Annotated in this window: 110 protein-coding genes and 9 tRNA genes (2 of these 119 running past the window's edge); 83 read left to right on the forward strand and 36 right to left on the reverse strand. The window is 63.0% G+C overall.

Annotated features, from left to right (window positions below; genetic code table 11):
• From BM269_RS10940 to BM269_RS10960, 6 genes are all read right to left on the reverse strand, one after another.
• Positions 1-1,033 carry the 5' portion of a phosphatase PAP2 family protein gene (locus BM269_RS10940; RefSeq protein WP_090437062.1) on the reverse strand. It extends 20 nt beyond the left edge of the window, so only the first 1,033 of its 1,053 coding nucleotides appear in the window; it begins with the start codon at positions 1,031-1,033; the stop codon falls past the left edge of the window.
• The gene (locus tag BM269_RS10945; RefSeq protein WP_090437063.1) at positions 1,030-1,206 is read right to left on the reverse strand and encodes a Flp family type IVb pilin; all 177 of its coding nucleotides are present in this window, start codon (positions 1,204-1,206) and stop codon (positions 1,030-1,032) included. The genes BM269_RS10940 and BM269_RS10945 overlap by 4 nt, the downstream gene beginning before the upstream one ends.
• Positions 1,207-1,276: 70 nt before the next feature.
• A complete protein-coding gene (locus BM269_RS10950; RefSeq protein WP_090437064.1) occupies positions 1,277-1,450 on the reverse strand; it encodes a Flp family type IVb pilin in 174 nt (57 codons plus the stop codon).
• Between the two features lie 68 nt (positions 1,451-1,518).
• Positions 1,519-1,662 carry a hypothetical protein gene (locus BM269_RS29420; RefSeq protein WP_170860344.1) on the reverse strand — a complete coding sequence of 48 codons (144 nt, stop codon included), beginning with the start codon at positions 1,660-1,662 and terminating at the stop codon, positions 1,519-1,521.
• Positions 1,663-1,910: 248 nt separating this feature from the next.
• Positions 1,911-2,597: a response regulator gene (locus BM269_RS10955; RefSeq protein WP_229204592.1), complete on the reverse strand. Its 687-nt coding sequence runs from the start codon at positions 2,595-2,597 to the stop codon at positions 1,911-1,913.
• Positions 2,598-2,604: 7 nt separating this feature from the next.
• Positions 2,605-4,266 (reverse strand): sensor histidine kinase, encoded by a 1,662-nt coding sequence (locus BM269_RS10960; RefSeq protein WP_139232712.1) that lies wholly within the window; start codon positions 4,264-4,266, stop codon positions 2,605-2,607.
• A 156-nt stretch (positions 4,267-4,422) separates the two neighbouring features.
• Between BM269_RS10960 and htpG the strand changes: the two genes are divergently transcribed.
• The 7 genes from htpG (at position 4,423) to BM269_RS10995 (ending at position 13,587) form a co-directional block, all read left to right on the forward strand.
• Complete coding sequence (gene htpG / locus BM269_RS10965) at positions 4,423-6,303, forward strand: molecular chaperone HtpG (protein ID WP_090437065.1); 1,881 nt, start codon at positions 4,423-4,425, stop codon at positions 6,301-6,303.
• A 90-nt stretch (positions 6,304-6,393) separates the two neighbouring features.
• Entirely contained in the window at positions 6,394-7,590 is a 1,197-nt protein-coding gene (locus BM269_RS10970) for a hybrid sensor histidine kinase/response regulator (protein WP_090437066.1), read from the forward strand.
• Positions 7,583-8,590, forward strand: a complete 1,008-nt coding sequence (locus BM269_RS10975; RefSeq protein ID WP_090437067.1) for an ABC transporter substrate-binding protein — start codon at positions 7,583-7,585, stop codon at positions 8,588-8,590. Before BM269_RS10970 ends, BM269_RS10975 begins: the two co-directional genes overlap by 8 nt.
• Positions 8,591-8,596: 6 nt before the next feature.
• On the forward strand, positions 8,597-11,122 hold the full coding sequence (locus tag BM269_RS10980) for an ATP-binding protein (protein WP_090437068.1): 2,526 nt from the start codon (positions 8,597-8,599) through the stop codon (positions 11,120-11,122).
• The gene (locus BM269_RS10985; RefSeq protein ID WP_090437069.1) at positions 11,119-11,976 is read left to right on the forward strand and encodes an RNA polymerase sigma-70 factor; all 858 of its coding nucleotides are present in this window, start codon (positions 11,119-11,121) and stop codon (positions 11,974-11,976) included. The genes BM269_RS10980 and BM269_RS10985 overlap by 4 nt, the downstream gene beginning before the upstream one ends.
• Positions 11,977-12,011: 35 nt before the next feature.
• The gene (locus BM269_RS10990; protein WP_229204593.1) at positions 12,012-13,052 is read left to right on the forward strand and encodes a diguanylate cyclase; all 1,041 of its coding nucleotides are present in this window, start codon (positions 12,012-12,014) and stop codon (positions 13,050-13,052) included.
• Between the two features lie 91 nt (positions 13,053-13,143).
• Complete coding sequence (locus BM269_RS10995) at positions 13,144-13,587, forward strand: carboxymuconolactone decarboxylase family protein (protein ID WP_090437070.1); 444 nt, start codon at positions 13,144-13,146, stop codon at positions 13,585-13,587.
• Here BM269_RS10995 and BM269_RS11000 read toward each other — a convergent pair.
• The 4 genes from BM269_RS11000 to kynU all read right to left on the reverse strand — a co-directional run bounded on the left by BM269_RS11000 (position 13,584) and on the right by kynU (position 17,028).
• The gene (locus BM269_RS11000) at positions 13,584-14,174 is read right to left on the reverse strand and encodes a CHRD domain-containing protein (RefSeq protein WP_090437071.1); all 591 of its coding nucleotides are present in this window, start codon (positions 14,172-14,174) and stop codon (positions 13,584-13,586) included. The genes BM269_RS10995 and BM269_RS11000 overlap by 4 nt on opposite strands.
• Positions 14,175-14,297: 123 nt before the next feature.
• Positions 14,298-14,945 carry a ribonuclease T2 family protein gene (locus BM269_RS11005; protein WP_211482683.1) on the reverse strand — a complete coding sequence of 216 codons (648 nt, stop codon included), beginning with the start codon at positions 14,943-14,945 and terminating at the stop codon, positions 14,298-14,300.
• Entirely contained in the window at positions 14,942-15,781 is an 840-nt protein-coding gene (gene kynA, locus BM269_RS11010) for a tryptophan 2,3-dioxygenase (RefSeq protein WP_090437072.1), read from the reverse strand. The genes BM269_RS11005 and kynA overlap by 4 nt, the downstream gene beginning before the upstream one ends.
• A gap of 8 nt (positions 15,782-15,789) precedes the next feature.
• Positions 15,790-17,028: a kynureninase gene (gene kynU, locus BM269_RS11015; protein WP_090437073.1), complete on the reverse strand. Its 1,239-nt coding sequence runs from the start codon at positions 17,026-17,028 to the stop codon at positions 15,790-15,792.
• A gap of 548 nt (positions 17,029-17,576) precedes the next feature.
• On the opposite strand from kynU, the gene flhD reads away from it, so the two are divergent.
• The 15 genes from flhD to BM269_RS11090 all read left to right on the forward strand — a co-directional run bounded on the left by flhD (position 17,577) and on the right by BM269_RS11090 (position 30,923).
• Positions 17,577-17,894, forward strand: a complete 318-nt coding sequence (gene flhD / locus BM269_RS11020) for a flagellar transcriptional regulator FlhD (RefSeq protein ID WP_090437074.1) — start codon at positions 17,577-17,579, stop codon at positions 17,892-17,894.
• Between the two features lie 10 nt (positions 17,895-17,904).
• Positions 17,905-18,453: a flagellar transcriptional regulator FlhC gene (gene flhC / locus BM269_RS11025; protein ID WP_090437075.1), complete on the forward strand. Its 549-nt coding sequence runs from the start codon at positions 17,905-17,907 to the stop codon at positions 18,451-18,453.
• A complete protein-coding gene (locus tag BM269_RS11030; RefSeq protein WP_090437250.1) occupies positions 18,428-19,195 on the forward strand; it encodes a class I SAM-dependent methyltransferase in 768 nt (255 codons plus the stop codon). The genes flhC and BM269_RS11030 overlap by 26 nt, the downstream gene beginning before the upstream one ends.
• Positions 19,196-19,290: 95 nt before the next feature.
• A complete protein-coding gene (gene motA / locus BM269_RS11035) occupies positions 19,291-20,151 on the forward strand; it encodes a flagellar motor stator protein MotA (RefSeq protein ID WP_090437076.1) in 861 nt (286 codons plus the stop codon).
• An 18-nt stretch (positions 20,152-20,169) separates the two neighbouring features.
• Complete coding sequence (gene motB, locus BM269_RS11040; RefSeq protein ID WP_090437077.1) at positions 20,170-21,114, forward strand: flagellar motor protein MotB; 945 nt, start codon at positions 20,170-20,172, stop codon at positions 21,112-21,114.
• A 7-nt stretch (positions 21,115-21,121) separates the two neighbouring features.
• Positions 21,122-21,670 (forward strand): chemotaxis protein, encoded by a 549-nt coding sequence (locus BM269_RS11045; RefSeq protein WP_090437078.1) that lies wholly within the window; start codon positions 21,122-21,124, stop codon positions 21,668-21,670.
• Positions 21,671-21,713: 43 nt separating this feature from the next.
• Positions 21,714-22,079, forward strand: coding sequence for a response regulator (locus tag BM269_RS11050; RefSeq protein WP_055936079.1), 366 nt, complete (start codon positions 21,714-21,716; stop codon positions 22,077-22,079).
• A 14-nt stretch (positions 22,080-22,093) separates the two neighbouring features.
• On the forward strand, positions 22,094-24,322 hold the full coding sequence (gene cheA, locus BM269_RS11055) for a chemotaxis protein CheA (RefSeq protein ID WP_090437079.1): 2,229 nt from the start codon (positions 22,094-22,096) through the stop codon (positions 24,320-24,322).
• Positions 24,319-24,798: a chemotaxis protein CheW gene (locus tag BM269_RS11060; RefSeq protein WP_090437080.1), complete on the forward strand. Its 480-nt coding sequence runs from the start codon at positions 24,319-24,321 to the stop codon at positions 24,796-24,798. Before cheA ends, BM269_RS11060 begins: the two co-directional genes overlap by 4 nt.
• 45 nt (positions 24,799-24,843) lie before the next feature.
• Positions 24,844-26,547 carry a methyl-accepting chemotaxis protein gene (locus tag BM269_RS11065; protein WP_090437081.1) on the forward strand — a complete coding sequence of 568 codons (1,704 nt, stop codon included), beginning with the start codon at positions 24,844-24,846 and terminating at the stop codon, positions 26,545-26,547.
• Between the two features lie 29 nt (positions 26,548-26,576).
• Complete coding sequence (locus BM269_RS11070) at positions 26,577-27,425, forward strand: CheR family methyltransferase (protein WP_090437082.1); 849 nt, start codon at positions 26,577-26,579, stop codon at positions 27,423-27,425.
• Complete coding sequence (cheD, locus tag BM269_RS11075; protein WP_170860345.1) at positions 27,406-28,026, forward strand: chemoreceptor glutamine deamidase CheD; 621 nt, start codon at positions 27,406-27,408, stop codon at positions 28,024-28,026. Before BM269_RS11070 ends, cheD begins: the two co-directional genes overlap by 20 nt.
• Positions 28,027-28,044: 18 nt before the next feature.
• Positions 28,045-29,124 (forward strand): protein-glutamate methylesterase/protein-glutamine glutaminase, encoded by a 1,080-nt coding sequence (locus BM269_RS11080; RefSeq protein ID WP_090437084.1) that lies wholly within the window; start codon positions 28,045-28,047, stop codon positions 29,122-29,124.
• Between the two features lie 121 nt (positions 29,125-29,245).
• Positions 29,246-29,635, forward strand: a complete 390-nt coding sequence (gene cheY, locus BM269_RS11085; protein ID WP_028104141.1) for a chemotaxis response regulator CheY — start codon at positions 29,246-29,248, stop codon at positions 29,633-29,635.
• A gap of 76 nt (positions 29,636-29,711) precedes the next feature.
• Entirely contained in the window at positions 29,712-30,923 is a 1,212-nt protein-coding gene (locus tag BM269_RS11090) for an EAL and HDOD domain-containing protein (protein WP_090437085.1), read from the forward strand.
• Between the two features lie 105 nt (positions 30,924-31,028).
• On the opposite strand, the gene BM269_RS11095 is transcribed toward BM269_RS11090, so the two are convergent.
• The 4 genes from BM269_RS11095 to BM269_RS11110 are packed head-to-tail and all read right to left on the reverse strand — an operon-like array spanning position 31,029 to position 35,647.
• The gene (locus BM269_RS11095) at positions 31,029-32,993 is read right to left on the reverse strand and encodes an LTA synthase family protein (RefSeq protein WP_229204594.1); all 1,965 of its coding nucleotides are present in this window, start codon (positions 32,991-32,993) and stop codon (positions 31,029-31,031) included.
• Between the two features lie 13 nt (positions 32,994-33,006).
• Positions 33,007-33,810 (reverse strand): hypothetical protein, encoded by an 804-nt coding sequence (locus BM269_RS11100; protein ID WP_090437086.1) that lies wholly within the window; start codon positions 33,808-33,810, stop codon positions 33,007-33,009.
• Entirely contained in the window at positions 33,804-34,451 is a 648-nt protein-coding gene (locus BM269_RS11105; RefSeq protein WP_090437087.1) for a hypothetical protein, read from the reverse strand. Before BM269_RS11105 ends, BM269_RS11100 begins: the two co-directional genes overlap by 7 nt.
• Entirely contained in the window at positions 34,448-35,647 is a 1,200-nt protein-coding gene (locus tag BM269_RS11110; protein WP_090437088.1) for an exo-alpha-sialidase, read from the reverse strand. Before BM269_RS11110 ends, BM269_RS11105 begins: the two co-directional genes overlap by 4 nt.
• 205 nt (positions 35,648-35,852) lie before the next feature.
• Between BM269_RS11110 and BM269_RS11115 the strand changes: the two genes are divergently transcribed.
• Positions 35,853-36,107, forward strand: a complete 255-nt coding sequence (locus BM269_RS11115; protein ID WP_090437089.1) for a hypothetical protein — start codon at positions 35,853-35,855, stop codon at positions 36,105-36,107.
• Between the two features lie 12 nt (positions 36,108-36,119).
• Here BM269_RS11115 and panC read toward each other — a convergent pair whose 3' ends face one another.
• From panC to BM269_RS11135, 4 genes are read right to left on the reverse strand one after another with little or no spacing between them, the layout of a single operon-like run.
• On the reverse strand, positions 36,120-36,959 hold the full coding sequence (gene panC, locus BM269_RS11120) for a pantoate--beta-alanine ligase (RefSeq protein WP_090437090.1): 840 nt from the start codon (positions 36,957-36,959) through the stop codon (positions 36,120-36,122).
• Between the two features lie 9 nt (positions 36,960-36,968).
• Complete coding sequence (locus BM269_RS11125) at positions 36,969-37,889, reverse strand: segregation and condensation protein A (protein ID WP_090437091.1); 921 nt, start codon at positions 37,887-37,889, stop codon at positions 36,969-36,971.
• Between the two features lie 20 nt (positions 37,890-37,909).
• Positions 37,910-38,119: a DUF3460 family protein gene (locus tag BM269_RS11130; protein ID WP_090437092.1), complete on the reverse strand. Its 210-nt coding sequence runs from the start codon at positions 38,117-38,119 to the stop codon at positions 37,910-37,912.
• Positions 38,120-38,169: 50 nt separating this feature from the next.
• Positions 38,170-39,177: a porin gene (locus BM269_RS11135; protein ID WP_090437093.1), complete on the reverse strand. Its 1,008-nt coding sequence runs from the start codon at positions 39,175-39,177 to the stop codon at positions 38,170-38,172.
• A gap of 182 nt (positions 39,178-39,359) precedes the next feature.
• On the opposite strand from BM269_RS11135, the gene BM269_RS11140 reads away from it, so the two are divergent.
• Both BM269_RS11140 and BM269_RS11145 read left to right on the forward strand, forming a co-directional pair.
• Positions 39,360-39,539, forward strand: a complete 180-nt coding sequence (locus tag BM269_RS11140; RefSeq protein WP_090437094.1) for a hypothetical protein — start codon at positions 39,360-39,362, stop codon at positions 39,537-39,539.
• Between the two features lie 29 nt (positions 39,540-39,568).
• The gene (locus BM269_RS11145) at positions 39,569-40,471 is read left to right on the forward strand and encodes a DMT family transporter (RefSeq protein ID WP_090437095.1); all 903 of its coding nucleotides are present in this window, start codon (positions 39,569-39,571) and stop codon (positions 40,469-40,471) included.
• Between the two features lie 184 nt (positions 40,472-40,655).
• Here the strand turns inward: BM269_RS11145 and BM269_RS11150 are convergent, their stop codons facing one another.
• The gene (locus BM269_RS11150) at positions 40,656-42,803 is read right to left on the reverse strand and encodes a TonB-dependent receptor (protein ID WP_090437096.1); all 2,148 of its coding nucleotides are present in this window, start codon (positions 42,801-42,803) and stop codon (positions 40,656-40,658) included.
• A 90-nt stretch (positions 42,804-42,893) separates the two neighbouring features.
• Here BM269_RS11150 and BM269_RS11155 point away from each other — a divergent pair, with 90 nt between their 5' ends.
• Together BM269_RS11155 and BM269_RS29425 are read left to right on the forward strand one after the other, a co-directional pair.
• On the forward strand, positions 42,894-44,039 hold the full coding sequence (locus BM269_RS11155) for a PepSY-associated TM helix domain-containing protein (protein ID WP_090437097.1): 1,146 nt from the start codon (positions 42,894-42,896) through the stop codon (positions 44,037-44,039).
• Positions 44,036-44,197 carry a hypothetical protein gene (locus BM269_RS29425; protein ID WP_170860346.1) on the forward strand — a complete coding sequence of 54 codons (162 nt, stop codon included), beginning with the start codon at positions 44,036-44,038 and terminating at the stop codon, positions 44,195-44,197. The genes BM269_RS11155 and BM269_RS29425 overlap by 4 nt, the downstream gene beginning before the upstream one ends.
• 9 nt (positions 44,198-44,206) lie before the next feature.
• Here the strand turns inward: BM269_RS29425 and BM269_RS11160 are convergent, their stop codons facing one another.
• Entirely contained in the window at positions 44,207-44,686 is a 480-nt protein-coding gene (locus BM269_RS11160; protein WP_090437098.1) for a GNAT family N-acetyltransferase, read from the reverse strand.
• 2 nt (positions 44,687-44,688) lie between these two features.
• Complete coding sequence (metG, locus tag BM269_RS11165; RefSeq protein ID WP_090437099.1) at positions 44,689-46,854, reverse strand: methionine--tRNA ligase; 2,166 nt, start codon at positions 46,852-46,854, stop codon at positions 44,689-44,691.
• Positions 46,855-46,936: 82 nt separating this feature from the next.
• On the opposite strand from metG, the gene apbC reads away from it, so the two are divergent.
• From apbC to BM269_RS11270, 21 genes are all read left to right on the forward strand, one after another.
• Positions 46,937-48,019, forward strand: coding sequence for an iron-sulfur cluster carrier protein ApbC (apbC, locus tag BM269_RS11170; RefSeq protein WP_090437100.1), 1,083 nt, complete (start codon positions 46,937-46,939; stop codon positions 48,017-48,019).
• Positions 48,019-49,110 (forward strand): WD40/YVTN/BNR-like repeat-containing protein, encoded by a 1,092-nt coding sequence (locus BM269_RS11175; protein WP_090437101.1) that lies wholly within the window; start codon positions 48,019-48,021, stop codon positions 49,108-49,110. The genes apbC and BM269_RS11175 overlap by 1 nt, the downstream gene beginning before the upstream one ends.
• A 10-nt stretch (positions 49,111-49,120) precedes the next feature.
• Positions 49,121-49,507 (forward strand): DUF4399 domain-containing protein, encoded by a 387-nt coding sequence (locus BM269_RS11180; RefSeq protein ID WP_090437102.1) that lies wholly within the window; start codon positions 49,121-49,123, stop codon positions 49,505-49,507.
• Positions 49,508-49,635: 128 nt separating this feature from the next.
• Complete coding sequence (gltX, locus tag BM269_RS11185; protein ID WP_090437103.1) at positions 49,636-51,030, forward strand: glutamate--tRNA ligase; 1,395 nt, start codon at positions 49,636-49,638, stop codon at positions 51,028-51,030.
• 75 nt (positions 51,031-51,105) lie between these two features.
• Positions 51,106-51,181, forward strand: a tRNA-Ala gene (locus BM269_RS11190).
• Positions 51,182-51,227: 46 nt separating this feature from the next.
• Positions 51,228-51,303, forward strand: a tRNA-Glu gene (locus tag BM269_RS11195).
• Between the two features lie 26 nt (positions 51,304-51,329).
• A tRNA-Ala gene (locus tag BM269_RS11200) sits at positions 51,330-51,405 on the forward strand.
• A 49-nt stretch (positions 51,406-51,454) separates the two neighbouring features.
• A tRNA-Glu gene (locus BM269_RS11205) sits at positions 51,455-51,530 on the forward strand.
• A gap of 25 nt (positions 51,531-51,555) precedes the next feature.
• Positions 51,556-51,631: transfer RNA gene (locus BM269_RS11210), tRNA-Ala, on the forward strand.
• Between the two features lie 32 nt (positions 51,632-51,663).
• A tRNA-Glu gene (locus BM269_RS11215) sits at positions 51,664-51,739 on the forward strand.
• Between the two features lie 114 nt (positions 51,740-51,853).
• A complete protein-coding gene (locus BM269_RS11220; RefSeq protein ID WP_090437104.1) occupies positions 51,854-52,357 on the forward strand; it encodes a hypothetical protein in 504 nt (167 codons plus the stop codon).
• An 81-nt stretch (positions 52,358-52,438) separates the two neighbouring features.
• Entirely contained in the window at positions 52,439-53,536 is a 1,098-nt protein-coding gene (locus BM269_RS11225; RefSeq protein ID WP_090437105.1) for a cytochrome c oxidase subunit II, read from the forward strand.
• A gap of 11 nt (positions 53,537-53,547) precedes the next feature.
• Positions 53,548-55,356, forward strand: a complete 1,809-nt coding sequence (ctaD, locus tag BM269_RS11230; RefSeq protein WP_090437106.1) for a cytochrome c oxidase subunit I — start codon at positions 53,548-53,550, stop codon at positions 55,354-55,356.
• Positions 55,353-55,970: a cytochrome c oxidase subunit 3 family protein gene (locus BM269_RS11235; protein ID WP_229204595.1), complete on the forward strand. Its 618-nt coding sequence runs from the start codon at positions 55,353-55,355 to the stop codon at positions 55,968-55,970. Before ctaD ends, BM269_RS11235 begins: the two co-directional genes overlap by 4 nt.
• Positions 55,971-55,973: 3 nt before the next feature.
• On the forward strand, positions 55,974-56,630 hold the full coding sequence (locus BM269_RS11240) for a heme-copper oxidase subunit III family protein (RefSeq protein ID WP_090437107.1): 657 nt from the start codon (positions 55,974-55,976) through the stop codon (positions 56,628-56,630).
• Positions 56,631-56,639: 9 nt separating this feature from the next.
• Positions 56,640-56,975 carry a cytochrome C oxidase subunit IV family protein gene (locus BM269_RS11245; protein ID WP_090437108.1) on the forward strand — a complete coding sequence of 112 codons (336 nt, stop codon included), beginning with the start codon at positions 56,640-56,642 and terminating at the stop codon, positions 56,973-56,975.
• Positions 56,976-57,014: 39 nt separating this feature from the next.
• Positions 57,015-57,090, forward strand: a tRNA-Glu gene (locus tag BM269_RS11250).
• 28 nt (positions 57,091-57,118) lie between these two features.
• Positions 57,119-57,194, forward strand: a tRNA-Glu gene (locus tag BM269_RS11255).
• Positions 57,195-57,241: 47 nt separating this feature from the next.
• Positions 57,242-58,393, forward strand: a complete 1,152-nt coding sequence (gene earP, locus BM269_RS11260) for an elongation factor P maturation arginine rhamnosyltransferase EarP (protein WP_090437109.1) — start codon at positions 57,242-57,244, stop codon at positions 58,391-58,393.
• Between the two features lie 65 nt (positions 58,394-58,458).
• Positions 58,459-59,034, forward strand: coding sequence for an elongation factor P (locus BM269_RS11265; RefSeq protein WP_055936174.1), 576 nt, complete (start codon positions 58,459-58,461; stop codon positions 59,032-59,034).
• Positions 59,035-59,167: 133 nt separating this feature from the next.
• Positions 59,168-60,745, forward strand: coding sequence for an amidase (locus BM269_RS11270; RefSeq protein WP_090437110.1), 1,578 nt, complete (start codon positions 59,168-59,170; stop codon positions 60,743-60,745).
• Positions 60,746-60,837: 92 nt separating this feature from the next.
• Here BM269_RS11270 and dbpA read toward each other — a convergent pair whose 3' ends face one another.
• The 7 genes from dbpA to BM269_RS11310 all read right to left on the reverse strand — a co-directional run bounded on the left by dbpA (position 60,838) and on the right by BM269_RS11310 (position 67,500).
• Positions 60,838-62,247: an ATP-dependent RNA helicase DbpA gene (gene dbpA, locus BM269_RS11275; protein WP_090437111.1), complete on the reverse strand. Its 1,410-nt coding sequence runs from the start codon at positions 62,245-62,247 to the stop codon at positions 60,838-60,840.
• Between the two features lie 3 nt (positions 62,248-62,250).
• Positions 62,251-62,484 carry a hypothetical protein gene (locus BM269_RS11280; RefSeq protein ID WP_090437112.1) on the reverse strand — a complete coding sequence of 78 codons (234 nt, stop codon included), beginning with the start codon at positions 62,482-62,484 and terminating at the stop codon, positions 62,251-62,253.
• An 82-nt stretch (positions 62,485-62,566) separates the two neighbouring features.
• Positions 62,567-64,228 carry an acid phosphatase gene (locus BM269_RS11285; protein ID WP_090437113.1) on the reverse strand — a complete coding sequence of 554 codons (1,662 nt, stop codon included), beginning with the start codon at positions 64,226-64,228 and terminating at the stop codon, positions 62,567-62,569.
• Between the two features lie 126 nt (positions 64,229-64,354).
• Positions 64,355-64,431, reverse strand: a tRNA-Met gene (locus tag BM269_RS11290).
• 48 nt (positions 64,432-64,479) lie between these two features.
• On the reverse strand, positions 64,480-65,631 hold the full coding sequence (locus BM269_RS11295) for a methyltransferase (protein ID WP_090437114.1): 1,152 nt from the start codon (positions 65,629-65,631) through the stop codon (positions 64,480-64,482).
• A 72-nt stretch (positions 65,632-65,703) separates the two neighbouring features.
• Entirely contained in the window at positions 65,704-66,687 is a 984-nt protein-coding gene (locus BM269_RS11300; RefSeq protein WP_090437115.1) for a hypothetical protein, read from the reverse strand.
• Positions 66,688-66,993: 306 nt separating this feature from the next.
• Positions 66,994-67,500, reverse strand: coding sequence for a putative metalloprotease CJM1_0395 family protein (locus tag BM269_RS11310; RefSeq protein ID WP_090437116.1), 507 nt, complete (start codon positions 67,498-67,500; stop codon positions 66,994-66,996).
• A 94-nt stretch (positions 67,501-67,594) separates the two neighbouring features.
• Here BM269_RS11310 and BM269_RS29430 point away from each other — a divergent pair, with 94 nt between their 5' ends.
• A complete protein-coding gene (locus BM269_RS29430; RefSeq protein ID WP_170860347.1) occupies positions 67,595-67,759 on the forward strand; it encodes a hypothetical protein in 165 nt (54 codons plus the stop codon).
• On the opposite strand, the gene BM269_RS11315 is transcribed toward BM269_RS29430, so the two are convergent.
• The 3 genes from BM269_RS11315 to BM269_RS11325 all read right to left on the reverse strand — a co-directional run bounded on the left by BM269_RS11315 (position 67,748) and on the right by BM269_RS11325 (position 75,421).
• Positions 67,748-71,503 carry an AAA family ATPase gene (locus tag BM269_RS11315; protein ID WP_090437117.1) on the reverse strand — a complete coding sequence of 1,252 codons (3,756 nt, stop codon included), beginning with the start codon at positions 71,501-71,503 and terminating at the stop codon, positions 67,748-67,750. The genes BM269_RS29430 and BM269_RS11315 overlap by 12 nt on opposite strands.
• Entirely contained in the window at positions 71,500-72,753 is a 1,254-nt protein-coding gene (locus tag BM269_RS11320; RefSeq protein ID WP_090437118.1) for an exonuclease SbcCD subunit D C-terminal domain-containing protein, read from the reverse strand. Before BM269_RS11320 ends, BM269_RS11315 begins: the two co-directional genes overlap by 4 nt.
• 67 nt (positions 72,754-72,820) lie before the next feature.
• On the reverse strand, positions 72,821-75,421 hold the full coding sequence (locus BM269_RS11325; protein ID WP_090437119.1) for a sensor domain-containing diguanylate cyclase: 2,601 nt from the start codon (positions 75,419-75,421) through the stop codon (positions 72,821-72,823).
• A gap of 189 nt (positions 75,422-75,610) precedes the next feature.
• Here BM269_RS11325 and BM269_RS11330 point away from each other — a divergent pair, with 189 nt between their 5' ends.
• The 7 genes from BM269_RS11330 (at position 75,611) to clpB (ending at position 86,829) form a co-directional block, all read left to right on the forward strand.
• Positions 75,611-76,879 (forward strand): winged helix-turn-helix domain-containing protein, encoded by a 1,269-nt coding sequence (locus BM269_RS11330; protein ID WP_090437120.1) that lies wholly within the window; start codon positions 75,611-75,613, stop codon positions 76,877-76,879.
• Positions 76,876-77,868 (forward strand): DUF2804 domain-containing protein, encoded by a 993-nt coding sequence (locus BM269_RS11335; RefSeq protein WP_090437121.1) that lies wholly within the window; start codon positions 76,876-76,878, stop codon positions 77,866-77,868. Before BM269_RS11330 ends, BM269_RS11335 begins: the two co-directional genes overlap by 4 nt.
• A gap of 12 nt (positions 77,869-77,880) precedes the next feature.
• Positions 77,881-80,244, forward strand: coding sequence for a bifunctional acetate--CoA ligase family protein/GNAT family N-acetyltransferase (locus tag BM269_RS11340; RefSeq protein ID WP_090437122.1), 2,364 nt, complete (start codon positions 77,881-77,883; stop codon positions 80,242-80,244).
• 105 nt (positions 80,245-80,349) lie between these two features.
• A complete protein-coding gene (locus BM269_RS11345) occupies positions 80,350-81,021 on the forward strand; it encodes a hemerythrin domain-containing protein (protein ID WP_139232713.1) in 672 nt (223 codons plus the stop codon).
• Positions 81,022-81,101: 80 nt separating this feature from the next.
• Positions 81,102-83,729 carry a DUF349 domain-containing protein gene (locus BM269_RS11350; protein WP_090437124.1) on the forward strand — a complete coding sequence of 876 codons (2,628 nt, stop codon included), beginning with the start codon at positions 81,102-81,104 and terminating at the stop codon, positions 83,727-83,729.
• Positions 83,726-84,178 (forward strand): molybdopterin synthase catalytic subunit MoaE, encoded by a 453-nt coding sequence (moaE, locus tag BM269_RS11355; RefSeq protein ID WP_090437125.1) that lies wholly within the window; start codon positions 83,726-83,728, stop codon positions 84,176-84,178. The genes BM269_RS11350 and moaE overlap by 4 nt, the downstream gene beginning before the upstream one ends.
• A gap of 68 nt (positions 84,179-84,246) precedes the next feature.
• Positions 84,247-86,829, forward strand: coding sequence for an ATP-dependent chaperone ClpB (gene clpB, locus BM269_RS11360; protein ID WP_090437126.1), 2,583 nt, complete (start codon positions 84,247-84,249; stop codon positions 86,827-86,829).
• 2 nt (positions 86,830-86,831) lie between these two features.
• On the opposite strand, the gene BM269_RS11365 is transcribed toward clpB, so the two are convergent.
• The gene (locus tag BM269_RS11365) at positions 86,832-87,347 is read right to left on the reverse strand and encodes a hypothetical protein (RefSeq protein WP_139232714.1); all 516 of its coding nucleotides are present in this window, start codon (positions 87,345-87,347) and stop codon (positions 86,832-86,834) included.
• Positions 87,348-87,394: 47 nt separating this feature from the next.
• Here BM269_RS11365 and BM269_RS11370 point away from each other — a divergent pair, with 47 nt between their 5' ends.
• On the forward strand, positions 87,395-87,973 hold the full coding sequence (locus BM269_RS11370) for an HD domain-containing protein (protein WP_090437128.1): 579 nt from the start codon (positions 87,395-87,397) through the stop codon (positions 87,971-87,973).
• Positions 87,974-88,040: 67 nt separating this feature from the next.
• Here the strand turns inward: BM269_RS11370 and BM269_RS11375 are convergent, their stop codons facing one another.
• Entirely contained in the window at positions 88,041-88,835 is a 795-nt protein-coding gene (locus BM269_RS11375) for a helix-turn-helix domain-containing protein (RefSeq protein ID WP_090437129.1), read from the reverse strand.
• A gap of 76 nt (positions 88,836-88,911) precedes the next feature.
• Between BM269_RS11375 and BM269_RS11380 the strand changes: the two genes are divergently transcribed.
• From BM269_RS11380 to aceA, 3 genes are all read left to right on the forward strand, one after another.
• On the forward strand, positions 88,912-90,123 hold the full coding sequence (locus BM269_RS11380; protein ID WP_090437130.1) for an MFS transporter: 1,212 nt from the start codon (positions 88,912-88,914) through the stop codon (positions 90,121-90,123).
• A 37-nt stretch (positions 90,124-90,160) separates the two neighbouring features.
• Positions 90,161-90,655, forward strand: coding sequence for a ribonuclease E activity regulator RraA (rraA, locus tag BM269_RS11385; RefSeq protein WP_090437131.1), 495 nt, complete (start codon positions 90,161-90,163; stop codon positions 90,653-90,655).
• Between the two features lie 247 nt (positions 90,656-90,902).
• Complete coding sequence (gene aceA / locus BM269_RS11390) at positions 90,903-92,204, forward strand: isocitrate lyase (protein WP_090437132.1); 1,302 nt, start codon at positions 90,903-90,905, stop codon at positions 92,202-92,204.
• Here the strand turns inward: aceA and BM269_RS11395 are convergent.
• Positions 92,201-92,659, reverse strand: coding sequence for a GNAT family N-acetyltransferase (locus BM269_RS11395; protein ID WP_090437133.1), 459 nt, complete (start codon positions 92,657-92,659; stop codon positions 92,201-92,203). The two genes, aceA and BM269_RS11395, sit on opposite strands and share 4 nt — an antisense overlap.
• A 70-nt stretch (positions 92,660-92,729) precedes the next feature.
• On the opposite strand from BM269_RS11395, the gene BM269_RS11400 reads away from it, so the two are divergent.
• Both BM269_RS11400 and BM269_RS11405 read left to right on the forward strand, forming a co-directional pair.
• Positions 92,730-93,650 carry a 23S rRNA (adenine(2030)-N(6))-methyltransferase RlmJ gene (locus BM269_RS11400; protein ID WP_090437134.1) on the forward strand — a complete coding sequence of 307 codons (921 nt, stop codon included), beginning with the start codon at positions 92,730-92,732 and terminating at the stop codon, positions 93,648-93,650.
• Between the two features lie 103 nt (positions 93,651-93,753).
• The gene (locus BM269_RS11405; protein WP_229204597.1) at positions 93,754-94,986 is read left to right on the forward strand and encodes an EAL and HDOD domain-containing protein; all 1,233 of its coding nucleotides are present in this window, start codon (positions 93,754-93,756) and stop codon (positions 94,984-94,986) included.
• A 1-nt stretch (position 94,987) separates the two neighbouring features.
• On the opposite strand, the gene BM269_RS11410 is transcribed toward BM269_RS11405, so the two are convergent.
• Positions 94,988-95,713, reverse strand: coding sequence for an SAM-dependent methyltransferase (locus BM269_RS11410; protein WP_090437136.1), 726 nt, complete (start codon positions 95,711-95,713; stop codon positions 94,988-94,990).
• A 38-nt stretch (positions 95,714-95,751) separates the two neighbouring features.
• Complete coding sequence (locus BM269_RS11415) at positions 95,752-96,378, reverse strand: Maf-like protein (RefSeq protein WP_090437137.1); 627 nt, start codon at positions 96,376-96,378, stop codon at positions 95,752-95,754.
• 117 nt (positions 96,379-96,495) lie between these two features.
• Between BM269_RS11415 and BM269_RS11420 the strand changes: the two genes are divergently transcribed.
• The 21 genes from BM269_RS11420 to acpS all read left to right on the forward strand — a co-directional run.
• Complete coding sequence (locus BM269_RS11420) at positions 96,496-96,993, forward strand: YceD family protein (RefSeq protein ID WP_090437138.1); 498 nt, start codon at positions 96,496-96,498, stop codon at positions 96,991-96,993.
• Between the two features lie 143 nt (positions 96,994-97,136).
• Positions 97,137-97,319: a 50S ribosomal protein L32 gene (rpmF, locus tag BM269_RS11425; protein ID WP_028104096.1), complete on the forward strand. Its 183-nt coding sequence runs from the start codon at positions 97,137-97,139 to the stop codon at positions 97,317-97,319.
• A gap of 86 nt (positions 97,320-97,405) precedes the next feature.
• Positions 97,406-98,506, forward strand: coding sequence for a phosphate acyltransferase PlsX (gene plsX, locus BM269_RS11430; protein WP_090437139.1), 1,101 nt, complete (start codon positions 97,406-97,408; stop codon positions 98,504-98,506).
• Positions 98,460-99,446 carry a beta-ketoacyl-ACP synthase III gene (locus BM269_RS11435; RefSeq protein ID WP_090437140.1) on the forward strand — a complete coding sequence of 329 codons (987 nt, stop codon included), beginning with the start codon at positions 98,460-98,462 and terminating at the stop codon, positions 99,444-99,446. The genes plsX and BM269_RS11435 overlap by 47 nt, the downstream gene beginning before the upstream one ends.
• 44 nt (positions 99,447-99,490) lie before the next feature.
• On the forward strand, positions 99,491-100,432 hold the full coding sequence (gene fabD / locus BM269_RS11440) for an ACP S-malonyltransferase (RefSeq protein ID WP_090437141.1): 942 nt from the start codon (positions 99,491-99,493) through the stop codon (positions 100,430-100,432).
• Positions 100,433-100,438: 6 nt separating this feature from the next.
• Positions 100,439-101,191: a 3-oxoacyl-ACP reductase FabG gene (fabG, locus tag BM269_RS11445; RefSeq protein WP_170860348.1), complete on the forward strand. Its 753-nt coding sequence runs from the start codon at positions 100,439-100,441 to the stop codon at positions 101,189-101,191.
• A 143-nt stretch (positions 101,192-101,334) separates the two neighbouring features.
• Positions 101,335-101,574 (forward strand): acyl carrier protein, encoded by a 240-nt coding sequence (gene acpP / locus BM269_RS11450; RefSeq protein ID WP_055936274.1) that lies wholly within the window; start codon positions 101,335-101,337, stop codon positions 101,572-101,574.
• Positions 101,575-101,613: 39 nt separating this feature from the next.
• Positions 101,614-102,858, forward strand: a complete 1,245-nt coding sequence (gene fabF / locus BM269_RS11455) for a beta-ketoacyl-ACP synthase II (RefSeq protein ID WP_090437143.1) — start codon at positions 101,614-101,616, stop codon at positions 102,856-102,858.
• A gap of 77 nt (positions 102,859-102,935) precedes the next feature.
• Complete coding sequence (locus tag BM269_RS11460; protein WP_139232715.1) at positions 102,936-103,319, forward strand: protein YgfX; 384 nt, start codon at positions 102,936-102,938, stop codon at positions 103,317-103,319.
• A gap of 24 nt (positions 103,320-103,343) precedes the next feature.
• Positions 103,344-103,922 (forward strand): RNA polymerase sigma factor RpoE, encoded by a 579-nt coding sequence (rpoE, locus tag BM269_RS11465; protein WP_090437145.1) that lies wholly within the window; start codon positions 103,344-103,346, stop codon positions 103,920-103,922.
• Between the two features lie 9 nt (positions 103,923-103,931).
• Positions 103,932-104,192 (forward strand): hypothetical protein, encoded by a 261-nt coding sequence (locus BM269_RS11470; RefSeq protein ID WP_090437146.1) that lies wholly within the window; start codon positions 103,932-103,934, stop codon positions 104,190-104,192.
• Between the two features lie 118 nt (positions 104,193-104,310).
• Positions 104,311-105,780 carry a DegQ family serine endoprotease gene (locus BM269_RS11475; protein WP_229204598.1) on the forward strand — a complete coding sequence of 490 codons (1,470 nt, stop codon included), beginning with the start codon at positions 104,311-104,313 and terminating at the stop codon, positions 105,778-105,780.
• Positions 105,781-105,973: 193 nt separating this feature from the next.
• Positions 105,974-106,216 carry a glutaredoxin family protein gene (locus BM269_RS11480; protein ID WP_090437148.1) on the forward strand — a complete coding sequence of 81 codons (243 nt, stop codon included), beginning with the start codon at positions 105,974-105,976 and terminating at the stop codon, positions 106,214-106,216.
• A 137-nt stretch (positions 106,217-106,353) separates the two neighbouring features.
• Complete coding sequence (lepA, locus tag BM269_RS11485) at positions 106,354-108,147, forward strand: translation elongation factor 4 (protein WP_090437149.1); 1,794 nt, start codon at positions 106,354-106,356, stop codon at positions 108,145-108,147.
• Positions 108,144-109,073 carry a signal peptidase I gene (lepB, locus tag BM269_RS11490; protein WP_090437150.1) on the forward strand — a complete coding sequence of 310 codons (930 nt, stop codon included), beginning with the start codon at positions 108,144-108,146 and terminating at the stop codon, positions 109,071-109,073. The genes lepA and lepB overlap by 4 nt, the downstream gene beginning before the upstream one ends.
• A 22-nt stretch (positions 109,074-109,095) precedes the next feature.
• On the forward strand, positions 109,096-109,476 hold the full coding sequence (locus tag BM269_RS11495) for a DUF4845 domain-containing protein (protein ID WP_090437151.1): 381 nt from the start codon (positions 109,096-109,098) through the stop codon (positions 109,474-109,476).
• Between the two features lie 3 nt (positions 109,477-109,479).
• Complete coding sequence (rnc, locus tag BM269_RS11500) at positions 109,480-110,268, forward strand: ribonuclease III (protein ID WP_090437152.1); 789 nt, start codon at positions 109,480-109,482, stop codon at positions 110,266-110,268.
• A gap of 18 nt (positions 110,269-110,286) precedes the next feature.
• Entirely contained in the window at positions 110,287-111,189 is a 903-nt protein-coding gene (gene era, locus BM269_RS11505; RefSeq protein ID WP_090437153.1) for a GTPase Era, read from the forward strand.
• The gene (recO, locus tag BM269_RS11510; protein WP_090437154.1) at positions 111,189-111,965 is read left to right on the forward strand and encodes a DNA repair protein RecO; all 777 of its coding nucleotides are present in this window, start codon (positions 111,189-111,191) and stop codon (positions 111,963-111,965) included. Before era ends, recO begins: the two co-directional genes overlap by 1 nt.
• 11 nt (positions 111,966-111,976) lie before the next feature.
• Positions 111,977-112,735 (forward strand): pyridoxine 5'-phosphate synthase, encoded by a 759-nt coding sequence (gene pdxJ / locus BM269_RS11515; protein WP_090437155.1) that lies wholly within the window; start codon positions 111,977-111,979, stop codon positions 112,733-112,735.
• Positions 112,732-112,825, forward strand: the start of a protein-coding gene (gene acpS / locus BM269_RS11520) for a holo-ACP synthase (RefSeq protein ID WP_090437156.1). The gene runs 305 nt beyond the window's last position; the window shows 94 of its 399 coding nt (coding positions 1-94); the start codon lies at positions 112,732-112,734; its stop codon lies beyond the right edge, outside the window. Before pdxJ ends, acpS begins: the two co-directional genes overlap by 4 nt.

A 112,825-nucleotide genomic window follows, 5' to 3' on the forward strand; every position in this document is an offset into this window, starting at 1 on the left:
GCAGCTTGCCGCACAGGGTCCAGATGATCCAGGCGCCCAGGGCGCCGGCATAGCCGTCAATCGCGTAGTGCCAGCCCAGGTGGATGGAGCCGAGCAGTACCAGCAGCGCAAAGACGCTCAGGGCGGCGCCGGCGGCCCGGTTCAGGCGCCAGCCGAGCAGGGCCAGCAGGACCGAGCTGGCGACGTGCATGCTGGGCATGGCGGCGATGCTGAGGGCGTTGTTGGTGCTGTCGGCGGCGTGATCGCGCCACAGCATGTTCTGCACGTCCAGCGCCCACACGGGGATCACCTCGTTGGCGTTGTGCAAGTACGTCATCAGGCCGGCGAACGGGTCGGCGCCCGGCACCACGTGGCCGTAATAGCAGGGGCCGACGGAGGAGAACAGCATGGCCATCACATTGCCGAGCAAGATCCAGCTCAGCACAAAACTCAGCATGAACTGCATGCGCAGCTGGCGCCGCTCGAGGTTGAAGGCCAGCCAGTACACCATCGACAGCATGATGAAGAACCACAGGTGGTAATTGAGGTTGATGATGGCCGTCAGGTAGGGGTGGCCGAGCACGTGCTGCAGCAGTTGCCACGGTTGGCTGCCGCCATGCAGCCAGGCGTCGGCGGCGGCCATGCGGGCGTCCCAGGCATACGGCTGGACCAGGGGCACGGCGGCCTTGATCACGGTGAAGCTGGCGGAAAACAGCGGCATCATGGCCAAGACCGGTGCCGCGAACAACAGGCGCTCCCGGGTCAGGTAGGCGGTCAGCTCGACGCGCAGGTGGTGCAGCAGGCGGGCCGGGCGCTGGCATACCATGACGTAGATGGTGTAGCCGCACAGGGCGAAGACCAGGCCCAGCGCCAGCGTGGCGAAGTAGCCTTCCAGCTGCAGGTTGCTGCGGTATTTGTGCGGGAAGGCCCAGCACAGCATCAGCGCCGCCGCCAGTTCCACGCCGACGATGGCCAGCAGCAGGCGGTGCTCGTGCACCAGGGCGCGCGGCAGGTTCTGCCGGGTCGCCAGTGTGGGGGACAGGACGGCGCTCATGATGTCGCCAGGACCACCTGGTCCTTGACATAGGTGAACAGTGCCAGCAGCTCGGTGCCGCCGCGGGTCACGCTGACCACGATGACCACCGCAATCAGGCCCGCGAGCAATGCATATTCGATGGCGGAGACACCGTCGTCATTGCGGAGGAAATGTAAGAGTTCTTTTTTCACAATCGTCCTCCAGGCAAAAAAAATCGTCCGGGGAGGCCAGGGGGACGGCCTCGCCGGACGCCGGGGCTGCTTAGCCGTTGGCGGTGGTCAGCGCGGTGCCGATCTTGTCGAAGGTCTTGTCAAGCTCGGTGCCGATCAGTTTGACGGCGGCGATGATCACGACAGCGATCAGGGCAGCGATCAGGCCGTATTCGATTGCGGTCACGCCTTGTTCGTCGCGGATGAATTTTTGGATGGCTTTCATGATGATTCCTTTCAGGACGTTTAATTAACTGCACCAAAGTGTTTGCAGCTTCACGGAACAAGCCCGTTTCACCTGCCTTTTCCAAGCGCTAGAAGCACGATGATGCCGACGACAACTGTCAGTGAGGCTACAAGCACATATTCGTAAAAGGCCCGGCCGTCTTCCTCGACGATAAAGCTGGCGATTCGGGGCGGCATGAAACTGTTACGCATTCTGTACTCCGGACATGGTTGTGTTGGCCTTGCCTGGTTCTAGTCTCAGCCGACATGTCTGCCGTGCTGATGAGTTCACTTTATGCCTTCGCGTCTTGAGTTCCATCAAACATCTGTCCTTTTCTGGCCATGACAGAAGTCCTTTTTTTCCAGCGGGAATCGGGACATTTGTCCCGGTTCAATGAACGTATTCTGGAAGAAATATTTTCGACGCCCCTACCGGTAGTAGGCAAAGGGTCGGGAAGACGCTACAGGTCGGCTTGGTCGAGCCTGTGCTTGGTGGCGAACACGTACAGGTCCAGGCGGTTCGAGACGCCCAGCTTATGGTAGATGGTGGTCAAATGGTTGCGCAAAGTGTGCTCGGAAATAAACAACTGTTGCGCCAAGGCCTTGTTAACCGCCCCCCCGCCTGTTGCAATCAGGCTGCAGATGCGTCTTTCCTTGGCGGTCAATTGGGCGATCTTGTCCAATTCAGGATCTTGCCGGCGTGCTTGCGGGTTGCGCATGGCTTCGAATACGCGGGTGAGCATGATGCCGTCGAGCCACAGTTCGCCGCCATAGACCTTTTCGATGGCTTTTAGCACCACGTCGGCCGGCTCATCCTTGCTGACCACGCCGCGCGCGCCCAGCATCACGGCACGGTCCAACAGTTCGCGGTCGCGCGTGCCTGACAGGACCAGCACGCGGGCGCCGTTGCAGCCGGCCAATAGGCGCGGCATGATGTCGAGGGAGCAGGTACCGCCCAGGTCGATGTCCAGCAGGATCACATCGGGCAGCACTTCGGGCGCCATGGCCAGCGCGCTGTCGCAGTCGCGCGCGGTGCCGACCACCAGCATGTTCAAGGCGTCGCTTTCAATCAGCTTGCCCAGGCCCCACAGCAGGGTCTTGTGGTCGTCGACCAGCATGATGCGGATCCGTTTGTCAGCTTGCCCCATACTCACCTCACACCGGTATCACGATCTGTACTGCAGTGTTGTTCTGGCGGCCGCGCTGCACGCGCGCTTCGCCGCCCAGGGCGGCGGCGCGTTCAGCGATAGAGCTCGGTGTAAAGTCTAGCACCGGCTGGCCCGAACATTCATTTTCGATCCGCACGGTGAGCTGGCCGGCGGTGCAGGCCAGCTCGATATAGCCGTTGCGCGCTGTTGTATGCTTGCAGATATTGCTCATGCCTTCGTTGACGATCTGGAATACTTCGGCCGCCAGCCGGTCGCTCATATGCAACTCACCCTTGGTGTCCACATTGATGTGCACGTCATAGAACTGGCGCAGCTGCGCCGCTTGCCGGCGCAGCGCGATCAGCAATTCCGGCTCCTTCATCTCCAGCCCGCCGCGCAGGCTCTTGGCGTAGTTGCGCAAGTCGCGCACCACTTGCGAGGTGACGTCGAGCAGGTTGTCCAGGTCCGGCACCAGCGGGTTGCCGGGATCGGCCTTCAAGCGGATGCCCGACACGCCATGACGCAGGCCGATATATGGCTGGATCGTCGTATCATGCAAGTCGCGGGCGATACGCTCGCGTTCGCGCAGCACCGCCTCCGATGCCATGCGGTCCAGCAATTCGATATTCTCGATGACCGGAAAGGCCTGGGCCGCGATCTGCAGCAGGAACAGGGCATCCGACTTGTGGAAATGGTGGCGTTGCGACACCACGATCAGGCGCCCGGAGCCGCGCCGCAGCGGCAGCGGCACCGCGATCAGCGACAGCGCGTCAAGCAGTTCGGCCAGGGTGGCGCCCGCCTCGGCGTCTTGCGCCACCCAGCGCTGGTGCTCGCTGTCGTAGCACTTGATCTGCAGCACGCGCCGCAGCCAGGCGCCGCGCGGCTGGCGCAGCAGCAGGATCGAATCGACGCTGCACACCAGCAGCGGCGCGGCGGCCTCCGTGGCCAGGTTGCTGGCGTGGATCGGGCGCCCGGCATTGGCCGCACTGGCCGTGCGCAGGGTCCAGCTGGCGGCGCCGTTATCGTGCATCAGCAGGATGCAGCTGTGGGCGCCGTAGAACTGGCGGGTCTGCTCCAGCACGGAACTGATGGTGCGGTCGACCCCGAAGCGCGGGTTGGACATCTGGCTGACCGCATGCAGCAAGGCCATGCGCTGGCGCTGGATCGTCGCCATGCCGCCCCAATGCGCGATCATGTATCCCAGGGCCAGCAGGAAGGTGGCGCGCAGCATCACCAGCGCCATTTCCGCGTGGCTGTGGGTGTACAGCGAGGTCAGCGCAAAGGCCAGCGAGGCGGCCATGGTGATGCGGGCGCCTTCCTCGAAGCCGTGGCTGAAGGCCGATGTCAGGATGGCAAAGAAAAACAGCAGGAAATAGAAGCTGGCGTCGCCGCCGGTGACGTACACCATCAGGGTGAACCAGCCCACGTCCAGCCAGTACACCAGCTTGCTGCGCACCAGGATCGAGCGGTTGGCCAGCAACAGCAGGGTCACGCTTTGCAGCAGGTAGGCCAGGAACACGCCCAGCGACAGCACGTCGGCGCGGCCGGCCGGTTCCACCACCAGGGTGAACAGGCAGGCGACGGCCAGTACCAGGCGCATCCAGCGCACCATGGAAGCGTCCGAAGTATCTTTCGGCAGGGTCGCGTGCAGCAAGCCTTCGTTGATCACGTTCTCTCCGGCGCGTCGTTGTTACCATGCTAAGAGAACCATTAGTTCTTGTCCATCGCGAGGTTGTATTTTTGAAACGTTGCCGGGACTTGAAATCGGGCGCGGCGGCCCCATGTGGGCGGTTCCGAAGTTCCTGACAAGACTATTGAGGTAAAAATGGCAGAAAACAAGCAAACCATGGGGTTCCAGGCGGAAGTCAAACAGCTTCTGCAACTGATGATTCATTCGCTGTACTCGAACAAGGAAATCTTCCTGCGCGAGCTGGTATCGAATGCTTCCGACGCGGCCGACAAGCTGCGTTTTGAAGCCATCAACAACGACGCCCTGTATGGCGACGAGCACGAACTGGCAATCCGCGTCGGCTTCGACAAGGAAGCGCGCACCATCACCATTTCCGACAACGGCATCGGCATGAGCCGCGAGGAGGCGATTTCCCACCTCGGCACCATCGCCAAGTCGGGCACCAAGGAATTCTTCGGCAAGCTGTCCGGCGACCAGCAGAAGGACGCGGCCCTGATCGGCCAGTTCGGCGTCGGCTTCTATTCCGGCTTCATCGTGGCCGACCGGATCACCGTCGAATCGCGCCGCGCCGGACTGCCGGCCGCCGAAGGGGTACGCTGGGAGTCGGCGGGCGAGGGCGACTACTCGATCGAGCGGATCGAGAAGGCCGGCCGCGGCACCGACATCATCCTGCACCTGCGCGAAGGCGAGGACGAACTGTTGAACGAATGGAAGCTGGAATCCATCATCCGCAAATACTCCGACCATATCTCGCTGCCGATCCAGATGAAGAAGGAGGGCGCCGACGCGCCGGTCACCATCAACCAGGCCAGTGCCCTGTGGGCCCGCAACAAGAATGAAATCACGCAGGAACAGTACGAGGAGTTCTACAAGCACGTCTCGCACGACTTCGGCGCGCCGCTGACCCATACCCACAACCGGGTGGAAGGCCGCAGCGAATACACCCAGCTGCTGTACATCCCGGCCAGGGCCCCGTTCGACCTGTGGGACCGCAACAAGCGCGGCGGCATCAAGCTGTACGTCAAGCGCGTGTTCATCATGGACGACGCCGAGCAGCTGATGCCGACTTACCTGCGCTTCGTCAAAGGCGTGATCGACTCGGCCGACCTGCCGCTGAACGTATCGCGCGAAATCCTGCAGGAGTCGCGCGACGTGAAGGCGATCCGTGAAGGTTCGACCAAGCGCGTGCTGGGCATGCTGGAAGAGCTGGCCAACGCCGACGAGCAGGAAAAGAAAGACAAGTACGCCACGTTCTGGACCGAATTCGGCCAGGTGCTGAAAGAGGGCCTCGGCGAGGACTTCGGCAACAAGGAGCGCCTGGCCAAGCTGCTGCGCTTTGCCTCGACCGCCAATGAGGGCGAGGAGCAGAGCGTGTCGCTGGAAGCCTACGTCGGCCGCATGAAGGAAGGCCAGGACAAGATCTACTACGTCACCGCCGACAGCTTCACCGCCGCCAGGAACTCGCCGCACCTGGAGATCTTCCGCAAGAAGGGCGTCGAAGTGCTGCTGCTGACCGACCGCGTCGACGAATGGATGCTGTCCTTCCTGAACGACTTCGACGGCAAGGAATTGCATTCCGTGGCCAAGGGCGGCCTCGACCTGGGCACCCTGGAAGACGAGGCGGAGAAGCAGCAGCACGCCGAGACCGAAACCCAGTACCAGGAACTGGTCGGCCAGATGAAGCACGCGCTGGCCGACAAGGCCAAGGAAGTGCGCGTCACCTTCCGCCTGACCGAATCGCCGGCCTGCCTGGTGGCCGACGAGCACGAATTGTCGGGCAACCTGCTGCGCATGCTGAAGGCGGCCGGCCAATCCGCGCCGGATTCGAAACCTATCCTGGAAATCAACCCGCAGCATCCGCTGGTGACGCGCCTGAAGTACGAGGACGCCAGCGGCGCGAAGTTCAAGGATTGGGCCCACCTGCTGTTCGACCAGGCCGTGCTGGCCGAAGGCGGCACCCTGGCCGACCCGGCCTCCTTCGTCAAGCGCATGAACGAGATGTTGCTGTCGAAATAAAACCGGGCAGGACGACTGGTTAGATTTGGTGAGACTTTAGCTCCTTGTCAAGCGGCATAATCAAAGCAAGCCCGCCTACGCGAGGATTGCATGACGGAAGTTCGCAAGCAGCGTATTCTCATCGTTGACGACCAGAGCGTCCACACCGTGGCGCTGTGCGATGTGCTGCGCCAGTACCAGTTTGATGCGGAAGGCAGCTCCAGTGCCGAAGCGGCGCTGGAGTTGCTGCGCAGCCAGACGTTCGACCTGATGCTGTCCGACCTCAACATGCCGGGCATGGATGGCATCGCCCTGGTCCGGGAGGCCCTGCAGCTCGACCCGGACCTGGCCTGCATCATCATGACCGGCGAGGGCAGCATCGCTACCGCCGTGCGCGCCATGCAGGGCGGCGCCCTCGATTACATCGTCAAACCCTTCAAGGCGTCCTCGCTGCTGCCGGTGCTGGCGCGGGCCCAGGCCACGCGCGCCCTGCGCCTGGCCAACGCCGAACTGGAACGCCAGTTGCGCCAGAACGTGATGGAACTGGCGGAAGCCAACCACCGCCTGGAGCAGGCGCGTACCGCGGCCGAACATGCCAACTCGGAAAAATCGCGCTTCCTGTCGAATATGAGCCATGAGCTGCGCACGCCGCTGAACGGCATCCTCGGCTTCGCGCAAATCCTGGCGGCCGACCGGCTGCCGGCCACCCAGCTGGAAAAACAGCGCTTTGCGCGCAATATCGTGCAGTCCGGCCAGCACCTGCTGAAACTGGTCAACGAAATCCTCGACCTGGCGCGCATCGAAGCGGGCAAGGTGCCGCTGGCGATGGAGGCGGTGGACCTGCCCACCGTGTTGCAGGAATGCCGCATGATGGTCACGCCCTTGGCCGCCAAGCGCGACATCAGCCTCGGTTTCGGCGACGTGCCCGAACGGCGCCTGCGGGCCGACCGCACGCGCCTGGTGCAGGTGCTGATCAACCTGCTGTCCAACGCCATCAAGTACAACCATGACCAGGGCCGCGTCGCCGTGGCCTGCACCGCGGCCGCAGGCAGCCGCCTGCGTATTTCCGTCAGCGACACGGGGCCGGGGCTGGAGCCGGACCAGGTACAGCACATCTTCCAGCCGTTCCACCGCCTCGGGCGCGACGAAGAGGAGGAGGGCAGCGGCCTTGGCCTTGCCCTCACCCGGCGCGTGGTCGAGGCCATGCAAGGCGCCATCGGCGTCGAGAGCCAGCCGGGCCAGGGCAGCACCTTCTGGGTGGAACTGCCGCTGGCGCCGGAAACTACCCAACAGGTGCAACATGCGTAGCCGAACCATGCAGGTCCTTGCCGTGTTGTTCCTTGTGTTGGCGCTGGGCGTGGCCTGGCTGTGGCAACAGCAACGGCAGCCGGCGCGGCCGGCGCAGGCGCTGGTGATCGCCGCCAATACCGCCTACGTCGGCACCTGCGCGGTGGTGGCGGCGCAGCAGCAGGGCTACTTCGCCGGCCAGGGATTGCAGGTCAAGGTGCTGCCGTTCTCGAGCGGCAAGGCGTCGATGCAGGCGGTGGTCGACGGCAAGGCCGACGTCGGCACCGTGGCCGATATCCCGATCGTGTTCGCCGCCATGGAAGGGGTGCCGGTCAAGGTGCTGGCCACCTTCTTCCGTACCGGCAAGGACCATGGCATCATCGGCCGCCGCGACCATGGCGTGCTGACCCCGGCCAGCCTGAAAGGCAAGCGCATCGGCGTGACCCAGGGCACCTCGGGCCAGTTCACGCTGGACGTGTTCCTGAACTGGCAGCGCATGGACGGCAGCGAAGTCACCATGGTCAACTACAAGCCGGAAGAACTGGGCCAGGCGCTGCAGCGCGGCGAGGTCGACGCGGTGGCCGGCTGGGAGCCGTACCTGGGCGCCATGCGCAAGCAGCTGGGCGATACCGCGGTGAGCTTCTCGGGCGAACAGGCTTACGAGAGCATCTACAACCTGGTCTCGCTGCAACGCTTCACCGGCGAGCGGGCGGCCGTCATCCCGCGCCTGCTGCACGCCATCGAGCAGGGTTCGGCCTGGTGCGAAAAGTCGCCGCGGCAGGCGCAGCCCCTGCTGCCGGCGACCGCCGAACTGAACCGCGACGAAGTGCTGGCAGCCTGGCCGACCTACCATTTCGGCCTGGAGCTGGACCAGTCGCTGTTGCTGGCCTTTGAAGACCGGGCCCGCTGGGCCATCCGCAACCGCCTGGCCAATTCGCGCGAAGTGCCGAATTTCCTCGACAATGTGTACCTGGAAGGATTGGGCGAGGTGCGGCCGACTGCCGTCACCGTCATCCACTGAGCCGCCATGAAAATTATCACTCGCCTGAAGTGGGCCCAGTGGCTGTGCGTGGCCGGGGTGACGCTGGCCGTGCTGCTGATGATCGGCGCCACGCGCCAGGTCCGGCAGGAATTGCAGCGCAACGAGCGGGCCGGGGAAATCGTCAGCGGCGTGGTGGCGCTGCGCTACCTGTCGCTCGAGTATGCGCAAACCCAGGAGCGGCGCTCCCACGTGCAATGGCAGTTGCGCAAGGATTCCCTGCAAGGCTTGCTGCTGCGCGATGATTTGTTCCGGGAAGCGCAGGAAGCCCAGCTGCTGCACGACCTGCAGGAAAACCTGCCCCTGCTGGCACGGCATTTTTCCGAACTGCTGCTGGTACGGCAGGAGTTGCGCGCCACGCCGGAGCGTGCCGAAGTGCTGCACCTGCTGGAAGCGCGCCTGTTCGGCCAGCTGATGTCGCGTACCCAGGACATGATCCGCGACGCCGAAGAGCTGGCGCGCCGCAGCCGCCAGGGCGTGCTGCAGGCGCAGCAGAACGCGTCGGCGGTGGCGGCCGGCCTGGGCCTGCTGCTGGCGCTGACCGTGCTGGGCGCGCTGGCCCTGACCATCCGCAGCGTGGCGCATCCGCTGGAGCGGCTGCGGCGCGGGGTCGAGCTGGTGGGAACCGGCAAGCTGGACTTCCGCATGAACATGCAGGCGGTCGACGAGGTGGGCGACCTGGCGCGCGCCTTCGATGCCATGACCGAGCGCCTGCGCGACACCACGGTCTCGCGCGATGAACTGGTCAGCGCCAATGCCGCCCTGCACGACGAGATGGAAGTGCGCCACAGCGCCGAACTGAAAGTGCAGGCCCAGGTCGGGCGTCTCAGCCTGCTGCACCAGATGACGCGTTCGATCGGCGAGCGGCAGGATCTGCGCAGCATCCTGCAGGTGCTGGTGCGCAGCCTGGAAGACCAGTTGCCGGTCGACTTTGCCTGCGTCTTCCTGCTGCAGGAAGGCGTGCTGGAAGCCAGTTGCGTCGGCATGGGCAATGCCATGCTGCCGGGCGATGCGGCGCTGAAGGAGGGCGCCCAGGTCTCGATCGACAACAACGGCCTGTCGCGCTGCGTGAAGGGGCAACTGGTGTACGAACCCGATATCAACGGCAGCGAGTACCCCTTCCCGCACCGGCTGGCGCGCGGCGGCCTGAATTCCCTGGTGCTGGCGCCGCTGCAGGCCGAGAGCGTGGTGTTCGGCGTACTGGCCGTGGCGCGCACCATCCCGAATGCCTTCTCCAGCGGCGAATGCGAATTCCTGCGCCAATTGAGCGAACACGCCGCCCTGGCGGCGCGCCAGGCGCAGTTGTATGGCGCCCTGCAGCAGGCTTACCACACCCTGCATGCGACCCAGCAGTCGGTCACCCGGGAAGAACGCCTGCGCGCGCTGGGCCAGATGGCCAGCGGCATCGCGCACGACATCAACAACGCCATTTCACCGGTGGCCCTGTACACCGAAACCCTGCTGGAAACCGAGGATGGCTTGAGTGCCAGCGGCCGCAGCAACCTGCAGGTGATCGCCCGCGCCATTGACGACGTGGCGGCGACGGTGGCGCGCATGCGCGAGCTGTACCGCCGCCGCGAGCCGCAGACCGAGCTGGCCAGCGTCAGCCTGAACGTGCTGGCGCAGCAGGTGGCCGACCTGACGCGGGCGCGCTGGAGCGATATGCCGCAGCAGCGCGGGGTGGTGATCTCGATGAAGCTGGAACTGGCGCCCGGCCTGCCGGCCGTGATGGGTTCCGAGCCGGAAATCCGCGAGGCGCTGACCAACCTGGTGTTCAATGCCGTCGACGCCATGCCGGAAGGCGGCGCGCTGATCCTGCGCACCCGCAGCACCGGCGAGCATGCCATTGTCGACGTGGTCGACAGCGGGGTCGGCATGGACGAATCGACGCGCCGCCACTGCCTCGACCCCTTCTTCACCACCAAGGGCGAGCGCGGCAGCGGCCTGGGCCTGGCCACCGTCAACTCGATGGCGGAGCGCCACAGCGCCGTGGTGCAGGTGGAATCGATGATCGGGCAGGGCACCACGGTGTCGCTGGCCTTCCCGCTGCCGCTGGTGCATCCCGCCATACCGCCGCTGGAAGTCCCGGCCACTGCGGTGGCGGTGGCCGAACCGATGCGCCTGCTGGTGATCGACGACGACCCGGCAGTTCTGGCCTCCATGACCACCATCCTGCAGCGCGACGGCCATACGGTGGTGGCGGCCAATGGCGGTGCCGCCGGCATCGAACAGTTCCGCGCCTCGATGGACTCGAGCCCGCCCTTCGATGCGGTGTTCAGCGACCTGGGCATGCCGCACGTCGACGGCCGCAAGGTGGCCGGCTGCATCAAGGAGTTGTCGCCGACCACGCCGGTGATCCTGGTCACCGGTTGGGGCCAGCGCCTGATTCCGGAGGGCGACGTGGATGCCAAGCCTGCCAGCGTGGACGAAGTGCTGAGCAAGCCGCCGCGCGTGCGCGAATTGCGCGAGGTGCTGCTGAAAGTGCACAAGGTCGGGTATAGTCCTGCGTCATGAACGATCCCATCGTATTTGCCGCGCACCGGGCGCGGTTGTTTGCCATCGCCTATCGCATGCTCGGCGTGCGGGCCGATGCCGAAGACGTGCTGCAGGATGCCTGGATCCGCTGGCAGGGCGCCGATACCAGCGGCGTGCAATCGGCCGAAGCCTGGCTGGTGACGGTCGTCACGCGCTTGTCCATCGACCGCTTGCGCGCCGCCATCGCCGAACGTGAAGCCTACGAGGGGCTGTGGCTGCCCGAACCGCTGGTGGCGGTCGACCAGGAAACGCCGGAAGCCCAGGCCGAACGGGCCAGCGACCTGTCGCTGGCCTATATGTGGCTGCTGCAGCGCCTGGGCCCCGAGGAGCGCGCCGCCTTCCTGCTGCGCCAGGTGTTCGACTACGACTATGACGAGGTGGCGCAGCAGCTTGGCAAGTCGGAAGCCGCCTGCCGCCAGATGGTGAGCCGGGCCGGCGAGCGCGTGCAGCAAGGCCAGTCGCGCTTCGACATACCGGCCGATACCCATCGCCAGCTCCTGCAGCGTTTCGTGGACGCTTCGGCCAGCGGCGACAAGGCGGCAGTGCGCGCCTTGCTGGCGCACGACCTGGAACTGGTGGGCGACGGCGGCGGCAAGGTCAAATCGTTCGGCATCGTCATCACCGATCCGGACAAGATCGCCGCCCTGTATGCCGGCATGCACAAGCTGGGCGCGATCGCATACCGCGCGGCCATGGTCAATGGCGAGCCGGGCCTGCTGCGCTTCGTGGACGGCCAGCTGGAATCGGCGCAAGGCTTTGCCACCGACGGCCAGCGCATCACCGGCATCTACGTGGTGCGCAACCCGGACAAGTTGGCGCATATTTATCACTGACGTTGGCAGGCAGGTATGCTGCGGAGGGTCCGAACATGGTGAGCGAAACGCGCGAGCGTGGCATGCAAGTTGGGCTGGCGGACCTGCTGCGCGCCATACAATACCTGCCGGTCGGCATGTCCATCATCGACCGCGACCTGCAGTTCCGGTTCTGGAACGACAGCTTTTGCCAGTGCCTGGATTTTCCGGACAGCCTGATGCAGCCTGGCGTGCTGCTGGAAGACCTGTTCCGTTTCAACGCGCTGCGCGGCGAATTCGGGCCGGGCGACCCGGAGCGCCAGGTCCGGGAGCGCATCGACCTGGCGCGCCAGTTCGTGCCGCACCGCTTCCGCCGCACGCGCGCCGATGGCACGGTGCTGCAGGTGACCGGGCGCCCCATGAGCGATGAGCGGGGCCGGGTGATGGGCTTCGTCACGATTTACGAAGACGTCACCACCGAGGCGCGCCAGCAGCAGGAGCTGGAGCAGGCGCACCGCAAGCTGCTGTCGGCATACCAGGACTTGCGGCGCGTCCAGCTGGACAACAGCGCGCTGGAAAAGGACCGCTCCAAGTACTACCAGCTGGCGGTGCGCGACGCGGTGACCGGCCTGTACACGCGCCACTACATGGAGGATGCCGCCGCCCGCCTGCTGCAGCAGCATGAGCGCGACCCGGCCGAGCGGGTCGGCTTGCTGGTGTTCGACGTCGACCGCTTCAAGCAAATCAATGATAACCATGGCCACCTGGCGGGCGACCTGGTCTTGCAGCGCATCGGCGGCTTGTTGAACAGCCATACGCGCCGCATCGACATCGCGGTGCGCCATGGCGGCGACGAATTCGCCGTGTTCCTGCCCAAGCTCGACCTCCAGCATAGCCTGCAATTTGCCGAGCGGGTGCACAGCGAAGTGCGCAGCATGCGCTTCGAGGGGGCGCTGTCGGCCATGGAAATATCGATCAGCGCCGGCGTGGCCGAGCACCAGCCGGGCGAAACGCTGGGCGAGTTGCTGCAGCGCGCCGATGCCGCCCTGTATGCCGCCAAACGGGCCGGGCGCGACCGGGTTTGCAGCTTTCCCGCCCAAGCGGAAAAAAAACTTTAGCCCGGCTGTCACAAACCGGCAGGCTGCTCCGTCTAATGGTTAGCAAGGCCGTACAGTGCGGACTTTACCCTCAGACCGAAAGGATTTTTTCATGAGCACCCTGCGTTACAACTACTTCCAGCTGTCCCAGAAATCGTTCCAGAACCTGCTGGCGCTGTCGAATGGCCTGAACCGCGAACTGCTGGGCAAGAAACTGGTGGACCTGGTCTTGCTGCGGGTCTCGCAGATCAACGGTTGCGGCTTTTGCATCGACATGCATTACCAGGATTTGCTGAAGATGGATGTCGATCCGCGCCATGTGAACGCGGTGGCCGGCTGGCGCGAGGCGCCATTCTTCAGCGAGCGCGAACGCGCCGCGCTGGAATGGTCGGAGTTGATCAATGCGATTCCAGTCCGCGATCCCGACGACGCAGCGTTCGGCCGTGTCAAGGAGCATTTCTCCGACGAAGAGATCGCGGAACTGGGTTTCGTGGTTGCGGTCATCCGTTCCTGGAACATGCTGAACGTCGCGTCGCGCAACCCGATCCCTCGCTAATTCTCCCGCTTGCGCAGGAATAGCAAGGGTAGGCCGGCCAGCAGCATCAGGATCTGTGCCGGCTCGGGAATCGGCGCCGCCAGGAAACCGCGGATTTCACCACTCGGGTAGACGCTCGAGTGGATATTGAAGTACGCGGCGCCGGCATTGAGCCCGGCCATCAGCGCGGCTTCGGCGCCGGCCGTGGTACCGCCGTGATTGGCCAGGAAGCTGGGGTTCCAGAACGATGCCTGCGACGTATCGAAGAACGAGGCGTAACTGCCGCTGGTTTCATTGGCCGGGAAGCCGGTAAACGTTGGCAGCATGGTCGCGACACCGGCATTGCCGTCGCCCGGCACGGCGGTGCAGCAATGGATGTGGGCAGCCCCGCTCAAGCCTTCCAGGTCGGTAAAGCTGGCTGCAATGGTCATGTAGTGGTTGTCGATATCGAACAGCACGGTCACATCGCCCGTGGCTGCCGACCCGTTGGGCGGCGCTTCCGCAGCACCGCTGAGTGCGGCGTTGAAGACCTGTGGATCCGCTTGCGCGGCGCCGCAGGCGGCAAGCAGGGCCAGCGTTGCCAAGCCCTTTTTCAGCTGAGTTCCCATTCGGTGGCTCCTCAATGTTCGCGAGCCCGCGATAACGGTTCCCCCCGTGTAGCAACAAGCAGGCGCGCAGTACAGCGCGCTTATTGTCGCTTCAAGCGCGCCTGGCGCGGCGCACGAATGCGCTCATCGGACGTTCTTCATGAGGAAGTTCGCTTGGCCGCAGCTCTTCTGCGAATAGGCGATGGCCTCCTGCGAACAACTGCGCGATTTGCCGTCCTTGCTGAAGCAGACGCGCGCCTCGCGCAGGAAACGGCCGCCGGCCCCGCACACCGGCAGCACCGAGTCGCGCGCCAGCCATGGATTGGCCTTGTGGAATTCAGCCTCGAACTGGCCGGGCGAGACGCGCACCGGCTGTTGCGGGCGCGCGAAGGCGGCCGGAATCTTCAGGCTGTCGCGCAGCCTGGCGCTCAGCGCCAGGTAATCTTGCGGTGCCAGGCCGGAGCAGCTGCCGTGCTTGTTCCACTCATGGAACAGCAGTTTGGGCGAAGGGTAGAGCGTTTCGTACTGGTCGCGCAGGCTGTTCGATATCCTGACGCGGCCGCAGCTTGCGGGATAGCCGCGCTCGAACTGCGGCCACAGGCCGTGCAGCACGAAGCCCAGCTGGCGGCCGCTGGCGCACTGCACCGGGTCGCCGCCGCCGCGGCCGGCGCAGTATTCCGGCGACCAGGACAGCGACATCACGTAATAATCGAAAACACCGGGGCGGTCGTCGCGTGCCATTGCCGGCAGCGCGCAGGCCGCAGCCAGCAAGGCGGCGAACAAGCGTTTCACAAAGCGGTCCTTAAAGCGAACAATTCCGGGAACAGTACCACATCCAGCATCTTCCGGAGATAGGAAACACCGGCGGTGCCGCCGGTGCCGGTCTTGAAGCCGATCACGCGTTCCACCGTGGTGACGTGGCGGAAGCGCCAGAAGCGGAAAGCGGTCTCCATGTCCACCAGCTTTTCCGCCAGCTCGTACAGCGCCCAGTAGCGCGTGGTGTCGCGGTACACTTCCAGCCAGGCATCCTTGACCGACTCGTTGGCCACGGTGGCCCGGGTCCAGTCGCCGTCCAGCCGCTCGGGATCGATGTGCAGGCCGTTGCGCGCCAGCAGGCGGATCGCTTCGTCGTACAGCGACGGCGCATGCAGCGCCGCGTCGAGCAGGGCATGCGCTTGCGGCGCCTGCTGGTGCACTGAGAGCATATTGGCGTTCTTGTTGCCGAGGATGAATTCGATCTCGCGGTACTGGTGCGACTGGAAGCCGGACGACGATGCCAGGTAAGGGCGGATCGCCGTGTATTCGGGCGGCGTCATGGTCGCCAGCACATCCCAGGCGTGCACCAGCTGGTCCATGATGCGCGCCACGCGGGCCAGCATCTTGAAGGCCGGCGGCAGGTCGTCGCGGCGCAGGTGGTCGAGCACCGCGTGCAGCTCGTGCAGCATGAGCTTCATCCACAATTCGCTGGTCTGGTGCTGCACGATGAACAGCATCTCGTTATGGTTGGGCGACAGCGGGTGCTGCGCGCTCAGGATCTTTTCCAGGCCCAGGTAGTCGCCATAGCTCATGGACTTGGAGAAGTCCATCTGCGCCCCGTGCCAGGCGGCGTCTTTCTTGTCTTCGGTCATAGCGTGTCTCAGGTTACAGCGCCGCGGGCGGCAGTGATGTCGTAGGCTTTGTCGTCCAGGATCTGCTTCAGGATTTCCACCGCATCCCAGACGTCGGCGAAGCTGGTGTACAGCGGCGTGAAGCCGAAGCGCATGATTTCCGGTTCGCGGTAATCGCCGATCACGCCGCGCGCGATCAGGGCTTGCATCACGGCGTAGCCATGCGGGTGGGTGAAGCTGACCTGCGAGCCGCGGCGCGCGTGGTCGCGCGGCGTGACCAGGCCCAATGGGTGGTTGGCACAGCGTTGTTCCACCAGGGCGATGAACAGGTCGGTCAGGGCCAGCGACTTGGCGCGCACGGCATCCATGCCGGTTTGCGCGAACACGTCCAGGCCGCACTCCACCATCGCCAGCGAGGTGACAGGCTGGGTGCCGCACAGTGCGCGGCCGATGCCCTTGGCCGGCGCGAAGTCGGGCGTCATGGCGAACGGGTTGGCGTGGCCCCACCAGCCCGACAGCGGGTGGCTGAACTTGTCCTGGTTGCGCTCGGGGACCCAGATGAAGGCCGGCGAACCCGGGCCGCCGTTCAGGTATTTATAGGTGCAGCCGACCGCGAAGTCGGCGCCGTCGGCGTGCAGCGCGAGCGGCACGGCGCCGACCGAGTGGCACAGGTCCCATACCACCAGCGCGCCGTGCTGGTGGGCCAGGGCGCTGCTGGCGGCCATGTCGTGCTGGTAGCCGGTGCGGTAGTTCACGTGGGTCAGCATGAGCACGGCGACGTCGGCGGTGACGGCGGCGGGCAACTGGTCCGGGCTGTCGACCAGTCGTACTTCATAGCCGCGGTCGAGCCAGGAGGCCAGGCCCTGCGCCATGTAGATATCGGTCGGGAAGTTCGAACGCTCGGTGACGATCACCTTGCGGCCGCTGTGCGCCTGGGCGTGCAGGGCGGCGGCCAGGGCTTTGAACAGGTTGATCGAAGTGGTGTCGGTGACCACCACTTCGCCCGCCTTGGCGCCGAGCAGCGGGGCAAGCTTGTCGCCCAGGCGTTTCGGCATCTCGAACCAGCCGGCGCTGTTCCAGCTGGTGATCAGGTCCTTGCCCCATTCCCTGGCGATCACCTCGGTGGCGCGGGTCAGGGCGGCTTTGGGGCGGGCGCCCAGGGAGTTGCCATCCAGATAAATAACTCCGGCAGGCAGGTCGAACTGCTCGCGCAGGGGCGCCAGGGTGTCCGCGGCGTCGCGGGCCAGGCAGTCGGAACGGGAAATCATGCGGCGTTTTCCTTGAGACTTAAACAAAGTGAGATTGTAGCAACTTTGGGCCTGACACTGGTTTACCGGTTTTTCACCATAAGTCATTGATTTATAAAGCACCTGAAAATTTTCAAAAATTTTTTCAAAAAACCCTAAAGTTCCCCGGCCGCTTGCCGTTACCGTTTTTAGAAACCCGGTAAAAGGCTTGCTGTTCGGCATTTTGGAATGGGTGAAAAAATCTTAAAATTTTTTGCTCTAGACCCTAAAGTTCTCCAAAACCCTGCCGTTACCAGTTCAGATGTCGCAAAAAAGCATCTCGGCGATATCGTTTTTTACCCTCGGCTCCTGCGTTTTTAGCGCAACCGAACGCCCCGCAAACCCGCGCCAATGCTGGCGTTGCCCCTCTATGGGCAGTCCTCTGTAGGATAAACTCCTACGGGGTCACCTCGTCTATCCCGACCCAAAATACAGCGTGCGGCCTCTATGCGCTTTGTCGCGTCTCCAGCAGAATGTATCTCACCAGCAACGAAAATTCCGTTGCAAGCTGAAACTGACTGGAGATGGACATGACCGCAAACGACATGATGGCTGAAATCCGCGATGCGAACCTGAGCTACCTGATGCTGGCGCAGCAGATGATTCGCGCCGACAAAGTCACCGCGATCTTCCGCCTCGGCATTTCCGCCGACATCGCCGAGCTGATCGAAGGCATGAGCAATGCCCAGATCCTGAAGCTGGCAGGCGGCAATATGATGCTGGCCCGTTTCCGCTTCGACGACAGCGCCATCCTCGGCATGCTGACCAACTACAATAAGGACCGTTCCCTGGCCCAGTCCCACGCCGCCATCCTGATGGCTGGCCAGGCTGTTGAAGAAATCGCCTAAGGAGCGCGCCATGAGCAAGAAGAGTGTGGTGACCGAAGCGCAGGAAATCCAGCTGGCCATCGAGCTGATCAACCTGGGCGCCCGCCTGCAATTGCTGGAGACCGAAGTGTCGCTGTCGCGCGAACGCCTGCTGAAACTGTACAAGGAGCTGAAGGGCGTGTCGCCGCCGAAAGGCATGCTGCCGTTCTCGACCGACTGGTTCCTGACCTGGCAGCCGAACATCCACGCCTCGCTGTTCATGAACATCCATAATTTCCTGGTCGAGCACGCCGGCGCCAGCGGCATCCACGCCGTGATGAAGGCTTACCAGCTCTACCTGGAACAAATGCCGCCCGCCGCCGGCGAAGAAGCGCTGCTCTCGCTGACCCGCGCCTGGACCCTGGTCAAGTTCGCAGGCAGCAATATGCTGCAGCTCAAGCCTTGCACTTGCTGCAAGGGCAAGTTCGTCGTCGACGCCATGGACTTGAACCGCGACTACAAGTGCGGCCTGTGCCATATGCCTTCGCGTGCCGGCAAGACCCGCAAGGCCAAGGATGCCGCTGAAGCGGTCGCTGCTTAAAACCCCCGCCTTCCAGGCGCTGCTGGTCCAGGCCGGCGCGCTTCTGCCATGCGCCGCGCTGGCCGTTGCGCTTGAAGCGCTCGGCCATGGCCTGACGCTGTTGCAGGCCGCGCTGCTGCAAGGCGCGCTGGCGGCCGGCATCGGCTGGAAGCTTGGCCTGGCGCGCTGGTGGCTGCCGATCCAGCTGCTGTTCCCTATCGCGCTGCTGGCCGGACTGGCGCTGCGACTGCCGCCATGGCTGGCCGCCGCTGCCTTCCTGCTCTTGCTGGGCTGGTACTGGTCCACCTACCGCACGCAAGTACCTTACTACCCGTCGCATCGCGCCGTGTGGCGCGCCGTGCTGGCCGAGCTGCCGCAGGGCAGGGCCTTGCGCATGATCGATATCGGCAGCGGCCTCGGTGGCTTCACCTTGCACATGGCTTCTGCGCGGCCCGAATGGGATGTTGCAGGAATTGAACTGGCGCCGCTGCCTTGGCTGGTGTCGCGCTTGCGCGCCGCGTTGTCCGGCAGCCGCGCGCGTTTCATGCGTGGCGACTATGAGCAGTTAAATTTTGCAGAATATGACCTGGTGTTTGCTTACCTGTCGCCGGCCGCCATGCCGGCCTTGTGGAGCAAGGCCCAGCGCGAGATGCGGGCCGGCAGTTTTCTTGCCAGTTATGAATTCGAAATTCCAGCGGGCGGCGGCATCAAGACCATTCGCACCACAGAGGGCGGTCCACTCCTTTATATAAGAGCATTTTAAGGCCTGTTTTCCTTGCCGCAGAGGCGTCTTCACGTTATTGTAGTTCCACTGTGGAATATTATTGCTTTTAACTAGCTATCGGGGAGTCTGCGCGCTTGTTAGTCATCATCGGATACATCGTCGTTGTCGCCTCCGTTTTCGGCGGCTTTGCGCTCAGTGGCGGCCACCTGGCTTCCCTGTTCCAGCCGCTTGAACTGCTGATGATCGGCGGTGCGGCGGCAGGCGCTTTCTTTGTTGGCAACAATGGCAAGTCCATCAAGGCGACGCTGGGTGCGATCCCCGGCCTGTTCAAGGGTTCGCGCTATACCAAGGACCTGTACATGGAACTGATGTCGCTCCTGTTCGATGTGTTGTCCAAGGTGCGCAAGGAAGGCCTGATGTCGATCGAAGGCGATATCGACAAGCCGGAAGACAGCCCGCTGTTCAGCAAATACCCGTCGGTGCTGGAAGACCATCACATCATCGAGTTCATGACCGATTACCTGCGCCTGATGGTGTCGGGGAATATGGATGCCTTCCAGATCGAGAACCTGATGGACAACGAGATCGACACCCACCACCAGGAAGGCCATGTGCCGGCGCATTGCATCGCCAAGCTGGGCGACGGCCTGCCGGCCTTCGGGATCGTGGCGGCGGTGATGGGGGTGGTGCACACCATGGAGTCGGTGGGCATTCCGCCATCCGAGCTGGGCATCCTGATCGCCAAAGCGCTGGTCGGCACCTTCCTCGGCATCTTGCTGGCATACGGTTTCGTCGGCCCGCTGGCCAGCCTGCTGGAGCAGAAGCTGGAAGAGTCGACCAAGATGTACCAGTGCGTGAAAGTGACGCTGCTGGCCAGCCTGAATGGTTATGCCCCGGCACTGGCCGTGGAATTTGGCCGCAAGGTACTGTACTCTACCGAGCGCCCCAGCTTCTCCGAGCTGGAAGAACATATCAAGAAATCGAAGTCGAAGTAATGGAAGCGAGGACCTGCCATGGCTGAAGAAGGCCTGCGGCCGATTGTCGTCAAGAAGATCAAGAAAGGCGGGGGCGGCCATCACGGCGGCGCCTGGAAGATCGCTTACGCCGACTTCGTGACGGCGATGATGGCGTTCTTCCTGCTGATGTGGCTGCTCGGTTCGACGACCAAGGGCGACCTGAACGGTATTTCCGAATACTTCAAGACGCCGCTGAAAGTGGCCATGCAAGGCGGCTCCGGCAGCGGCGACAGTTCCTCGGTGATCCAGGGCGGTGGTTCCGATTTGTCGCGCCGTACCGGCCAGGTCAAGATGACGGACGATCCGGCCCAGAACAAGAGCTATAACCTCGATGCGGCCAAGAAGGCGCTCGAGGCGGAAGAGAAGTCGCGCCTGCAAGCCTTGCGCGCCCGGATCGAAATGACCATCGATACCAATGCCGAACTCAAGAAGTTCAAGGAGCAGTTGTTGCTGGACTTTACCAGCGAAGGCTTGCGCATCCAGATCGTCGACTTGCAAAACCGCCCCATGTTCAATGCCGGCAAGGCCGAATTGCAACCGTATGCGGGCGAAATCCTGGAAGCCATTGCGCCGGCCCTGAACGACGTACCGAACAAGATCGGCCTGTCCGGCCACACCGACTCCACGCCGTATTTCACCGAAACGGGGTACAGTAACTGGGAACTGTCGGCCGATCGTGCCAATGCATCGCGCCGCGCGCTGCTGCATGGCGGGCTGGCCGACAATAAGATCCTGCGCGTGGTGGGCCTGGCCAGCGCCGCCCACCTGGACCGCGCGGATCCTTTCAACCCGATCAATCGCCGCATCAGCATCATTGTGATGAACAAGCGGACCGAGGAGAATGTGCTGCGTGACGGCGGCAAATTGCAGGTGGGCCTCGATACGGAAGCTACGCAAGCCGCGGCGGCAGCGGCACCGGCCGCGCCGGCAGGGAAGAAATAGGGACTTTATGACAAGAAAGAAAATCCTTGGCTCCCACGTGAAACGGCTGCTGTCCGGCGTGTCGGACCATGGCCGGCGCCACCTGACGGAAGTCGAGACCGACCTGCTGCAGACCAACCTGCTGCTGGAGGAAGCGATCGACAAGCTGACCCGCAACTTCATGGCGATCCATGAAGCGGTGAGTGCCCAGCAGGCCACCATCGAGCTGCTGCTGCAAGGCGGCGATCCGTCGGCGGAAGACAAGGCGCGCTTGCAGGAAATGAACGAACAGGTCAGCGGCTATGTGAATGCCGCCATTACCAGCATGCAGTTCCAGGACATGACCAGCCAGTTGATCGACCGCACCCTGAAGCGCGTCACCGGCTTGCGGGAGTTCCTCGGCACGCTGGGTGCGCACGGCGCCGAAGTGGTGCCGGAATCGGGCAGCGACGAGATCGTGGACCTGCTGAGCAAGGTCAGCATGGCGCTGGCGATCCAGAGCCTGGAATTGCGCAGCGTGCTGCGCAAGGCGGTCAGCCAGAAGCACCTGGAAAGCGGCGACATCGAACTGTTCTGAATGTAGAAACGCATACAAAAATTTAACCAAGTGAGAAAAAAAGATGGCTAAAACAATTCTTGCAGTCGACGACTCCTCCTCGCTGCGCCAGATGGTGGCTTTCAGCCTGAAGGCAGCCGGCTACCAGGTGGTGGAAGCAGTCGACGGACAGGATGGCCTGGAAAAGGCCAAGCTGCAAACCGTGGACCTGGTGCTGACCGACCAGAACATGCCGCGCATGGATGGCCTGCAACTGATCAAGCTGCTGCGCGAGCAACCGTCCTACGCCAAGGTCCCGATCCTGATGCTGACCACCGAATCGTCCGACGAGATGAAGGCCAAGGGCCGCGCCGCCGGCGCGAATGGCTGGCTGGTCAAGCCTTTCGACCCGCAACGCTTGATTGAGGTAGTGAAGAAGGTCATCGGCTAATAAAGGGGTGTGGCATGACCATCGATATTAGCCAGTTCTACCAGGTCTTCTTCGACGAAGCGGAAGAACTGCTGGCTGAAATGGAGCGGCTGCTGCTGGGCGTCGACGTGGCGTCGCCCAGCGAAGAGGACTTGAACGCGATTTTCCGTACCGCGCACTCGGTCAAGGGCGGCGCGTCGACGTTCGGCGTGACCGACATGACCGAAGTCACGCACGTGCTCGAGACGCTGCTGGACCGCATCCGCAAGGGCGAAATGGCCTTGACCGCGACCCACGTGGACGCCTTCCTGGCCGCCAAGGACATCCTGAAGATGCAGCTGGACGGGCATCGCCTGGGCAGCGCGGTCGACCAGGAAGCGGTGGGCGACGTGCGCATGATGCTGCAGGAGCTGGCGCAGGACGTGCACATCGAAGCGATGGCGCCGGTGGCGTCGGGCTTCAGCACGCCGGATGCGCAGGCGGTCGACCACAGCGGCGGCAAGCGCTACCGCCTGGAACTGCCGCCCATGGTGCTGCGGGAAGTGGAGGCTTTGGCGGCCGAACTTGGCCTGATGGGCCATGTGGAACTGGTGCCGCTGGACGCCGAGCGCCATGCCATGCTGGTCACCACCCACGAATCGCTGGACGATATCGTGGCCATCTGCTCTTTCGTGATCGATGCCGAGCAGATGAAGGTCAGCGAGCAGCCGGCCCTGAGCCCGACCCAGGCCGCCCGCGAGAATGCCGAGCGGGTACGCAAGGAAGCGGAGCAGGGCTATGGCTTCTTCGACCCCCTGCCTGGCGCGGGTGCCGGCGCCGGCGCTGCACCGGCGGCGGACGGCGAAGGCTACGGCTTCTTCCAGCCGCTCGACGAAATCCGCGGCAATGCCGGCGCTGCCGCCGAGGATGCGCGCGGCTACGGCTTCTTCCAGCCGCTGGAAGTGATCCGCGCCCAGGCCGGCATCCAGGACGTGCCGGCGGAGGTGGCGAAGCCGAGCGAAGAACAGGAAAAGAAAGCCGCCCGCAAGGAAGCGGAAAAACAGGCCCACACCCCGGCCGGCGGCGAATCGTCCTCGATCCGCGTCTCGGTGGAAAAGGTGGACCAGTTGATCAACCTGGTCGGCGAGCTGGTGATCACGCAAGCGATGATCGAGCAGCGCGCCGGCACGCTGGACCCGGTGCTGCATGAGAAGCTGATGAGCGGCATTTCCCAGCTCACCCGCAACACGCGCGACTTGCAGGAATCGGTGATGTCGATCCGCATGATGCCGATGGACTTCGTGTTCTCGCGCTTCCCGCGCATGGTGCGCGACCTGGCCACCAAGCTTGGCAAGAAAGTCGAATTCGTCACCAGCGGCGCCGCCACGGAGCTCGACAAGGGCCTGATCGAACGCATCGTCGACCCGCTGACCCACCTGGTGCGCAACTCGATCGACCATGGCATCGAAATGCCGGAGGTGCGCAAGGCGGCCGGCAAGTCCGAAACCGGGCGCCTGTTCCTGTCCGCCTCGCACCAGGGCGGCAGCATCATCATCGAAGTATCGGACGATGGCGGCGGCTTGAACCGCGACCGGATCCTGGCCAAGGCGCGCCAGAACGGCTTGCCGCTGTCCGAGAATATGAGCGACGCCGACGTGTGGCAGCTGATCTTCGCGCCCGGTTTCTCGACCGCCGAACAGGTGACCGATGTGTCGGGCCGCGGCGTCGGCATGGACGTGGTGAAGCGCAATATCACCGCCATGGGCGGCACGGTCGACATCCGTTCGGCCAAGGGCTTTGGCACTACCATCTCGATTTCCCTGCCGCTGACCTTGGCGATCCTGGACGGCATGCTGATCCAGACCGGCGACGAGGTGTACATCCTGCCGCTGGGCTTCGTGCTCGAATCGCTGCAGCCGGCGCCGGAAGACGTGAAGGAAATCAGCGGCAAGGGCCGCGTCATCAAGGTGCGCGGCGAATACCTGCCGTTGATCCCGCTGTACCAGATTTTCGAAATCGCCCCGCGCTTCACCGACCCCTGCCAGGGCATCCTGGTGATCGTGGAGACCGAAGGCAAGAAAGCCTGCCTGTTCGTGGACGAACTGGTGGGCCAGCAGCAGGTCGTGGTCAAGAACCTGGAATCGAATTACCGCAAGGTGACCGGCATTTCCGGTGCCACCATCCTGGGCGACGGCGGCGTGTCGCTGATCCTGGACGTGACGGCGCTGGTGCGCTCGTCGCGCCAGCTGGTTGACGAATCAAACTTTGTGAAGGAAGAACCATGAGCGACGCTAGCAGCGCCGGCACGGCCGTCCAGGAGTTCCTGGCTTTCAAGCTGGGCTCCGAAGAATACGGCATCGATATCCTGAAGGTGCAGGAAATCCGCGGCTACGAGGCGGTGACCCGCATCGCCAACGCGCCGGAATTCATCAAGGGCGTGATCAACCTGCGCGGCATCATCATCCCGGTGGTGGACATGCGCATCAAGTTCAAGCTGGGCGAACCGGTGTACGACCAGTTCACCGTGGTCATCATCCTCAATATCAACGGCCGCGTGGTGGGCATGGTGGTCGATTCGGTGTCGGACGTGACCTCGCTGACGGCGGAGCAGATCAAGGCCGCGCCGGACCTGGGCACCGCGTTCAGCTCGGAATACATGATCGGCCTCGGCACCATCGACGAGCGCATGCTGATCCTGGTCGATATCCAGCGCCTGATGTCGAGCCCGGAAATGGGCTTGAGCGAAAAACTCGCGGCGTAACACATAAAAATACCGATCCGTCAGGATACGAGGGGAGAGAACAAAATGAATGTGCGCGAATACAAGATAGGCACACGGCTTGGTTTCGGTTTCGGGATCATTTTGCTGATCCTGGTCGGCACCGTGCTGCTGACCAATGTGCTGAACTACCGCAACAAAGCGGCCCTGATGACCGGCCTGGACGTGTCCGGCGCCAAGGAGTTGCAGGCGCAGTCGATGAAGAGCGCGATGCTGGAAACCGGCATCGCCATGCGCAATATCGGCCTGCAGTCGGACGTCAGCCTGATGCAGAAGGAAGAAGAGAAGGTCAAGGCCAACCGCGCCCGCTACGATGCGGCGCGCACCAAGCTGCAAAGCCTGGGCCTGAACGACGCCGAGAAAAAGGTGGTGAACGACATCTCCGCCTTGCAGACCGACGTCGACGCGGCCTTCAAGGAAGCCATGGGCCAGATCATGGCCTTCAACGCCGAGGGCGCGGCCAAGGTCATCGCCGGCCGCATCGACCCGCTGCAGCAGCAGACTCTGACTGCGCTGAACAAGCTGGTGGAGCTGCAGCAGGCGGCCGTGGCCGATTTCAAGGAAAGCTCGAACAAGGCCGACCGCAACCTGACCCTGTGGATGGTGGTGCTGGCGGCGGTGGCGGTCGGCGTCGGCATCCTGTGCGCGCTGGTGATCACCAAATCGATCACCCGGCCGCTGTCCGGGGCGGTGGAAGTGGCGCAGAAAGTGGCGGCGGGCGAGCTCACCTCGCAGGTGACGGTGGAAGGCAAGGACGAAACGTCGGAACTGCTGCAGGCGCTGAAGGACATGAACGACAGCCTGGTCAGGACTGTCGGCCAGGTGCGCGCCTCGACCGACACCATCACCACCGCCTCGCAGGAAATCGCGACCGGCAATGCCGACCTGTCGGCGCGCACCGAATCGCAGGCGTCCTCGCTGGAGGAAACCGCTTCGTCGATGGAAAACCTGACTTCCACCGTGAAGCAGAATGCCGACAACGCGCGCCAGGCCAACCAGCTTGCGGTATCGGCCTCGTCGGTGGCGGAGAAGGGCGGCCACGTGGTATCGCAGGTGGTCGACACCATGGGCTCGATCAAGCAATCGTCGACCAAGATCGTCGACATCATCGGCGTGATCGACGGCATCGCCTTCCAGACCAATATCCTGGCGCTGAATGCGGCCGTGGAAGCGGCGCGGGCAGGCGAGCAGGGCCGCGGCTTCGCCGTGGTGGCGTCCGAAGTGCGCAACCTGGCGCAGCGCTCCGCCGCGGCAGCCAAGGAGATCAAGGCCCTGATCGACGATTCGGTCGACAAGGTCGACGCCGGCGGGCGCCTGGTCGATGAAGCCGGCCAGACCATGGGCCTGATCGTGACCTCGATCAAGCAGGTGGCCGACATCATGGGCGAGATCACCGCCGCCACCCTGGAGCAGAGCCATGGCATCGAGGAAGTCAATGCCGCGATCGGCCAGATGGACGAAATGACACAGCAGAACGCCGCGCTGGTGGAAGAAGCCGCGGCTGCCGCGGAATCGATGCAGGAGCAGGCCAACAACCTGGCCCAGGCGGTGTCGATCTTCAAGCTGGCCGGCGACGAATTCGCCAAGCGCGCGGCGGCGCCGCAGCGCAAGGCCAAGCCGGCGGCGCCGGCACGCAGCACGGCGGTGGTGCCGGCCGCCCCGGCCGCGCAGCCGGCCAAGAAGAAGCTGGCGGCTGCCGCCCCATCCGGCGACGAATGGGAAGAGTTTTAATGTCCATGTAACCGCGGAGAGCTATAAAAATGGCGCTGACCAAAGAGACCGTGAAAGAGTTCGACTTCAACGGCAAGGATTTTGAACGGGTCCGCGCAATGATCTACAAGCGGGCCGGCATTGCGCTGGCCGACTCCAAACAGGAGATGGTGTACAGCCGCCTGGCGCGACGCTTGCGCGCCACCGGCATCAATAGTTTCGTGCGCTACCTGGACGACCTGGAAGCAGGGCGCCTGGGCAACGGCGAGTGGGAAGCCTTCACCAATGCGCTGACCACCAACCTGACGTCGTTCTTCCGCGAATCGCACCACTTCCCGCTGCTGGCCGAGCACGTCAAGGCCAGGCGCGGGGAAACGATCAATATCTGGTGTTCCGCCAGCTCCACCGGCGAGGAGCCGTATTCGATTGCCATCACCTGCTGCGAAGCGTTCAACACGCTGACGCCGCCGGTGCACATCCTTGCCACCGACATCGACACCAATGTGCTGGCCACGGCCGCCAACGGGGTCTACCCGATGGAGCGGATCGACAAGCTGTCGCCCGAGCAGCAGCGCCGTTTCTTCCTGAAAGGGCGCGGCGCCAACGAAGGCATGGCGCGCGTGCGGCAGGAATTGCGCTCGCTGATCACCTACCGGCAGCTCAACCTGCTGGATGAAAAATGGGATATCCGTCCCGGTTTCGATGTGATTTTCTGCCGCAATGTGATGATTTACTTCGACAAGGCGACACAGCGCAAGATCCTGTCCCGCTTTGTCCCGCTGATGAAACCGGATGCCCTGCTGTTTGCCGGCCATTCCGAGAACTTCCTGTACGTGTCGGACGCTTTGAAGTTGCGCGGTAAGACTGTCTACGAGCTCGATGAGCGCAAGAGGGCATGACATGGATAAAGAACAATTCGCGACCAATGTCTATTACGACCGGACCTTCGACTGCGACGCGGCCAAGATCCTGCCGGGCGAGTACTACTACACCCAGAAGGACATGCTGATCGTGACCGTGTTGGGCTCCTGCGTGTCGGCCTGCATCCGCGACCGGCTGACCGGCCTGGGCGGCATGAACCATTTCATGCTGCCCGATGGCGGGGCCGACCAGAGCAGCCCGGTGTCGGCGTCGGCGCGCTATGGCACTTACGCGATGGAAGTGCTGATCAACGACCTGTTGAAAGCGGGCGCGCGGCGCGACAACCTGGAAGCCAAGGTGTTCGGCGGCGGCGCGGTGCTGAAGGGCTTCACCGCGATCAACGTCGGCGAGCGCAATGCCGCCTTTGTGCAAAGCTTCCTGAAGAACGAGAAGATCCGCATTGTGGCCGAAGACCTTTGCGACATCTACCCGCGCAAGGTGTACTTCTTCCCCAAGACCGGCAAGGTGCTGGTCAAGAAACTGATGCAAACCCATAACGATACCCTGGCGCAGCGTGAAAACGACTACGCCAACCGCCTCAAGGCCAAGCCGGTGGCGGGCGAGGTCGAGCTGTTCTGAAAAGATTAGGTGTACATAATGAACAAGATCAAAGTCCTGATTTGCGACGATTCGGCGCTGATCCGCAGCGTGATGAGCGAGATCATCAAGAGCCAGCCGGACATGGAAGTGGTGGGCGTGGCGCCCGATCCGCTGGTGGCGCGCGACCTGATCAAGCAGACCAACCCGGACGTGCTGACGCTGGACGTCGAAATGCCGAAGATGGACGGCCTCGATTTCCTCGAACGCCTGATGCGGCTGCGCCCGATGCCGGTGGTGATGGTGTCGTCGCTGACCGAGCGCGGTTCCGAAATCACGCTGCGCGCGCTGGAACTGGGGGCGGTGGACTTCGTGACCAAGCCCAAGATTTCGATCCAGTCCGGCATGCGCGAGTACGCCGACCTGATCTCCGACAAGATCCGCGCCGCCTCCAAGGCGCGGGTGCGGGCGCGCACCTTGCCGGCCGCCGGCACCCCGGGCGCAGCGGGCACGCCGCTGCCGCAATTACGGAATCCCCTGATGTCTTCGGAAAAACTGATCATTGTCGGTGCCTCGACCGGCGGCACGGAAGCGATCCGCGAATTCCTGATGCAAATGCCGTCGGACTGCCCGGGCATCCTGATCACCCAGCACATGCCCGAAGGCTTCACCAAATCGTTTGCCAAGCGCCTCGATTCGCTGTGCAAGATCGCGGTGGTGGAATCGCAGGGCAACGAGCGCGTGCTGCCGGGCCACGCGTACATCGCCCCCGGCCACTCGCACCTGCTGCTGACCCGTTCGGGCGCCAATTACATGACCAAGCTGGACCAGGGGGAGCCGGTCAACCGCCACCGCCCGTCGGTCGATGTGCTGTTCCGTTCCGCGGCGCAGAATGCGGGCAAGAACGCGGTCGGCGTGATCCTGACCGGCATGGGCAAGGACGGTGCGGCAGGCATGCTGGAGATGAAGAACGCCGGGGCGTATAATTTCGCGCAGGACGAAGCGAGCTGCGTGGTGTTCGGCATGCCCCGTGAAGCCATTGCCGTTGGTGCAACGCATGAAGTCGGGGCCTTGCAGGCGCTCCCCGGCATGGTATTAGGTTATCTTGCCCAACATGGCTCGCGTGCATTGCGCGTTTGACACGGGAATGGCAGTTTTGGGCTTGTATGTTCGCCTTGGAGCAACGAAAATGCTATCCTACAACTTGCTGGGAACACCACTTCAATTAATAACCGCGTAAGTAGAAACAACGGAGCAATTCATGGCTGATCCAAAGATGAAATTTTTGGTTGTTGACGATTTCTCGACGATGCGCCGCATCGTGCGAAATCTCTTGAAAGAACTGGGTTATGCCAACGTGGACGAGGCAGAAGACGGCGTGATGGCGCTGGCGAAACTGCGCGCGGAGCAATTCGACTTCGTGGTGTCCGACTGGAATATGCCGAATATGGATGGCCTGACCATGTTGCAGAACATCCGTGCCGACCCCGCGCTGGCCAAGCTGCCGGTGTTGATGGTGACCGCCGAGGCCAAAAAGGAAAACATCATCGCGGCTGCGCAGGCAGGCGCCAATGGCTATGTGGTGAAACCGTTCACCGCCGCCACCCTGGATGAAAAGCTGAACAAGATTTTCGAAAAGCTCGGCGCTTGATCCCGGCTTTGCACGTACTTGGCGGCGGCGGCTTGGGCCGTCGCCGTTCCCTCCTGAGTCAAGCATAAGACCACGTATGCATCAGACACATTTCCTGGTTCGTGAACCCCTGCTCGATCCCGAGCAGCGCGTGGTCGGCTACGAACTTACATGGCAGCAGGAAGCTGCTTCCCATGTGCCCACCCTGGAAGAGCTCGAAGGCCTGGTCGGCTTCGTCGCCGGCCAGGTGAACCACCCTGAACATGGCTGGCTGCTGAAGCAGAAAACCCTGTTCCTGCAAGCCGTGCCCGGCATGCTGTCGACCGATTCGATGTTCGACCTGCCGCCCGAGCACACCGTGCTGTCGCTGAAGACGTCCGAGCTGGCCAATCCAACCACCTTGGCCGCGGTGCAGGGCTTGCGTGCCGGAGGCGTCGGCATCCTGCTGCGCGAAGCCGACCTGGCGCGCGTCGGCAGCCGCCTGGGCACCATTTGTTCGTATGTCGAAGTCCGCTTTACCGGCGCCGATGTGGCCGCGCAGGCGCGCGCCTATTCGCTGCTGAAGACCTCCAATATCCGCATGGTGGGCCGGCCGGTCTCCACCTGGTCCGATTTCGATGCCTGCGCCGCGCTGGGGCTGGATGCCTTTGTCGGCAAGCTGCACCTGACGCCGCGTCCGGGCAGCGAAGGGCAGGGCTTGAATCCTTCGCAAACCATCATCTTGCAACTGATGCAGATGGTGAATGCCAATGCCGACGTGGCCCAGCTGGAGAGCGTGCTGAAGCGCGATGCGGCCCTGTCGTACAAGCTGCTGAAGTACATCAACTCGGCCGGCTTCGGTGCCGGCCGCGAAGTGCAGTCGCTGAAACAGGCCATCCAGCTGCTGGGCTACCAGCCGATGTACCGTTGGCTGACCCTGCTGCTGGCGACCGCGTCCACCTCCGGCTTCTCGCCGGTGTTGCTGGAAACGGCCGTGGTGCGCGGCCGCCTGGCCGAGTTGCTGGGCCAGAAAGCGCTGGGCAAGGCCGATGCGGAGAATATCTTCGTGGCCGGCATGTTCTCGCTGCTGGACCGCCTGTTGGGCATCCCGATGAAGGATGTGCTGCAAGAGATCCAGTTGAGCGACGAGGTGGTGAAGGCGCTGCTGACGCGCGGCGGCAAATACGGCCCGTTCCTGGCGCTGGCCGAGGCCTGCGAACTGAACTCGAACCTGGTCAGCTCGCTGGCCGATTCGCTGTCGCTGTCGCCGGAAGACGTCAACAAGGCCCACCTGTCGGCCCTGGCCTGGACCCAGAGCGTCACCACGTAATCATCCCGAAGCGCCCGCCGGCGGGCGCCTTCCTTGCCACGATGCATGCAACGAGGGGCAAGCTGCTGCTTGCCACTCGCTCCTCTGCCGGCTGTCAGTTCGTGCTTATTTGCTCAGGCGGTAGCGCTGTTCGCGGTACAGCAGCGAAGGCGCGATCACATGCGCCATGGCCTGTTCCGCCTGCGCTTGCGTCGGCTTGGTATCGGTCAGCTGCAACTCGCCTTTGGCAAAGTCGTAACGGCCGATCAACGGTTCCTGGCTTGGGCGCAGGATGGTTGCCGTATCGCCTTCCAGCCAGGTGAAGTAATTATCGAATTGCATGATCGCGCGGCCCGGTGTCGTGCTGTCCTTGACGAAGTCGCGCCCGATCATCGGGTGGCTGCTCGAAATGCCGATCATCGACAGCAGGGTAGGGCCGAGGTCGATCTGGCTGGCCAGGGTCGTGATGCGTTTCGGCGCCACGTCGGCGCCCAGGATCAGGCCCGGGATGTGGAACTTCTTGATCGGCATCAGGCTGTTGCCGTACACGCGGTTGTCATGGTCGGCCACGATCAGGAACACCGTATCCTTCCAATAGTCCTGCTTCTTGGCCTCGGCGATGAACTTGCCCAGCGCGTAGTCGGCGTACTTGACGGCGTTGTTCACCGTCTGCTTGGCGGGGTCATGCAGCGCGATCTTCCCGTCCGGGAATTCGAACGGCTCGTGGTTGGAGGAACTGAAGATCAGGCTGAAGAACGGCTTTTTCTGCGCATGCAGGTGCTTGAGCCGTTCCAGCGATTTGTCGAACAGGTCTTCATCGGAGGCGCCCCAACTGCCGACGAATTTCGGCTGCATATCGTCGCGGTCGACCACGTTCTGGAAGCCGTTGCCGGTGAAGAAGCTGCGCATATTGTCGAAGTGCGCCTCGCCGCCATACACGAACTCGGTGTGGTAACCCTGCTTGCCCAGGCCCAGCGCCAGCGTGTAGAAATTCTGCTGCGCCAGCGAGAGCTTGACGACGCTGCGCGCCGGCGTCGGCGCGTATCCCGCCACCACAGCCTCGATGCCGCGCACGGAACGGGTGCCGGTGGCATACAGTTGCTCGAACCACCAGCCTTCGTTTTTCAGTTTTTCCAGTTCCGGCGTGACAGGCAAGCCCCCCAGCGATTGCACGAAGGTGGCGCCCAGGCTCTCCTCCAGCACGATCACCAGGTTGAGCGGCTTGTCGCGCTGGATGGCGGCTTGCTGCGCATGCAGGGTAGGCAGCTCAGGCTGCGTGAACTGGTAGTCGCGCAGCCATGGGGCGGCCGTCACCGCCGGGAATACTTTCTCGCGCGGGAATTTGCCGTAGATCTCGGAGGAGTTGGCTTCCTTGCGCATCGACGCCATCGCGTCGATCACCGACCACGGCGAGTTGATGATCAGCGAATTCACCATGGCATCGCCGGTCAGCGCGAAGGTCGCCGGATTGGCCGGGCGGTGCTCGGTGGTGGACCGGATCTGGAAGCCGACCAGCAGCACCAGCAGCGGCCAGGTCAGCAACACCAGCTTGGGCGACCACATGACAGTGCCGGCGGCGGCCGATTTCAGCAGACGGAACACCAGCACGGTCAACAGGGCGGTGCCGCCCATGCCGAGGATGACTGCCAGGCGGAAGCCGTTCCACAGCGTGGCGGCGACTTCCTTCGGATAGGACAGGTACTCGATGAACAGGCGGTTCGGCCTGAAATCGTATTGCATGATGAACTGCGGCGTGGACAGTTCCATGAAGATGATGAACAGCAGCCCCAGGCTGGCCCAGCTGATGCTGAACAGCTGCCAGGCGCGTGCCGAGTAGCGCTGGGCCAGGAATGGCGCCAGCAACAGCGGCAGCGCCAGCAGGTAGCCGAGCAGGATCAGGTCGGCACGTACCCCTTGCGCCAGCATCTCGCCCAGGATGCCGGTGGCGCTGACGCGCTCCCATTGCCAGGCGGCCAGGCCGAGGCGCGATACCGAAAGGATGACCAGCCCGGCAAGCACCATCTGCACCAGGGTAGCGTAAGGGCCTGCCCATCGGGTCAGGTGGGCCAGGCGGGCTGCCGCTCGATTCATGTTATTCGCCCAATTAACCCATCATCGCGCCGGCGCCGGCGCTGAGCAGCCAGGCGGTCAGCAGCAGGAAGAGCATGACGCCGCTGAACAGCTTGTCCACCAGGCGTGCTTCGACCGTCTGCTGGAATACTGCGGGCTGGCTGTAGCCAAAGCCGAGGAAGTAAGCGGCGAAGATGGTGGACATGTAATGCACAGCGCCGAACAGTTCGCCCAGTTCGCCTTTGCGCGGATGCTCGATCAGCACGTGCGACAGCGCCACCAGCACCAGGTAGATCACGGAGACCGGCAGCGGCGGCAGGTAGACGCCGAACTTTTCGACGAAATTGCGCACGGCAGGACGGCTGCGTGCCAGCAGCGGCAGGATCACGTTATGGGTCAGGCCGGCCAGCAGGATCATCTTCAACATGATGGTCTTGTGGATGCTGCCGCCCTTGCCGATCGCCAGGTTGTGCAGGTTGGTTTCGCCCTGGCGGTTATTCTGCTGGAAGAACTCGGAAGACTGCACGTGCAGGATGCGCTGGAACCAGCTGATCTCTTCCATCGCCGCAGCGGCGACCACCAGGCCCAGGCCCAGCATGCCCAGCGTGGCCAGGTCGAAGCCGCTGCGCTTCCAGCGTTCGACGCCGGCAAACACCAGCAGGCCGGCAGTCATGGCGAAGCACAGGAACTGCATCCATTCGACGATGCCGTCTTCGGTCAGCACGCGCATCAGTTGTTCGGGCGATCCCTTCACCGAGACGGCCAGTATCAGCACGAATAGATTGATGGCGATTCCGGTCAACAGCACCGGATGCGAATACCATTTACGATTTAACACGGACCTGCTCCTATTTTGTTTGTTTCAAGATGACGTTGCCGTTTGCGCCAGGCCCGGATCGCGAGCGTCACGACGGCCCAGATCCAGAGCATTGGATCGAGCAGGGCATCCCACAGGTTCCCGGTGGGCAGGCGCAACAAGGTGAAAAGGGTGAGGGCGCCCAGTGCGGCAAAGGCTTGCGGGCGCGAGCGGCCCTGGATGATCCAGGCCACGCACAGCGCCATGGCCGCCAGCGCTAACAGCGGCGCGCCACGCGGGCCGAAGCCCCAGAAGTATAGCCCGAGCGGGAGCAATCCCAGTGCGTCCAGATAGAGGACGGTGCCCAACAGCGCGATCGCGCCGGCCAGGGCAACGGACAGGCCGCGCTTGGCGGTGGCCGGCCACCAGGGGTGGACCAGGCGCATCAGGCACAGGCCGACCAGCAAACCGCTTGGCCACTGGAGCGCGAGGGCAATCCAATAGGCGGGCGAGAACGGTCCCGGCAGTAGTGCCAGCACGATCATCACGCCCAGGAGCTGGGCGGTGGCACGCCGCGACAGCTGGCGGGAAGCCGGAAGCAAGCCGATCACCAGGGTGGCCAGCACAATCCCCCATGCCACCTTGCCGTACGTGCTTTGCAGGAGCAGGTCGGGCAGGGTCATTCCGCCGCCCCGCCGAAATTGAGCTCGATCACATGGTGGGCGATCGCCTCGCGGCGCGAGGTGTAGGTGATGTGTAATTCATTGCCGACCTGGTGCAAGTCGGGGTAGGAAAATTCCTCGCCGGCTCTCCCATGGGCGATGTCGGTCACGCGTGTCCAGCTGCGGCCGTCGCTGGTGGTCGACAGGCGCAGCACATTGCGGTCGGAACCGCCGGGCAGCATATGGTTATGCAACATGGCGATACTGCCATTGCTGAGGCGCAGCGCGCTGAGGGAAGTACTCTGGTTCGGCAGGGAAAGCGCCGGCAGGTCATCCCAGTTCACGCCGCCGTCGTCGCTGCGCGCATGCTGCACCCGCTGCTCGTCGCTCGAATCGCGCATCCAGGCGTGGACCTCGGAGGGCGAGAACGGGACGATGGTTGGCTGCAGCGTGGAAATGCGGGTGCCGATGCGCGATATCCAGCGCGGGTCGCCGTTCTGGTCGAAGGCCAGCATCAGCGGGTATTTGATGCCCATTTCGAAATACGCCGGGAGCAGCCAGCCGCCATCGGCCAGGCCGACCGGGGTGGTGCGCACCAGCATGCTGGTATTGAACAGCGGCGACATCTGCAGCACGCGCTTGACCGTGAAACTCTTGCCCAGGTCATCGGATACCAACTGGACCACGCGCGAGGCGGCCCAACCGCCAAGGCCGGTGGCCACCACGAACAGGTTGATGCGCCCTTCGGTGGAGGCCCAGGCGACCGGGTTGCCGATCCGTCGTACGCCGTAGCCCAAGGCGGCCGACAGGGAGTCGCGGCTGGCCACTTCCCAAGGCTGGGCCCATTTGCCGTCTTTCCAGTGCGAGGCGTAGACCTTCACGTCCGGCCCGCTTTCCCGGCTGCCGGCCCACCAGAATGCGGCCATGCGCCCGCCAGGCAGCGGCGTCATGGCGCTGGAGTGGGCGGAGGGAGCGTTGGGTGGCTTCGGCAGCAGCGTGGCGCTGCGCGGGATGAAGCTGACCTTGCCGGGTTGGGCCGGGGGCACCAGCATGGCCGAATTGGCGTGGCGTGCGCTGAACCAGCGCTTCGACTCGACGCCAGTGGCAAGGATCAGGATTGCCAGGCAAAATAGCTTTGCATACAGGGACGCGCTGCTGCCACGGTGGTGGGCGCTGTCAGCCGTGGTAATGGCGCTAGCGCCCAACCGGAATTCCATGCTGTTATCCCTCTGTACTGAATTCAGTCTGCAAGTGAAAATTCACAAGTGGAGCATCCTACAATAAAGAAAGGGATTGTGGGAATTTTCTGATAGGTCAGCGGGCGTTGGCAACAGACTAGTTGCGTCAAATCAACGGTTGGAGTCATTAAGCGGAAATATTGTCTGGGTAGCATCACGAACACGCTAGCTTTCGGGAGGCGCCATGTTCTTCATTCGTTACCGCTGGACGCTGTCGCTCAAGGTACAAATCGCCATCGGCATCGCGCTGGTGGCGGCGCTGGCTTCTGCCCATGGCAGCAGCGCGCAGGCGGAAGAGTTTGCTACGCTACATCAAGGAAAGTGCATGCGACAGCCGGGTACGCCGGCTGTCGAGATCTGCGCCATGCGCACCATCCAGCTGGCTTCGCAATTGTATGGGATGGAGTTCGGCGACCAGGTCGCCGAGGCCCTGCGCTAGGGTTGCGATCGATCAGATTTCGAGGTTGTCGATCAGGCGGGTGGTGCCCAGTTTGGCGGCGGCCAGCACCACCAGCTTTTCGCCTTGCGCCAGGTCGCCGGCATTGGGCGGTTGCAGGTCGTTGCGCTTGCGGATCGAGATGTAGTCAGGCTTCCAGCCGCGGGCGGCCAGCTCGTCCATTGCCTTGTGCTCCAGCTGGAACACGTCGAGATGGCCGCCGCGCACTTCGTCGGCCACCTGGTTCAGCGCGCGGTACAACGCAGGCGCTTCGGCGCGCTCTGCGGCCGACAGGTACATATTGCGCGAGGACAGCGCCAGGCCATCGTCGGCGCGGTAGGTCTCGGCGGCGACAATCTCGGTTGGCATGCCAAGCTGGCGCGCCATATTCCGTACGATCATGAGCTGCTGGTAGTCCTTCTTGCCGAACACGGCCACTTTGGGCTGCACGCAGGAGAACAGCTTGGTCACCACGGTGCACACGCCACCGAAGAAGCCGGGGCGGAACTCGCCTTCCAGCGTATTGCCCAGGCCGTCAGGCGGCTGCACGCGGTATTCCTGCGGCTCCGGGTACATATCCTTTTCGGTCGGCGCGAACAGCACGTAGACGCCTTCCTTCTCCAGTTTTTCCACGTCGGCCTGGAAGGTGCGTGGATACTTGTCAAAGTCCTCGTTCGGGCCGAACTGCAGGCGGTTCACGAAAATGGACGCCACCACCGGGTCGCCATGCTTGCGGGCCAGGCGCATCAGCGACAAATGGCCTTCATGCAGGTTACCCATGGTCGGGACGAATGCAGTGCGTAACTGGCCACTGAGCTGGTCGCGCAGTTCTTCGATATTGGAGATGATTTTCATAGTTTTTAGTCAGGCAGGCGAATACGCAAGACGCACGTAAATCGGTGCGAACGGTTCCGCCTGGGTAATTTCAATCAGGGTTTCCTTGGCCAGCTCCAACATCGCGACGAAGTTCACCACCACCACCGGCGGGGGGGCTTCCGGATTGAACAATTCGGTGAATTCGATGAAGCGGCTGGATTGCAGCTTGCGCAGGATGGAGGTCATGTGCTCGCGCACCGACAGCTCCTCACGGGTGATCTTGTGGTGCTGCTTCAGCGTGGCGCGCTTCATCAGCATGCGCCAGGCATCCTGCAGGTCGACCACTTCAACTTCCGGCCAGGTCGGCATCAGGCTTTGTTCGATGAAGACCTGGGTGCGCACGAAGTCGCGGCCCACCTGGGGCAGGGAATTCAGGTCGTAGGCGGCCAGCTTGATCTGCTCGTATTCGAGCAGGCGGCGCACCAGTTCCGCGCGCGGGTCTTCGGCTTCGACGTCGAGGTCGTGCTGGCGCTGCGGCAGCAGCATGCGCGACTTGATCTCGATCAGCATGGCCGCCATCAGCAGGTATTCCGCCGCCAGCTCCAGGTTGGTCTTGCGGATTTCTTCGACATAACTCAGGTATTGCAGCGTCACCTGGGCCATCGGGATGTCGAGGATGTTGAAGTTCTGCTTGCGGATCAGGTACAACAGCAAGTCCAGCGGGCCTTCGAACGCTTCCAGGATGACTTCCAGCGCGTCGGGCGGGATATACAGGTCGTTCGGCAGCTTGAGTACCGGCTCGCCATACAGGCGTGCGAAAGCGGCGCCGTCGGCTTCCGCCGGGGCGCTCGCATCGGGTGGCGCGTCTGCCGCGCCGCTACCTGGTCCGCCTGCGTCAGGCGGCAAATCCGCGGCGACGGCCAGTTCAGCCTGTTCGGCCTGTTCGTCCACCGCGTCTTTTGGCGACATGCTGTGTGCCGTCCCGGCTCTTATACCTTGTTCTGGTACACGTAAGCCTGTTGCTTGACGGCCGAAGCCTTGTCACGGGCCTGGTCGTCCAGCGAGGTCGAAGCTTTGTCCCACAGGATCGCACGGCCGGCTTGCTGGCCAGCTTCGAGGTCCGGGTTCTTGGCTTTCAGGTCCTTGATGAACAAGGAATGGTCGGATTCGTATTTGTGATTCTGCTTGAGGAATTTCATATCGTGAAAATAACTGGGTTCAGCAACGGACATTTTACCGTCTTTTCTCGTCAGAAACGATGCCGAATGCCAGCGACGTAGGTATTTCCCTTGCTAGCGTTGCTAATCTTGTCGTACATCAGCACGGCGTACACGTCGGTGCGCGGCGAAAGATTGTAGTCGTAGCCGGCGGCGCCGGTGTCGCGGTGGAATTCCGGCACCACTTTTGCCTTGTCAGTCAGGCGCGACCACGCCACCATCCAGCGCCCCGCACCGCCATGCGTCGGGATGGTGAAGCCGGCATGCACGGAATGGGCGTCGCGGTCGCTGACCTTGGCCTGGTGGTCGGAGTAGGAGGCGAACAATTTGACGACCTTGAAGTCGTAGGCCGCCGCAGCCAGGTAGCTGCGTTGTTCCGGCACGGTCACGCTCAGGCCAGGGCCAAAGCGCACATTCACGCCGCCCAGCGTCACGGCCAGCTGTTTGCCGGCATATTTGGCGACTGCGGCCCAGTTGTTGTTGTGCGCGCCCGGCTGCTCGCCCAGCGAATACTGGGCGACGAAGGTCGTGTCATACACCGGGTTCGAGGCGTATTGGATCGAATTGCTCCAGCCGGTATCGCCCAGCGTCGCATTGCCGCCGGCAGCGGTGTAGATCTGGTTGATCAGCGGCGAAAAACGGGTGGACGGGCCGAATGGATTGATCTGGCCGGCGGCCACAAACAAAGGATTGGCAATGCGTCCCATGCGTACCATGCCGAATTCGCCGGCCAGGCCGACGTTGGCATTGCGGGCGAACATGCCTTCTCCCGGGAAGCGTCCGGCCTCGCCGGTATCGCCGCGGAAGAAGCCTTCGATCTGGAATTGGGCCTTCAGGCCGCCGCCCAGTGCTTCCGTGCCGGAAAAACCGTAGTAGGAGGTGATCATGCCGCCGCTGTTGACCGCGCTCACGGCCTGCGGCGCGCTGGCGGTGGCTGTGCGGCCGGCGAAGGCGTCGACCACGCCATATATATTGACCTGGGTTTGCGCCGTAGCGGCGACGGGAAGGAGGAGGGTGATGGCTGGGAGCAGTCGTTTCATGGATACCTTTTAATATTGTTGTTTAGGCCTCGTCCTGCGCCCCCATTGTCACTGCTGCCCAGGTCGGCGACAAGAAAAACTTCCCCTGGCGTGGGCAGGCCGCCACGCTGGTTTGCCAGCGCACAGACCCGCAATAGAGCGCACGCCACAGTGACGGTTCAATCCCAGTCAAGGAGGCCGCCATGGCACAGAACAAACAAACCAGCAATCAGAACCGGCAATCGGTGCAGACTGTCGAGTCCGACAAGACCGGCAACCAGGACACAGCCAAACGCAACACGAAAAATGAAGCCTCACGCACCAAGGCGGGCAGCAGCGAAGGTGCAGGTGGTGGAGCGAAGCAGAAGGCCAAGCGCGGTTAGTTCAGAAATAGCGTATCCTTGCGGGCACCATGAAAGCCCGCACAGCAATACTCCTGACCGTACCGCCACTGCTCTGGGCGGGGAACGCGATCGTGGGGCGCATGGTGGCGCACGAGGTGCCGCCGATCATGTTGAACTTCCTGCGCTGGGCGATCGCGTTCGTCCTGCTGCTGCCATTTTCCGGGCCGATTTTCCACCGCGGCAGTGGGCTGTGGACGCATTGGCAGCGCTTTACTGTGTTGGGCTTGCTCGGCATCGGGCTGTATAACGCCCTGCAATACCTTGCCCTGCAGAGCTCCACCCCGATCAATGTGACGCTGGTGGCGTCCGGCATGCCGGTATGGATGATGTTGACCGGCTGGCTGTTTTTCGGCGCCGGGGTGTCGCGGCGCCAGGTTGCCGGCGCGGCGCTGTCGATTGCCGGCGTCCTGCTGGTATTGGCGCGCGGTGAATGGCTGCACCTGATGGAATTGCGCCTGGTGGCCGGCGATATATTCATGATCCTGGCGACGATTGCCTGGTCTCTATATAGCTGGCTATTAACGCGCACCAACGGCCCCGCTGATATGCGTGGCCATTGGGCGAGTTTCCTATTGGCGCAGGTGGCATTTGGCGCGGTGTGGTCGGGCTTATTTGCCGCAGGGGAGGCGGCAATATCCTCCGCGCCGATTTATTGGAGCTGGCCGCTGATCGCCGCATTGGCTTATGTCGCCATTGGACCGGCGATTATCGCGTTTCGTTGCTGGGGCGCCGGCGTGCAGCAGGCGGGGCCGGCGGTGGCGTCGTTCTTCGTGAATTTGACGCCCTTATTTACCGCGCTGCTTTCTTCCTTCATTCTCGGCGAGGCGCCGAAAATCTATCACGGCGTTGCATTTATCCTGATCGTCGGCGGCATTATTATCTCCTCCGGCCGTGCGACGGCGCGGCGCTGAATCTGATAATTTCTGATCTTTGCCGGAGGTTGCCATGCGTATCCTCGTCCTTGCCGCGCTCGCGGCAGCCATCACCCTTACTGCCTGCCAGAAACCGCCGCCCAAGCCGCCGAAACCCATTGCAGCCGCGAGCCAGTTAATGGCCTGAACGTGCCAGGAATTGGCGCGGCTGCCGGGCTTTACGTTAAAACTCGACGGTCGCTGAAACGGTTATCGTGCGTGGTGCACCGGCAACCAGGTAACCGGCGCCCGGATAACCGCCAGCCGACGCCCAATAATTCTTGTCGAATGCATTATCTGCACGTGCGCGTAAAATGACAGCGCGGTCCGCAATGCGCGTCGCATAAGCCAGGCCCAGGTCAATTCGCGACCACGACGGCAATTGCTGGGTATTCGCGCCATCGGCAAATTGTTTGGACGTATAAATCGCCCGTGCATTCAGGCTCATGCCCGGTACGCCCGGCATGTCCCATTCCGAACCCAGGTTAAGCTGGGTTTTGGGAACGCCGATTACTGCATTACCCTGGGTGGCTGGATCGGCAGTACGGCGCTGCTTGGCGTCGAGCAAGGTTAATCCCCCCAAAAGGCGCATGCCGCGCATGGGATTGCCAAAGACCGACAATTCAAGCCCGCGATTGCGCTGTTCGCCGAAAACGCCAAAGTGGCGGTTCTGGACATAGGCCGAAGGCATGCCGGTGGAAAATACCGCCGCGCTGAATCCCAATGAACCGGTGTCGACTTTCACACCCATTTCCTTCTGGCGCGAGTCGAAGGGAGCGAAAACGGCGCCAACATTGTCGATATCGGTGCCGGAGGCGACCGGCCCCTGTTGCAGGCCTTCGATGTAGTTGGCATACAGCGCTACACCTTTGACGGGCTTGAAGACGATGCCGGCGACCGGCGACACGGCGCTGTCATCATAGGCGGCGTTCTGGATACCCGTGTTGTAGTCATAGCCATAGACCTTCATTGCCTGGTGGCGCACGCCGGCAGTCAGCAGCCAGCGGCCATCGTCCAGTGCCATGGTGTCGGCGATGGCATAGCTCGACAGGATCTGCTTGCCGGTGCGCAGCGGATGCCCCATCTTGCCGCCCGTGAAGAAGGTCGCGGGCGGGGCGGCCACGTCGACCGGACGATACATATTGGTCGCGAAGCCGGTCAGGAAGTCGCTCATGGCATAGGCATTCTTCGATTCCTGCCAGTAGCCGGACATGGTCGCGCTCAGCCTGTGGCCGATGCTGCCGGTTTGCAGCTTGCCGCGCACGCCGGCTTCCCCGGTGCGCACATTGTCCTTCCGGGCATTGTCGAAGCGGTACATAGTGGCAGTGCCGTCCGCGGCGCTGACAGTTGGCGCTGCCAGGATGTTGAACTCGCTGCCGCTGCGCGCGCCCAGTGCGGCCCATGCCACGGCGTCCTTGGCCAGGTCCATTTCGCCGCGCAGGGTGCCGAACGTATCGCGTTCGTTTGACGTAGTCCACCTTTGTGCGAAATTGGACGATGCGTCCGGCGCCGCGGGCAGGGCAATGCCGCCGGCCACCGTCACGCTGGGGCGGGCGCCGGCCAGCTTGTGCTCCTGGTGGCCGATGTCGGCCGAGACGCGGAAAGCATCGCCGCGATAATCCATCGCAGCCGACAGCACGCTCAGTTCGCGGCCTTCACGGTCGATGGCGGTATCGCCGTCGCGGCGCACTGCGTTGATGCGCAGGCCGGTACGCTGCTCCAGGCCGAAGCGGCGGCCCAGGTCGAGCGCCGCGTAGCCCTGGCCGCCCGATTCCGTGCCCAGGGTCAGCGAGCTCAGGTCGCGGTTGGCTGCGCGTTTCGGCAGCAGGTTGATGGTGCCGCCGATGCCGCCGCCGCCTGGCTGGGCACCATTGATGAAAGTGTTGGCGCCGCGGAAGACTTCCACGCGCTCCAGCAGTTCGGAGGCAACGAACTGGCGCGGCAGCAGGCCGTACAGGCCGTTATAGGCGAGGTCATCCGAGTTCACGGCAAAACCGCGGATCACGTACAGCTCCTGGTAATTGCCGAAGCCGCGCGCCACGCGCACGGAAGGGTCGTTCTGCAGCACGTCGGCTATGGAGCGCGCCTGCTGGTCCTGGATCAACGCCTGGGTGTAGTTGGTGGTGTTGAAGGGCGTGTCCATCATGTCCATATTGCCCAGCAGGCCGAGGCGGCCGCCGCGCGCCACCTGGCCGCCGGCATAGGCCTTGGGCAGGCCCTCGGCCGAAGCATCGGCGGAGGCGCTGACCACCACGGTCGGCATTTCCTGCGCGCTTGCAAAACCACTGGCCAGGACAGCGGCGGCGAAGGCGAGGGGAGTGAGTTTGTACATGAGTGACTAGCCAAATTTAGTTGCGGAATGTAATATGCTAATCTAAATGCGAACTATTCGCATTAACATATCTTTACTTTTCGAGCCTTCATGAGTCCTCACACCACCCGCCGCTGGGCATGGATACACAAATGGAGCAGCCTGGTCTGCACCATTTTCATGCTGCTGCTATGCCTGACCGGCCTGCCGCTGATCTATCACCATGAGATCAGCCATGCGATGGGCTATGAGACCGAAGCGCCCGCCATGGCGGCCGATACGCCGAGAGCCAACGTCGATGAAGTGATCGCCGTGGCCAAGGCCCTGTATCCCGGCAAGATCATGATGTATATGTCGCAGGAAGCGGACGAGCCGAATATCTGGAACCTGACGCTGGGCGACCATCCGACCGATACCAATTTCAAGCCGGTCGCCATCGACGCGCGCACGGCCAAGGTGTTGGCGCAACACAACTTTGAAGACACTTTTCTCGGCGTGATGTTCCACCTGCACGTGGACTTGTACGCCGGGCTGTGGGGCAAGCTGTTCCTGGGTTTCATGGGCCTGCTGCTGGTGGTGGCGATCGTTTCGGGCGTGGTACTGTACGCGCCGTTCATGCGCAAGCTGGACTTCGGCACCGTGCGCCGCGACCGCGCCCCGCGCCTGAAGTGGCTGGACATGCATAACCTGCTGGGTATCGTGACCCTGGTGTGGGCGCTGGTGGTCGGTGCGACAGGCATGATCAATACCTGGGCCGACCTGCTGCTCAAATATTGGCAATTCACGGAAATGGCGGAGATGGTGGCACCGTACAAGAATCTGCCGCCGCCGGCCTCGCTGGCCTCGATGGACGACTCGATGCAGCGCGCGCTGGCTGCGGAGCCGGGCATGAAGATCGGCTTCGTCGCCTTCCCCGGCACGCCGTTCACCAGCGCTCACCATTACGGCATCTTCATGCGTGGCGACCAGGCGCTGACCTCGCGCCTGTACAAGCCGGTGCTGGTCGATGCCCAGACCGCGCAGGTAACCGACAACCGTGAGCTGCCGTGGTACCTGACCGCGCTGCTGATTTCGCAGCCGCTGCATTTCGGTGATTACGGCGGGCAGGCGATGAAGCTGTTGTGGGCCCTGCTCGATATCGCGACCATCATCGTGCTGGGCAGCGGTTTGTACCTGTGGCTGAAGCGCGGTGCTGCCGCGCCGGCGGCGGCCGAAGCCGCGCTTCCCGCAGCCGCGCTGGAGGGGCTCTCCAAATGAACTGGAAACTCTGGGGCATGCCCGTTTTGCTGGGCATTTCCACGGCCATCGGGCTTGGCTCGGCGCTGGTGGGTGATGGCTGGTGGGATGCCGTGTCCGCGCTCGCCCTTGGTGCGCCTGTCGCGGCCGGCATCTATTTCGGCTGGCGCCGGACCTGAATTGACCTGCTAGTGCCGAAGGTGGCGCCGCATGACCAGCGGGGCCGGCTCGAGCGGGTTGGCGTGGGAGTATTCCAGTTCTTCGGCCAGCGTGAATTCATAGGCGGTGTAGAAGTCGATCAGCTTGGGCTGGTCGCTGCGCACGGCCAGGCGCAGTTCTTCGATGCCGGCGGCCAGGGCGTGATGGATCACGGCTTCCAGCAGGTGCTGCGACAGGTTGGTGCCGCGGTAGCCGGCCACCACGCCCATGCGCAGGATTTCCCACACGTCGGGCTCCGCGTCGAGCGGCAGCCAGCGCACGGAGCCGATCGGCGTTTCGCCATCGAGCAAAATAAAACCGCCGCCGTCGCGCAGGTGGTCGGCGACGTAGACGGCGGTTTCACGGTGTCCGCTGGAGGTGACACTGACCTTGCCGGCCCACGCTTTGCGCGTGAGCTCGGCGATCAGGGGCGCGTCTTCCGCAGTCGCTTCGCGAACTATTATGTCCATGCTTAGCTGATGCGCATGCCCGGCGTGGCGCCTGGCCATGGGTTGAGGATGTAGATGCCGGGGCTGGCCTTCTCATCGACCGCGGAGGCGGCCATTACCATGCCTTCCGAAACGCCGAACTTCATCTTGCGCGGCGCCAGGTTGGCTACCAGGACGGTCAGCTTGCCGACCAGGTCTTCCGGCTGGTACATGGACTTGATGCCGGAGAAGACGTTGCGGTGGCGGCCTTCGCCCGCGTCCAGCGTCAGGCGCAGCAGCTTGTCGGAGCCTTCCACATGTTCGCAGTTGACGATTTTGGCAATGCGCAGGTCGACCTTGAAGAAATCGTCGACCGAGATTTCGGGGGCGATGACCTCGATGCCGGTCTCGGTGACCGCTGGCGCGGCAGGGGCCTTGGATTTGGCGGCTTTCTCCGGCTTGGCGGCAACTGCCGCAGGGGCGGCGGCTGCCGGCGCGGGGGCGTCGAACAGGTCTTCGATCATCTTCGCGTCGACGCGGGTCATCAGGTGGCTGTAGGCGCCGATGGTACGGCCCAGCATCGGCTGCCATGCGGCGCCGGATGCGACCGAGGTATCGGCCCAGGTGTATGCGGCGTCGTTCAGGAAGCTGCGCACATTGGCTGCAACGCCCGGCAGTACCGGCGACAGCAGGATGGTCAGCTGGCGGAACAGGATCAGGGCAGCGGTGCAGACGTCGTGCAGCTCGGCGACCTTGGTCTCGTCCTTGGCCAGGACCCACGGCTTGTTCTCGTCCACGAAGCGGTTCGCCACGTCGGCGATTTCCATGATTTCACGCAGGGCCTTGCCGAATTCACGCGATTCGAAATTGGCTGCGATGGAAGCCTGGCGTTCGGAACCATCTTCGGCCAGCAGGGCCTTCCTGACCCATTCCTGCGAAGCGGCGGACAGTTCCGACGCCAGCTTGCCGTCGAATTTCTTGGCGATGAAGCCTGCGCAGCGCGATGCGATGTTGACGAACTTGCCGATCAGGTCCGAGTTCACGCGCGCCACGAAGTCGTCGCCGGTGAAGTCCAGGTCTTCGACGCGGGAGTTCAGCTTGTAGGCCAGGTAGTAGCGCAGCCACTCCGGATTCATGCCCAGGTTCAGGTAGCGCAGCGGCGAAATGCCGGTGCCGCGCGATTTGGACATTTTTTCGTTGTTCACGGTCAGGTGGCCGTGCACGGCAACCTTCATGCGGTCGATGGTCGGGTGCTTGGCGAATTGCAGCATCGCCGGCCAGAACAGCAGGTGGAAGGACACGATGTCCTTGCCGATGAAGTGGATCTGCTCCGTGCCGGGATCGGCCAGCAGCACATCGTAGTCGAGGCCCTTCTTGCCGCAGTAGTTCTTCAGCGAAGCCAGGTAGCCGACCGGCGCGTCCAGCCAGACGTAGAAGTATTTGTTCGGCGCGTCAGGGATCGGGATGCCGAAGTAGGGCGCATCGCGCGAAATATCCCAGTCGGCCAGCTTTTCGCCGGCTTCGCCCAGCCACTCGGAAACCTTGTTCACCATCTCCGGCTGCAAACGGCCAGGGGTGTTCAGCCAGTCGCGCAGGAACTCGAAGCAGCGCGGGTCGGACAGCTTGAAGAAGTACTGTTCCGAAGGCTTCAGGATCGGGGTGGCGTTGGTGAACACCGAGAACGGGTTAATCAGTTCGGTCGGCTGGTAAGCGGCGCCGCACACTTCGCAGTTGTCGCCGTATTGGTCCTTGGCGTGGCACTTCGGGCACTCGCCCTTGATGTTGCGGTCGGCCAGGAACATGCCCTTGACCGGGTCGAAGAAACGGTCAACGGTCTTGGTCTGGATCAGGCCGGCTTCGCGCAGCTTGCGGTAAATACCCTGCGACAGTTCCACGTTTTCCGGCGAATCGGTGGAATACCAGTTGTCGAAGGCGATATGGAAGCCGTCCAGGTACTGCGGCCGGCCGGCGGCGATCTTGGCCACGAATTCCTGCGGGGTGATGCCTTCCTTTTCAGCGGCGATCATGATCGGGGTGCCGTGGGTATCATCGGCGCCCACGAAATGCACCTCGCGCAAACCATCGCCCTCGGCCTGCATTCGCTGGAAACGGACCCAGATGTCGGCCTGGATGTACTCCATCATGTGGCCGATGTGGAAGGCAGCGTTTGCGTATGGCAGGGCAGTAGTGACGAACAGCTTGCGAGTCATAATTGATGCGCTTGTAAGGTGGATAAAAAGAGCATTTTACCAGTGGATGCGCTAGACTGCGCCATCACCAATGGAGAATTGCATGAGTATCACTGTAGATGACGTCAAATCAGCACTGTCCAAAGTAATTGACCCTAATACCAATAAGGACTTTGTCTCCTCCAAATCGGTCCGCAACCTGAAGGTCGAAGGCGGGGAAATCACCCTGGATATCGAGCTGGGTTACCCGGCCAAGTCGCAAATCGAATCGATCCGCGCCAACGTGCTGGCTGCATTGCAGCCGCTGGGCGCGAAGGTCAGTCTGAGTGTCGCCACCAAGATCATTTCGCACTCCGTTCAGCGCGGCCTGAAGCTGATGCCGAACGTGAAGAATATCATTGCCGTCGCTTCCGGCAAGGGCGGCGTGGGCAAATCGACCACCGCTGTCAACCTGGGGCTGGCACTGGCTGCCGAGGGCGCCTCCGTGGGCGTGCTCGATGCCGATATTTATGGCCCGTCGCAGCCGATGATGCTGGGCGTCTCCGGCCGTCCGACCACGTCCGACGGCAAGACCATGGACCCGATGGAAGGCCACGGCATCCAGGTTTCCTCGATCGGCTTCCTGATCGATCCGGACGAACCGATGGTCTGGCGCGGCCCGATGGTCACCCAGGCCTTGCAGCAACTGCTGGAACAAACCAACTGGCGCGACCTGGATTACCTGATTGTCGACATGCCGCCGGGCACCGGCGACATCCAGCTGACGCTGTCGCAGAAAGTGCCGGTGACCGGCGCCGTGATCGTGACCACGCCGCAGGACATCGCGCTGCTGGACGCGCGCAAGGGCCTGAAGATGTTCGAAAAGGTCGGCATCCCGATCCTTGGCGTGGTGGAGAACATGAGCACCCACATCTGCTCGAACTGCGGCCATGTCGAAGAGATCTTCGGCCATGGCGGCGGCGAGAAAATGTGCGCCGACTTTGGCGTGGACTTCCTCGGTGCGCTGCCCTTGAAGCTGGCCATCCGCGAACAGGCCGATTCCGGCAAGCCAACCGTCGTTGCCGAGCCGGATGGCGCCGAAGCCGCTATTTACAAGGCGATCGCACGCAAGGTGGCGGTGAAGGTGGCCGAGAAGGCCAAGGATTTGAGCAGCAAGTTCCCCAGCATCGTCATCAAGCACGACTGATGCGGCGCACGCTCCCTTGCGCGGCAATCGCCGTACTGGCCGGCCTGGCCGCATTGGCGGGCTGCTCGGCGCCGCCTGTGTCCCTCGAATCGCCTGCGCCGGCCCGCGCGGCGGTGTGGATGCGGCAGCAGCACGCAGCCACCACCGAACTACGCGGCCTGTCCGTCCTGAGCGACAAAGTAGCCTGGGCCAGCGGGGCCAAAGGCACCGTGCTGCGCACGATCGATGGCGAGCATTGGACGCTGCTTGCGGTGCCGGAGGCGGAAGCTTTCGACTTTCGCGACATCGAAGCCTTTGACGCCCGAACGGCCATCGTCATGGGCGCCGGCCCTGGAGCCGCGTCGCGCATGTACCGCACGCGCGATGGCGGCGCCACCTGGCAGCTGCTGGTGGTGAATCAGGACGCGCAGGGCTTCTGGGACGCCATGGCGTTCTGGGATGCGCGCAACGGCATCGTTTTCGGCGACCCGGTGCGTGGTGCCTTCCAGGTCCTGTTGACGACCGACGGTGGCGAAAGCTGGCAGCCGGCGCATGATCCGCAAGGCCTGGCTGCGCTGCCGCAAGAGGGCGCGTTCGCCGCCAGCGGCACCTGCCTGAGTGTAGGCGCGGATGGCAAAGCCTGGTTCGTCACTGGCGGCGCGGCGCAGTCGCGGGTGTTCCGTTCGGCCAATCGCGGCCAAAGCTGGCAGTCGGCCACGCTGCCGATTCCCGCCGCGGCGGCAAGCAAGGGCGCTTTCTCGGTAGCCTTTGCCGGCCAAGGACTCGGCCTGGTGGCTGGCGGGGACTATAAAGAACCCGCACTGGGCACCTTGAACGGGGCGCTTAGCGGCGACGGCGGCGCAGGATGGTCGCCGGCACAGATCCTGCCATCGGGCTTCATGTCGGCGGTAGTGCCGGTGCCGGGGACGAGCAACAGCTTCGTCGCCGTTGGCCTGGCCGGTTCCGGGTACACCCGCGATGGCGGCAAAAGCTGGACAATTATCGAAACGGAAACGAAACTGAACGCCGTTGGCTTTTCCGCCTCCGGCGCTGGATGGGCAGTCGGGCCGAAAGGCCTGATCGTCAAATACGCAGGACCCCCTCTCAGATAAGGAGACAGACATGCAGAAGATTCTGGCGGCACTCGCAATGGCCCTGGTTGCCGGCGCAGCGGCAGCGCAATCGGTGGACTTCACCGAGCCCAAGAATGGCGCGGTAGTCAGCAGCCCGTTCAAGGTCAAATTTGCTGTCACCGGCATGGAAGTGAAGCCAGCCGGGACCATGGACAGCAACACCGGCCACCACCACCTGATCATCAATGGCGACAGCATGAAAGTCGGCGAATCGATCCCCTTTGACGAAAAGCACCTGCACTTCGGCAAGGGGCAGACTGAAACCGAGGTCACCCTGCCGCCAGGCACCTACAAGCTGACCATGCAGTTCGCCAACGGCGCCCACCAAAGCTACGGCCCCGGCCTGTCGAAGAGCATCAGCGTCACCGTCAAGTAATTGTTGAAAGTCGGGGTCAGCTCTGGCTTCTCGGGGAGATTTGCGCAAATCTCCCGGAGAAGCCAGAGCCGGCGCCGACTTTCATTACGGTAGAATTACGCCTTTATATTTTCTGCATTCCATTCGAAATGACTCAAGTCCGTACCCGTTTCGCACCCAGCCCAACCGGTTTCCTGCACCTGGGCGGCGCTCGCACTGCGCTGTATTCCTGGGCTTTCGCACGCCACTTCGGCGGCACTTTTGTATTGCGTATCGAAGACACCGACCTGGAGCGTTCGACACCGGAGGCGGTGCAGGCCATCCTGGATGGCATGGAGTGGCTCGGCCTGCAACATGATGAAGGCCCGTTCTACCAAATGAAGCGGATGGACCGCTACCGTGAAGTGGTGGCGCAGATGCTGGCTGCCGGTACGGCTTACCATTGCTACTCGTCGCCGGAAGAAGTGCAGGCCATGCGCGACAAGGCGACTGCCGCCGGCGACAAGCCGCGCTACGATGGCACCTGGCGTCCGGAAGAGGGCAAGACCCTGCCGCCGGTGCCGGCCGAGCGCAAGCCTGTGGTGCGTTTCAAGAACCCGCTGGAAGGCGATGTGACGTGGACTGACGTGGTCAAGGGCCCGATCACCATCTCCAACAAGGAGCTGGACGACCTGGTCATCGCCCGCCCGGATGGCACCCCGACTTACAACTTCTGCGTTGCGGTGGACGACTGGGATATGCAGATCACCCACGTGCTGCGCGGCGACGATCACGTGAACAACACCCCGCGCCAGATCAATATCCTGCGCGCAATCGGTGCCAAGCTGCCGGAGTATGGCCACCTGCCGATGATCCTGGGCTCCGACGGCGCCAAGCTGTCCAAGCGCCACGGCGCCGTCAGCGTGATCGATTACGCCGACAAGGGCTACCTGCCGGAAGCCATGCTGAACTACCTGGCGCGCCTGGGCTGGTCGCACGGCAACGATGAGCTGTTCTCGATGGCACAGTTCACCGAATGGTTCAACCTGGAGAGCCTGACCGCTTCGTCGGCGCAGTTCGACTTCGACAAGCTGGCCTGGGTCAATAACCATTGGATCAAGCAAGCCGACAACGCGCGCCTGGCCGAATTGGCCAGCAAGCCGCTGCTGGCCGGCGGGGCCGTCTTTGAAGGTGCGCCTGAACTGTCCACCGTCATCGGCTTGCTGAAGGACCGCAGCAACACCATCGTTGAACTGGCGGAAGCCGCAATGCTGTTCTACCGCGCGCCAAACCCGGATGCGGCCTTGATGACCCAGCATTACACCGATGCCGTGAAACCGGCCGTGGCCGATTTTGCCGCGCGCATCGCGACCGTTGAGTGGACCAAGGAAGCCATCGCCGCCATGATCAAGGAAGTGCTGGCGGCGCACGGCCTGAAGATGCCTCAGCTGGCCATGCCGCTGCGCTTGATGGTGGCCGGCCAATTGCAGACTCCTGCCATCGATGCAGTGCTGCAATTGTTCGGGCGCGACACCGTGGCAGCCCGCCTGGCGAAATTTGCGTAAATAATTTCGACAATCTTGCAAATTAGCATTTGCAATTTCAAGAAGGGCTGCTATACTTCTGTCTCCTTCGAAAACGGGGGTATAGCTCAGCTGGGAGAGCGCTTGCATGGCATGCAAGAGGTCAGCGGTTCGATCCCGCTTACCTCCACCAGTTTAGCGAAGGAAAAGCAGTAAAACGGTAGTAAAAGCAGTCCAGGGTCCCCATCGTCTAGAGGCCTAGGACATCACCCTTTCACGGTGAGTACCGGGGTTCGAATCCCCGTGGGGACGCCAAGAGCAGTAACAATCTGTGCCAGCATGGGGGTATAGCTCAGCTGGGAGAGCGCTTGCATGGCATGCAAGAGGTCAGCGGTTCGATCCCGCTTACCTCCACCAACGCGGCAGAGATTGAGCAGGAAAGTAGTAAAACAGGAAAGTCCATATGGTCCCCATCGTCTAGAGGCCTAGGACATCACCCTTTCACGGTGAGTACCGGGGTTCGAATCCCCGTGGGGACGCCAGCTTTTCGTATTATGTTGTGCCCAGGGGGGTATAGCTCAGCTGGGAGAGCGCTTGCATGGCATGCAAGAGGTCAGCGGTTCGATCCCGCTTACCTCCACCATCAACGGGCACAACGTAGCAATAGTCCAACAGGTCCCCATCGTCTAGAGGCCTAGGACATCACCCTTTCACGGTGAGTACCGGGGTTCGAATCCCCGTGGGGACGCCAGCATTTCTTCTTACTCCCATTTAAGCCTGCCTAAAAAACGTGCAAGCTTAACTCCTTTGCATCTTCGTGGTTTGCGTACTAATATGAGTTACGAACCCTGCACAGGAGGAAGTCATGGAACTTCGCGTGTTGCAATCGCATCGCTGGGTGGCGCGCCAGGCTGACTGGACGGCCGCAGCCATCGCCGGTTTCGGAGCCGGCGGTATCCTGATGTTGATGGAGTTGATATGGGCCACCGTGCAAGGCGGTGACCGATGGCTGACAACCCGGATGGTAGCGGCGATGGTCATGGGCTGGGAGGTGCTGCAAACCTCCGGCTACGACCTGGCAGTCGTGATCGCAGCGCTGGCAGTTCACTATATCCTCGGTATCACTTTCGCCATGATGCTGGCGGCCATCATCGCACCATTCCAGCTCGATTCGAGCCTGGGCTTGGTGACACTGGTCGGTGCGGCCTTCGGCGTGTTGCTGTATGTGCTGAATTTCTACGGCATGTCCGGCGCCTTCACCTGGTTTGCCGATCTGCGGGGGTGGGCCACTTTCGGCGCCCACGTGGTCTTCGGCGCCTGCTGCGCAATGTTCTACCGCATGTTGGAGCGGCCAGAAAAACGCGAATGAATAAGCCTTAGCAAGTGCGCCCCGCCAATGAGCGGGGCGTAGCCGTGTGTAGTTTTCCCATAACTAACCGGGCTTATCATTATGGCGTTGGCAATCTCTCTTATCCTGATTGTTCTTGGCGCGATTATTTTTCACTGGCTCAGCCCATGGTGGCTGACTCCCATAGCCTCCAACTGGCAGGCGATGGACGATGCTCTGATGATCACACTCGTGATCTGCGCCGCTCTCTTCATCATCATTCACCTGTTTGTCGCTTACGCCGTGGTCAAGTTCCGCCACCGCGAAGGCCATCGCGCCGCGGCGGAGTCGCATAACCGCAAGCTGGAGTGGTGGCTGATCGGTGCCACCTCGCTCGGTATCGTGGCGATGCTGGCGCCGGGCTTGCATGTGTATGCGAAGCTGATCGACCCGCCGCCGAACGCCAGCGTGTTCGAGGTGATGGGCAAGCAGTGGGATTGGCATTTCCGCTTGCCGGGCAAGGATAACAAGCTTGGCGTGACGGATGTGCGCTTCATCAATGCCACCAATCCTTTCGGCATCGATCCACAAGACCCGGCCGGGCAGGACGATGTGCTGGTCGATGGCAGCGAGATCCATATTCCGCTCAACCAGCCAGTCAAGGTGCTGTTGCGCGCGCAGGACGTGCTACACGACTTCTACGTACCGCAGTTCCGCACCCGCATGAATATGGTGCCGGGACTGGTGACCCAATTCTGGCTGACACCGACCCAGACCGGGCGCTTCGAAGTGCTGTGCGCCCAGCTTTGCGGGGTGGGGCATTCGAATATGCGTAGCGCGGTGGTGGTCGAGGAGCAGGCTGTCTACGATGCCTGGCTGGCGAAGCAGCCGACCTTCAGCGGCCATGGCGCGGTGGGCGGTGTCGGCGGACCTGCGGAGCCAGGCAAGCAGGGCAGGCTGATCGCGCAATCGAAAGGCTGCGTGGCCTGCCACAGTGTGGACGGTGCGCCGAGCGTCGGGCCGACCTGGAAAGGCCTGTTCGGCAAGCAGGAGACGCTGGAAGGAGGCGCCACCATCGCAGTGGACGAGGCCTACCTGAAGCAGTCCATCAACGACCCCAAGGCCCAGGTGGTCAAGGGCTTCCCGAACATCATGCCGCCCAATCCGCTAAGCGACGAGGAAATGGCGGCGATGATCGACTACATCAAGACTGTACGCTGAGGAGACCTCGCATGTCTTATGGTGAAGAGCACAGCCACGACGATGAAGGGCATCACGCACCGCAAAGCTTCTGGACCAAATATGTCTGGAGCCAGGACCACAAGGTTATCGCGATCCAGTACACGCTGACGGCGCTGTTCATCGGCACCGTCGGCTTGATCCTGTCGGACCTGATGCGCCTGCAGCTTGGCTTCCCCGGCAAATTCCAGTTCATCGACCCCAGCAGCTATTACCAGTTCATCACCATGCACGGCATGATCATGGTGGTGTACCTGCTGACGGCGCTGTTCCTCGGCGGCTTCGGCAATTACCTGATTCCGCTCATGGTCGGGGCGCGCGACATGGTGTTCCCGTTCCTGAACATGCTCTCCTATTGGTTCTACCTGCTGGCGGTGGTGGTGCTGTGCGTGAGCTTCTTCGTACCGGGCGGCCCGACTGGCGCGGGCTGGACCCTGTATCCGCCGCAGGCGATCCTGCCGGGCACGCCGGGTGTGGAGTGGGGCATCATCGTGATGCTTGTGTCGCTGGCGATCTTCATCGTCGCGGCCACCATGGGCGGCTTGAACTATGTGACCACGGTGCTGCAGGCGCGTACGCGCGGCATGACCCTGATGCGCATGCCGCTGTCGGTGTGGGGTATTTTCGTGGCGACCATCCTGGCGCTGCTGGCATTCCCGGCGCTGTTCGTCAGCGCGGTGATGATGCTGTTCGATAAGACGCTGCACACCAGCTTCTTCATGCCGGCCCTGGTCTCGATGGGCCAGCAGCTTGACTACAAGGGCGGCAGCCCGCTGTTGTTCCAGCACCTGTTCTGGTTCTTCGGCCACCCGGAAGTGTATATCGTTGCGCTGCCGGCGTTCGGCGTGATCTCCGACCTGATCAGCGTACATGCCCGCAAGTGCATCTTCGGCTACCGCATGATGGTGTGGGCGATCGTGATCATTGGCGCCTTGAGCTTCGTGGTGTGGGCGCACCATATGTACGTCAGCGGCATGCACCCCTGGTTCGGCTTCTTCTTCGCCACCACGACCCTGATCATTGCCGTGCCGACCGCGCTGAAAGTCTATAACTGGACGCTGACACTCTGGCGCGGCGACATCCATATGACGGTGCCGATGCTGTTCGCGCTCGGCTTTATCAGCACCTTCCTGATCGGCGGGCTGACCGGCCTATTCCTCGGCAACGTCAGCGTCGATATCCCGCTGTCGAATACCTACTTCGTGGTGGCGCACTTCCACATGGTGATGGGCGTATCCCCGGTTCTGGCCGTGTTTGGCGGCCTGTATCACTGGTACCCGAAAGTGACGGGCCGCATGTACAGTGAGACGCTGGGGCAGGCGCACTTCTGGATTACTTTCATCGGCGCGTATGCGATCTTCTTCCCGATGCATTACCTTGGCATTCTCGGCATGCCGCGCCGTTATTACGCCTATGAGAATTACGCCTTCATCCCCGAATCGGCGCACACGCTGAATGCCTTTATCTCGGTGGCGGCGCTGATCGTCGGCGTGGCGCAACTGCTGTTCCTGTGGAACCTGGCGTGGAGCGCGCGCAAAGGGGCGGTGGCTGGCGGCAATCCGTGGCGCGCCGCCAGCCTCGAGTGGTTCACGCCGCATACGCCGCCGGAGCATGGCAACTGGGGGCCCGAACTGCCGTCCGTGCATCGCGGCGCCTACGAATATGGTGTCGATGGACCCGGCGGCGACTACATCCCACAGAATGCCGGGCCTGAATACGGACCGGACCCGCATGCGCCGCCGCCAGCGCATCCGCCGGCACGCTCTGTGCCGCAGCACGATCCTGCGGAGGTGCCCAAATGAGCGCCAACGCTACGCTGCGCGGCAACGGCGATTTCCCGGGGCAGCCGGCCTGGCCGAATGGTGCGCGCCGCATCGGCCTGTGGGTCTTCATGGTGGTGGTCAGCACCTTGTTTGGCCTGTTCGGCGTCGCCTATATGATGCGTGCCGCTTATGAAGACTGGCGGCCGATCGCCTATGTGCCGTGGCAACTGTATTGCAGCACCGGCCTGCTGGTACTCTGCAGCCTGGCGTGGGAGCTGGCGCGGCGCCATGCAGCTGCCGGCCGGCGTGAGGCGGCGCGCGGCACCTCGATTGGCGCGCTGCTGCTGTCGGCCATGTTCGTGCTATCCCAGCTCTACGCATGGCAGGCGATGACGGCTGCCGACTATGGGGTCGCCGCCAATCCCGCCAACAGTTTCTTTTACCTGATCACCGGCCTGCACGCGCTGCACGTGTTGGGTGGCATGGTGGCGGGCACGTTCGCGCTGCGCCGGGCGGGGGAGGCGATCGGCCTGTGCGCGCAGTACTGGCATTTCCTGTTTGTCCTCTGGCTGGCGGTGTTCGCCTTGCTGTATATGGTGACGCCGGAATTTGTCAGGGCCTTCTGCACAACGATAGGCATTCCAGTGAGGTGAGGTATGGATACCGGCACCAACGATTTGAAAGGCTTCGTTTCCGACTGGGCGGGCGACCGCGTCGCGTTCCGCGTCCCGTGGGGCAAGGCGATGATGTGGATCTTCCTGCTTAGCGACACCTTCATCTTCGGCACCTTCCTCACCGGCTATATGTCGGTCCGCATGGCCACCACGTCGGCGTGGCCGAATCCCAGCGAAGTTTTCTCGCTCACCATTGCAGGCACCGATTACCCACTGCTGCTGATCGCGATCATGACGTTCGTGTTGATCACCAGTAGCGGCACGATGGCGATGGCGGTGAATGCCGCATATCAGCGCAATCGAAAACTGGCGGCGACCTTGATGATGGTCACTGCCGCATTCGGCGTCGTATTCGTCGGCATGCAAGCCTTCGAGTGGACCAAGCTGATTCACGAGGGCGTGCGGCCATGGGGCAATCCGATGGGTGCGGCGCAATTCGGCTCGTGCTTCTTCATGATTACCGGCTTCCACGGGCTGCACGTGTCGGCGGGCGTGATCTATTTATTGATCATCGCGCGGCGGGTGCTGAACGGGCATTACGAGAAAAAGGGTTATGACATCGTCGAGATCACCGGCCTGTATTGGCACTTTGTCGACCTTGTCTGGGTATTCATCTTTGCATTGTTCTATCTCTGGTAGGAGGTTGCCATGCCTGAAGCTACCGCCGCACATCAACAGCATCCGATAGGCACCTACGTCAAAGTCTGGATACTGCTGTTCGTTTTAAGCTTCTTCTCTTACCTGGTGGACTTCTTCCACTTGCAAGGCTTGTTGCGCTGGTCGCTGATCCTGGTGTTGATGGCGCTGAAGGCCGGCTTTATCGTCGCCGTTTTCATGCATATGAAGTGGGAGAGGCTGGCGCTGATCTTCGCGATTACCTTGCCGCCACTGGCGATTCTTGTGCTGGTGGGGATGATGTCGGCGGAGTCGCATTACGTGAACACGAATCGTGTTGAACACTTCGCCGTTGCGCCCTTGAAATGAGGCTTGCACGCTGATATAATTCGCGCACGCTTTTACGACGTCCCCATCGTCTAGAGGCCTAGGACATCACCCTTTCACGGTGAGTACCGGGGTTCGAATCCCCGTGGGGACGCCAAGTCATACAAGCGTAGTGCAAGTCCAGGGTCCCCATCGTCTAGAGGCCTAGGACATCACCCTTTCACGGTGAGTACCGGGGTTCGAATCCCCGTGGGGACGCCACAGATTAGAATGAAGCCGCCTAGTGCGGCTTTTTCATTTTCAGGCCTATGTCAACCAGCTTGTCTCTCGATCTATTTTGCAAAGTTGTCGATAACTTCGGCGACATCGGCATTTGCTGGCGCCTGGCGCGCCAGTTGCAGCGCGAGCACGGCATCGCCGTCACGCTGTGGGTCGATGACATGCGTACGTTCCAGCGCATCTGCCCGCAGGTCGACATGGCGGCGGAGCGCCAGCAAGTCGACCACATCGCCGTGCGCCACTGGACCTCGCAGGAGGGCGAGTTCAGCGCGGCCGACGTGGCCGACATCGTGATCGAATTCTTCGGCTGCGATATCCCGCCTGGCTATATCGCCGCAATGGCGCAGCGCCCGGAGCGCCCGGTGTGGTTGAACCTTGAAGGCTTGAGTGCGGAAGAGTGGGTGGAAGGCTGCCACAGCTTGCCGTCCCGGCATCCGCGCCTGCCATTGACGAAGTATTTCTTTTTCCCGGGCTTCACCGAAAAAACCGGCGGGCTCATGTACGAAAGAGGGCTTGAAGCCGAGCGCCTTGCCTTTATCTCCGATCCGGCTGCGGTAGCGGCTTTCCTGTCTTCGCTGGGTGTCAGGCAAACCGAGGCGGCGGCCATGAAGGTTTCATTGTTCTGCTATCCCTACGCGCCAGTCGCCGAGTTGTTCGCGGCGTGGTGCGGCGGCGAGCAGCCGGTGACTTGCCTGGTGCCGGAGGGAGTGGCGAGCGACGCCGTGGCACACTTCCTGGGTCAAGCGGCGGTGCCCGGTGCTGTGCGCAGCGAAGGTGCGCTGACGGTGCGCGTGCTGCCGTTCGTGCCGCAACAGGATTACGACAAGCTGCTTTGGTCCTGTGACTTGAATTTCGTGCGCGGCGAAGATTCCTGGGTGAGGGCGCAATGGGCTGGAAAATCCTTCATCTGGCACATTTACGCGCAAGACGAAAACCTGCACCATAAGAAGTTGCGCGCTTTCCTGCAGCGCTATGCGGCAGGCGGCGCGCTTGATGATTTTTCGCTGTGCTGGAATGGCGTCAAGGGCGGGGCAAGCGCGGGCGACTGGCCGGCCCTGTGGCAAGCGCTCGCGATGGCCATGCCTGAAATTTCGGCAAAGTCGTCGGAATGGCAACAAAAAATTCTGGCCAACGGCGATCTGGCCGCGAATTTGACTAAATTTTGTGCATCGCTCAGGTAATACATCAAATCCCCGTGCTATAATGCGCGGTTACTGCAACTCCCCTTAACCGGTATATATTCGCTATGAAATTCGCAAAAGAGATTCGTGTCGGCAACATCATCATGGTTGAAGACAAGCCATTCATCGTTCTGCGTTCCGACGTCAACGGCTCGTCCCGCACTGGCTTCACCTACAAATGGAAGATGAAGAACCTGCTGACCGGCTCCCCGCTGGAAAACGTGTTCCGCGGCGACGACAAGTTCGACGTGGTCGTTCTGGACAAGAAGCCAGTGACCTACTCGTACTTCGCTGACCCACTGTTCGTGTTCATGGACGAAGAGTACAACCAGTTCGAAATCGAAGAAGAGAACATGGGCGAAGCCGTCAACTACCTGAAAGACGGCATGGAATGCGAAGCTGTCTTCTACGACGGCAAGGCAATCTCCGTTGAGCTGCCAACCACCATCGCACGCCAGATCATTTACTCGGAGCCGGCAGTCAAGGGCAATACCTCGGGTAACGTGACCAAAGAAGCGAAACTGGAAAACGCCATCGAAGGCCGTAACTTCTCGATCCAGGTGCCACTGTTCGTATCGCAAGACGACGTAGTCGAGATCGACACCCGCACCCACGAGTTCAAGAAGGTCGTGCGCGGCTAATTGCAGCAGTTTGTTGCAATTACGCAATAGAAAGCCCGCGCAAGCGGGCTTTTTTGCTTTTAGGCAGTATTAATTACTTGCAAACTGCTGGTATTCTACTGGTTTGTGCTTTTCTTGATCGAGGGCGTACCAGATGGATCGAAGGGGTTTCGTGAAGTTGGGGCTGGCTGCCAGCGGGGCAGCTACTTTGCCGCGTACGCAGGCCGCAGTGCCGTCGGTGCTCGATGCCGGTGTCCAGCATCAGCAAGACCTGATGGCCGCGAACAAGCTGACCTCGCACGCACTCACGTCGCAATACCTGGCGCGGATCAATACGATCGACAAGTCCGGCCCGCGCCTCAATTCCATCATTGAAATCAATCCGGAAGCGCTGAAGATCGCGCGTGAGATGGATCGCGAACGCCACCAGCGCCGTGTGCGCGGCCCCTTGCACGGCATCCCGGTACTCCTGAAAGACAATATCGCGACTGCCGACCGCATGAGCACCACCGCCGGATCGCTGGCGCTGGCCGGTGTACGGGCTGCGCGCGACTCCCACGTTGCGGCGCGCTTGCGCGAGGCCGGCGCAGTGATCATCGGCAAAACCAATCTGAGCGAGTGGGCCAATATGCGCTCGAGCCATTCCGTCAGCGGATGGAGCGCGCGCGGCGGCCTGACCCGCAACCCGTATTCGCTCGACCGCAACTGCAGCGGTTCCAGCTCCGGTTCCGGCGCCGCGATCGCCGCCGGCTTGGCGACGCTGGCGGTCGGCACCGAAACCGACGGCTCCATCGTGTCGCCGGCATCGATCTGCGGCTTGGTGGGCATCAAGCCGACCATCGGCCTGGTAAGCCGCAGCGGCATCATTCCTATCGCTCACTCGCAGGACACCGCAGGCCCGATGGCGCGCAGCGTTTCCGACGCCGCGTTGATGCTGGCCGCGATGGCCGGCGTGGATCCGAGCGATCCGGCCACGCAGGATGGCGCAGGCAAGGGCGTTGATTTTTCATCGGTCATGAAACGCGATGCCTTGCGCGGCAAACGTCTCGGTGTCGCCCGCAATTTCTTCGGCGGCAGCGACGGCGTCGATGCCGAAATTGAAAAGGCGTTGGAAGCCTTGCAGGCCCAGGGCGCAATCCTGGTCGACGTACAGGTGCCCAACACGGAAAAATACGGCGACAGCGAAACCGAAGTGCTGCTGCACGAATTTAAAGTCGACCTCGCGGCCTACCTGCGCGACTACGCGCCGAACGCGAAGGTCAAGAACATGGCCGACCTGATTGCCTTCAACAAGCAGAACGCCAAACGTGAGATGCCATACTTCGGCCAGGAGTATCTGGAGCGCGCCGAAGCCAAGCCCGGCCTCGACAGCCAGGCTTACCAGGACGCCCTGGCCAACAACCGCCGCTACTCGCGGGAAGAGGGCATCGACCTGGTGCTGAAAGCGCATGAACTGGACGCCCTGGTGGCACCTACCGACGGCACCGCCTGGCTGACGGACTTCATCAACGGCGATCACTACGGCAAGAGTTTCTCTTCCCCGGCGGCGGTAGCCGGATACCCCCACATCACCGTGCCTGCAGGGTATGTACGCGGCTTGCCGATCGGCCTGTCCTTCGTCGGCACCGCCTTCAGCGAAGCGGCCCTGATCGGCATGGCTTACGCATTTGAGCAGGCGACAATGGTGCGCCGCGCCCCGCAATTTCCCGCCAGCGTTTCCGTCCGCCCATAATTGTCCACTCGGGGTCAGGAACGAAATGGACATTCGATTCTCTGCAGAAAAGAATGTCCACGGCGTTCCTGACCCCGGGTGGATATTTGTTTTTACACGTCAATAAAGCGCATCTTGAAGTTGCGGCCTTTGAAGCTGCCGAAGTCGCCTCCCTGCAGGGTGCTGGCGGCTTTCAGGCGTGCGAAGGCGTCGTGGGCGATGCGGCGGTCGAGTGCGACGTAGGTCTGGAATTCGGTGACGTTGATCTTGCCGACTTGTTCCTTGGTCAGGCCGCCGTCGCCGCACAGCGCGCCCAGCACGTCGCCGGCGCGCAGCTTCTCCTTTTTGCCGCCTGAGATGCAGAGCGTCAGCATGGGCGCCGGTTCGGCGTTGACGAATTCGTCTTCCGCCAGTTCCTTGATGTCGTGCCACTCGACAGGGGCGCCCTGGTAGTCCTCGATCAGCTTGACCCACTTCTTCTCGTTCGGCGCGCACAGTGTCAGCGACAGGCCCTTCTCGCCGCCGCGGCCGGTGCGTCCGATGCGGTGGATATGGACTTCGGTGTCGCGCGATACGTCGGCGTTGATCACCGCTTCCAGGTTGGCGATATCGAGGCCGCGCGCGGCGACGTCGGTGGCGATCAGGATCGAGCAGCTGCGGTTGGAGAACAGCACCAGGATTTCATCGCGCTCGCGCTGTTCCAGCTCGCCATACAGCGCCAGCGCCGAGAAGCCTTCGGCGTGCAGTTCGTCCAGTAATTCCTTGCAGTGCACTTTGGTGTTGCAGAAGATGATCGCGGAAGCCGGTTGGTAGTGCTTGAGCAGCTTGCCGACAGCCTTGTCGCGATCGTCGAAGCCGATCTCATAGAAGCGCTGCTCGATCTGGCCGCCGCTGTGCTGGGCTTCGACGGTCACTTCGACCGGATCGGCCAGGAAGGCTTCCGTGGCCTGGCGAATGTCGTCGGGATACGTCGCGGAGAACAGCAGGGTCTGGCGGCGCTTGGGGCAGGCGCGCACGATGCCTGCAATCTCGTCGTAGAAACCCATATCCGTCATGCGGTCGGCTTCGTCGAGCACCAGGGTGCGTACATTCGACAAATCGAGCGATTCGCGCGACAGGTGGTCGCGTACGCGGCCCGGCGTGCCGACCACGATGTGGGCACCGAATTCCAGCGAGGCGATTTGCGGCCGCATCGGCGTACCGCCGGTCAGCACCACCACCTTCACATTGGGCACGCAGCGCGCCAGGCGGCGCAGTTCATTGGCCACCTGGTCGGCCAGTTCGCGGGTGGGGCAGAGCACCAGGCTTTGCACGGCAAACCAGGCGGTATTCAGGTTGCACAGCATGCCGATGCCGAAGGCAGCGGTCTTGCCGCTGCCGGTCTTGGCTTGCGCAATCAGGTCGCGGCCTTCGATGATCGACGGCAGGCTTTGCGCCTGGATCTCTGTCATTTCGCGGTAGCCCAGCGAGTCCAGGTTGGCAAGGAGTTTTTCGGACAGTGGCAGGGTAGCGAAAGAGGTCATTTTTTAGTCCCGCCGCCAGATGGGCAGGCCGGTGAGGTCCAGGTTGGGATCATTTTGCCAGATTGGCAGCCCGCTGGCGTCGGTTGGACCGAGTTCACCCAGCAGTTCGAGTTGTTCCTGTTTGCGCGGAGAGCGGCGCACGCGCGGCGGCGGTGGAAGCTTGGCTTCCGCCGTCATCGGCTCGGCAGGCTCGAAGCCTGGCAGGTCGATTGTCGCGTTGTCTTTTTTATCTCTCATGAGTCGTCGCAGAAAACAAAAGCCCGGCTGAATCAGTCGGGCTTCCTTTTAGAACCGGCGGATTGTAACACGGGCAACCCTGTCAACGGAAGGCGAGGGCTCCCGTCAGGTCACCCGGCGGCAACGCACCACGCTCCGCGAAGGCTTTGTTTCGCTCCGCCAGGCCTTCCAGCAATGGCAGGCCGTGCAGGCGGGTGATGAAGCGCAGGATCGAGGTGGTGTCGTAGAAGCTGTGGTCCACCGTGGACTTCTTGGCGAACGGCGATACGATAATCGCCGGGATGCGCGAGCCTGGACCCCAGCGGTCGCCTTGCGGCGGTGCGACGTGATCCCACCAGCCGCCGTTTTCGTCGAAGGTCACCACCACCACCATGTTCTCCCATTGCGGGGACTTTTTCAGGTGCTCCAGCACGTTGACGATGTGCTGGTCGCCCGATTCGATATCCGAATAGCCGGCGTGCAGGTTCAGGTTGCCCTGCGGCTTGTAGAAGCTGACCGCCGGCAGTTTTCCCGCCACTACATCGGCCAGGAATTTGTTCGAGATCGGGCTGTCACCCAGGCCGCCATCGCGGATGTGGGCGGCGCGTTCGGGGGTGCCGGGTGCGAACTGCTTGAAGTAGCTGAACGGCTGGTGATGGTATTGGAAGTTTGGCTTGCTGCCGCCGCCCTTGTGGTCCAGCGCGGCCTGGAAAGCGCCGCCATACCAGGCCCAGCTCACGCCCTTGCGCGACAGCAGGTCGCCGATCGTGTCGTACGTCTGGGGTGGCAGGTAGCTCGGATCCTCCGGATTGGCGTGCATCGGATCGCCGCCCGGCGCCGGGCGCACCCAGCTTGGCTGATAGGGCGGGGCCATGGTATTGACCGCGAAACCGTCCGGCGTGATGGCGCCATCGTTCACATAATGCGGCTTGCCTTCCAGCGCGGTTTTCGGACTTTTTGGATCGAGCGCCAGGGTGTGGCCGGTCGGGCCGTCCGACAGCACGGCGATCTTGCGTTTGGCCGGGCTGTTGGCCGCATCCGGGTAGACTGGGCAGCGGCCGGAGACCAGGAATTGGTGGTTCAGGTAAGAGCCGCCGAAGGCGGCCATGAAGAAGTTGTCGCACAGCGTGTACTGGCGCGCCACCTGCCACAGGCCGAGGTTCTTTTCCATCTCGCCGTAGTAGCCCATGACCATGCCGCCGGTATTGCCCCAGGCGACGAAGTGGTCGTTCTTGCCGCCGTTGATCTGCATCTGGTTCTGGAAGAACAGGTGCCACAAGTCGCGCGTGATGACCGATTCCGGCAGCGGCTTGCCTTCCGCGTCGACCAGCTTGAACGGCGCGTTCGGCAGGCCGGTTAGCTGGTCCTCTTTCAACTCATAGCGCTTGCCGGCGATGTCCTGCGGCACCGGTACCAGGCCGCCCCAGACTTTCGGCAGGGTCGGCAGGATGCTGCCGTCGTAGTCGCGCTGCTGGTAATCTGCCGGCTTCAGGGCCGACATCGGCGCGGCCAGGCCGGGGAAGTCGGCGAACAGGTTGTTAAAGCTGCGGTTCTCCAGGTAGATCACCACCACGTTCTTGATGTTGGCCTGCAGCTTGTCGTCCAGCGAGATGGCTTTGGCTGGCCTGGCCGATTTCGAGGCGGGGGCGGCGGTCACGCCTGGCAGGCTGGCTGCAAGGCCGGCGGCACCGGCTGCCTGGAAGATGCGGCGGCGCGCAGGGCTGGCCGGCTGGTCTTGTGTCACTTGCTTCGATTCGTCGTTCACGCCTTGCTCCTTGCGGTTCTTGTCGCGTGCAATTGTGACAGTTCAACTATAAAAAGGCGAGGGTGCCGGCTGGGCGTACCCGGAAATGAAAAAAGGCCGTTGCGTAAGCAACGGCCTTTTTGAATCTGGTTGCGGGGACAGGATTTGAACCTGTGACCTTCGGGTTATGAGCCCGACGAGCTGCCAGACTGCTCCACCCCGCGTCTGAGGCAAGCATTATAGCTCGCTCATCGCGGTTCCGCAAGGTCGATTTATGCGATGCCCAGACGCCACAGGGAAGTGACTTCTGCCGAGCGGGCTGCATGCAGGGGATCGCTGGCGTCGCCGGCCTTCGGATGGACTGGGCGGGCGTCGAGGCGGCCCAGCACATTGAGGCCGGCGGCACCGATCCACTCTTCCAGTTCGGCGCGCGAACGCAGGCCCAGATGCTCGGCCAGGTCCGACAGGATCAGCCAGCCTTCACCGCCAGGCGTCAGGTGGGCCTTCAGGCCGGCCAGGAAACCGCGCAGCATGCGGCTGTCAGGGTCGTACACCGCCTGCTCCACCGAGGAGTTGGGGCGGGCCGGGACCCATGGCGGGTTACAGACCACCAGCGCCGCCTGGCCGGGTGGGAACAGGTCCGCTTCCAGCAACTCGACCTGATTGTCCAGCATCAGGCGCGACAGGTTGTCGCGCGCGCAACTGAGGGCGCGACGGTCCATATCGGTCGCAACCACGTGTTTCACGCCGCGTTTGGCCAGCACGGCCGACAGCACGCCGGTGCCGGCGCCAATATCGAAGGCCAGTTCCGCAGCACCTTTCGGCAGCGGCGCATCGGCCACCAGCTGCACGTATTCGCCGCGCACCGGCGAGAACACACCGTAATGCGGGTGGATGCGTTCGCCCAGCGCCGCCACGGGGACGCCGGCCTTGCGCCACTCGTGGGCGCCGATCAGGCCTTGCAGCTCACGCAGGGAAATCACGAAGGCATCCTCGCCGCGGCCATAGGCTTCGTTGCAAGCCAGCACGACGTCCGGTGCGCGGCGCAGGGGAATGCGGTAGCCCGGTTCGAACGGGATCAACAGCATGGCCAGGGTGCGGGCGCGCTGGGACTGGGCCTGGCGGTGCAGGTGGAATGCCTCGGTGGCGCTGGCCGGCGTTTTGGCTGCGGCCTCCTTGCGGCCCTTGCCGCCTTTGGCTTTCTTATGGTCGGCACGCCGCGCCAGCGCTTGCAGCAGTTGCCGCGCGTTCTGGAAATCGCCGCGCCACAGCAGTGCGGTGCCTTCGCAGGCGAGGCGGTAGGCGACGTCGGCGTTCATGGTGTCGTCGGCGACCTGCACGCGCTTGGGCGGCGGGTTGCCCGATTCGGAATGCCAGCGCGCGGAGCGCGGCTCGCCTTGTTCTGTCCAGTGGATTTCTTGCATAGTGACCGAAGTGTAAACGGCGAAACCGCCTGAAAAGGCGGTTTCGTCAGGAGGCTGCCATTATACGCGGGCTTAGGCGGCCGGCGGTTCCTCAGGGGCGGGGGCGATGGCCGCCGCCGGCGGGTCGACCGGCTCGGCCGCGGCCTGCGGTGGGTCGATTGGTGCTGCCGTGACTTCAGGCGGGTCAATCTGGCTTGCCGCTGGATCGATCTCGTCGCTTGGCGGGTCGATTTCGCCATTGCGGGCGGCTTTGGCGGCATGTGCCAGCTCCGCCGCCTGGCCAGGCTCGGACTGCAGGCGGCCGTACGCCTTGGCCTTGTCGCTGGCATTTGCCGGCAGGTAGCTGTCCAGCGACGATTCCGCGTCGACCAGCTTGAGCAAGCGCATGGTCAGGTTGCCGGCATCGCTTTCCTGGCCTTGTTCGTTTTGCTGCTTGAGGGTGGCGCTGATATTGCGGTCCATCAGGCGGAACAGGTCGGCCAGGCTGCCCGGGAAGTCGATGTCCGGGAATTGCACTTCCGGCAGAGGCATGGCCGGATTCTGGTCGGGTTGGTCCTTGCGGCGCGCCGGCACGCTGGATGCCGCACCGGCGGTCATCGTGGCTTCATACTGGATCTCCACTTCAAAGCTCAACTTGCGGCCATCGGCAGTGGTAATGGTGCCTTTGCCGAGGAAGTGCGAGTTTTCACTCAGGCTGAAACCGAAGGCGTCGGTCACGCCATCGGCGCCTTCGGCATGCAGGGCGCCGGCGGCGAAACTGGCGTTCGATTCCAGCGCGACGGAGTCGAAGGAAATCTTGGCACCCTTGGCATTGTCCCCGAGCAAACTTTTCGCGAAGCTGCCGATCAGGTCCTGGGCCATGTCGATGCTGCGGTTGCCCAGCTGGTCGACGCGCTTTTGCAGGTCGACCGCATTGCTGGACAGGGAAACCGCGCTATCCGAATTCACGTCCCGCACTGCGTTGGCGCGCGAAGGCTTGCTTTCCGCCTGCGAGGTGGCAGGGGATAAGGAAGAGTTCTGGTACTGGCGTGGGCCGATGGAATTCAGAGGGTTCATGATAGGTAACCTTTGGGGGCACTACCCCTGCTACGGCAAGTTTCCGAATTTCTTGAGCTTTATCAATGATGATGAGTCCACAAACCGTTCGATTCCAGGTAGGACTTGACGGCTTCCGGGGCGCCGGTGGCGTGCAGTTTGACTTCGCCGCAGGCGCAGACTCCATAGTACGGCGTTATGTGCGAACACGCAGAAGTTTTCTGCAATGCAACCTTGACTGCTTTGCTGCATTTTGCGCACTTGAACGTGAGGGTGCGTGGGACTTTCAGGAACATGGCCTAGACTCCGGGCAAAAGGACGATTTTATCAGGCAAAGATGTCAATCGTCGCTTGCTTTTCGGAAAGGCCATAACCGCGCTGGACTTCTTGTTGCTTGGCCGAAATCTCCGCCTGCGCTTGCTGCGCCATCTGGCCCGCGCGCGCAGCCACGCTGCGGTCCTGGCCGGACGGATCGGCCGGCGCCAGCGCCGCAGCCTGGATCTGACGTGCCTTGCTGATGGTTTCTTCGGGCGTGCGGCCGGCCGAGGTGTCGATATTGACTTCGCCGCCCACGGCATAGTTCACGCCATTCGGGCCGCGTTGATAGGTGTAGGTGGCGCCGGATGTGGCCAGGCTGCCGGCTGCTGCCAGGTGGGCCTGCTCATGCTGGCGTACCTGGAGGTCGCGCGCCTTGAGCTGGTCGATCTTGGCCCGGTCTTCGGGGGAATATTCCTGCTGGGCTGATTGGGCGCGTTCGCTGCGCGTGGCGTTGCGCGCAGGTGCGCTGGCCTGCGGCGCATAGCTGCTTGACGATGAAATGGCGCCGATTCCCATTTACACATGATAACAAATTGGCGAGCGCTTTCCGTCAACTGGCGCCGACTTCCTGCGTTGAAGGAGTGACCGTCATGACCATGGGAGGTTTACGATGGATAAGTCCACGCAACCAAGCAAGGAAGCAGTGCGCAACTGGCTGCAGTCGCGCCAGGAAGAGCGCCGTCCCTTGCCCGACCCGCAGCAGATCCGCCGCGAGCTGGGATGGGAGATGGTGCGCGTGGAGCAGGACCAGCGCACCTGGCGTTTAGCTGACTGAGACTGCACTGCGACCGTTGGCTGCGGGCTGCACCACGATCCTGGTGGCGATCCGTTCGGTCATTTCCTGTACGTGGGAGATCACTCCCACTTTCCTCCCCATCGACTGCAAGCCATCCAGCGCGTCCATCGCGACGCGCAGGGTTTCCGCGTCCAGGCTGCCGAAGCCTTCGTCGATGAACAGCGATTCCACCCGCACGCGGTTGGACGACAAGGAGGCCAGGCCGAGCGCCATGGCCAGCGAGACCAGGAACGATTCACCGCCGGATAGCGAGTGCACCGAGCGCTTCTCGTCGCCCATATGCAGGTCGCGCACCAGCAGTCCCAGCGAAGGCTGGGCGGGGTTGTCGATGCGCTCGAGCTGGTAGCGCGGCGCCAGTTGCGACAGGTGGGCATTGGCGTAGCCGATCAGCACGTCCAGCGTGAATTGCTGGGCGTAGTTGCGGAATTTCTTGCCGTCGGCCGAACCAATCAGCTCACTCAGCTGGGCCCAGCGGCGTTCCGTTTCCTGTTGGCGGGCGATGTCGGCCAGCAGGGATGCGGCGGCTTTGCGGCGGGCGTCGTCCTGCGCCAGCTGCAGCTTGAGGGACGCGGCGTGGTCGTGCGCTTGCCTGCGCTCTTCCTGCAGGGCCGCCAGGACCTGTTCGAGTTCGGCGGCGCTGGGATGCTCGCCTGGCGGTGCGCTGGCCAGGTGCGCGGCGTGCTGGGTTGCGCGCTCGGCCAGCACTGCTTGGGCGGAGGCCAGCGCCTGGTCCAGCGCCTGGATGCCGGCGCGCTCGTCGCGGATCGCTTGCTGGGAATGGGCGAGCAGGGCGCGCAACGCTTCCAGGCTGTCGATGCCCTGCGACTGGTTGGCGCTGAGCCAGGCTTGCAGGCGGGCGGCGGCGTTTTGCGCGGACGCATCCAGCGCGGCCAGGCGCAGCTTGGCCTGTTCGTGGGCTTCGTCGGCGCGGGTACGTTGTTGGGCGGCCTGCTGGGCCGATTCCTGGCGCGCTTGCAGTGCGGCGCGGGCGGTGTCGATTGCGTTGCGCAGTTCGGCTTCCACCTCGCGCACCGGGCGGCCTTGCCAGAGTGCCTGGCGTTCGGCGGCCGCGGCGTCGCATGCGGCGCGGGCGGCGTCGGCGGCGGCCCGGGTAGCTTGGGCGTGGGCCGCGCAGCGTTCCTGGGTGGCGCGCAATGCCTGCAGTTCGATGGCCATTGCGGCAATTGCAGTGCCACGCTGGTCCGCCGACTGCCGTTGCGCTTGCCATTGCCTGCTTTCGCGTGTGCGTTGTTCATGGAAGCGCGCCGGGCTCTCCTTCCATTCATCCTGCCAGCCGGCGCGTGCCAGCGGCGCGTCGAGCTGGTCGAGCAGGTTGGCAATTTGCACGGCCGTGTCGATCCGCTGTTGGTCCAGGGCGTTGTGCTGTGCGTCGGATTGCGCCAGGGCGGCTTGGGCGGCGGACAGGGCTTGCTGGTGGCGGCTGCATTCGGCGGCGGCCTGCTCGCAGGCCGTCTGCGCCACTTCGCGGGTGCGGGCAGTCTGGCGGTGGGCTTGTTCCAGGCCTTCCAGGGTGCGCAATGCCGCTTGCAGCGCATCTGACTGCGCGCTGAGCCACTGCTGGGCATCATCGCCGCTGGCGGCCTGTGCGGTGTGTCCGGTGTGTTCAGCGTGTTCGGCGAGGGCGGCACGCGCGGTTTGCCAGCGTTGGTGGGCGGTGGCGAGTGCGTTACCGATACCCTGCTGCTCGACGCCGATGGCTGCCAGCTGTTCGAGGCTGGACTGAAGGCGGGTCTGTTGCTCGGTCTCGTGCTTGATATTGCGTTGCAGCTTGTCGCGGCAGTCGTGCACTTCGGCTTGCAGCTGCCCCAGCATGGCGTGCAGCGGGCCGTCCTCATTCCGGTATGGATGTTCATGCGAACCGCAAACGGGGCAGGGAGTGTCGTCCTGCAGCGTAGCGCGCAGCTTTTCAACGCTTTCGCCGGTGGCGGCTTCGGCCAGTTTCAATGAGCGCTCGGCCTGGGTCGATGCGGCGACCAGCGCAAGATTGGCTTGGCGGGCAGCGGCGACTTCGGCCTCGGCGCTGTCGCGGGCGGCCTGCAGTGATGTGCTGCGCATGGCCAGCTCCTGCTGGCGCGCGGCAAGTTGCGCCTTGTCTTGCCAGGCAGCCCCCGCATCGGCCAGCAGTGTGCGGTGCCGGTCCAGTTGCTGGCGCTGCTGCGCCATGCTGTCGGCATCGATGCCGGCAAGTGCTTGAGTGGCTTGCTCGCGCTGGGATTCGGCTTGGCGCAGGCGCTCGGCGGCGGCATCCAGGCTGTTGCGGGCGTGGGTTTCGTCCTGGCGCTGGCGTGCGGCGGCTTGCTGCACCGCGGCCAGCGATTGCGATTGCTGGCCGGCGCGGCTGGCTTGCTGGCCGGCCTGTGCGAACAGGACATCCCAGCGTGCCCAGTCGCGAGCCAGCGCCGCCCAGTGCTCGTGCGCGGCCAGCCATTGCTCGGCGGCTTGCTGCTCGCCGGCGAGCGACTGATGGTGCGCCGCGCGGGCGGCCAGCGCGGCCTGGGCCGAGGTGTCGGCTTGCGCTGCGGTGTCGCGGGCGGCGGCAGCCTGGGATCGGGCCGATTGCAAGGATTCCAGGCGCGTATCGAGTGCCTTGGCCTGATCCAGCAGCGGTGCCGCCGCCTGCTGCGCGCCTTCAGCCAAGGCCAGCGCCACACCGGCCTGCTGGACGTCGTTGGACAGCACCTGCAGCGCCAGGCGGGTGCGTTCGGATTCCTGCTGCGCGAGCGAAATCGTTGCCTGCGTGGCGGAGCGCTCGGCGGCGAGCCGGACTACTTCATCGTCCAGTGCGCGCGCGGGCTGCACGGCATCGAGTTGCGCCAGCACGGCACGGCGTGGCGCTGCGGCGTCGGCTTCGGCCTGTCGTTGCTGCAGATGTTCGCGCGCGTGTTGTATTGCAGTGGCCAAGCGTTCGGCTTGTTGGTGCCAACGCAGGTCCGCTTCAAGCGCCGAGACGCGCTGCGCCGAGGCTTGCAGCGCCGTTTCCGCGCTGTCGGACTGGGCGAGGATGTCGGCCCGCTGTTCGGCCGACAGCGGTTGCTGGTTCGCCAGGCCGGCGCTGAGGGCTTTCAAGGCCAGTTCTTCGGCGCGCCAGCGTTCGAATGCCCGCTTGGAGATTTCGCTGTACACGCTGCTGCCGGTCAGGGTTTCCAGCAGGGTGCCGCGTTCGTCATCCCTGGCCTTCAGGAAAGCCGAGAACTCGTTCTGTGCCAGCAGCACGGCGCGCGTGAACTGGTCGAAGCTCAAGCCGACGCGCTGGACGATTTCCGCCATGACCTCGGTCTTCTTGTGGCCCAGCGGCTGCAGCCCCGGCAGCTTGTGCAGCGCCATGGTGGTTGGCTGCAAGGCGCCGGCAGCCTTGGTGCGGGCGCGCCAGACATTCCAGCGGGCGCGGTAGGATTCGCCGTCATTGCCGACGAAGTCGACTTCGGCCCAGCCTTCGGCGGCGCCCCGGCGCAGCAGGGTGCGCGGATCTTGCGACGACACGGGGTCGCCGACGTCGGGCGTTTTGCCCTCCGCCTTATGCAGGCGCGGGGTGTCGTCGTACAGCGCCAGGCACAAGGCGTCGAGCAAGGTGCTCTTGCCGGCGCCGGTCGGGCCGCTGATGGCGAACAGGCCGGCATCCGCCAGCGGCTGGGCGGTGAAGTCGACCGAGAATTCCTCGGCCAGCGAGGCAAGATTCTTGCCGGCGATGCGCAGCACCCTCATGGCCGCACCAGTTCCGCAAAGGCGGACAGTTGTTCGGGCGGTGCTTCGGTGCCGTAGCGCTGCTGGTAAAGGCGCTTGAAGATGTCGTCCGGCTGCAGGGTGGCCAACTGGTCGAGCGAGAGCGCGGCTTCTTCGAGGGAGGCGCGGGCGACGCTGGAAGTGTCGATCTTCGCCAGGCGCACCGGCTTGCCTTGCAAGGCTTCCTCGATGGCGGCGCGCAGGCCCGGCTCGGGCGCGCCCAGCCTGATGCGCACTTCGAGCAGCGGCTGCTGTTCCAGCGGCACATCCGGCAGCTCCAATGCGGCCAGGGCGGCCTTCACTTCGTCCAGCGGGGCCGGTTTTAGCGGCACGCGCAGCAGTTGCACGGCGCGCGGGATCGGCAGGGCGCTGATCTCGCCGACCTGCGCGCCTTGCAGGTCGATGCGCAAAACCTGGTGTGGATAGCCGGTCTCGGCGAAGGACAGCGGAATCGGGCTGCCGCAGTAGCGGATATGGGCGTGCGGCCCCACCTGCTGGGCAAGGTGCAAGTGGCCCAGCGCAGCGTAGGCAATCGGCGGCGGGAAGATGCCTGTAGGGAGCATCTCGGTGCCGCCGATCACGATGCGGCGCTCGGAATCGGCCGACATGGTGCCGTTGACCATATGGCAGTGGCCCATGGCCACGATGGCCTGGCCCTCGACGGCGCGCGCCCCGGCCAGCTCCAGCGCATGGCGGTACAACTCCGCAATGCCGGTGAGATAGGGATCGGCTGGCGGCGCAGCGTGCGCGTCGCCATCGACGCCTTCCGCCGGGGGCGGGCGCGGAACGTCGCCATGGCGCAGGAAGGGCACGGCGAGAACCCAGGCGGCAACGGCGCCGTTCTTGGCGGTCAGCGGCACCAGCATGCGTTCCATGGCGATATTGCCGTCGGCGTCGCGGTGCGGGTAGCCGATCACGGTGGTGCCGTGCAGCTCCAGCAAGGGCCCGGGCGCTTCCAGGCGGCCGGGCGAATCGTGGTTGCCTGCAATGATGACAATATCGAGCTGCGGCGCCCGGGCGCGGGCCTGCTGCAGGAAGGTGTAGAGCTGGCGCTGCGACGCTGCGGACGGATTGGCGTTGTCGAAAACGTCGCCGGCCACCAGCAGGGCATCGGCCTGCTCGGACACGATGGTATCGAGCAGCCAGTCCAGGAAGCGCTGGTGCTCGTAGTAGCGGTCAAAATTATGCAGCGATTGGCCAAGGTGCCAATCGGAAGTGTGCAGCAGGCGCATGAAATGTAAAGCAGGGCGTGGGAAGCGCAAATATAGCGCAAACGGCAGGTGGATGTCTTGATCCCGGTCAGGCCGCGTTCGGCGAGCGCAGCTCCGGCAACGGCACGCCGCTGCGGAAGGTGTTGCGGCCGGCCTGTTTGGCTTCATACAGGAGCAAATCGGCCCGTTTCAACAATTCGGCCGGGCTGACGTCCTCGTCGCGGTAATAAGTCAGGCCTATGCTGGTGGAGACATTTGCCATGATGCCATCGAGCTCGAACGGCTGCTGCATGGCATGCACGATCTTGGAGGCGGTGACAGCGGCATCATCGGGTTTCGAGAGGTGGTCCATGACGATGGTGAATTCGTCCCCACCCAGGCGCGCCACGGTGTCGCTGGCGCGTACCGTATTGGACAGGCGCGCCGAGAATGCCTTGAGCAGCGCGTCGCCGACCGCATGGCCGTAAGTGTCGTTGACCGGCTTGAAGCGGTCGATGTCGAGGTACATGACCGCCATCAGTGCGCCGCTTTCGCGGCATGCCACCATGCTCTCGTTCAGTTTTTGCAGGAAGCCGGCACGGTTAGTCAGCCCGGTCAGCGCGTCGACCTGGGACAGCCGCAGCAAGCGCTGTTTCTCGCGCTTTTGCGCGGTCACATCCTGCCGCATGACGTGGAAGCCGATCACGGTGATGCCGTCCTCGTCCAGCTGCGGGATGTAGACCACGTCGTAGGTGCGCAGGTAGCCGCCCGTGTCGTCTTCTTCCTCGAAGGTCAGGGTTTCGCCGCGCAGCACGCGCGCAATGTAGGGCTGCAGCAGGGCGTAGCGTTTGTCGCCCACGGTCTCCTGCACCGTGCGGCCGGTCACTTGCAGGCCGCTCTTGCTGAATTCGCGCTCATAAGCGAGGTTGTGGAATCGGTAGATTTCCTCGAAATCGACGTAGGCGATCATGGCCGGCAGCGTGTCGGCGATGGTGCGCAGGCGCGCCTCGCTTTCGCGCAGGGCCATCACGGATTTGCGCACCAGCGTGATGTCGTCCAGTGTGCCGACGTAGCCGGCGATCGCGTCGTCGATCACGATCGGCGCCACCTTGATCGAGGTCCAGACGACCTTGCCGTCAGGGTGCACGCAGCGCAGGGTTTCCTGGAAGGCCTGGCGGGTGGTGTTCAGGTGGCGCAGCGATGCGCGCAGCATGTCGCGGTCGTTCGGATGCACGGCACTGAACCAGCCATCGCCCAGCGCCGTGTCGCGCGCCATGCCGGTGATCGCTTCGAAGGTGCGGTTGACATAGGTGCATTTGCCATCCTTGTCGGCCCGCACCAGGCCGAGCGGCGAGGCGTCGTTGACGGCCTGCAGCTCCGCCTGGTTGCGCCGCACCGCCATTTCGGACCCTTTGCGTTCCGTGATGTTGCGCGCCGTCACAGCGACGCCGTCCTCGATGGCGACAATCTGGTGGCGCAGCCAAAGCTGTTCACCGAAGACGGTCGATTCGAATTCCTCTTCCAGCGGCTCGCCGGTCCGCATCACGCCCAGGCATTTGTCGAACAGGCCCTCGCTATGCCAATGCGGCAGCATGTCCCCCATGCGCTTGCCCAGCGCCTCGTCGGCGGGGTGGCCGAGAACGCGTGCGCCGCGCTCGTTGACGTCGACCAGGATGAAGTCGGTGATCTCGCTGCCGCTGCCGCCGGCACGGCAGGCCTTGATCAGGAACAGCGCGTCCAGGCTGGCGTCGACGGCCGCGTGCAGCTTTTCGCGCGCGTAAGTGGCCTCGCGGGTGCTTTCCCGCAGGCGCCGCGCCTGCCGCGTCAGCAGGAAGCTAAACACCAGCACCACCACCGAAACGATGGCGGTGACGCCGAAATACAGCCGCCGCTGGCTATAATACTTGGCCAGCGCGTGCGCCTTCGCATCGCCCACCACGGCCGTCAGCGAATAGCGCGGCATGTCGCGGAAGCCATAGATGCGCTCCGTCTTGTCGATCGGGGTCTTGAGCAGCAGTTCTTCCGGCAGGTTGACCGGGTCGGCCGGCGCCACATAGTCGACGGTGTCGGTGATGAAGAGCTTTTCGTCGATGCGGCCGATGGCAAGGGCGGTATCGCGGCTGATCAGCATGACCAGGCCGCCCTCGTCCACATGCATGCGGTCGTAATCCTCGACGAAGTAGGCGGGATCGATCATCAGCACGATCGCCCCCGCGAACTTGCCGGCCTTGTCGTCCAGGCGGCGCGCGATCTGGATCTGCCACTTCTTCGTGATCGGCTCCACCATCGGGTTGGTGACCAGGGCCGCGTCGCCGGCAGTCGTGGAGAGCGACTTGAAGTAGCCCTGGTTGGCGGAATTGGGCGGGAAGGCGCCATGCATGCTGTCGACCAGCGTGCCGTTGGCGTCGATCAGCGCGATCGGCAACTCGAGGCGGGCCGGCATGACGGAGTCCAGCAAGCCGCCACGCTTGCTGAATTCGGGCAGGCGCAAGGCGCCGTTGGTTTCCTCGTATTTGAGCTTGAAAAGCTGGGTGGCATGATCCGCCTGGCGCAGCAGGTGGCCGGAGTGTTCGGCCAGGGTGCGCGCCAGCGAATGGCTATGCTGGACCGCGTCGTAATGCGCGCTTTCGGCGTCCTGCTTGAGCTGGTAGAACACGTCGGCCCACATCATCACCAGCAATACCAGCGTGAAAGAGGGCAGCAGTATCATGCGATACAGCTTGCGGAAAACCTGACGGGCGGTTGACGTTGGCACAGGCTTATTTTGCACGCAAACCCCGTCAGTGGGGACAAAAAAACGGCACCATGCTGCCTTGCCGCCACCATCCTCTGCAAATTGCCGGGAAATACTGTCAATTCGCTATTAGAATAGGCGTTCAATCCCTTTAGGAATCGAGTCTTGACCGAACTGAATCTCACCCTCGCCGCGGCACGTGCCTTGCACCTGGCGGCGCAGGGCTTGCTGCAGCCGCGCCGGCGCAAGGCGCAGAAGGCCGATGTGCTGGAGGCGATCCGCAGCATGGGCGTGCTGCAGATCGACACCATCCACGTGGTGGCGCGCAGTCCCTACCTGGTGTTGTGGAGCCGCCTGGGCGACTATCCCCAGCCCTGGCTGGAAGAGCACCTGGCCGAAGGCGCCTTGTTCGAGTATTGGGCGCATGAAGCTTGTTTCGTACCGATTGAGGACTACCGCCTGCTGCGCCATCGCATGGTCGACCCGAGTGCGATGGGATGGAAGTATTCAGTGAGCTGGATGAAGGAGCGGCGCGCCGACGTCGATCGCGTGCTGCAGCATATCCGCAGCAATGGGCCGGTGCGCTCGGCCGATTTCGAGCGTACCGAGGGCAAGGGCGCCGGCTGGTGGGAGTGGAAGCCGGAGAAGCGCTCGCTGGAAGTGCTGTTCACCGCAGGCGAATTGATGATCGCGCGCCGCCATAACTTCCAGCGCGTGTACGACCTGGCCGAACGCGTGTTGCCGGGCTGGGATGATAGCCAGATGCCCGATATGGACGAAACGCGGCGCGAACTGGCGCTCAAATCGGTGCGCGCCCTGGGCCTGGCCCGCAGCGCCTGGGTGGCCGACTATTACCGCAGCAAGCCGCCGCGTCCCGACCTGGAAGCGCTGGCCGACGAAGGCCTGTTGCTGCGCGCCCGCGTCGACGGCTGGAAAGACACCGTCTACGTCCACCGCGACCTGGCCGACCTGGCGCGGGCGGCCGCCAACGGCAGCCTGTCGCCGACCCTGACCACCGTCCTGTCGCCGTTCGACCCGGTGGTTTGGGACCGCCGCCGCGCCGTCGACCTGTTCGACTTCGACTACCGCCTGGAATGCTACACACCGGCCGACAAGCGCCGCTATGGCTACTTCACGCTGCCGGTCCTGCGCCGCGGCGCGCTGGTGGGGCGCATTGATGCCAAAGCGCACCGCCGCGGCGGCATGTTCGAGCTAAAGAACGTGGTGCTGGAGCCGGGCGCCCGTGTGACCGACCGCTTCGTGCGCGACGTTGCAGGCGCGGTGCAGCGCCTGGCGAACTGGCACGGCTGCCCGCAGGTGCAGGTGCAGGCCGGCGAGCCGCCGCAATTCGCCACCGCACTGCAGGCGGAACTGGATGGGCAGGGAGTCGCGCAGGGAGTCGCGCAGGGAGTCGCGCAGGGAGTCGAACCATGATATTGGCCCCGGCACCGCAACGCGTGGTTGGCGCCGACGGCAAGCCCCTGCTGGGCCGCTTCTCCGGCGCGACCGAATCCTTCGACTGGCACTTGCTGGCAGGCGAGCATGCGCGCAGCAGCCTGTGGCGCCGCTTCCACCACAAGAAATGGCATTACGTGTCGCTGGTTTCGGAACAGGTGATGGCGGCGGTTGCCATCGTCGACCTGGGCTGGACCAGTACCTGCTTCGCCTATGTCTTCGACCGCACAGACAGCGACATGATGGCCAATTTCTCGCAAGACGGCCTGCCGGGCAGGATGTCGGTCGGCGTCGGCGGGCACGCGGGCGCCGCCAGCTGGTTTCGTACGCGCGGCACCCGGATCGGCATCGAGCCGCTGGAAGGCGAAAGGTACCAATTGACGGTGCGCTGCCCCTACATGGAAATCGACGCCGAATTCGGCCCGCCGATCGCGCCGCTGCTGCTGGCTACCGGCCCGGTGCAGGGCGGGGCGCTGCACGGGACGCAAAAGTCGCCCGGCATGCCCTTGACCGGAGAGATACGCACCTTCCGCGACGAATACAAGCTCGATGGCGGCGTCGCCAGTTTCGATTACTCGAACGGTTTGCTGGCGCGCGAGACGTCCTGGCGCTGGGCCTCCGGCCATAATCTGGAAATGGGCTTCAACCTGCAATCGGGTTATTTCGGCGGCCATGAAAATGCGCTCTGGATCGATGGCGAAGTGGTGCCGCTGGCTCCAGCGCATTTCATCTTCGACCCGCACGACCCGATGCAGCGCTGGCACATCTTCACCGAAGACGACCAACTGGAGCTGTTCTTCACGCCGGAGGGCGCGCGCCGCCAGGACCGCAACCTGCTGGTGGCGGCCAGCCGCTACATCCAGCCGGTGGGCCAGTTCAGCGGCTGGGTGCGCAGCGCGCCGGACGGCCCGAAACGCATCGTCACGCAGCTGGCAGGCGTGACCGAGGACCACTATTCACGCTGGTAGGAGAGCGCCGTCATGAGCATCAGGAATATGGACAGCCTGTTCGAGCCCGGCTCGGTGGCCATCTTCGGCGCCTCGCTGCGGCCCGACCGCATGGGCACCCAGGTGATGAACAATATGGCCGAAAGCGGCTTTGCCGGCGCGATCTGGCCGGTCAATCCGAAATACGAGCAGTTGCGCGGCATTCCCTGCTACGCGCGCCTGTCGGCCTTGCCGCGCGCGCCGGACCTGGCCATCATTTGCACGCCGCCCGACACGGTCCCGGGCCTGATTGCAGACCTGGGAGCCCGGGGCACGCGCGGCGCCATCATCCTGACGCCGGTCGGCGACACCGTTCGCCAGCAGATCATGCGCGCCGCGCGCCCGTACCTGCTGCGCATCCTGGGGCCGGGCGGCATCGGCCTGGTGGCGCCGCTGGCGGGCTTGAACGCCAGCGCGGCCCATGCCGGCGCCAAGCCGGGCAAGACCGCCTTCATTTCCCAGTCGGCGACCGTGATGACAGCGGTGCTGGACTGGGCGCAGCAGCACGGCATCGGCTTCTCGCGCGTGGTATCGGTGGTGGAGGGCGGCGACATCGACCTGGGCGACATGCTGGACTACCTGGCCGAAGACGACGACACCAGCGCCATCATCATGCACCTTGAATCGGTCACTTGCGCGCGCAAGTTCATTTCCGCCGCCCGCCTGGCCGCGCGCAGCAAGCCGGTGGTGGTGCTGAAGGCAGGCCGCAGCGGCGACGACAAGGTCTACGACGCCGTGATCCACCGTGCCGGCATGTTGCGCGTGTATTCATCGGCCGACCTGTTTGACGCGGTGGAAACGGTGGCGCGCGCAAGGCCTACGCGCGGCACGCGCCTGGCCATCATGAGCAATGGCAGCGGCACCGGCAAGCTGGCGGCCGACGCCCTGCAATACGTGCACGGCAAGCTGGCGCAATTTTCGCCCGATACCGGCAAGCGCCTGCGCAACGAACTGCCGCAAGGGCTGTTGCTGGCCAATCCGATCGACATTGGCGGCGAAGCGAGCGCCGAGCGCCATGTCGCCGTGGCGAGCGCCTTGCTGGCCGACCCTGGTGCGGATGCGTTGCTGATAGTGCACGCGCCGTCCTCCGCCGCAGCCAGCACCGGCGTGGCACAGGCTTTGGCGCCGTTGCTGCGCCAGAGCGGGCGCAGCGTACTTTCCTGCTGGCTGGGCGGTGCTTCGGTGGCGGGCGCACGGCAAGTGTTTGCCGATGCCGGCCTGCCAAGCTACGACACCCCGGAAAAAGCCGTGCGTGCCTACAGCCAGGTGGTGCAGTACGCGCGCAACCAGGCCTTGCTGATAGAAGTGCCGGGCCAGGTGCCCGCGCATTCGGTGCCGGAGCGCCAGTCCGCGCGCAACCTGGTGCAGTCCGCGCGCGCCGCCGGCCACGCCGAACTGGCACCGGCCGAGCTGGCAGCCGTGCTGGCGGCTTACGGCCTGCCGCTGGCAGGCGAGCCGGCCGGCGGCAATGTGCAGCAGCTGCGCATAGCCATGCAGGTCGACCCGGTGTTCGGCCCTGCCATCAGCGTCGGCCTGGGCGGCAGCGCTGGCCGCGTGGTGGACGACCGCGCCGTCGGCCTGCCACCCTTGAACACGGTGCTGGCGCGCGACATGCTGAGGCGTACCGGCGTCGGCCGCGCCCTGGTCGACGAGCGCGAAATCCTGTGCGGCGCGCTGGTGCACGTCGCCGAACTGGTGGCCGACATCGGCGAAATCGCCGCGCTGGAAGTCGATCCCGTCACCGTGGTGGACGGTGTGCTGCAAGTGCACGGCGCGCGCGCCACGCTCGGCCCGCGCCGTGCCGAAAGCAGCATGGCGATCCGCCCCTATCCGCAGGAACTGGAGCAGGAAATCCGGTGGCAAGGCGCACCGTTGTTATTGCGCCCGATCCGTCCGGAGGACGCGCCAGCCCATGTGCGTTTCTTCAGCCGGCTGGACCCCGACGACGTGCGCCTGCGCTTCTTCTCGGCGATGAAGGAATTGCCGCCGACCCAGCTGGCGCGCCTGACCCAGATCGACTACGACCGCGCCATGGCGTTCATCGCCACCCGCAGCGGCGCGGACGGCCAGCCGGAAACGCTGGGCGTGGTACGGGCAGTGGCCGACCCGGATAACCAAAAAGCGGAGTTCGCGATCATCGTACGTTCCGATCTGAAAGGCAAAGGATTGGGAAATATCCTGTTCCAGAAATTGCTTGACTATTTCCGTAGCCGCGGGACACGTGAAATCACCGGCGAAGCGTTGTCGGAGAATATCGGAATGCAACAACTGATGCGACGATTTGGCGGAACCGTGACGGCATCGCAAGAAGCTGGTATGGTTGATCTTCGCCTTGCGCTAGATTTGAAAACCTCCTAAATTGGGGAGGGCGCGCGACGTTACATTGATATACGTCAAAGCGAACCTGTCGGGCTAATTTACACTTGTACTTCCGTTTCCGCGTAGCGATATTTGGGAGCAAGAATGTTAACGGCCACATACACCTTAGTTGCGCTATCCGTTGAACAGGCTAACGTGCGCCTTAGCCTGCTGTCGTTTCAAAAATACGTGCAATCGACGCTGTTGCATCAACAGCGTTTGAGCCTCTCCCAGCTTGAATATGCTTGTGAAACCCTGGAACGCCTGTACCAGGCCTGCCATTGGCGCAAGATCGAGCTGTACCTGATTCCCGCGCTGCAAAATGCGACGGAGCAAGCCAATCAGTTGCTGGACGAGCTGAGCCGATTGAACCAGTCCGCCTTGTCGGTGATCCGGCAGTTGCAGGCGGAACTCGATTCGGCGGTGGAGTGCAGTGAACAGCAAGTGAGGGAAATTTGCGAATCGATCGAGACTTTCTGCACGGTGCTGCTGCAGCGCCTGGAGAAAGAGGAAAAGGAATTGTTTGCGATTGCCCGCGCTACCATCGGTGGCGAAGCGTGGTTCGATATCGCCAACAAGTTCCTGGCCCATGATGCTCAAGTGGTGGAAGCGCGCCGCGTGCCGGCCTCCGCCGAAAAAGACAGGAAAGCCTTGTCGCAAGCCAAGCAGGTGCGTGCCTCCCTGCAGGAAGAAGACCGGGTCGTGGTTCCTGTGCCGAAGCTGCGCTACCACCGGCGTACGCGTTCGGCCCATCGCGCCGCTGCGGATACGGCCTGAACACGCCGTGCCCGCATTCGCCGCCCCTGCCGGGCGGCGCTGCGCTATGATGGTGGTTTTGATCCATTCATAGCACAACTATGTTTGAGTTCCTTTTCAAGCAGCAGGCCAGCCAGGCCAGCGTTGCCGGCCAGCCGAGCGCCGGCGGGTCGCAGGCGCCGCTCGGTACTCCCGCAGAACGCCGCGCGGCGCAAGCCGCGCTGGCCCGCAATCTCGCGGGCGACGAGGCTGCGGCGGTTGAGCTCATCCTGAACAGTGAATTTGCCGACGTGCGGCTGGCGGCCGCCGAGCATGTCGTGTCCCAGGATGCATTGGAGAAAGTGCAGCATGCGGTACGCAACTCGGACCGCCGCGTGGCCAAGCTGGTGCAGGGACGGCTCGATGCGATCCGGCACGTGCAGGCCGAGCAGAAGCAAGCGCAGGCCTGTATTGCTCTCGCGCAGCGTTTGTTGGCGGATGAAAAGCTGACACCCAACCTGGTGGCTGACCTGGACCGCCAATGGAAGGTGGTCGATGCGGCGCCGACGGCAGCGGCTGAATTTGCCCACGTGCGCAATGCGCTGGCCGAGCGCCTCGAAGCCCAGGTGTCCTTGCAACGGGCCATGATCGATGCGCTGGCAGCCTTGCGCAAGCATCCCGATGCCGGCGAACTGGAGCGCCTGGCCAGGGAACACGAAGACCACCTGGCCTCCCCTGAGCGCGGTTCGTTGCCGCGCCATCTGCTGAACGATTTCGATGCCACGTTCGCGGCCGAGCGCGCCGTGCGGCAGCCGGCAGCGCGCGCTGCGCCTGCTGCGCCTGCCGCGCCTGCCGTGGCGCCAGCGCCGTCCGCAGCGGCTGCCGCAGCAGCCGAACCCGCAGGCGCCAAGGGCGCGGATACGGCGGGGCAGGATCATGCCGCAGCGGCGCCGGCGGCCGGCACGGCAACGCCACCCCGGAGCGAAGCGCTCGCACGTGCCGACGGCCACGACCCCGCTGCCGCCCGCCAGGCGCGCCCGCAAAAAGAAAAACACAAGCCATCGCCTGCCGAGCAGGAGGCCAACCGTCACTTCATGGACATGGTCGAAGCGATGGAGGCAGCGCTGTCGCAGGGCCAGCTGCATATTGCCGCAGAGCATGACAAGACGCTCAAGGACAGCAAGACCGGGCGCCTGTCGCCGGCCCAGGCCGAGCGCCTGGCCCATGTACGGGCCGACCTGAAGCGACTGAGCGACTGGGCGCGCTGGGGCGGCAACGTGTCGCGCGAAGAACTGGTGCACGCCGTGGAAAGCCTGCCGGCCGAAGGGCTGGGCATGAGCGAACTGGCCAAGAAGGTCGGCAGCATGCGCGAACGCTGGAAATCGCTGGACGGCGTGTCCGGCGCCGCGCCCAAGTCGCTGTGGGAAAAATTCGATGCCGCCTGCACTGCCGCCTACGCGCCGGCTGCTGCCCATTTCAGGCACCTGGCGGACGAACGCCACGCCAATGCGGCAAAAGCGCAACAATTGGTTGACGAAGCGAATGCCCTGATCGCCCGCGACACCGCCCAATTGGAAGCGGCCGGCGGCGTCCAGGTCGACCGGGAAGAATCCGCCTCCGGCAACTTGCCGCATACGCACGACTGGCGAACGCTGGCATCGTCGACGCAGCGCCTGCGCCAGGCCTGGAGCCGTCTTGGCACCATCGATCGCAAGGACAAGAAGCGCCTGGACGGCGCCTTCAACAAGGCGATGGATGCCCTGATGGCGCCACTCGACTCGCAGCGCAAGATCGAAGTGGCGCGCCGTGAGCAATTGATCGAGGAAGTCGGCAAACTCAATCCGCTGGAGCGCCACACCATCGACACCTTGCGCCGCTTGCAGGAATCCTGGCAGGGCCACGCCCGCGCCTTGCCATTGGAGCGCAAGACCGAGCAGGCGCTGTGGCAAAAATTCCGCGCCGCCTGCGACCAGATTTTCGCCAGGCGCAAGGAACACGCCCATGCCGCCGATCATGAACGCAAGGCCCACCTGCATGCGCGCGAAGCGATTTGCGCCGGACTGGAATCGGCCGCCTTCGAGGGCGACGACAAGGCCGTGCTGGCCGCCATCGGCAAGACGCTGAAAGAGGCCGCCGCCGCATGGCATGGCGCCGGCGTGGTGCCGCGCGCCAGCGAGCAGAAGATCGACCAGCGCTACCGCGCCGCTGTCGGCGCCCTGCAATCGCAGGCGGACGCCATCCGCAAGCGCGCGGGCGCGGCCCAGGCCAACGCCCTGCGTGAAAAACTGCGCCTGGTGCAGGCCCTGGAGAGTGCGCTGGCAAGTGCGCTGGCCGAGGCCGGCGACATCGATAGCGCCGGCTGGAGCAGCCAATGGCAAGCCCTGCCAGTCTTGCCGGCCGAGCAGGAACGCACGCTGCGCAGCCGCTTCGAGGCGGCACTGAAAGCAGCCGGGGAGGGCGCCGCGGCGCGCGCCGCCTACGCCGGCCAACTGGAAACCAACCGTCAACGCCTGCTGTCCGAAGTGCTGCGCCTCGAAATCGTGGCCGGCATCGACAGCGGCGCCGAATTTGCGAAAGACCGATTGAAAATGCAGGTGGAAGTATTGCAGTCCTCCCTCAAGTCCGGCCAGAAGCCGGCCAGCCACGCCGCCCAGTTCCTTGCCCTGTGTGCCATGCCCGCATTGGTGGACGCACGCACTGCCAGCCGCATCGAGCAGCTGTTCCGCAAGATTGGCGCGGAGGGCAAATGACCGAAGTACGCATTCAGACAGCAGACTTCGACCTGTCGCAAGAAGTGGCGCAACTGCGCGCCGGCAACGCCAAAGTTGGCGCTATAGTCAGCTTCGTCGGCACGGTGCGCGACCTCAACGAGGGCGCCTGCGTGGCCGAGATGGAGCTGGAGCATTACCCCGGCATGACCGAGCAGTCGATCCAGGCCATCATCGACCAGGCCAAGGCCCGCTGGCCGATTGATGGAGCGCTGGTCATCCACCGTGTCGGGCCGCTCAAACCGATGGACCAGATCGTACTGGTGGCGGTCACTTCGCCACACCGTGGCGAGGCATTCTCGGCTTGCGAATTCATCATCGATTATCTCAAGACCGAGGCGCCATTCTGGAAGAAGGAACAGACGCCCGAGGGTGCCCGCTGGGTGGATGCGCGCAGCAGTGATGACGAAGCGTTGCGGAAATGGACTTGAACGGCGGGCCTTGAAAACTGTCAACGCGTCCTTAAATTGTCGTTGACAATTCATCAGGAGCGTTCGACATGCGCCAAGACAAACTCACAACAAAACTGCAAGAAGCCCTCGCCGATGCCCAAAGCCTGGCGGTTGGCAACGACAACCAATACATCGAACCCGCGCACCTGCTGCTGGCCCTGTTGAACCAGGAAGACGGCGGCGCGCGTTCCCTGCTGCAGCGCGCCGGCGTGAATGTCGGCGGACTGGCGCAGGCGTTGAAGCATGCGCTGGAGCGCATGCCCAAGGTATCCGGTGGCGACGTCACCGTCAGCCGTGAGTTCGTCAATATGCTGAACCAGGCCGACCGCGAAACCCAGAAGCGCGGCGACCAGTTCGTCTCCAGCGAAATGGTGTTGCTGGCGGTAGCCGAGGACAAGGGCGACGCTGGCAAGCTGGCGCGCGAGAACGGCTTGCAGCGCAAGGCGCTGGAAACCGCGATCGACGCCGTGCGCGGTGGTGCCAAGGTCGATTCGCAGGAGGCCGAAGGCCAGCGCGAGGCGCTCAAGAAATACACGCTGGACCTGACCGAGCGTGCCCGCATGGGCAAGCTGGACCCGGTGATCGGCCGCGACGACGAAATCCGCCGCGCCATTCAGGTGCTGCAGCGCCGTACCAAGAACAATCCTGTGCTGATCGGCGAACCCGGTGTCGGCAAGACCGCCATCGTGGAAGGCCTGGCGCAGCGCATCGTCAACAACGAAGTGCCGGATTCCCTGCGCGGCAAGCGCGTGCTGTCGCTGGACATGGCTGCGCTGCTGGCAGGTGCCAAGTATCGCGGCGAATTCGAGGAGCGCCTGAAATCCGTGCTGAAAGAGCTGGCGCAGGACGAGGGCCAGACCATCGTCTTTATCGACGAATTGCACACCATGGTCGGTGCCGGCAAGGCGGAAGGCGCAATGGACGCCGGCAATATGCTGAAACCTGCGCTGGCGCGCGGTGAGTTGCATTGCCTCGGCGCGACCACGCTCGACGAATACCGCAAATACATCGAGAAGGATGCCGCGCTGGAGCGCCGCTTCCAGAAAATACTGGTCGACGAGCCAAGCGTGGAAGCCACCATCGCCATCCTGCGCGGCCTGCAGGACAAGTATGAGCTGCACCACAAGGTGGAGATCACCGACCCTGCGATCATCGCCGCGGCGGAATTGTCGCACCGCTACATCACCGACCGCTTCCTGCCCGACAAGGCGATCGACCTGATCGACGAAGCCGCGTCGAAGATCAAGATCGAGATCGACTCCAAGCCGGAAGTGATGGACAAGCTCGAACGCCGCCTGATCCAGCTCAAGATCGAGAAGGAAGCCGTCAAGCGCGAGAAGGACGAGGCCTCGCGCGCCCGCCTGCAATTGCTGGACGATGAAATCGCCAAGCTGCAGCGCGAGTACAACGATTACGAGGAAGTGCTGAAGGCTGAAAAAGCCAACGTGCAGGGCACCACCCACATCAAGGAAGAAATCGAACGGATCAAGCAGCAGATGGAAGAGGCGACCCGCGCTTCCAACTGGCAGCGCGTGTCCGAACTGCAGTACGGCAAGCTGCCGGAACTGGAAGCGCAACTGAAACAGGCCGAAGCCGCCGGCTCCGCCGAACAGCCTGGCGACAAGCCGAAACTGTTGCGCACCCAGGTCGGCGCCGAAGAAATCGCCGAAGTGGTGTCGCGCGCGACCGGCATTCCGGTCTCGCGCATGATGCAGGGTGAGCGCGACAAGCTGCTGCACATCGAAGAGAAACTGCACGAGCGCGTGGTGGGGCAGGACGAAGCAATCAACGCCGTGGCCGATGCCATCCGCCGTTCGCGTGCCGGCCTGGCGGACCCGAACCGCCCGTACGGCTCCTTCATGTTCCTGGGCCCGACCGGTGTCGGCAAGACGGAGCTGACCAAGGCACTGGCGAACTTCCTGTTCGATTCGGAAGAATCGCTGATCCGCATCGACATGAGCGAATTCATGGAGAAGCATTCGGTGGCCCGCCTGATCGGCGCGCCGCCGGGCTATGTCGGTTACGACGAGGGCGGCTACCTGACGGAAGCGGTGCGCCGCAAGCCGTACAGCGTGATCCTGCTGGACGAAATCGAGAAAGCGCATCCGGACGTGTTCAACGTGCTGCTGCAGGTGCTGGACGATGGCCGCATGACGGACGGGCAGGGCCGCACCGTGGACTTCAAGAACACGGTGGTGATCATGACCTCGAACCTGGGCTCACAGAAGATCCAGTCGCTCGACGAAGCCGATCCGGCAGTGGTGAAGCTGGCGGTGATGGCCGAAGTGCGCGGCCATTTCCGTCCGGAGTTCATCAACAGGATCGACGAGATCGTGGTGTTCCACGGCCTGGACGACAAGCACATCGGCTCGATCGCGCGCATCCAGCTGCACATCCTGGAGCAGCGCCTGAAACGCATGGACATGGCCATGGAAGTCTCCGACGCCGCGCTGCAGAAGATCGCCGAGGCGGGCTACGACCCGGTGTACGGGGCACGTCCGCTGAAACGCGCGGTGCAGCAGCAGATCGAGAATCCGCTGTCGAAGCTGATCCTGGAAGGCCGCTTCGGCCCGAAAGACACGATCCGCATCGAAACCGACGGCAACGAGCTGGCCTTCCGCAAGGCCTAAGCTCAGCGGCAAGGCGCCCGGCAGTCAACCTGCTGCCGGCGCCTGACTTCGCCGGTGGCTGCCCAAATGTGTTCTTCGAAGCAGCTCCCCTCAATCCTCACCCGGCGAATGACCCAGCCGTCGGGACGGGCCCATTGGCAAACCGTCTCTTCGCGCTGGGGCGCGCCGGGCGCCTGGGCCACTGCAGTGCTGATCAAGCTGAACGTGCCGGCGCTGCGCAATCCGAATAACTCGACCGGTACCCAACGGTAAGCCCGTTTGTCGCCGGGGGCGATAAACCGGACCAGGACATCGCCCGATTTGCAGATCGTGGCGGAAGTCTGCACATTGAATTCGTTCAGGACGCCGGCGAACGGCGCTTCGATGCAGCTGATGTTCTTGGTCCAGAGCGCGACCTGGTTGTCGCCGTCGCGGGACTTGAGGTAGTCGTTGACGATCGGGATCAGGGCAACGGCCAGTCCCGGATAGACCAGCAGCCATTGCCACCATTTTGCGGGCAAATGAAAACCTGATGACATACAACCTCCACATTGCGTAAACTCGTGCCTCTGGATAGGAGCACTGCATGAATGAGACAACATTGGCGGGCCGCTTGGCGTTCCTGCGCGAGGCGGAGCGGCTGAAGAGCGTCCTGCGCAGTGGTTTCACCTCGACCGGGCGGCCGGAAAGCACCGCCGAGCATAGTTGGCGGCTGGCGCTGATGGCGCTGGTGTTCGCCGGCGAATTGCCCGGCCTGGACCTCGCCCGCGTGCTGAAGCTGTGCATCGTGCACGACCTGGGCGAGGCGATTCATGGCGACATCCCCGCGATCCACCAGCATGCCCATCCGGGCAAGTCAGCGCAGGAACGCGCCGACTTGCATACCCTGACGCGCGACCTCGACCCGCCGTTGCGCGCGGAAATCATCGCCCTGTGGGACGAGTACGAAGCCGCCGCCACGCCAGAAGCCCAGGCGGTGAAAGCCTTCGATAAACTGGAAACGATCCTCCAGCACAACCAGGGCGATAATCCGCCCGATTTCGACTACGCCTTCAACCTGGGGTACGGCCGCAAGCACACTGCCACGGCACCACTATTCGTGAGGCTGCGCGAGATGCTCGACGCCGAAACTAGCCAGCGGCACCAGGCCGCGCCTCCGAGATGAGTGTATGCAGCGCGGCGGCCGGCAGGCAAGCGCGGCCGAGAGGCAATCAACCGAGAGTTTGATGTAATCAGTTGCGGGTGTTGAAGAACGCGCTAGGCGGACAGCCGAAGGTCTTGCGGAACATGGCGGTAAAGGCGGACTGGCTGGCGTAGCCTAATTGATCTGCAACCTGCGACAGGGGCATGCCGCGTGCAATTAATGGCGCGGCGTGTGCCAGGCGGGCCTGCTGGCGCCATTGGCCGAAACTCATGCCGAGTTCCTTTTCAAAGAGGCGGGCCAGCGTGCGTTCGGAAGCGCCGGCGCGCTGGGCCCACTCACCCAGCGTTTGCGTATTGGCCGGCTCGGCAAGCAGGGTATTGCACATCGACTTGAGACGTTTGTCGAACGGCATCGGCACGCGGATCGGCAGGGTTGCCAGGCGCGGTAGTTCGTCGAGAATCAGTTCGGCAATCAGGCGCGAACGCTCGGACGGCGTGGCGGGATCTTGTTGCTCGAGGGCCGCGACCAGCTCCCGCAGCAGGGGCGAAAGTTCCAGCACCCGGCATTTTTCGCCCGGGAAGGGATCGCGCGTGGCAGTGACAAATACCGGACGCAAGCGCGCCGTTTCGACTACCGTCACCGCGTGTTCGATATTGGCGCCAATCCAGACGGCGCGCTGCGGCGGCACGATCCAGCTGCTGTCGACGGTACTGACGCGTATCACGCCATCCAATGCAAGCGTCAGCTGGGCATAGTCATGGCGATGCGGTTGCAGGATACGCGCACTGTCCAGGTCGCGCGCGATCATGGTCACCGGCCGTGCCTCGGTCGGATCGCGGTGTTCGACGTATTTATCCGTGTGTGTAACGACCTTGATAGGCATGCGGTTGGCGGTTTCGCGACAAAGGATGTCATATTAGCGGAAAACAGGCGGGATTTGCCTGCGTACACTTGTCGGCATGAACACTAAAGCCCTACTCAAACAAGATGCGCGCGTGATCGGCCTGGTTGGCCTGGCGCACGGCGTCTCCCACTTCTATCACTTGATCCTGGCCGCGCTCTTTCCCTGGTTGAAGACCGAATTCGGCTTGCGCTATTCAGAGCTGGCTTTGCTGATGACGGTGTTCTTCGTTATATCCGGTATCGGCCAGGCCCTGGCCGGCTTCGTGGTGGACCGCGTCGGCGCGCGCCGCGTGCTGTTTTCCGGCATGGCAATGCTGGGCGTCTCGGCACTGGTGCTGTCGAATGCGCACAATTACGCGGGCCTGGTGGTGGGGGCGCTGATGGCAGGCATGGGCAACAGCATCTTCCACCCGGCGGACTACACGATCCTGAACCAGCGCGTAACGCGCGAACGCCTGGCGCATGGCTTTTCAGTGCATGGCGTCAGCGGCAGCATCGGCTGGGCCGCGGCGCCACTGTTCCTGACCGGCGTGGCCAGCGCCACCGATTGGCGCACGGCCTTGCTGTCCGCCGCCGCACTGCCGGCGATTGTGCTGGCGATCCTGTGGTGGAACCGCGAAGCGCTGCGACCCGATCCGATCGTCCGCCATGCCGCCGGGGCGCAGCAGGGCGGCTCGTTCGATTTCCTGCGCCTGCCTTCGGTATGGATGTGCTTTGGATTCTTCTTCCTGACGGCGCTGGCGCTGGGCGGCATCCAGAGTTTCTCGTCGACCGGGCTGGTCAAGCTGTACGGCATGTCGCTGGCGATGGCGACCAGCGCCTTCATGGCCTACATGCTGGCATCCGCGGCAGGCATGATGCTGGGCGGCTTCCTCGGCGCAGGGCGCAAGAATCATGACCGTACGATTGCCGCCGCTTTTGCACTGGCTGCGGTTCTGGCGCTGCTGCTGGGCCTGGCCGTGGTGCCTGCCTGGGGCGCCCTGGTGCTGATGGCGCTGGTGGGTTTTTTCTCCGGCATTGCCGGCCCATCGCGCGACTTGATGATCCGCGCCGCCGCGCCGAAGAATGCCACGGGCCGCGTGTACGGCGTGGTGTACTCCGGCCTGGATAGCGGCCTGGCGGTAGGCCCGCTGCTGTTCGGCCTGATGATGGACGCCGGAAAACCACAGTTTGTCTTCGCCGGCATCGCCTTCTTCCTGCTGCTTGCCATTGCCACCGCCACTGGCGTCGGCAGCCGCACCCGCGCCACCGCCAGCGCCGCGGCCTGATATAGTCGGGGCATCTTCCATAAGCGCGAGTGATGCCATGAGTTTTGCCACGACTGATCTTTGTGATGACAATCCCGGGATGCTGGATGACGGTAGCCTGCAAGTGCTGCCGCCGGTTTTTCGCCACTTCGGACAACGGCCCCAGTTTGCCGGTCCGGCGGCAACGTTGAAGGTGCATGAAGATAATGCGCTGGTGCGTTCGACCCTGGAAACCCTGGGCGCGGGCAGGGTGCTGGTGGTCGATGGCGGTGGCAGCTTCCGCCGGGCGCTGGTCGGCGGCCAGCTGGGACTGTTGGCACAGAACAATGGCTGGGCCGGCGTGATTGTTGACGGTTGCGTGCGCGATAGCGTCGAACTGGCGCAGTGCGATGTCGGCATCATGGCCCTGGCCACGCATCCGCAGCGCAGCGCGCGCGAAGGCGTCGGCAAGCGCGATGTCAACGTGCAGATTGCCGGCGTCACGGTCCGTCCCGGCGACTGGATCTACGCTGATGTGGATGGGGTGCTGGTGGCCAGGCAGCAGCTGGCCTGACATCGGTGCGCTTTCCACGATGTGAAAATACCGTTTCATGCGATGGAAAGTGCACCAGATCAACAAACCTTGTTTCTCTCGAAAGGAGAAATGACGTTCCGTATCATGGAATATTTCTTCTAAGGACTTGATTTTGCGCGCATAAATAGGGCTCATATGTCTTATATAAGACGTGTTGCGCCGGAACAATCCAGCCTAAGATATCTCTAACGGTTTTCGTTTCTAACGCTTTCGTAGGAGATCAATCATGGCAACTCGCGCCGAACAAATCGCTGCCCTGCAGCACGACTGGGAGACCAATCCGCGCTGGAAGGGTGTCACCCGCACTTACAGCGCCGAAGACGTGGTGCGCCTGCGCGGTTCGCTTGCCATTGAACACACCCTGGCCAGGCGCGGTGCGGAAAAGCTGTGGGCGCTGTTGAACAACGAGCCTTTCGTCAATGCGCTGGGTGCCCTGACCGGCAACCAGGCCCTGCAGCAGGTGAAGGCTGGCCTGAAAGCGATCTACCTGTCCGGCTGGCAGGTGGCGGGCGATGCCAACCTGGCGGGCGAAATGTATCCGGACCAGTCGCTGTATCCCGCCAATTCGGTGCCGATGGTTGTTCGCCGCATCAACAACACCTTCCTGCGTGCCGACCAGATCCAGTGGTCGGAGGGCAGGGACGATATCGATTTCTTCGCGCCTATCGTGGCCGATGCGGAGGCCGGTTTCGGCGGCGTGCTGAATGCCTTCGAACTGATGAAGGCCATGATTGAAGCCGGCGCGTCCGGCGTGCACTTCGAGGACCAGCTGGCTTCGGTGAAGAAGTGCGGCCATATGGGCGGCAAGGTGCTGGTGCCGACCCGCGAAGCCGTTGAAAAATTGACCGCGGCGCGTTTGGCGGCGGACGTGATGGGTACGCCAACCCTGGTCATCGCGCGCACCGATGCCGAGGCTGCGGATTTGCTGACCTCCGACGTGGACGACAACGACAAGCCGTTCTGCACCGGCGAGCGCACCGTGGAGGGCTTCTACAAAGTCCGCAATGGCCTGGAGCAGTCGATCGCGCGTGCGCTGGCCTATGCGCCTTACGCCGACCTGGTGTGGTGCGAAACGGGCAAGCCGGACCTGGCTTTCGCCAAGGCCTTTGCCGAAGCGGTGCATGCCCAATTCCCGGGCAAGATGCTGGCCTATAACTGCTCGCCGTCGTTCAACTGGAAGAAGAACCTGGATGACGCGACCATCGCCAAGTTCCAGAAAGAGCTGGGCGCCATGGGTTACAAATTCCAGTTCATCACCCTGGCCGGCTTCCATTCGCTGAATTACGGTATGTTCAACCTGGCCCATGGCTACGCCCGCCGCCAGATGTCGGCCTTCGTGGAGTTGCAGGAAGCCGAATTCGCGGCCACGGCCAGGGGCTTCACGGCAGTCAAGCACCAGCGCGAAGTCGGCACCGGTTATTTTGACGCCGTGACCCAGGCTATCCAGCAGGGCCAAAGCTCGACGACCGCACTGCATGGTTCGACCGAAGACGAGCAGTTCTTCGACGAGAATAAGAAAGTCGCCTAAGCGCGCGTCATGAACACGCAGTCGAGCAGGATGCCTGACGGATGCTGGTACTGCCTGTTTTCGATTGCGCGATAGCCCGCCGCTTCGTAAAAGGGCACCGCGTTCAGCGAGGCATGAAGGTGCAGGGCCGTTGCCGGCCCGGTCATCTGTTCCACGGCGCGCAGCAGGACCTTGCCGACACCCTTGCCCGTAAATTGCTCGTCAACGAAGACGGCGTCTATTTCATTGCGGCCCAGGTCGAGGATGGCGTAACCGGCAAGCACACCGTTCACCAAGGCCTTAATGCCGCCACCTCGGGCGAGCAGTGCCGGGTATGTCGCCGGAGGCGGTGCCGCGGCCCAGGCCCGCAGGATGGCGGGGTCGTAATGGGTGGCGCATTGCTCACGGAGCGCGCGCGTGCGCAGGTCCCAGAGGACTGGAATGTCGGCGCTGGTGGCGGGGGACAGGGTGATCATGCGGCCAGTGTATCGCGGGCCGTGATGCGCATGAGATAATGCGGGCAAATCCTATTTTCCCGCCTCCCTTATGTTCAGTTACCGCCACGCCTTCCATGCCGGCAATCACGCCGATATCCTCAAGCACTTTGTCCTGGTCCAGGTCCTCGAATACCTGAACCAGAAAGACGTCCCGTACACCTATATCGACACCCACGCCGGCGCCGGCGTCTACTCGCTGGATAGCGCGCAAGCCACCAAGACCGGCGAGTTCGAGACCGGTATCGGCCCGCTGTGGGATCGCGACGACCTGCCTGAGCCGCTGGCTGAATATGTCAAGCTGATCAAGGACCTGAACCCTAGCGGCAAGCTGCGCTTCTATCCTGGCTCGCCGTATTGCGCGGAAATCGTGGCGCGTGAAGAAGACCGCCTGCGCCTGTTCGAGCTGCACCCGTCGGACGCCAAGATCCTGGCCGACAATTTCCACAAGCTGGAGCAGCACCAGGCCGCCAATGGCCGCCGTCCGACTGCGCGCGGCAAGCGTGTGATCGTCAACAAGGCCGACGGTTTCCTTGGCGTGAAAGCGTTGCTGCCGCCGCCATCGCGCCGCGGCGTGGTGCTGTGCGATCCGCCTTACGAGGACAAGCAGGACTACAAGAAGGTCTCCGATATGCTGAACGATGCGCTGAAGCGCTTCCCGACCGGCACGTACGCGGTCTGGTATCCGGTGCTGCAGCGCATTGAAGCGCGCAACTTCGCCGAGCGCCTGAAGCACTTGCCGGCCAAGAGCTGGCTGAACGTGACCCTCTGCATCAGCACGCCAACCCCGGACGGCATTGCGCTACATACCAGCGGCATGTTCCTGCACAATCCGCCGTACACGCTGGAGCCGATGCTGCGCCAGGTGATGCCTTACCTGGTCCAGGTTCTGGGCCGCGATGCCGGTGCCCAGTTCACGCTGGAGAGTGGCGAAGCGACCACAGCCAAGAAAGGCGGGTCGCGCAGCGCATAAAAATGTTGCCAGGACTGCACTAATAGGTATAGTCTTGTAACCATGAGTCTTAGCAATGGGGAAACCCATGACAGCCGTGGTTGAAAGTGATGTGCAGATCCCCATGCCGTATGCCAATCAGTTCTTCTTGGCGCGGCAACCTATCCTCAACCGCAGCCAGCGGCTCGTGGCCTACGAGCTGCTCTATCGAAATGCCGAAGTCCATGAAGCCCATGTGATCGACGGTACCCATGCCACTGCCTCCGTGATTGCCCATGCCTCCGAGCTGGGCATGGAGCAGGTCGTGGGCGACCAGCTTGCCTTCGTCAATGTCGATACGACGGGCTTGATGAGCGATTTCATTCATTTCCTGCCGAATGATAAGGTCATTCTCGAGGTGCTGGAGTCGGTGGAGCCGACGCCCGATGTACTGAAACGGGTGCAGGAGTTGAGGCAGGCGGGCTACAAGTTTGCCCTCGATGACGTGGCGGGCGAGAGCGAGGCGGTGAGGGCTTTGCGTCCGCTGATGGACGTGATCAAGGTCGACATCAAACAAATCGAGCCGGGCCGCTTGCCCGAACTGGCGCGCTACCTGCGCAATCCGAACCAGAAGCTGCTGGCCGAAAAGGTCGAGACGGTCGAGGAATTCCGCGAATGCATGGACCTGGGCTTTGAGTACTTCCAGGGCTATTATTTTGCGCGCCCGGTGATCCTGAGCGGGAAGAAGATTACGCCATCGCAGCTGTCCATCATGCATTTGCTGGACTTGCTGAACCAGGACGCGGACCAGCGCGAGGTGGAGCGCAGCGTCAAGCATGATCCCCTGATTTCCCTGAACCTGCTGCGGCTGGTGAATACGCCGGCGGTGGGGGCGCGCTTCCGCATCAACTCGGTCGGGCATGCGTTGATCGTGCTGGGCCGGCGGCAGTTGCAGCGCTGGCTGCAGATCCTGCTGTACGTGAAGGGCTCGGAATTCGACTCGCCGCTGCTGCAGATGGCGACCACGCGCGGCAAGACCATGGAACTGGTGATGGGCTATACGCGGCCATCCGAGAGGGTGGCGGCCGATATCGGCTTCACCGTCGGCATCATGTCGCTGATGGATGCGCTGTTCTCGGTGCGCATGGGCGAGATCCTCGACAGCGTCAATGTGCTGGACGAGGTGCGCGATGCGCTGCTGCATCGCGAAGGCGAACTGGGCCTGGCGTTGCGCCTGATTGAGCTGATCGAGCGCGCGCAGGAGGGGCAGGAACTGACCGGCATCCTGCACAAGCTGGACTTGGCGCCTTCCGCGCTGTATGCGCTGCAGCGCGAGGCGTACGATTGGGTGAATGAATATGCCCAATCGGTCCGGTAGCTTATTGGGCCAGTAGCAGGAAAACCGTAGGCTTCTTGTGGAAGTCCGGCGCCTTGCCGGAGTCGAGCAGGCCTTTCCATTGCGCGCCCGTGCGGGTGCGGATCGTTTCCGTTGGCAAGCTGATGTCGGTGGCCACGCAGATCAGCGTGGTGCCGCCGCATGCGCCGACCAGTGCTTCCAGCATGGCGGCGTTGCGGTAGGGCGTTTCGATGAACAGCTGCGTTTGCTTTTCCTGGCGCGAGCGGGCTTCCAGTTCTTTCAGGCGTTTGGCGCGCTGCGCGGCATCGGTCGGCAGGTAGCCGTTGAAGGCGAAGCTTTGGCCGTTCAGGCCGCTGGCCATGACGGACATCAGGATGGAGGAGGGGCCGACCAGCGGGCGCACCGGGATAGTGTTGGCGTGGGCCAGGCGGACCAGGTCGGCACCGGGGTCGGCCACGGCGGGGACGCCGGCTTCGGATAGCAGGCCGACGTCATGGCCGGCTTTCAGCGGCTCAAGCAGGGCTTGCAATGCGGCTTGCGGGGTGTTGATGTTCAGTTCGCTGATCGCGATTTCCTGGATCGGCTTGGCGGTGCCGACTTGTTTCAGGAAGGCGCGGGCGGTTTTGGCGTTTTCGGCGACGAAGTGGGTGAGCTGGCTGGTCAGCTGCTGCACGTGCTGGGGGATGACCTGGTCCAGGGAGTCGGTTGGGCCGAGGGTGTTGGGGATGAGGTATAGGGTGCCGTTCATGTTCTTAAAACCGGTAAAGCGGTGTCTGGCCCGCAGGGTCAGGCGCCGGGTATGCTGATGATGTTGGCCGGGGTGGCGGTGTGGAAAAAACTGACGCCGGCGGCGCGCAGCATGCCGGTCAAGGCAATCAGCGGCAAGCCGGTGAGGGCAGTCGGATCGCTGGAATCAATCCGCTCCAGGATCGCAATCCCCAGCGCTTCATTTTTCGCACTTCCGGCACAATCATAGGGCTGCTCGATGCGCAGGTAGGCGTCCAGCTCCTCATCCGCCAGGTCGCGGAACGTGACCACGGTCTGGATGTCTTCCAGCTGATGGGTATTGTTGCGCCCATCCCACAGGCACAAGGCAGTGTGGAACACCACTTCGCGGCCGCGCATTTTCTGCAATTGGGCGAGGGCATTGGCATGATTGCCAGGTTTGCCGATCTGTTCATCGTCCAGCGTGGCGACCTGGTCGGAGCCGATCACGAGCGCACCGGGATGGCGGGCCGCTACGGCGGCAGCCTTTTCACGGGCCAGGCGCATGGCGGTGGTGGACGGTGTTTCGCCAGGCTGCGGACTTTCGTCGATGTCCGGCACATCGACCGAAAACGGCAACTGCAGGCGCGACAGCAGCTCCCGGCGATAGCTTGAGCTGGAAGCAAGAATGATGTTGGTTGTTTTCATCAGGGAAATGTTATATGCTCTCTGCGCCGTCGAAAAAGAGCGAAAAGTCTCGCAAGTCTTTGACGCGGCGTGGAAAATCCTGTTATTATCGCAGGTTTTCGAGGGAAATTTTAGCCAATGAATGCTTTTGAGATCGACGCTTTTGAATTTTGTCGGACCAACAGCAGCAAGGAAGGGGTAACTCCCGTCGCTGAAATGACCCGGCTTAGCAGGGAATGCGCGAATTCTTCCGGTGCGGTGTCCTGGAAGGTGGAAGGCGGTTCCAGCAAACAGGGCTACCCGCAGATGCGCCTGACCGTTGCCGGCAAAGTGCAACTGGTGTGCCAGCGCTGCCTGGCCCCGTTTGAATACGAAATCGATTCGTCGACCATCCTGTTGCTGGGCAAAGACGACGCGGATGCGGACGAAATCGAGGAAATCATTGACGATGAAAGCATTGACGTGATCGTCGGTGCGCGCTCCATGAATCTCATGGACCTGGTTGAAGATGAGGCCCTGCTGGCCTTGCCGCAAGCGCCGAAGCACGAGGTGTGTCCCGATACCTCGCTGGTCGACTCTGCGAAGAATGAGAAGCCTTCGCCTTTCGCAAGCCTCAAGGGCTTGAAGGCAAATTAAAACGAATTAATCAGTTTGTAGTAGCAAAGAACGTGTCAAAACGCGTGCAGTAATCGAGTTTGGCATGGATGTAAAAGCTCGATTCGCATGTTTTTGCGCATCGGATGTGTTAAAATCTTAGAACTTTAGTATTAGGAGTCATCATGGCTGTTCAACAGAACAAGAAATCCCCGTCGAAGCGCGGCATGCACCGTTCGCACGATTTTCTGGTAGCACCGAACCTGGCCGTTGAGCCAACCACCGGTGAAACCCACCTGCGTCACCACATTTCGCCTAACGGCTTCTATCGTGGTCGCAAAGTGCTGAAGACCAAGAACGACGAGTAATCGACGTTTTCTGCCTTCGGCTACAAGACAAAGCGGTGCTACGCAGGTTTTTCTGACGTCGCGCCGCTTTTTCTTTGAGTTATACAATGACAATCAAAATCTCTATCGACTGCATGGGTGGCGATCACGGCCCCTCAGTCACGATCCCCGCAGCACTCTCTTTCCTCAAGCACGAACCGAACGCCGAGCTGGTCCTGGTTGGCCTGGAAGACGTCCTTCGCGCAGAACTGAAGAAGCACCACGCCGAGGCCGAGCCGCGCCTGACCATCCTTCACGCTTCCGAACAGGTCACCATGGATGATCCGCTCGAGGTCGCCTTGCGCCGCAAGAAGGACTCGTCGATGCGCGTCGCCATTGAACAGGTGAAAAGCGGCGCCGTTGCAGGTTGCGTTTCCGCCGGCAATACCGGCGCCCTGATGGCAGTCTCGCGCTATGTGCTGAAGACCATGGCCGGCGTCGACCGTCCCGCCATCTGCACCATCATGCCCAACAAGCTGGGCAAGCCAACCTATATGCTGGACCTGGGCGCCAACGTGGATTGCGAACCGCACCACCTGCACCAATTCGCTATCATGGGATATGTGCTGGTGCAGGCCATGGAAGGCATCGAACGCCCGACCATCGGCTTGCTGAACGTGGGCACGGAAGACATCAAGGGCAACGAGGTGGTGAAAGCCACGGCCGCGTTGCTGCGCGCCGACCACGAGCGCGGCGCCCTGAACTTCCACGGCAACGTGGAAGGGAACGATATTTTCAAGGGCACCACTGACATCGTCGTCTGCGACGGCTTTGTCGGCAATGTGACGCTGAAGGCTGTCGAAGGCCTGGCGAGCTTGTTCAAGGTGGTGCTGACCGAAGAATTCAAGCGCAACCCGATCACCATGTTGGGTGCGTTGATCGCGCGCGGTGCGCTGCGCATGATCACCCAACGCCTGAATCCTGCCCGTTACAACGGCGCTGGCCTGCTGGGCCTGCGCGGCCTGGTATTCAAGAGCCATGGCGGGGCAGGCGTGGAAGCCTTTGAATGGGCAATCCGCCGCGCTTACGAGGCGGCGCATCATGATTTGCAAGAGCATCTGTCGGCCATGATTGCCGAACTGATGCCGCAGGAAGAGACGACACTACAAACGAGAGACACGCATGACCCTGTACAGCAAGATCGTAGGCACGGGCAGCTACCTGCCTGAGAAACGCGTCACCAACCATGAACTGGCAGCCCAGCTGGCTGCCAAGGGCATCGAGACTTCGGACGAGTGGATTGTGTCGCGCAGCGGCATCTCCGCCCGCCACTATGCGGAGCCGGAGCAGGCTTCGTCCGACCTGGGCGTGATCGCTGCCAAGCGCGCGCTGGAAATGGCTGGCCTGCAGCCGGACGATATCGACCTGATCATCGTCGCCAGCTCGACTCCCGACTTCTATGGCAGCTTCCCGAGCACGGCTTGCATCGTGCAGAAGAAGCTGGGCATGACCAACAACTGCGCGGCAGTGGACGTGCAAGCCGTGTGCAGCGGCTTTGTCTACGCCGTGTCGACCGCGGACAGCTTCATCAAGTCGGGCATGCACAAGAATGTGCTGGTGATCGGCGCCGAAGTCTTCTCGCGCATCCTCAATTTTGAAGACCGCACCACCTGCGTGCTGTTTGGCGATGGCGCCGGCGCGATCGTCATGAGCGCGTCGCAGGAGCCGGGCGTCCTGGCGTGCAAGCTGCATGCCGATGGCCGCCACTCCGACGTGCTGCGCGTACCGGGCAGCCTGTCCAACGGCGCAATTGCCGGCAGTGCTTTCCTGTACATGGACGGCCAGGCAGTGTTCAAGCTGGCGGTGTCCGTGCTCGAGAAGGTGGCTTACGAGGCGCTGGATGCGGCAGGCATGAACTCCGGGCAGATCGACTGGCTGATCCCGCACCAGGCCAATATCCGCATCATGAACGGCACCGCCAAGAAGCTGGGCATGGCGCCGGAAAAGATGGTGGTGACGGTCGACCAGCATGGCAATACTTCCGCCGCTTCGATCCCGCTGGCGCTGGACGTCGCGGTGCGCGATGGCCGCGTGAAGAAGGGCGACGTGGTGATGATGGAGGGTGTAGGCGGCGGCTTCACCTGGGGTGCCGTACTAGCCCGAATGTAATAAAATGCAGTCCTTTTTAGAATAAGAAGTCTAAAGGTTGAAAGATGAATAAATTCGCATTTGTGTTCCCTGGCCAGGGTTCCCAGGCCGTGGGCATGATGGAAGGCTTTGCCGGCAACCCGGTGGTTGCCCAGACGATCGCTGAAGCCTCCGATGCACTGCAGTTCGACCTGGGCAAGCTGATTGCCGAAGGTCCAAAAGAAGAGCTGGACCTGACCACCAACACCCAGCCGGTCATGCTGACCGCTGCCGTGGCAGCTTACCGCGCCTGGATCGCCGCTGGCGGCCCGGTGCCAACCGTGGTGGCCGGCCACTCGCTGGGCGAGTACTCGGCGCTGGTTGCCGCAGGCGTGATTTCCTTTAAAGATGCGGTGCCGCTGGTACGCTTCCGCGCACAGGCGATGCAGGAAGCCGTGCCAGTGGGGCAGGGCACCATGGCGGTGATGCTGGGCCTGTCCGACGAAGACGTGCGTGCGGCGTGCGCCGAAGCGGCTGCCGCCGTGCCAGGCGAAATCGTGGAAGCCGTTAACTACAATGCGCCGGCCCAAGTTGTGGTCGCCGGCCACAGCGCCGCAGTCGACAAGGCTTGCGAAATCGCCAAGGCGAAAGGCGCCAAGCGCGCCATGCGCCTGCCGGTGTCGGCGCCATTCCACAGCTCGCTGCTGAAGCCGGCATCGGACCGCCTGCGCGACTACATGGCGTCGCTCCATTTCAACGCGCCGCAGATCCCGCTGATCAACAACGTGGACGTGGCCGTGCTGACCGACCCGGCCTCGATCAAGGATGCACTGGTGCGCCAGGCCGCTTCCCCGGTGCGCTGGGTGGAAACCATGCAAAAAGTCGCCGCCGAAGGCATCACGAATGTGGTTGAATGCGGCCCTGGCAAAGTCCTGATGGGCCTGGCCAAGCGTATCGACCCGGTCCTGGTTGGCGAAGCCATCTACGACCAGGCAACCCTCGAGCGCATGCTGGAAACACTGAAATAAACAAGGATGACAATGACTCTCGCTAATCAAGTAGCACTGGTGACCGGCGCCTCGCGCGGCATCGGCAAGGCAATCGCACAAGAGCTGGCCCGCCAGGGCGCCAAGGTGATCGGCACCGCCACCACCGAGGCCGGCGCGGAAGCAATCTCGGCCTACCTGGCCGAGCTCGGCGCCGCAGCAGGCAAGGGCATGGTGCTGAATGTCACCAACGCCGAACAGTGCGCCGCCATCATCGACGACATCTCGAAATCCCATGGCGCCGTCGGCATCCTGGTCAACAATGCGGGCATCACGCAAGACCAGCTGGCGATGCGCATGAAGGACGAGGAGTGGGATAGCGTGATCGCCACCAACCTGACGTCGGTCGGCCGCCTGTCCCGCGCGGTCCTGCGCGGCATGATGAAGGCCAAGACCGGGCGTATCATTAACATCACCTCCGTGGTGGCATCGGCCGGCAATCCTGGCCAGATGAACTACGCTGCCGCCAAGGCGGGCGTGGAAGGCATGACCCGCGCCCTGGCCCGTGAAATCGGCAGCCGCAACATTACCGTCAACAGCGTTGCCCCTGGTTTCATCGATACCGATATGACCAAGGCGCTGGGCGAAGACCAACATACGGCCCTGCTGACCCAGATCCCGCTGGGTCGCCTGGGCAAGCCGGAAGACATCGCTGCAGCCGTTGCTTTCCTGGCTTCGCCAGCCGCCGCGTATATTACCGGTACCACCCTCCACGTGAACGGTGGTATGTATATGAATTGATACGGTTATGCGGCATAATGCCGCACGATCGCATCATTTAATAGTGATTTCAACGTAGATCAAATCAAACGTCGAAATTAGTTTATAGGCGCGCAAACCTGCTAAAATGCGCGCTTTCCGTAACAACATATTGGAGCCATAACATGTCGGATATCGAACAACGCGTTAAGAAAATCGTCGCTGAACAACTGGGCGTCGCTGAAGCAGACATCAAGACCGAATCCTCCTTCGTTGACGATCTGGGCGCCGATTCCCTGGACACCGTTGAACTGGTAATGGCACTGGAAGACGAGTTCGAAATGGAAATCCCAGACGAACAAGCTGAAAAGATCACCACCGTACAGCAAGCGATCGACTACGCAACTGCACACGTCAAGGCCTAATCGACGCCCTGACTCTCCGATCCACTCCGGGAGACTCGCTTGAGTTCTAAAAACCGTCGTGTAGTGGTCACCGGCCTCGGTGTTATTTCCCCCGTCGGCAACAGCGTTGCCGACGCGTGGAAAGCAATCACCGAGAGCAAGTCCGGGATCGCAAACATTACTAGTTTTGACGCATCGGCCTTCTCCACCCGTTTCGCGGGTGAAGTGAAGGGCTTCAACGTCGAGGATTATCTCGACGCCAAAGAAGCGCGTCACATGGATAAATTCATCCACTTCGGCATGGCCGCCGGCATCCAGGCAATCCAGGATTCCGGCATCACCGTGACTGAAGAAAATGCCGATCGCATCGGCGTGATCATCGGTTCCGGCATCGGCGGCTTGCCGATGATCGAAGCACAGAAGGAAGACTACGACAAGCGCGGTCCGCGCCGTATCTCCCCGTTCTTCGTACCGGCCTCGATCATCAATATGATTTCCGGCAACCTGTCGATCAAGTACGGCATGCGCGGTCCCAACCTGTCCATCGTGACGGCTTGCACCACCGGCCTGCATTCGATCGGCGCGGCTGCTCGCCTGATCGAATACGGCGATGCGGACGTGATGATCGCCGGCGGCGCGGAATCGACCGTATCGCCACTGGGCCTGGGCGGTTTCGCTTCGGCTCGCGCACTGTCCTCGCGCAACGATGACCCAGCTACCGCGTCCCGCCCATGGGATATGGATCGCGACGGTTTCGTGCTGGGCGAAGGCGCAGGCGTCATGGTTCTGGAAGAGTACGAACACGCGAAAGCGCGCGGCGCCAAGATCTATGCAGAAGTGCTGGGCTTTGGCATGAGCGCCGATGCATATCACATGACCTCGCCTCTGGAAGATGGCGCTGGTGGCAGCAAGTCGGCGCAAAACGCGCTGAAGAACGCTGGCATCAACCCTGACCAGGTGAATTACGTGAATGCGCACGGCACCTCGACCCCGCAAGGCGACGTGGCGGAAGTCCAGGGTGTCAAGCGCACCTTCGGCGAGCACGCCAAGAAGCTGGTTGTCAGCTCCACCAAGTCGGCCACCGGCCACCTGTTGGGCGGCGCCGGCGGCCTGGAGTCCGTGTTCACGGTACTGGCGATCCACAACCAGGTGATTCCGCCGACCATCAACCTGTTCAACCAGGATCCGGCATGCGATCTGGACTTCTGCGCCAATACCGCGCGTGAGGCAACGATCAACTATGCGCTGAAGAACTCCTTCGGCTTCGGCGGCACCAACGGCAGCCTGCTGTTCGCTAAAGTCTAAACGGAACTTCCAAGCCTCGCCCTGGTCTTAGTGCCGGGGCGAGCGCTTCTGCTGTACCCCCCAAATTCATTTTTCCCATGTCGATCGCGGCATCCGTCGCTGTTCGTCCGTCGCCATGCCTGCGCGTCTTGCGGGCAGGGATTGTTGCGTCCGTGCTGGCCGTCGGGACATGGAGCGGCCAGCCTTTGCTGGCGGCAGCGGCGCTGGCAAGCCTGCGGCGCGAAGTCAATTGCAGTCGCATTGATATTTCCGGTGTCGGAGAAATCCGGCTGACGGTATACCGGAAGCAATGCCGGGCACGCTTGCTGGACGGCTGCACAGCCTGGCCCGCGGCCTTGCTCTTGCACCTGGAGTTGGATGGCGGCCAGCGCCTGTGGCTGGCCTTGCTGCCCGACTCGGTCGCCGGCGGCGAGTGGCGCCGGCTGCAGGCGGCAGTGCGGGCCCAGCTTCAAAAAATGTGAACCAATCTTCGCGGGACTGCTCTTATGACGGTGGACCCAGATCGTGAGCTGGTCGAGCGGGCCCGGGCGGGGGAGCGGGCGGCGTTCGACCTGCTGGTGGCGCGCTACCAGCGGCGCTTGCTGCGCCTGGTGCTGCGGCTGCTGCGCGATCCGGCCGAGGCGGAGGATGTGGTGCAGGAAACCTTCCTCAAGGCTTACCGGGCGCTGCCGCGCTTTCGGGGCGAGGCGGCGTTTTACACCTGGCTGTACCGGATTGCCTTGAACGGGGCGCGCAACGCGATCTTGCGGCGGCGCCAGCGCAGCGCGCCGCAGGGCGTGGCGCCATCGCAGCTGGTGGCGCCGGTGCCGGAGATCGGGACGCCGGAATCCATGTTGCTCAGCAAGCAGGTGATGTTGGCGATCGACGCGGCCCTGGAGGCCTTGCCGCTGGAATTGCGGAGCGCCATCGTCCTGCGGGAAATCGAAGGCTTGAGTTATGAGGAAATTGCGCAAATCATGGAGTGTCCGCTGGGAACCGTGCGCAGCCGGATTTTCCGGGCGCGCGAAGCGATCGCGCGGCGCTTGCGGCCCTTGTTGGATTTGCCTGTCGATAAGCGTTGGTGAGGAGAGGCAATGATTTTACTGCCCGATGAAGATGAGATGCCGGTGGGCGCCCTGGTCAATGCGCTGGTCGGGGAGGCGTTGCGGCAAAGCGTAGCCGACATCGAGCCAAGTCCCGGTTTCCAGGCGCGGCTCACGGCAGCGCTCGATGCGGCCGACGCGCAGGCGACGGACCAAGCGGGGCCAGGCGAAGGCAGGCAAGCGGGGGAGGCGGCTGGCGATGCGGCGCCCGGCGCGGGGCCGGGCGCGAAGACGGTGGCGGCGGCCTCTTGAAACTGCGCGGGGATGCCCGCAACATATCGTCACAATATCCGGCTCCCGTTTAACGCGAAGCTGATTTATATTGCTTGTTCTTCATTGACTTTCACTTAACGCAACCATGAAAAAAACCATGATTTCTGCGCTGGTCCTCAGCGCGGCCTCCCTCGGCTTGCCAGCCGTTGCCGGTTTCGCGCCCGCCTATGCTGCGGCTCCCGCCGTGGCCGGATTGCCGGACTTTGCCGACCTCGTTGAACGGGTCGGCCCGGCTGTCGTGAATATCCGTACCACCGAACGCATTACCCAGCGCGATGTCGACGCGGCCGGCCAGGCCGATGAAATGCAGGAATTCCTGCGCCGCTTCTTCGGCGGCCAGATACCGCGCCAGGGCCAAGCCCCGCGCCGGCGCAACCTGCCGGCCCCGGGCCAGGAAATCCAGCGCGGCATCGGTTCGGGCTTTGTGGTGTCGGCCGACGGCTATGTCCTGACCAATGCCCATGTGGTCGATGGCGCCGACGAGGTGTACGTGACGCTGACCGACAAGCGCGAGTTCAAGGCCAAGGTGTTGGGCGCCGATGCGCGCGCCGACGTGGCCGTACTGAAAATCGATGGCGGCAAGCTGCCTTACCTGACGATCGGCGACCCGAACAAGGCCCGGGTGGGCGAGTGGGTGATTGCCATCGGCTCGCCGTTCAATCTTGAGAACACCGTGACATCCGGCATCATCTCGGCCAAGGCGCGCGATACCGGCGACCTGCTGCCGCTGATCCAGAGCGACGTGGCGGTCAATCCCGGCAACTCGGGCGGCCCGCTGATCAACCTGCGCGGCGAAGTCATCGGCATTAATTCGCAGATCGCGACGCTGTCGGGCGGCTATAACGGCATTTCCTTCGCGATCCCGATCGACGAGGCCATGCGCGTGGCCGAGCAACTGAAGAAATCCGGCAAGGTTACGCGCGGCCGGCTGGGGGTGCAGATCGGCGAATTGAACAAGGACGTCGCCGAGTCGCTGGGCCTGAAGAACAACAAGGGCGCCGAAGTGACCCAGGTCGAGCCGGGCAGCCCGGCCGACAAGGGCGGCCTGCGGGTGGGGGACGTGGTCACCAAGTACAACGGCAAGGAGATCGACCGCTTCGCCGACCTGACCCGCATGGTGCTGGGTACCGCGCCCGGCTCGAAAGCGACGCTGACCGTGTGGCGCAAGGGTGCCCCGGCCGATGTGCACGTCACCGTGGGCGAGGCCGACCCGGACAACAAGGTGGCCGGCCGCCCGGGTGGCAAGCGGGGCGAGAAGAAGGATGAGGCGCCAGCCACGGCGGTGAATGCGCTCGGCTTCGTGGTCGGCGACCTGACTGCGGCGCAAAAGCGCGAGCTGGGCGTGACCGGCGGCGTGGTGGTCGAAGACACGGAGGGCGCGGCCGAGGTGGCCGGGCTGCGCCGCGGCGATATCCTGCTGATGCTGAATAATCAGGATATCGTGGATGCCAAGCAGTTCAATGCTGCCGTGGCCAAGCTCGATCCGAAGCGTGCCGCCGCCGTGCTGGTGCGGCGCGGCAACCAGGCGCAGCATTTCTCGCTGCGTCCGGCGCCGGCGTCCAAGTAAGCAGCGCTGCAACCGGCGCCGCCGCGCGTTGGTCGCCCATCAAGGCGGCCAGCCCGCGGCGGCGTTGCATGTCGCTGCCCACTGCGCTTGCCCCGAGGGCGCCATGCTGGCGATCATTCTCAACATCGGTCCCGGCGCGCTACAATGGTAGCCCGCGCCCGAGGGGGCGACCACCAGCCCACGCAAGCCCTGAATGCACTTCACCCTGTACTCCCGCTCCTATTGCCACCTGTGCGACGACATGCTGGCAGCCCTGCATGCCCTGCAAACCCCGGAACGGCGGTTCACCGTCGAGGTCATCGACGTCGATGCCGACGCGGCCCTGGTGGCGCGCTTCGATGAGCTGGTGCCGGTGCTGTTTGCCGACCTGGATGCGCCGGAGCTGTGCCATTACTTCCTGGATGAGGCCAAAGTACGGGCCGTGTTGTCGAATTAATTACTGTTCTCATAAGGTTTCTCGAGAAATCCGGCTTTCCCCTCTGAAATCCGGTAAAATGCCGGGGGTTACCCTTGCATTGATTTCCATAAAAAGGCGCTCAAGCGCCTTTTTGTTATAGCTCGTTTCGATTTTTAATGAACAACATTCGCAATTTTTCCATCATCGCCCACATTGACCACGGCAAGTCCACGCTGGCGGATCGCATCATCCAGTTGTGCGGCGGCCTGTCCGACCGCGAGATGGAAGCGCAGGTCCTGGACTCCATGGACCTGGAACGTGAACGCGGCATCACCATCAAAGCCCAGACCGCTGCCCTGAAATATAAGGCGCGCAATGGCGAGATCTACAACCTGAACCTGATCGACACCCCGGGCCACGTCGACTTCTCCTATGAAGTCAGCCGTTCGCTGTCGGCCTGCGAAGGTGCGCTGCTGGTGGTCGACGCGTCGCAAGGCGTGGAAGCGCAGACCGTGGCCAACTGCTACACCGCGCTCGACCTCGGCGTGGAAGTGGTACCGGTACTGAACAAGATCGACTTGCCGAACGCCGACCCGCCCACCGCGATCGCCGAAATCGAAGACGTGATCGGCATTGAAGCCGGCGACGCGGTGCACTGCTCGGCCAAGACCGGCCTGGGCGTGGAAGACGTGCTCGAATCGATCATTGCCAAAGTGCCGCCGCCAAAGGGCGACCCGGAAGCGCCGCTGCAAGCGCTGATCATCGATTCCTGGTACGACTCCTACGTGGGCGTGGTGATGCTGGTGCGCGTGGTGAACGGTACCTTGCGTCCAAAGGAAAAGATTCGCCTGATGGCGACCGATTCGGTGCAGCTGGTGGAAGATATCGGTATCTTCTCGCCGCGCTCGGTCTCGCTGCCGCAGTTGAGCGCGGGCCAGGTAGGCTTTGTGATCGCCGGCATCAAGGAACTGAAAGCGGCGCGCGTGGGCGACACCATCACCACCGTGGCCAAGCCGGCTCCGGCGCCGCTGCCGGGCTTCAAGGAAGTGCAGCCGCAAGTGTTCGCCGGCCTGTTCCCGGTGGAAGCCAACCAGTACGACGCCCTGCGCGATTCGCTGGAAAAACTGAAGCTGAATGACGCCGCACTGATGTACGAGCCGGAAGTGTCGCAAGCGCTGGGCTTCGGCTTCCGCTGCGGCTTCCTGGGCCTGCTGCACATGGAAATCGTGCAGGAGCGCCTGGAGCGTGAATTCGACATGGACCTGATCACCACGGCGCCAACCGTGGTGTATGAGGTGGAAATGCGCGACGGCACCGTGCTGCACGTCGACAATCCGTCGCGCATGCCGGACCCAAGCCACATCAACGAAGTGCGCGAGCCGATCGTCACCGTCAACCTGTACATGCCGCAAGAGTATGTCGGTTCCGTGATCACCCTGTGCATCGGCAAGCGCGGCATCCAGATGGACATGGCCTACCACGGCCGCCAGGTGAAACTGGTGTACGAGATGCCGATGGCCGAGATCGTGCTGGACTTCTTCGACAAGCTGAAGTCCACCTCGCGCGGTTATGCCTCGATGGACTACGAGTTCAAGGAAAACCGCGCCGCTGACGTGGTCAAGGTCGACATGCTGATCAACAGCGAGAAGGTCGATGCGCTGGCCATCATCGTGCACCGCGCCAATGCGCCATACCGCGGCCGCGCGGTGGCGGCCAAGATGCGCGAACTGATCCCGCGCCAGATGTTCGACGTGGCGATCCAGGCCGCGATCGGCTCCAACATCATCTCGCGTGAAAACGTGAAGGCGATGCGCAAGAACGTCCTGGCTAAGTGCTACGGCGGCGACATCAGCCGCAAGAAGAAACTGCTCGAGAAGCAGAAAGCAGGTAAGCGACGCATGAAGCAAGTGGGCTCCGTGGAGATCCCGCAAGAGGCATTCCTGGCAATCCTTCAAGTGGAAGAGAAATGACACTGCAATCCATCCTGGGCAATTTCGCACTCATCCTGTTCGTCCTGATGGTGGTGACGGGGATCATCTGGGTCCTCGACCTGGTGGTGTTCTCCAGGCAGCGCCGCGCTGCCGCCAACCGGGCGCTGGTCGAATACGACGAGCGCATGGCGCGCTCGGCCGCCAATGGCATCCGCATGGACGAGCAGGGCAATGCGCGCTCCAAGCTGGAAGCGGACATCCTGCGCCAGCCCACCTGGATCGAATACTCGGGCAGCTTCTTCCCGGTGATCGCGCTGGTGTTCTTCCTGCGTTCCTTCCTGTGGGAGCCGTTCAAGATCCCGTCCTCGTCGATGGTGCCGACCCTGCTGGTGGGCGACCTGATCCTGGTGAACAAATACACCTATGGCATCCGCCTGCCTATCATCAACAAGAAGGTGGTGCAGATCAACGATCCGCAGCGTGGCGACGTGATGGTGTTCAAATATCCGAAGGATATGAGCCAGGACTACATCAAGCGGGTGGTCGGCGTGCCGGGTGATAAAATTGTGTATCAAAACAAGCGCTTAACGGTCAATGGCCAGGTGGTTGGCTATACCGCGATGGAAGACTACCTGGAAGAAGGTACCCTTACTTACCAGAAACAATTCACCGAGCAGCTGGGCGATGTGCAACACCGCATCCTGAACAACGAGAAGGCGCCGTCCGTGCTGCTCGGCCAGGTGGACGACAATTATCCGCACCGCGAGGCGTGCACCTACAATTACGAAGGCTTTTCGTGTGTAGTTCCTGAAGGAAATTACTTTATGATGGGCGACAATCGGGACAATAGTGCCGACAGCCGTATCTGGGGTTTCGTGCCGGACAAGAATATCGTAGGCAAAGCCTTCTTTGTCTGGATGAACCTGGGTAATTTCAATTTTGATCGTCTTGGCGGCATCCGCTAAGCAGAGAGGGAGAACAGAACTTATGCGCAAGCAGCACGAACGTGGTATCAGCCTGATTGGCCTGATTATTGTCATTGCCATCCTTGGATGTGTTGGTTTGGTCGCTGCGCAGGTCCTGCCGACCTTCCTGGAGTACCGCACCATCATGAATGCGATCGAACACGCCAAGAAGGATGGCGGCGGCTCCGCCAAGGGGATTATCGATTCCTACAACAAGAGTGTCGAGGTGGGCTATATCACCAGCCTGAAATCGAACGAACTGATCATCGAACGCCTGGGCGGCGAAACCGAAATCAGCTTCGCTTACGAGAAGAAGATCCCATTGGTCGGCCCGGCCAGCCTCCTGCTCGAGTATGAAGGCACGACTGCGAAGGCAGGCGCCAAGAAGAAGGTTGAAGAATAAGTGATGAATTTACAGTTATTGCAAACCAGGTTGGGCTACACGTTCCAGGATGCTGGATTGCTCCAGCAAGCCTTGACGCACCGTAGCCACAGCAGTTTGCATAACGAACGGCTGGAATTTCTCGGCGACTCGATCCTGAACTGCGTGGTCGCCTCCATTCTGTACGAACGCTACAACTCCCTCGACGAGGGCGACCTGTCGCGCGTGCGCGCCAACCTGGTCAAGCAGCAATCCCTGTTCGAAATCGCCCAGAAGCTGGAACTGTCGCAGTTCCTGCGCCTGGGCGAAGGCGAACTGAAATCGGGCGGTTTCCGCCGCCCGTCCATCCTGGCCGATACGCTGGAAGCCCTGCTGGGCGCCATTTACCTGGACGGCAGTTTCGACCAGGCCGCGGCCGTGATCCGCGCCTTCTACATCCCGATCCTGGACTCGGTCGATCCGCAGACCCTGGGCAAGGATGCCAAGACCCTGCTGCAGGAATTCCTGCAGTCGAAGAAGATCTCGCTGCCCTTGTACAATGTGGTGGCCACCCATGGCGCCGCGCATAGCCAGGAGTTCGAGATCGAGTGCCTGGTGCCCAAGCTGGGCATCCAGGTGTTCGGGCGGGGCGGCAGCCGCCGCGCCGGCGAGCAGGCCGCTGCCAAGCTGGCGCTGGAAGTCGCCGAGGAAGCGCTGAAGAAAGCGCCGTCTGCCGGCCGCAAGCCGCGCCAGCGCTCGGCCCAGCTCAAGCTGGCCGGCATCGCCACGGTCCAGGGCGAAGCGGCAGCGGACAAGAAGCTGGCCAAACAATAACTGAATCGAGTTTGCATCATGACTAGCGCACCCACTCCCGCCGGCTTCCGTTGCGGCTACATCGCCATTGTCGGCCGCCCGAACGTCGGCAAGTCGACCCTGATGAATACGCTGATCGGCGCCAAGGTCAGCATCACGTCGCGCAAGGCGCAGACCACGCGCCACCGCATCACCGGCATCCAGACCGTGCCGGACGCCCAGTTCATCTACGTCGATACGCCGGGCTTCCAGACCCGCCACTCGAATGCGCTGAACAAGACGCTGAACAAGACCGTCACCAATACGCTGGAATCGTCGGACCTGATCCTGTACATCGTGGAAGCGGGCACCTTCGGCCAGGCCGACCAGCAGGTGATGGATCTGCTGCCGAAAAACGTGCCGGTGATCCTGGTGATCAACAAGTCCGACCGGGTGAAAGACAAGGCGGTGCTGATGCCGTTCGCGCAGCAGATCGCCGAAAAGTTCCAGTTCACCGCGATCGTGCCGGTGAGCGCCAAGCTGCGCTTCCAGCTCGATGGCCTGCAGAACGAGATCAAGAAGTACTTGCCGGAGAACGAGCCGATCTTCGGCGAGGACGACATCACCGACCGCAGCGAGAAGTTCCTGGCGTCCGAGATCGTGCGCGAAAAACTGTTCCGCTTTGTCGGCGATGAACTGCCTTACACCAGCACCGTGCTGATCGAGAAGTTCGAACAGGAAGGCAACCTGCGCCGCATTTTCGCCGCCATCCTGGTGGAGCGCGACGGCCACAAGTCCATGATCATCGGTAACAAGGGCGCGCGCCTGAAAGAAGTCAGCACCCAGGCCCGCCAGGACATGGAAAAGCTGTTCGGCGGCCCGGTTTACCTCGAGATCTGGGTGAAAGTGAAATCCGGCTGGGCCGATAACGAAGCCGGCCTGCGCGCATACGGCTACGAATAATGTCTGACCTGGCAGCCGCTGCGCCCTCCCAGCGCCGCCGCGCGCCAGGGCAGCAGCGCACCGTCGGTACGCGGGTCAGCGAGCAGCCGGCCTTCGTGCTGCATAGCTATCCCTACAAAGAAACCTCGCTCATCGTCGAACTGTTCACGCGCGATTACGGCCGCGTGGCACTGATCGCGAAAGGCGCCAAGCGGCCGCACTCCCAGTTGCGCGGCGTGCTGCAGACTTTCCAGCCCCTGACCACCGGCTGGACCGGCAAGAACGAGCTGCGTACGCTGACCGATGCCGACTGGGTCGGCGGCATGCTGCCGCTCGAAAAGACCGCGCTGCTGTGCGGCTTCTACCTGAACGAACTGCTGGTCAAGCTGACCGCGCGCGACGATGCGCATGCCAGGCTGTTCGATCATTACGTCTCCACGCTGAACCAGTTGGCCCACAACGAACCGGCGCCGATCGTGCTGCGCAAGTTCGAAATGGCGCTGCTGAGGGAGACCGGCGTGGCGGCCGACCTGACGCGCTGCACCGCCTCGCGCACGAAAGTGCTGGCCGATGTACATTACGTGGTGGACCCCGATCGCGGCCCGCGTCCGGAACGCGACGAGGACACGGCTCCGCGCGTCGCCGGCAAAACCTTGCTGGACATGGAGCGCGAGGATTACGCCGACCCTGCCACGCAGGCGCAAAGCAAGCAGTTGATGCGCTACCTGTTGTCCTGGCACCTTGGCGGCGCGCCATTGAACACGCGCCAGATATTGATCGATTTGCTGCAACTTTAAGAAAAGAAAAAATGAGCTTCCTGTCTCCTTCCGGCACTGTCATCGACCTCGGCGTGAACATCGACCACGTCGCCACGCTGCGCAATGCGCGCGGCACCGCATATCCCGACCCGATCCGCGCCGCGCTGCTGGCCGAGCAGGCCGGCGCCGACTGCATCACCCTGCACCTGCGCGAAGACCGGCGCCACATTAAGGATGCCGACGTGATCGCGCTGGCGCCGCAACTGGTGACGCGCATGAACCTGGAAGCGGCCGTCACGCAGGAGATGATCGACTTCGCCTGCCGCATCAAGCCGGCCGACGTGTGCCTGGTGCCGGAAAAGCGCACCGAGATCACCACCGAAGGGGGGCTGGATGTGGTGCGCTTCCACAAGGAGGTGCAAGCCGCCGTCAAGCAGTTGCAAGGGGAGGGCATCCGCGTCTCACTGTTCATCGACGCCGATGAGGAGCAGATCAAGGCCGCCGCGGCGGTTGGCGCGCCAGTGATCGAACTGCATACCGGCGCCTATGCCGATGCCGAAGGCGAGGCGCAGGCGCGCGAACTGCAGCGCATCAAGGACGGCGTGCGTTGGGGCGTGCAGAATGGCCTGAAGGTCAATGCCGGCCATGGCCTGCATTACACCAATGTGCAGGCGATCGCCGCCATTCCGGACATCGCGGAACTGAACATCGGCCACGCCATCGTGGCGCACTCCATCTTTGCCGGTTGGGAAAATGCCGTGCGCGAAATGAAAGCCATCATGGTGTCGACCCGCCTGGGCGCAAAATGATCTACGGGATCGGGACGGACGTCAGCAAGGTGCCCCGCATCGCTGCCGCGCTGGAGCGCAGCGGCGAGCGCTTTGCGCGCAAGATCCTCG

It is taken from the genome of Duganella sp. CF458 (genome assembly GCF_900113115.1).
Lineage (GTDB): Bacteria > Pseudomonadota > Gammaproteobacteria > Burkholderiales > Burkholderiaceae_D > Rugamonas.

Bases quoted from the DNA above. Each gene is read 5' to 3' on its own strand.
- BM269_RS11115 (WP_090437089.1), top strand. From the start codon at position 35,853: ATGTTCTTCATTCGTTACCGCTGGACGCTGTCGCTCAAGGTACAAATC.
- BM269_RS11395 (WP_090437133.1), bottom strand. From the start codon at position 92,659: ATGATCACCCTGTCCCCCGCCACCAGCGCCGACATTCCAGTCCTCTGG.
- BM269_RS11350 (WP_090437124.1), top strand. From the start codon at position 81,102: ATGTTTGAGTTCCTTTTCAAGCAGCAGGCCAGCCAGGCCAGCGTTGCC.
- BM269_RS11110 (WP_090437088.1), bottom strand. From the start codon at position 35,647: ATGGAATTCCGGTTGGGCGCTAGCGCCATTACCACGGCTGACAGCGCC.
- apbC (WP_090437100.1), top strand. From the start codon at position 46,937: ATGAGTATCACTGTAGATGACGTCAAATCAGCACTGTCCAAAGTAATT.
- BM269_RS11105 (WP_090437087.1), bottom strand. From the start codon at position 34,451: ATGACCCTGCCCGACCTGCTCCTGCAAAGCACGTACGGCAAGGTGGCA.
- BM269_RS10990 (WP_229204593.1), top strand. From the start codon at position 12,012: ATGGTGAGCGAAACGCGCGAGCGTGGCATGCAAGTTGGGCTGGCGGAC.
- flhD (WP_090437074.1), top strand. From the start codon at position 17,577: ATGACCGCAAACGACATGATGGCTGAAATCCGCGATGCGAACCTGAGC.
- BM269_RS10950 (WP_090437064.1), bottom strand. From the start codon at position 1,450: ATGAAAGCCATCCAAAAATTCATCCGCGACGAACAAGGCGTGACCGCA.
- BM269_RS11175 (WP_090437101.1), top strand. From the start codon at position 48,019: ATGCGGCGCACGCTCCCTTGCGCGGCAATCGCCGTACTGGCCGGCCTG.
- BM269_RS11365 (WP_139232714.1), bottom strand. From the start codon at position 87,347: ATGTCATCAGGTTTTCATTTGCCCGCAAAATGGTGGCAATGGCTGCTG.
- pdxJ (WP_090437155.1), top strand. From the start codon at position 111,977: ATGAGCTTCCTGTCTCCTTCCGGCACTGTCATCGACCTCGGCGTGAAC.
- BM269_RS10985 (WP_090437069.1), top strand. From the start codon at position 11,119: ATGAACGATCCCATCGTATTTGCCGCGCACCGGGCGCGGTTGTTTGCC.
- BM269_RS10970 (WP_090437066.1), top strand. From the start codon at position 6,394: ATGACGGAAGTTCGCAAGCAGCGTATTCTCATCGTTGACGACCAGAGC.
- BM269_RS11240 (WP_090437107.1), top strand. From the start codon at position 55,974: ATGGATACCGGCACCAACGATTTGAAAGGCTTCGTTTCCGACTGGGCG.
- BM269_RS11495 (WP_090437151.1), top strand. From the start codon at position 109,096: ATGCGCAAGCAGCACGAACGTGGTATCAGCCTGATTGGCCTGATTATT.
- motB (WP_090437077.1), top strand. From the start codon at position 20,170: ATGGCTGAAGAAGGCCTGCGGCCGATTGTCGTCAAGAAGATCAAGAAA.
- rpoE (WP_090437145.1), top strand. From the start codon at position 103,344: ATGACGGTGGACCCAGATCGTGAGCTGGTCGAGCGGGCCCGGGCGGGG.
- gltX (WP_090437103.1), top strand. From the start codon at position 49,636: ATGACTCAAGTCCGTACCCGTTTCGCACCCAGCCCAACCGGTTTCCTG.
- BM269_RS11475 (WP_229204598.1), top strand. From the start codon at position 104,311: ATGATTTCTGCGCTGGTCCTCAGCGCGGCCTCCCTCGGCTTGCCAGCC.
- BM269_RS10995 (WP_090437070.1), top strand. From the start codon at position 13,144: ATGAGCACCCTGCGTTACAACTACTTCCAGCTGTCCCAGAAATCGTTC.
- BM269_RS11135 (WP_090437093.1), bottom strand. From the start codon at position 39,177: ATGAAACGACTGCTCCCAGCCATCACCCTCCTCCTTCCCGTCGCCGCT.
- BM269_RS10980 (WP_090437068.1), top strand. From the start codon at position 8,597: ATGAAAATTATCACTCGCCTGAAGTGGGCCCAGTGGCTGTGCGTGGCC.
- BM269_RS11150 (WP_090437096.1), bottom strand. From the start codon at position 42,803: ATGTACAAACTCACTCCCCTCGCCTTCGCCGCCGCTGTCCTGGCCAGT.
- BM269_RS11340 (WP_090437122.1), top strand. From the start codon at position 77,881: ATGAGCATCAGGAATATGGACAGCCTGTTCGAGCCCGGCTCGGTGGCC.
- rraA (WP_090437131.1), top strand. From the start codon at position 90,161: ATGAGTTTTGCCACGACTGATCTTTGTGATGACAATCCCGGGATGCTG.
- BM269_RS11220 (WP_090437104.1), top strand. From the start codon at position 51,854: ATGGAACTTCGCGTGTTGCAATCGCATCGCTGGGTGGCGCGCCAGGCT.
- panC (WP_090437090.1), bottom strand. From the start codon at position 36,959: ATGAAAATCATCTCCAATATCGAAGAACTGCGCGACCAGCTCAGTGGC.
- cheY (WP_028104141.1), top strand. From the start codon at position 29,246: ATGGCTGATCCAAAGATGAAATTTTTGGTTGTTGACGATTTCTCGACG.
- BM269_RS11095 (WP_229204594.1), bottom strand. From the start codon at position 32,993: ATGAATCGAGCGGCAGCCCGCCTGGCCCACCTGACCCGATGGGCAGGC.
- cheA (WP_090437079.1), top strand. From the start codon at position 22,094: ATGACCATCGATATTAGCCAGTTCTACCAGGTCTTCTTCGACGAAGCG.
- BM269_RS11235 (WP_229204595.1), top strand. From the start codon at position 55,353: ATGAGCGCCAACGCTACGCTGCGCGGCAACGGCGATTTCCCGGGGCAG.
- BM269_RS11415 (WP_090437137.1), bottom strand. From the start codon at position 96,378: ATGAAAACAACCAACATCATTCTTGCTTCCAGCTCAAGCTATCGCCGG.
- lepA (WP_090437149.1), top strand. From the start codon at position 106,354: ATGAACAACATTCGCAATTTTTCCATCATCGCCCACATTGACCACGGC.
- BM269_RS11145 (WP_090437095.1), top strand. From the start codon at position 39,569: ATGAAAGCCCGCACAGCAATACTCCTGACCGTACCGCCACTGCTCTGG.
- clpB (WP_090437126.1), top strand. From the start codon at position 84,247: ATGCGCCAAGACAAACTCACAACAAAACTGCAAGAAGCCCTCGCCGAT.
- BM269_RS10975 (WP_090437067.1), top strand. From the start codon at position 7,583: ATGCGTAGCCGAACCATGCAGGTCCTTGCCGTGTTGTTCCTTGTGTTG.
- fabG (WP_170860348.1), top strand. From the start codon at position 100,439: ATGACAATGACTCTCGCTAATCAAGTAGCACTGGTGACCGGCGCCTCG.
- BM269_RS11160 (WP_090437098.1), bottom strand. From the start codon at position 44,686: ATGGACATAATAGTTCGCGAAGCGACTGCGGAAGACGCGCCCCTGATC.
- BM269_RS11070 (WP_090437082.1), top strand. From the start codon at position 26,577: ATGGCGCTGACCAAAGAGACCGTGAAAGAGTTCGACTTCAACGGCAAG.
- earP (WP_090437109.1), top strand. From the start codon at position 57,242: ATGTCAACCAGCTTGTCTCTCGATCTATTTTGCAAAGTTGTCGATAAC.
- dbpA (WP_090437111.1), bottom strand. From the start codon at position 62,247: ATGACCTCTTTCGCTACCCTGCCACTGTCCGAAAAACTCCTTGCCAAC.
- rpmF (WP_028104096.1), top strand. From the start codon at position 97,137: ATGGCTGTTCAACAGAACAAGAAATCCCCGTCGAAGCGCGGCATGCAC.
- BM269_RS11245 (WP_090437108.1), top strand. From the start codon at position 56,640: ATGCCTGAAGCTACCGCCGCACATCAACAGCATCCGATAGGCACCTAC.
- ctaD (WP_090437106.1), top strand. From the start codon at position 53,548: ATGTCTTATGGTGAAGAGCACAGCCACGACGATGAAGGGCATCACGCA.
- BM269_RS11310 (WP_090437116.1), bottom strand. From the start codon at position 67,500: ATGGGAATCGGCGCCATTTCATCGTCAAGCAGCTATGCGCCGCAGGCC.
- BM269_RS11125 (WP_090437091.1), bottom strand. From the start codon at position 37,889: ATGTCGCCAAAAGACGCGGTGGACGAACAGGCCGAACAGGCTGAACTG.
- BM269_RS11375 (WP_090437129.1), bottom strand. From the start codon at position 88,835: ATGCCTATCAAGGTCGTTACACACACGGATAAATACGTCGAACACCGC.
- BM269_RS11295 (WP_090437114.1), bottom strand. From the start codon at position 65,631: ATGCAAGAAATCCACTGGACAGAACAAGGCGAGCCGCGCTCCGCGCGC.
- rnc (WP_090437152.1), top strand. From the start codon at position 109,480: ATGAATTTACAGTTATTGCAAACCAGGTTGGGCTACACGTTCCAGGAT.
- acpP (WP_055936274.1), top strand. From the start codon at position 101,335: ATGTCGGATATCGAACAACGCGTTAAGAAAATCGTCGCTGAACAACTG.
- BM269_RS11225 (WP_090437105.1), top strand. From the start codon at position 52,439: ATGGCGTTGGCAATCTCTCTTATCCTGATTGTTCTTGGCGCGATTATT.
- BM269_RS10955 (WP_229204592.1), bottom strand. From the start codon at position 2,597: ATGGGGCAAGCTGACAAACGGATCCGCATCATGCTGGTCGACGACCAC.
- BM269_RS11405 (WP_229204597.1), top strand. From the start codon at position 93,754: ATGCCGTATGCCAATCAGTTCTTCTTGGCGCGGCAACCTATCCTCAAC.
- kynA (WP_090437072.1), bottom strand. From the start codon at position 15,781: ATGACCGAAGACAAGAAAGACGCCGCCTGGCACGGGGCGCAGATGGAC.
- BM269_RS11050 (WP_055936079.1), top strand. From the start codon at position 21,714: ATGGCTAAAACAATTCTTGCAGTCGACGACTCCTCCTCGCTGCGCCAG.
- metG (WP_090437099.1), bottom strand. From the start codon at position 46,854: ATGACTCGCAAGCTGTTCGTCACTACTGCCCTGCCATACGCAAACGCT.
- BM269_RS11345 (WP_139232713.1), top strand. From the start codon at position 80,350: ATGTTAACGGCCACATACACCTTAGTTGCGCTATCCGTTGAACAGGCT.
- fabD (WP_090437141.1), top strand. From the start codon at position 99,491: ATGAATAAATTCGCATTTGTGTTCCCTGGCCAGGGTTCCCAGGCCGTG.
- BM269_RS11080 (WP_090437084.1), top strand. From the start codon at position 28,045: ATGAACAAGATCAAAGTCCTGATTTGCGACGATTCGGCGCTGATCCGC.
- BM269_RS11435 (WP_090437140.1), top strand. From the start codon at position 98,460: ATGACCCTGTACAGCAAGATCGTAGGCACGGGCAGCTACCTGCCTGAG.
- plsX (WP_090437139.1), top strand. From the start codon at position 97,406: ATGACAATCAAAATCTCTATCGACTGCATGGGTGGCGATCACGGCCCC.
- BM269_RS11410 (WP_090437136.1), bottom strand. From the start codon at position 95,713: ATGAACGGCACCCTATACCTCATCCCCAACACCCTCGGCCCAACCGAC.
- BM269_RS11400 (WP_090437134.1), top strand. From the start codon at position 92,730: ATGTTCAGTTACCGCCACGCCTTCCATGCCGGCAATCACGCCGATATC.
- lepB (WP_090437150.1), top strand. From the start codon at position 108,144: ATGACACTGCAATCCATCCTGGGCAATTTCGCACTCATCCTGTTCGTC.
- BM269_RS11315 (WP_090437117.1), bottom strand. From the start codon at position 71,503: ATGAGGGTGCTGCGCATCGCCGGCAAGAATCTTGCCTCGCTGGCCGAG.
- BM269_RS11335 (WP_090437121.1), top strand. From the start codon at position 76,876: ATGATATTGGCCCCGGCACCGCAACGCGTGGTTGGCGCCGACGGCAAG.
- BM269_RS29420 (WP_170860344.1), bottom strand. From the start codon at position 1,662: ATGCGTAACAGTTTCATGCCGCCCCGAATCGCCAGCTTTATCGTCGAG.
- BM269_RS11130 (WP_090437092.1), bottom strand. From the start codon at position 38,119: ATGAAATTCCTCAAGCAGAATCACAAATACGAATCCGACCATTCCTTG.
- kynU (WP_090437073.1), bottom strand. From the start codon at position 17,028: ATGATTTCCCGTTCCGACTGCCTGGCCCGCGACGCCGCGGACACCCTG.
- BM269_RS11270 (WP_090437110.1), top strand. From the start codon at position 59,168: ATGGATCGAAGGGGTTTCGTGAAGTTGGGGCTGGCTGCCAGCGGGGCA.
- BM269_RS11000 (WP_090437071.1), bottom strand. From the start codon at position 14,174: ATGGGAACTCAGCTGAAAAAGGGCTTGGCAACGCTGGCCCTGCTTGCC.
- BM269_RS11155 (WP_090437097.1), top strand. From the start codon at position 42,894: ATGAGTCCTCACACCACCCGCCGCTGGGCATGGATACACAAATGGAGC.
- aceA (WP_090437132.1), top strand. From the start codon at position 90,903: ATGGCAACTCGCGCCGAACAAATCGCTGCCCTGCAGCACGACTGGGAG.
- BM269_RS11140 (WP_090437094.1), top strand. From the start codon at position 39,360: ATGGCACAGAACAAACAAACCAGCAATCAGAACCGGCAATCGGTGCAG.
- BM269_RS11420 (WP_090437138.1), top strand. From the start codon at position 96,496: ATGAATGCTTTTGAGATCGACGCTTTTGAATTTTGTCGGACCAACAGC.
- BM269_RS11460 (WP_139232715.1), top strand. From the start codon at position 102,936: ATGTCGATCGCGGCATCCGTCGCTGTTCGTCCGTCGCCATGCCTGCGC.
- BM269_RS11370 (WP_090437128.1), top strand. From the start codon at position 87,395: ATGAATGAGACAACATTGGCGGGCCGCTTGGCGTTCCTGCGCGAGGCG.
- BM269_RS11380 (WP_090437130.1), top strand. From the start codon at position 88,912: ATGAACACTAAAGCCCTACTCAAACAAGATGCGCGCGTGATCGGCCTG.
- BM269_RS11480 (WP_090437148.1), top strand. From the start codon at position 105,974: ATGCACTTCACCCTGTACTCCCGCTCCTATTGCCACCTGTGCGACGAC.
- BM269_RS11060 (WP_090437080.1), top strand. From the start codon at position 24,319: ATGAGCGACGCTAGCAGCGCCGGCACGGCCGTCCAGGAGTTCCTGGCT.
- BM269_RS11180 (WP_090437102.1), top strand. From the start codon at position 49,121: ATGCAGAAGATTCTGGCGGCACTCGCAATGGCCCTGGTTGCCGGCGCA.
- BM269_RS11065 (WP_090437081.1), top strand. From the start codon at position 24,844: ATGAATGTGCGCGAATACAAGATAGGCACACGGCTTGGTTTCGGTTTC.
- BM269_RS11325 (WP_090437119.1), bottom strand. From the start codon at position 75,421: ATGATACTGCTGCCCTCTTTCACGCTGGTATTGCTGGTGATGATGTGG.
- flhC (WP_090437075.1), top strand. From the start codon at position 17,905: ATGAGCAAGAAGAGTGTGGTGACCGAAGCGCAGGAAATCCAGCTGGCC.
- BM269_RS29425 (WP_170860346.1), top strand. From the start codon at position 44,036: ATGAACTGGAAACTCTGGGGCATGCCCGTTTTGCTGGGCATTTCCACG.
- BM269_RS11030 (WP_090437250.1), top strand. From the start codon at position 18,428: ATGCCGCTGAAGCGGTCGCTGCTTAAAACCCCCGCCTTCCAGGCGCTG.
- recO (WP_090437154.1), top strand. From the start codon at position 111,189: ATGTCTGACCTGGCAGCCGCTGCGCCCTCCCAGCGCCGCCGCGCGCCA.
- BM269_RS11090 (WP_090437085.1), top strand. From the start codon at position 29,712: ATGCATCAGACACATTTCCTGGTTCGTGAACCCCTGCTCGATCCCGAG.
- BM269_RS11280 (WP_090437112.1), bottom strand. From the start codon at position 62,484: ATGAGAGATAAAAAAGACAACGCGACAATCGACCTGCCAGGCTTCGAG.
- cheD (WP_170860345.1), top strand. From the start codon at position 27,406: ATGAGCGCAAGAGGGCATGACATGGATAAAGAACAATTCGCGACCAAT.
- BM269_RS11045 (WP_090437078.1), top strand. From the start codon at position 21,122: ATGACAAGAAAGAAAATCCTTGGCTCCCACGTGAAACGGCTGCTGTCC.
- moaE (WP_090437125.1), top strand. From the start codon at position 83,726: ATGACCGAAGTACGCATTCAGACAGCAGACTTCGACCTGTCGCAAGAA.
- BM269_RS11470 (WP_090437146.1), top strand. From the start codon at position 103,932: ATGATTTTACTGCCCGATGAAGATGAGATGCCGGTGGGCGCCCTGGTC.
- BM269_RS11265 (WP_055936174.1), top strand. From the start codon at position 58,459: ATGAAATTCGCAAAAGAGATTCGTGTCGGCAACATCATCATGGTTGAA.
- BM269_RS11300 (WP_090437115.1), bottom strand. From the start codon at position 66,687: ATGAACCCTCTGAATTCCATCGGCCCACGCCAGTACCAGAACTCTTCC.
- era (WP_090437153.1), top strand. From the start codon at position 110,287: ATGACTAGCGCACCCACTCCCGCCGGCTTCCGTTGCGGCTACATCGCC.
- BM269_RS11320 (WP_090437118.1), bottom strand. From the start codon at position 72,753: ATGCGCCTGCTGCACACTTCCGATTGGCACCTTGGCCAATCGCTGCAT.
- htpG (WP_090437065.1), top strand. From the start codon at position 4,423: ATGGCAGAAAACAAGCAAACCATGGGGTTCCAGGCGGAAGTCAAACAG.
- BM269_RS29430 (WP_170860347.1), top strand. From the start codon at position 67,595: ATGGATAAGTCCACGCAACCAAGCAAGGAAGCAGTGCGCAACTGGCTG.